Origin of the sequence: Bacillus sp. FSL R5-0523, from assembly GCF_037975295.1 — a bacterium.
Taxonomy (GTDB): Bacteria; Bacillota; Bacilli; order Bacillales; family Bacillaceae; genus Bacillus; species Bacillus subtilis.
On sequence record NZ_CP150251.1, the window covers coordinates 3,236,167 to 3,351,509 of the forward strand.

General features: G+C 44.8%; 111 protein-coding genes, 1 other RNA gene, 1 riboswitch and 1 other annotated feature (2 of these 114 only partly in view). Of the genes, 30 read left to right on the top strand and 82 right to left on the bottom strand.

Annotated elements, in window-relative coordinates; genetic code table 11:
• The 6 genes from NYE53_RS16665 to sigO all read right to left on the bottom strand — a co-directional run.
• Positions 1-1,202 carry the 5' portion of an IS1182 family transposase gene (locus tag NYE53_RS16665; protein ID WP_024713943.1) on the bottom strand. The gene continues 151 nt to the left of window position 1, outside the view, so the window shows 1,202 of its 1,353 coding nt (coding positions 1-1,202); it begins with the start codon at positions 1,200-1,202; the stop codon falls past the left edge of the window.
• Between the two features lie 128 nt (positions 1,203-1,330).
• Positions 1,331-2,209, bottom strand: coding sequence for an SMP-30/gluconolactonase/LRE family protein (locus NYE53_RS16670; protein ID WP_003228493.1), 879 nt, complete (start codon positions 2,207-2,209; stop codon positions 1,331-1,333).
• 71 nt (positions 2,210-2,280) lie between these two features.
• Positions 2,281-4,023 carry a two-component system sensor histidine kinase YvrG gene (gene yvrG / locus NYE53_RS16675; protein ID WP_339245733.1) on the bottom strand — a complete coding sequence of 581 codons (1,743 nt, stop codon included), beginning with the start codon at positions 4,021-4,023 and terminating at the stop codon, positions 2,281-2,283.
• Positions 4,020-4,733 (bottom strand): two-component system response regulator YvrH, encoded by a 714-nt coding sequence (gene yvrH, locus NYE53_RS16680; protein ID WP_339245734.1) that lies wholly within the window; start codon positions 4,731-4,733, stop codon positions 4,020-4,022. The genes yvrG and yvrH overlap by 4 nt, the downstream gene beginning before the upstream one ends.
• Before the next feature lie 151 nt (positions 4,734-4,884).
• Positions 4,885-5,124, bottom strand: coding sequence for a sigma-O factor regulator RsoA (rsoA, locus tag NYE53_RS16685; protein WP_021480583.1), 240 nt, complete (start codon positions 5,122-5,124; stop codon positions 4,885-4,887).
• Between the two features lie 3 nt (positions 5,125-5,127).
• Complete coding sequence (gene sigO, locus NYE53_RS16690) at positions 5,128-5,658, bottom strand: RNA polymerase sigma factor SigO (protein ID WP_014477957.1); 531 nt, start codon at positions 5,656-5,658, stop codon at positions 5,128-5,130.
• Between the two features lie 201 nt (positions 5,659-5,859).
• Here sigO and NYE53_RS16695 point away from each other — a divergent pair, with 201 nt between their 5' ends.
• The 3 genes from NYE53_RS16695 to rsiO all read left to right on the top strand — a co-directional run bounded on the left by NYE53_RS16695 (position 5,860) and on the right by rsiO (position 7,756).
• Positions 5,860-6,012 (top strand): YvrJ family protein, encoded by a 153-nt coding sequence (locus NYE53_RS16695; protein WP_003244090.1) that lies wholly within the window; start codon positions 5,860-5,862, stop codon positions 6,010-6,012.
• A gap of 119 nt (positions 6,013-6,131) precedes the next feature.
• Complete coding sequence (oxdC, locus tag NYE53_RS16700) at positions 6,132-7,289, top strand: oxalate decarboxylase (protein ID WP_014477958.1); 1,158 nt, start codon at positions 6,132-6,134, stop codon at positions 7,287-7,289.
• Between the two features lie 56 nt (positions 7,290-7,345).
• Positions 7,346-7,756, top strand: a complete 411-nt coding sequence (rsiO, locus tag NYE53_RS16705) for an acid stress-sensitive anti sigma factor RsiO (RefSeq protein WP_063334645.1) — start codon at positions 7,346-7,348, stop codon at positions 7,754-7,756.
• Positions 7,757-7,789: 33 nt separating this feature from the next.
• On the opposite strand, the gene NYE53_RS16710 is transcribed toward rsiO, so the two are convergent.
• From NYE53_RS16710 to NYE53_RS16735, 6 genes are all read right to left on the bottom strand, one after another.
• On the bottom strand, positions 7,790-9,019 hold the full coding sequence (locus NYE53_RS16710; RefSeq protein WP_327828628.1) for an ABC transporter permease: 1,230 nt from the start codon (positions 9,017-9,019) through the stop codon (positions 7,790-7,792).
• Entirely contained in the window at positions 9,012-9,701 is a 690-nt protein-coding gene (locus NYE53_RS16715; protein ID WP_003228456.1) for an ABC transporter ATP-binding protein, read from the bottom strand. Before NYE53_RS16715 ends, NYE53_RS16710 begins: the two co-directional genes overlap by 8 nt.
• Positions 9,685-10,878, bottom strand: coding sequence for an efflux RND transporter periplasmic adaptor subunit (locus NYE53_RS16720; protein WP_015251242.1), 1,194 nt, complete (start codon positions 10,876-10,878; stop codon positions 9,685-9,687). The genes NYE53_RS16715 and NYE53_RS16720 overlap by 17 nt, the downstream gene beginning before the upstream one ends.
• Positions 10,879-11,048: 170 nt before the next feature.
• Entirely contained in the window at positions 11,049-11,858 is an 810-nt protein-coding gene (locus NYE53_RS16725) for an ABC transporter ATP-binding protein (protein WP_339245739.1), read from the bottom strand.
• 15 nt (positions 11,859-11,873) lie between these two features.
• The gene (locus NYE53_RS16730; protein ID WP_003228452.1) at positions 11,874-12,884 is read right to left on the bottom strand and encodes an iron ABC transporter permease; all 1,011 of its coding nucleotides are present in this window, start codon (positions 12,882-12,884) and stop codon (positions 11,874-11,876) included.
• Positions 12,884-13,930: an iron ABC transporter permease gene (locus NYE53_RS16735; protein WP_339245742.1), complete on the bottom strand. Its 1,047-nt coding sequence runs from the start codon at positions 13,928-13,930 to the stop codon at positions 12,884-12,886. Before NYE53_RS16735 ends, NYE53_RS16730 begins: the two co-directional genes overlap by 1 nt.
• Before the next feature lie 205 nt (positions 13,931-14,135).
• Here NYE53_RS16735 and NYE53_RS16740 point away from each other — a divergent pair, with 205 nt between their 5' ends.
• Positions 14,136-15,083 carry an iron-hydroxamate ABC transporter substrate-binding protein gene (locus tag NYE53_RS16740; protein ID WP_339245744.1) on the top strand — a complete coding sequence of 316 codons (948 nt, stop codon included), beginning with the start codon at positions 14,136-14,138 and terminating at the stop codon, positions 15,081-15,083.
• 234 nt (positions 15,084-15,317) lie between these two features.
• Here the strand turns inward: NYE53_RS16740 and NYE53_RS16745 are convergent, their stop codons facing one another.
• Both NYE53_RS16745 and sspJ read right to left on the bottom strand, forming a co-directional pair.
• A complete protein-coding gene (locus NYE53_RS16745; RefSeq protein WP_003228445.1) occupies positions 15,318-16,727 on the bottom strand; it encodes an amino acid permease in 1,410 nt (469 codons plus the stop codon).
• 103 nt (positions 16,728-16,830) lie between these two features.
• Positions 16,831-17,010, bottom strand: a riboswitch (Lysine riboswitch).
• A gap of 116 nt (positions 17,011-17,126) precedes the next feature.
• On the bottom strand, positions 17,127-17,267 hold the full coding sequence (gene sspJ, locus NYE53_RS16750; RefSeq protein ID WP_003221612.1) for a small acid-soluble spore protein SspJ: 141 nt from the start codon (positions 17,265-17,267) through the stop codon (positions 17,127-17,129).
• A gap of 166 nt (positions 17,268-17,433) precedes the next feature.
• Here sspJ and NYE53_RS16755 point away from each other — a divergent pair, with 166 nt between their 5' ends.
• Both NYE53_RS16755 and NYE53_RS16760 read left to right on the top strand, forming a co-directional pair.
• Positions 17,434-17,916, top strand: coding sequence for a metal-dependent hydrolase (locus tag NYE53_RS16755; RefSeq protein WP_017696394.1), 483 nt, complete (start codon positions 17,434-17,436; stop codon positions 17,914-17,916).
• A gap of 99 nt (positions 17,917-18,015) precedes the next feature.
• The gene (locus tag NYE53_RS16760; RefSeq protein ID WP_339245748.1) at positions 18,016-19,869 is read left to right on the top strand and encodes an LTA synthase family protein; all 1,854 of its coding nucleotides are present in this window, start codon (positions 18,016-18,018) and stop codon (positions 19,867-19,869) included.
• 27 nt (positions 19,870-19,896) lie between these two features.
• Here NYE53_RS16760 and NYE53_RS16765 read toward each other — a convergent pair whose 3' ends face one another.
• Complete coding sequence (locus tag NYE53_RS16765; protein WP_339248565.1) at positions 19,897-20,823, bottom strand: substrate-binding domain-containing protein; 927 nt, start codon at positions 20,821-20,823, stop codon at positions 19,897-19,899.
• Between the two features lie 110 nt (positions 20,824-20,933).
• Here NYE53_RS16765 and modA point away from each other — a divergent pair, with 110 nt between their 5' ends.
• Both modA and modB read left to right on the top strand, forming a co-directional pair.
• Entirely contained in the window at positions 20,934-21,716 is a 783-nt protein-coding gene (modA, locus tag NYE53_RS16770) for a molybdate ABC transporter substrate-binding protein (protein WP_326144439.1), read from the top strand.
• Positions 21,688-22,380 (top strand): molybdate ABC transporter permease subunit, encoded by a 693-nt coding sequence (gene modB, locus NYE53_RS16775; RefSeq protein ID WP_339245753.1) that lies wholly within the window; start codon positions 21,688-21,690, stop codon positions 22,378-22,380. Before modA ends, modB begins: the two co-directional genes overlap by 29 nt.
• A 29-nt stretch (positions 22,381-22,409) precedes the next feature.
• Here modB and pgoN read toward each other — a convergent pair whose 3' ends face one another.
• On the bottom strand, positions 22,410-23,240 hold the full coding sequence (gene pgoN / locus NYE53_RS16780) for a glyoxal/methylglyoxal reductase (protein WP_327841312.1): 831 nt from the start codon (positions 23,238-23,240) through the stop codon (positions 22,410-22,412).
• 222 nt (positions 23,241-23,462) lie between these two features.
• On the opposite strand from pgoN, the gene yvgO reads away from it, so the two are divergent.
• Positions 23,463-23,948, top strand: a complete 486-nt coding sequence (yvgO, locus tag NYE53_RS16785; protein WP_003243913.1) for a stress response protein YvgO — start codon at positions 23,463-23,465, stop codon at positions 23,946-23,948.
• Positions 23,949-23,991: 43 nt separating this feature from the next.
• On the opposite strand, the gene NYE53_RS16790 is transcribed toward yvgO, so the two are convergent.
• From NYE53_RS16790 to helD, 4 genes are all read right to left on the bottom strand, one after another.
• On the bottom strand, positions 23,992-26,004 hold the full coding sequence (locus NYE53_RS16790) for a Na+/H+ antiporter (RefSeq protein WP_015714699.1): 2,013 nt from the start codon (positions 26,002-26,004) through the stop codon (positions 23,992-23,994).
• Between the two features lie 254 nt (positions 26,005-26,258).
• Positions 26,259-27,974: an assimilatory sulfite reductase (NADPH) hemoprotein subunit gene (gene cysI, locus NYE53_RS16795; RefSeq protein WP_339245754.1), complete on the bottom strand. Its 1,716-nt coding sequence runs from the start codon at positions 27,972-27,974 to the stop codon at positions 26,259-26,261.
• A gap of 25 nt (positions 27,975-27,999) precedes the next feature.
• Complete coding sequence (locus tag NYE53_RS16800) at positions 28,000-29,817, bottom strand: assimilatory sulfite reductase (NADPH) flavoprotein subunit (protein ID WP_339245756.1); 1,818 nt, start codon at positions 29,815-29,817, stop codon at positions 28,000-28,002.
• 170 nt (positions 29,818-29,987) lie between these two features.
• A complete protein-coding gene (helD, locus tag NYE53_RS16805; RefSeq protein WP_339245758.1) occupies positions 29,988-32,312 on the bottom strand; it encodes a DNA helicase IV in 2,325 nt (774 codons plus the stop codon).
• 577 nt (positions 32,313-32,889) lie between these two features.
• Between helD and NYE53_RS16810 the strand changes: the two genes are divergently transcribed.
• A complete protein-coding gene (locus tag NYE53_RS16810; protein WP_014477979.1) occupies positions 32,890-33,324 on the top strand; it encodes a hypothetical protein in 435 nt (144 codons plus the stop codon).
• Between the two features lie 109 nt (positions 33,325-33,433).
• Here NYE53_RS16810 and NYE53_RS16815 read toward each other — a convergent pair whose 3' ends face one another.
• The 7 genes from NYE53_RS16815 to csoR all read right to left on the bottom strand — a co-directional run bounded on the left by NYE53_RS16815 (position 33,434) and on the right by csoR (position 40,794).
• On the bottom strand, positions 33,434-34,045 hold the full coding sequence (locus NYE53_RS16815) for a trimeric intracellular cation channel family protein (protein WP_003228419.1): 612 nt from the start codon (positions 34,043-34,045) through the stop codon (positions 33,434-33,436).
• Between the two features lie 186 nt (positions 34,046-34,231).
• On the bottom strand, positions 34,232-34,648 hold the full coding sequence (locus tag NYE53_RS16820; RefSeq protein WP_003228417.1) for a disulfide oxidoreductase: 417 nt from the start codon (positions 34,646-34,648) through the stop codon (positions 34,232-34,234).
• 4 nt (positions 34,649-34,652) lie between these two features.
• The gene (gene bdbD / locus NYE53_RS16825) at positions 34,653-35,321 is read right to left on the bottom strand and encodes a disulfide bond formation protein BdbD (RefSeq protein WP_003228414.1); all 669 of its coding nucleotides are present in this window, start codon (positions 35,319-35,321) and stop codon (positions 34,653-34,655) included.
• Positions 35,322-35,440: 119 nt separating this feature from the next.
• Complete coding sequence (locus tag NYE53_RS16830) at positions 35,441-37,549, bottom strand: heavy metal translocating P-type ATPase (RefSeq protein WP_339245760.1); 2,109 nt, start codon at positions 37,547-37,549, stop codon at positions 35,441-35,443.
• 159 nt (positions 37,550-37,708) lie between these two features.
• Positions 37,709-40,120 (bottom strand): copper-exporting P-type ATPase CopA, encoded by a 2,412-nt coding sequence (gene copA, locus NYE53_RS16835; protein ID WP_339245761.1) that lies wholly within the window; start codon positions 40,118-40,120, stop codon positions 37,709-37,711.
• Positions 40,121-40,203: 83 nt separating this feature from the next.
• On the bottom strand, positions 40,204-40,413 hold the full coding sequence (copZ, locus tag NYE53_RS16840) for a copper chaperone CopZ (RefSeq protein WP_003244260.1): 210 nt from the start codon (positions 40,411-40,413) through the stop codon (positions 40,204-40,206).
• 75 nt (positions 40,414-40,488) lie between these two features.
• A complete protein-coding gene (csoR, locus tag NYE53_RS16845; RefSeq protein WP_003228404.1) occupies positions 40,489-40,794 on the bottom strand; it encodes a copper-sensing transcriptional repressor CsoR in 306 nt (101 codons plus the stop codon).
• Between the two features lie 127 nt (positions 40,795-40,921).
• Here csoR and iolW point away from each other — a divergent pair, with 127 nt between their 5' ends.
• Positions 40,922-41,998, top strand: a complete 1,077-nt coding sequence (gene iolW / locus NYE53_RS16850) for a scyllo-inositol 2-dehydrogenase (protein ID WP_339245764.1) — start codon at positions 40,922-40,924, stop codon at positions 41,996-41,998.
• A 36-nt stretch (positions 41,999-42,034) separates the two neighbouring features.
• On the opposite strand, the gene azoRB is transcribed toward iolW, so the two are convergent.
• From azoRB to secG, 11 genes are all read right to left on the bottom strand, one after another.
• Positions 42,035-42,670, bottom strand: a complete 636-nt coding sequence (gene azoRB / locus NYE53_RS16855) for an FMN-dependent NADH-azoreductase AzoRB (protein ID WP_003243587.1) — start codon at positions 42,668-42,670, stop codon at positions 42,035-42,037.
• Positions 42,671-42,828: 158 nt separating this feature from the next.
• The gene (locus NYE53_RS16860; protein ID WP_339245766.1) at positions 42,829-44,724 is read right to left on the bottom strand and encodes an FUSC family protein; all 1,896 of its coding nucleotides are present in this window, start codon (positions 44,722-44,724) and stop codon (positions 42,829-42,831) included.
• A gap of 164 nt (positions 44,725-44,888) precedes the next feature.
• The gene (locus NYE53_RS16865; RefSeq protein ID WP_251188140.1) at positions 44,889-45,290 is read right to left on the bottom strand and encodes a YvaD family protein; all 402 of its coding nucleotides are present in this window, start codon (positions 45,288-45,290) and stop codon (positions 44,889-44,891) included.
• Positions 45,287-45,646, bottom strand: a complete 360-nt coding sequence (locus NYE53_RS16870; RefSeq protein WP_335387531.1) for a multidrug efflux SMR transporter — start codon at positions 45,644-45,646, stop codon at positions 45,287-45,289. Before NYE53_RS16870 ends, NYE53_RS16865 begins: the two co-directional genes overlap by 4 nt.
• Complete coding sequence (locus tag NYE53_RS16875) at positions 45,643-46,215, bottom strand: TetR/AcrR family transcriptional regulator (RefSeq protein WP_133954073.1); 573 nt, start codon at positions 46,213-46,215, stop codon at positions 45,643-45,645. The genes NYE53_RS16870 and NYE53_RS16875 overlap by 4 nt, the downstream gene beginning before the upstream one ends.
• 110 nt (positions 46,216-46,325) lie before the next feature.
• Entirely contained in the window at positions 46,326-47,120 is a 795-nt protein-coding gene (locus NYE53_RS16880; RefSeq protein ID WP_003228388.1) for an SDR family oxidoreductase, read from the bottom strand.
• A 182-nt stretch (positions 47,121-47,302) separates the two neighbouring features.
• Positions 47,303-47,665: a transfer-messenger RNA gene (gene ssrA / locus NYE53_RS16885) on the bottom strand.
• A gap of 176 nt (positions 47,666-47,841) precedes the next feature.
• Entirely contained in the window at positions 47,842-48,312 is a 471-nt protein-coding gene (gene smpB / locus NYE53_RS16890) for an SsrA-binding protein (protein ID WP_003220025.1), read from the bottom strand.
• Positions 48,313-48,456: 144 nt separating this feature from the next.
• Entirely contained in the window at positions 48,457-50,796 is a 2,340-nt protein-coding gene (gene rnr / locus NYE53_RS16895; protein ID WP_339245774.1) for a ribonuclease R, read from the bottom strand.
• 18 nt (positions 50,797-50,814) lie between these two features.
• On the bottom strand, positions 50,815-51,555 hold the full coding sequence (locus NYE53_RS16900; protein WP_339245776.1) for a carboxylesterase: 741 nt from the start codon (positions 51,553-51,555) through the stop codon (positions 50,815-50,817).
• A 131-nt stretch (positions 51,556-51,686) separates the two neighbouring features.
• Positions 51,687-51,917 carry a preprotein translocase subunit SecG gene (gene secG / locus NYE53_RS16905; RefSeq protein WP_003220028.1) on the bottom strand — a complete coding sequence of 77 codons (231 nt, stop codon included), beginning with the start codon at positions 51,915-51,917 and terminating at the stop codon, positions 51,687-51,689.
• A 148-nt stretch (positions 51,918-52,065) separates the two neighbouring features.
• Here secG and NYE53_RS16910 point away from each other — a divergent pair, with 148 nt between their 5' ends.
• Positions 52,066-52,839 carry an alpha/beta hydrolase gene (locus tag NYE53_RS16910; protein WP_327828614.1) on the top strand — a complete coding sequence of 258 codons (774 nt, stop codon included), beginning with the start codon at positions 52,066-52,068 and terminating at the stop codon, positions 52,837-52,839.
• Between the two features lie 33 nt (positions 52,840-52,872).
• On the opposite strand, the gene NYE53_RS16915 is transcribed toward NYE53_RS16910, so the two are convergent.
• Positions 52,873-53,106, bottom strand: a complete 234-nt coding sequence (locus NYE53_RS16915; RefSeq protein ID WP_009968172.1) for a helix-turn-helix transcriptional regulator — start codon at positions 53,104-53,106, stop codon at positions 52,873-52,875.
• A gap of 151 nt (positions 53,107-53,257) precedes the next feature.
• Between NYE53_RS16915 and rghR the strand changes: the two genes are divergently transcribed.
• From rghR to NYE53_RS16935, 4 genes are all read left to right on the top strand, one after another.
• Positions 53,258-53,665, top strand: a complete 408-nt coding sequence (gene rghR / locus NYE53_RS16920; protein ID WP_003235175.1) for a transcriptional repressor RghR — start codon at positions 53,258-53,260, stop codon at positions 53,663-53,665.
• A gap of 29 nt (positions 53,666-53,694) precedes the next feature.
• Entirely contained in the window at positions 53,695-54,114 is a 420-nt protein-coding gene (locus NYE53_RS16925) for a helix-turn-helix transcriptional regulator (RefSeq protein WP_174616599.1), read from the top strand.
• Between the two features lie 91 nt (positions 54,115-54,205).
• On the top strand, positions 54,206-54,532 hold the full coding sequence (catR, locus tag NYE53_RS16930; RefSeq protein ID WP_003242888.1) for a catDE operon transcriptional regulator CatR: 327 nt from the start codon (positions 54,206-54,208) through the stop codon (positions 54,530-54,532).
• A gap of 127 nt (positions 54,533-54,659) precedes the next feature.
• Entirely contained in the window at positions 54,660-56,360 is a 1,701-nt protein-coding gene (locus NYE53_RS16935) for a methyl-accepting chemotaxis protein (protein ID WP_339245779.1), read from the top strand.
• Positions 56,361-56,400: 40 nt separating this feature from the next.
• Here NYE53_RS16935 and opuBD read toward each other — a convergent pair whose 3' ends face one another.
• Genes opuBD through opuBA form a run of 4 tightly spaced genes read right to left on the bottom strand, consistent with a single transcriptional unit; the run spans position 56,401 to position 59,845 of the window.
• Positions 56,401-57,081, bottom strand: coding sequence for a choline ABC transporter permease OpuBD (gene opuBD / locus NYE53_RS16940; protein WP_339245781.1), 681 nt, complete (start codon positions 57,079-57,081; stop codon positions 56,401-56,403).
• A gap of 16 nt (positions 57,082-57,097) precedes the next feature.
• Positions 57,098-58,018 (bottom strand): choline ABC transporter substrate-binding lipoprotein OpuBC, encoded by a 921-nt coding sequence (gene opuBC, locus NYE53_RS16945; RefSeq protein ID WP_339245784.1) that lies wholly within the window; start codon positions 58,016-58,018, stop codon positions 57,098-57,100.
• 11 nt (positions 58,019-58,029) lie between these two features.
• Entirely contained in the window at positions 58,030-58,683 is a 654-nt protein-coding gene (gene opuBB / locus NYE53_RS16950; RefSeq protein ID WP_003228370.1) for a choline ABC transporter permease OpuBB, read from the bottom strand.
• A gap of 16 nt (positions 58,684-58,699) precedes the next feature.
• Positions 58,700-59,845, bottom strand: a complete 1,146-nt coding sequence (gene opuBA, locus NYE53_RS16955; protein ID WP_339245787.1) for a choline ABC transporter ATP-binding protein OpuBA — start codon at positions 59,843-59,845, stop codon at positions 58,700-58,702.
• A 283-nt stretch (positions 59,846-60,128) separates the two neighbouring features.
• Between opuBA and NYE53_RS16960 the strand changes: the two genes are divergently transcribed.
• The 4 genes from NYE53_RS16960 (at position 60,129) to sdpC (ending at position 62,977) form a co-directional block, all read left to right on the top strand.
• The gene (locus NYE53_RS16960) at positions 60,129-60,662 is read left to right on the top strand and encodes a GbsR/MarR family transcriptional regulator (protein ID WP_336155490.1); all 534 of its coding nucleotides are present in this window, start codon (positions 60,129-60,131) and stop codon (positions 60,660-60,662) included.
• A gap of 216 nt (positions 60,663-60,878) precedes the next feature.
• Complete coding sequence (sdpA, locus tag NYE53_RS16965) at positions 60,879-61,355, top strand: sporulation-delaying system protein SdpA (protein WP_251188149.1); 477 nt, start codon at positions 60,879-60,881, stop codon at positions 61,353-61,355.
• Entirely contained in the window at positions 61,352-62,323 is a 972-nt protein-coding gene (gene sdpB, locus NYE53_RS16970) for a sporulation-delaying protein SdpB (RefSeq protein ID WP_103750212.1), read from the top strand. The genes sdpA and sdpB overlap by 4 nt, the downstream gene beginning before the upstream one ends.
• Before the next feature lie 42 nt (positions 62,324-62,365).
• Entirely contained in the window at positions 62,366-62,977 is a 612-nt protein-coding gene (sdpC, locus tag NYE53_RS16975; RefSeq protein WP_003243360.1) for a sporulation delaying protein SdpC, read from the top strand.
• Positions 62,978-63,021: 44 nt separating this feature from the next.
• Here the strand turns inward: sdpC and NYE53_RS16980 are convergent, their stop codons facing one another.
• From NYE53_RS16980 to opuCA, 6 genes are all read right to left on the bottom strand, one after another.
• Positions 63,022-63,645, bottom strand: coding sequence for an SdpI family protein (locus tag NYE53_RS16980; protein WP_339245793.1), 624 nt, complete (start codon positions 63,643-63,645; stop codon positions 63,022-63,024).
• Positions 63,642-63,914, bottom strand: a complete 273-nt coding sequence (gene sdpR / locus NYE53_RS16985) for a sporulation delaying system autorepressor SdpR (protein ID WP_251188151.1) — start codon at positions 63,912-63,914, stop codon at positions 63,642-63,644. The genes NYE53_RS16980 and sdpR overlap by 4 nt, the downstream gene beginning before the upstream one ends.
• Before the next feature lie 215 nt (positions 63,915-64,129).
• Entirely contained in the window at positions 64,130-64,819 is a 690-nt protein-coding gene (gene opuCD, locus NYE53_RS16990; RefSeq protein ID WP_251188152.1) for a glycine betaine/carnitine/choline/choline sulfate ABC transporter permease OpuCD, read from the bottom strand.
• Between the two features lie 17 nt (positions 64,820-64,836).
• Complete coding sequence (gene opuCC / locus NYE53_RS16995) at positions 64,837-65,703, bottom strand: osmoprotectant ABC transporter substrate-binding lipoprotein OpuCC (RefSeq protein WP_268549216.1); 867 nt, start codon at positions 65,701-65,703, stop codon at positions 64,837-64,839.
• 64 nt (positions 65,704-65,767) lie between these two features.
• Positions 65,768-66,421 carry a glycine betaine/carnitine/choline/choline sulfate ABC transporter permease OpuCB gene (gene opuCB / locus NYE53_RS17000; protein WP_003228349.1) on the bottom strand — a complete coding sequence of 218 codons (654 nt, stop codon included), beginning with the start codon at positions 66,419-66,421 and terminating at the stop codon, positions 65,768-65,770.
• 22 nt (positions 66,422-66,443) lie between these two features.
• On the bottom strand, positions 66,444-67,586 hold the full coding sequence (gene opuCA, locus NYE53_RS17005; protein ID WP_160244607.1) for an osmoprotectant ABC transporter ATP-binding protein OpuCA: 1,143 nt from the start codon (positions 67,584-67,586) through the stop codon (positions 66,444-66,446).
• Positions 67,587-67,849: 263 nt separating this feature from the next.
• Between opuCA and opcR the strand changes: the two genes are divergently transcribed.
• Positions 67,850-68,407, top strand: coding sequence for an opuC operon transcriptional regulator OpcR (gene opcR / locus NYE53_RS17010; protein WP_003228345.1), 558 nt, complete (start codon positions 67,850-67,852; stop codon positions 68,405-68,407).
• A 17-nt stretch (positions 68,408-68,424) separates the two neighbouring features.
• Here opcR and NYE53_RS17015 read toward each other — a convergent pair whose 3' ends face one another.
• Entirely contained in the window at positions 68,425-69,060 is a 636-nt protein-coding gene (locus tag NYE53_RS17015) for an NAAT family transporter (RefSeq protein WP_339245797.1), read from the bottom strand.
• Between the two features lie 149 nt (positions 69,061-69,209).
• On the opposite strand from NYE53_RS17015, the gene NYE53_RS17020 reads away from it, so the two are divergent.
• Both NYE53_RS17020 and NYE53_RS17025 read left to right on the top strand, forming a co-directional pair.
• The gene (locus tag NYE53_RS17020) at positions 69,210-69,824 is read left to right on the top strand and encodes a PH domain-containing protein (RefSeq protein WP_339245800.1); all 615 of its coding nucleotides are present in this window, start codon (positions 69,210-69,212) and stop codon (positions 69,822-69,824) included.
• Between the two features lie 131 nt (positions 69,825-69,955).
• The gene (locus tag NYE53_RS17025) at positions 69,956-70,654 is read left to right on the top strand and encodes a zinc ribbon domain-containing protein (protein WP_339245803.1); all 699 of its coding nucleotides are present in this window, start codon (positions 69,956-69,958) and stop codon (positions 70,652-70,654) included.
• Positions 70,655-70,689: 35 nt separating this feature from the next.
• Here NYE53_RS17025 and NYE53_RS17030 read toward each other — a convergent pair whose 3' ends face one another.
• Positions 70,690-72,507, bottom strand: a complete 1,818-nt coding sequence (locus NYE53_RS17030; protein WP_339245806.1) for a zinc ribbon domain-containing protein — start codon at positions 72,505-72,507, stop codon at positions 70,690-70,692.
• 125 nt (positions 72,508-72,632) lie between these two features.
• On the opposite strand from NYE53_RS17030, the gene NYE53_RS17035 reads away from it, so the two are divergent.
• Positions 72,633-73,094: a GNAT family N-acetyltransferase gene (locus tag NYE53_RS17035; protein WP_015714718.1), complete on the top strand. Its 462-nt coding sequence runs from the start codon at positions 72,633-72,635 to the stop codon at positions 73,092-73,094.
• Between the two features lie 52 nt (positions 73,095-73,146).
• On the opposite strand, the gene eno is transcribed toward NYE53_RS17035, so the two are convergent.
• The 7 genes from eno to araE form a co-directional block, all read right to left on the bottom strand.
• Complete coding sequence (gene eno / locus NYE53_RS17040; RefSeq protein ID WP_041850522.1) at positions 73,147-74,439, bottom strand: phosphopyruvate hydratase; 1,293 nt, start codon at positions 74,437-74,439, stop codon at positions 73,147-73,149.
• A 29-nt stretch (positions 74,440-74,468) separates the two neighbouring features.
• Positions 74,469-76,004, bottom strand: coding sequence for a 2,3-bisphosphoglycerate-independent phosphoglycerate mutase (gene gpmI / locus NYE53_RS17045; RefSeq protein ID WP_003228330.1), 1,536 nt, complete (start codon positions 76,002-76,004; stop codon positions 74,469-74,471).
• On the bottom strand, positions 75,997-76,758 hold the full coding sequence (gene tpiA / locus NYE53_RS17050) for a triose-phosphate isomerase (protein ID WP_003243394.1): 762 nt from the start codon (positions 76,756-76,758) through the stop codon (positions 75,997-75,999). The genes gpmI and tpiA overlap by 8 nt, the downstream gene beginning before the upstream one ends.
• 30 nt (positions 76,759-76,788) lie before the next feature.
• A complete protein-coding gene (locus NYE53_RS17055; RefSeq protein ID WP_003243051.1) occupies positions 76,789-77,973 on the bottom strand; it encodes a phosphoglycerate kinase in 1,185 nt (394 codons plus the stop codon).
• 316 nt (positions 77,974-78,289) lie between these two features.
• On the bottom strand, positions 78,290-79,297 hold the full coding sequence (gap, locus tag NYE53_RS17060) for a type I glyceraldehyde-3-phosphate dehydrogenase (RefSeq protein WP_003219957.1): 1,008 nt from the start codon (positions 79,295-79,297) through the stop codon (positions 78,290-78,292).
• A gap of 46 nt (positions 79,298-79,343) precedes the next feature.
• On the bottom strand, positions 79,344-80,366 hold the full coding sequence (cggR, locus tag NYE53_RS17065; protein WP_017695173.1) for a gapA transcriptional regulator CggR: 1,023 nt from the start codon (positions 80,364-80,366) through the stop codon (positions 79,344-79,346).
• Between the two features lie 297 nt (positions 80,367-80,663).
• Positions 80,664-82,058: an arabinose-proton symporter AraE gene (gene araE, locus NYE53_RS17070; RefSeq protein WP_003243899.1), complete on the bottom strand. Its 1,395-nt coding sequence runs from the start codon at positions 82,056-82,058 to the stop codon at positions 80,664-80,666.
• Between the two features lie 203 nt (positions 82,059-82,261).
• Here araE and araR point away from each other — a divergent pair, with 203 nt between their 5' ends.
• A complete protein-coding gene (gene araR / locus NYE53_RS17075) occupies positions 82,262-83,350 on the top strand; it encodes an arabinose utilization transcriptional regulator AraR (RefSeq protein WP_003243070.1) in 1,089 nt (362 codons plus the stop codon).
• 48 nt (positions 83,351-83,398) lie between these two features.
• Here araR and NYE53_RS17080 read toward each other — a convergent pair whose 3' ends face one another.
• Both NYE53_RS17080 and NYE53_RS17085 read right to left on the bottom strand, forming a co-directional pair.
• Entirely contained in the window at positions 83,399-84,409 is a 1,011-nt protein-coding gene (locus NYE53_RS17080; RefSeq protein ID WP_327828604.1) for an LLM class flavin-dependent oxidoreductase, read from the bottom strand.
• 156 nt (positions 84,410-84,565) lie between these two features.
• The gene (locus NYE53_RS17085; protein WP_003228316.1) at positions 84,566-85,444 is read right to left on the bottom strand and encodes a LysR family transcriptional regulator; all 879 of its coding nucleotides are present in this window, start codon (positions 85,442-85,444) and stop codon (positions 84,566-84,568) included.
• Between the two features lie 99 nt (positions 85,445-85,543).
• On the opposite strand from NYE53_RS17085, the gene NYE53_RS17090 reads away from it, so the two are divergent.
• Entirely contained in the window at positions 85,544-86,461 is a 918-nt protein-coding gene (locus NYE53_RS17090) for a DMT family transporter (RefSeq protein ID WP_021480626.1), read from the top strand.
• Between the two features lie 40 nt (positions 86,462-86,501).
• Here the strand turns inward: NYE53_RS17090 and NYE53_RS17095 are convergent, their stop codons facing one another.
• From NYE53_RS17095 to NYE53_RS17135, 9 genes are all read right to left on the bottom strand, one after another.
• A complete protein-coding gene (locus NYE53_RS17095) occupies positions 86,502-87,845 on the bottom strand; it encodes an amino acid permease (protein ID WP_003228313.1) in 1,344 nt (447 codons plus the stop codon).
• Positions 87,846-87,913: 68 nt separating this feature from the next.
• Positions 87,914-88,149: a binding site (T-box leader), on the bottom strand.
• 97 nt (positions 88,150-88,246) lie between these two features.
• Complete coding sequence (locus tag NYE53_RS17100; RefSeq protein ID WP_339245812.1) at positions 88,247-89,281, bottom strand: glycoside hydrolase family 18 protein; 1,035 nt, start codon at positions 89,279-89,281, stop codon at positions 88,247-88,249.
• Positions 89,282-89,388: 107 nt separating this feature from the next.
• A complete protein-coding gene (lutC, locus tag NYE53_RS17105) occupies positions 89,389-90,111 on the bottom strand; it encodes a lactate utilization protein LutC (RefSeq protein ID WP_339245814.1) in 723 nt (240 codons plus the stop codon).
• Positions 90,111-91,550: a lactate utilization iron-sulfur protein LutB gene (gene lutB, locus NYE53_RS17110; RefSeq protein WP_014665427.1), complete on the bottom strand. Its 1,440-nt coding sequence runs from the start codon at positions 91,548-91,550 to the stop codon at positions 90,111-90,113. The genes lutC and lutB overlap by 1 nt, the downstream gene beginning before the upstream one ends.
• Before the next feature lie 26 nt (positions 91,551-91,576).
• Entirely contained in the window at positions 91,577-92,293 is a 717-nt protein-coding gene (gene lutA, locus NYE53_RS17115) for a lactate utilization iron-sulfur protein LutA (RefSeq protein ID WP_024573483.1), read from the bottom strand.
• A 174-nt stretch (positions 92,294-92,467) separates the two neighbouring features.
• A complete protein-coding gene (gene yvfU / locus NYE53_RS17120) occupies positions 92,468-93,070 on the bottom strand; it encodes a two-component system response regulator YvfU (RefSeq protein ID WP_015251201.1) in 603 nt (200 codons plus the stop codon).
• A gap of 16 nt (positions 93,071-93,086) precedes the next feature.
• Entirely contained in the window at positions 93,087-94,202 is a 1,116-nt protein-coding gene (gene yvfT / locus NYE53_RS17125) for a two-component system sensor histidine kinase YvfT (RefSeq protein WP_339245816.1), read from the bottom strand.
• Between the two features lie 3 nt (positions 94,203-94,205).
• A complete protein-coding gene (locus NYE53_RS17130; RefSeq protein WP_015384679.1) occupies positions 94,206-94,943 on the bottom strand; it encodes an ABC transporter permease in 738 nt (245 codons plus the stop codon).
• Positions 94,944-95,849 carry an ABC transporter ATP-binding protein gene (locus tag NYE53_RS17135; protein ID WP_339245820.1) on the bottom strand — a complete coding sequence of 302 codons (906 nt, stop codon included), beginning with the start codon at positions 95,847-95,849 and terminating at the stop codon, positions 94,944-94,946. It abuts the gene before it with no gap.
• Positions 95,850-96,134: 285 nt separating this feature from the next.
• Between NYE53_RS17135 and rsbQ the strand changes: the two genes are divergently transcribed.
• Together rsbQ and rsbP are read left to right on the top strand one after the other, a co-directional pair.
• Complete coding sequence (gene rsbQ / locus NYE53_RS17140) at positions 96,135-96,944, top strand: sigma factor SigB/phosphatase RsbP regulator RsbQ (protein ID WP_339245823.1); 810 nt, start codon at positions 96,135-96,137, stop codon at positions 96,942-96,944.
• Between the two features lie 35 nt (positions 96,945-96,979).
• Positions 96,980-98,191 carry a phosphoserine phosphatase RsbP gene (rsbP, locus tag NYE53_RS17145; protein WP_339245827.1) on the top strand — a complete coding sequence of 404 codons (1,212 nt, stop codon included), beginning with the start codon at positions 96,980-96,982 and terminating at the stop codon, positions 98,189-98,191.
• A 53-nt stretch (positions 98,192-98,244) separates the two neighbouring features.
• Here rsbP and ganB read toward each other — a convergent pair whose 3' ends face one another.
• The 7 genes from ganB to lutR all read right to left on the bottom strand — a co-directional run bounded on the left by ganB (position 98,245) and on the right by lutR (position 107,147).
• Positions 98,245-99,534 carry an arabinogalactan endo-beta-1,4-galactanase gene (gene ganB / locus NYE53_RS17150; RefSeq protein WP_339245830.1) on the bottom strand — a complete coding sequence of 430 codons (1,290 nt, stop codon included), beginning with the start codon at positions 99,532-99,534 and terminating at the stop codon, positions 98,245-98,247.
• A gap of 79 nt (positions 99,535-99,613) precedes the next feature.
• Positions 99,614-101,677, bottom strand: a complete 2,064-nt coding sequence (ganA, locus tag NYE53_RS17155) for a beta-galactosidase GanA (protein ID WP_339245833.1) — start codon at positions 101,675-101,677, stop codon at positions 99,614-99,616.
• 18 nt (positions 101,678-101,695) lie between these two features.
• On the bottom strand, positions 101,696-102,547 hold the full coding sequence (ganQ, locus tag NYE53_RS17160; protein ID WP_133954058.1) for an arabinogalactan oligomer ABC transporter permease GanQ: 852 nt from the start codon (positions 102,545-102,547) through the stop codon (positions 101,696-101,698).
• Between the two features lie 3 nt (positions 102,548-102,550).
• Positions 102,551-103,807 carry an arabinogalactan oligomer ABC transporter permease GanP gene (ganP, locus tag NYE53_RS17165; RefSeq protein WP_339245838.1) on the bottom strand — a complete coding sequence of 419 codons (1,257 nt, stop codon included), beginning with the start codon at positions 103,805-103,807 and terminating at the stop codon, positions 102,551-102,553.
• Positions 103,808-103,846: 39 nt separating this feature from the next.
• The gene (ganS, locus tag NYE53_RS17170; RefSeq protein WP_047183218.1) at positions 103,847-105,112 is read right to left on the bottom strand and encodes an arabinogalactan oligomer ABC transporter substrate-binding protein GanS; all 1,266 of its coding nucleotides are present in this window, start codon (positions 105,110-105,112) and stop codon (positions 103,847-103,849) included.
• A 140-nt stretch (positions 105,113-105,252) separates the two neighbouring features.
• On the bottom strand, positions 105,253-106,245 hold the full coding sequence (gene ganR / locus NYE53_RS17175) for a galactan degradation operon transcriptional regulator GanR (RefSeq protein ID WP_017695185.1): 993 nt from the start codon (positions 106,243-106,245) through the stop codon (positions 105,253-105,255).
• Positions 106,246-106,424: 179 nt separating this feature from the next.
• The gene (lutR, locus tag NYE53_RS17180) at positions 106,425-107,147 is read right to left on the bottom strand and encodes an L-lactate utilization/bacilysin biosynthesis transcriptional regulator LutR (RefSeq protein WP_021480640.1); all 723 of its coding nucleotides are present in this window, start codon (positions 107,145-107,147) and stop codon (positions 106,425-106,427) included.
• 228 nt (positions 107,148-107,375) lie between these two features.
• Between lutR and lutP the strand changes: the two genes are divergently transcribed.
• Positions 107,376-109,067 carry an L-lactate permease LutP gene (gene lutP, locus NYE53_RS17185; RefSeq protein WP_339245843.1) on the top strand — a complete coding sequence of 564 codons (1,692 nt, stop codon included), beginning with the start codon at positions 107,376-107,378 and terminating at the stop codon, positions 109,065-109,067.
• Between the two features lie 26 nt (positions 109,068-109,093).
• Here the strand turns inward: lutP and rpoN are convergent, their stop codons facing one another.
• Positions 109,094-110,404, bottom strand: a complete 1,311-nt coding sequence (gene rpoN / locus NYE53_RS17190; protein ID WP_041351752.1) for an RNA polymerase factor sigma-54 — start codon at positions 110,402-110,404, stop codon at positions 109,094-109,096.
• 78 nt (positions 110,405-110,482) lie between these two features.
• Here rpoN and yvfG point away from each other — a divergent pair, with 78 nt between their 5' ends.
• Positions 110,483-110,701 carry a protein YvfG gene (gene yvfG, locus NYE53_RS17195; protein ID WP_003219905.1) on the top strand — a complete coding sequence of 73 codons (219 nt, stop codon included), beginning with the start codon at positions 110,483-110,485 and terminating at the stop codon, positions 110,699-110,701.
• 9 nt (positions 110,702-110,710) lie between these two features.
• Here yvfG and NYE53_RS17200 read toward each other — a convergent pair whose 3' ends face one another.
• The 5 genes in view from NYE53_RS17200 to NYE53_RS17220 are tightly spaced (at most 4 nt apart) and all read right to left on the bottom strand, a layout consistent with a single transcriptional unit that may run on beyond the window.
• Positions 110,711-111,679 (bottom strand): polysaccharide pyruvyl transferase family protein, encoded by a 969-nt coding sequence (locus NYE53_RS17200; protein WP_339245848.1) that lies wholly within the window; start codon positions 111,677-111,679, stop codon positions 110,711-110,713.
• A complete protein-coding gene (locus NYE53_RS17205) occupies positions 111,658-112,824 on the bottom strand; it encodes an aminotransferase class I/II-fold pyridoxal phosphate-dependent enzyme (protein ID WP_339245850.1) in 1,167 nt (388 codons plus the stop codon). Before NYE53_RS17205 ends, NYE53_RS17200 begins: the two co-directional genes overlap by 22 nt.
• Positions 112,825-112,828: 4 nt before the next feature.
• Entirely contained in the window at positions 112,829-113,479 is a 651-nt protein-coding gene (locus NYE53_RS17210; protein ID WP_014480944.1) for an acetyltransferase, read from the bottom strand.
• Complete coding sequence (locus tag NYE53_RS17215; protein WP_014480945.1) at positions 113,476-114,084, bottom strand: sugar transferase; 609 nt, start codon at positions 114,082-114,084, stop codon at positions 113,476-113,478. Before NYE53_RS17215 ends, NYE53_RS17210 begins: the two co-directional genes overlap by 4 nt.
• A protein-coding gene (locus NYE53_RS17220) for an MATE family efflux transporter (protein WP_339245852.1) crosses the window boundary here: on the bottom strand, positions 114,081-115,343 show its 3' portion. 255 nt of this gene lie beyond the right edge of the window; only the last 1,263 of its 1,518 coding nucleotides appear in the window; its start codon lies beyond the right edge, outside the window; it ends in the stop codon at positions 114,081-114,083. The genes NYE53_RS17215 and NYE53_RS17220 overlap by 4 nt, the downstream gene beginning before the upstream one ends.

The following is a 115,343-nucleotide window of genomic DNA, read 5'->3' on the forward strand; positions in this document are numbered from 1 at the left end:
TTTTCTTTTCTTTTTTTGTAGAGGTTTTTTCCTGAAACAGACAAGCGATTTTGTCTGACCTTTTCTTTATGATCTTCCCATACATGCCGAGTAATCACTTTCTGCTGATTCTTTGATTTTGTACAGTTTTTAAGCAGCGGGCATGAGGAACATATTTCAGGATTTGATTTGTATGACCGGTAGCCTTTTCGGTCAGTTGTTGAGTATGTAAGTGTTTGGTGATTTGGACAAATGTATCTGTCTTGTTCACTGTCATAATGAAATTTCCATTTTGGAAACAACCCTCGGGTAGGGTGATAACGTCTATGTGCGATGACACCAAAGATTTGTCGGTCAGATAATCCTTTACAGATCGGAGTCGTTAAATATCCGGAATCAAGGGCGACGGCTTCTACTTGAAAACCAAATCGTGCGATTTGGTGATCCAATCGGTCAAGATAGGGCACAGAATCATGGACATTTCCGGGTGTGACATAGGCATCGGTGATAATGTTGAATTTCATATCTGTTGTACGGTGATCTAAATAGAAAAAACCTTCTGGTTTGTTTTCACGATACAGATAGCCACTTTCCGGATCGGTTGTACTGTGGCGGATCTCTTTTTCAGCTTTCACCTCCTCTTTGGCTGTTAATGGCTTTTTTCCGTGTTCCTCCCGATCCTCTTGAATGGCTTCATTTAAATCCTTGATATAGTTTTGGGTATCCTGCGCAATTGTTTTTCTTGTGTATTTATGCCTGTTGGCATTGGCTTTAAGGTGTGTGGAGTCAGTGAATAGGACTCGTCCGCCCACCATGTCGTGGTTGATGGCCTGAAGAACGATCTCATCAAAGATGTCTTGGAAGATGGTTGTATCTTTAAAGCGTGTGCGTCTGTTCCAGCTGATGGTGGAGTGGTGCGGAACTGGATCATTTATGTTCAATCCAAGAAACCATCTGTACGCCATATTGTAGTAAATTTCTTTTTCGAGCTGTCTTTCTGAACGGATACCATAGAGGTATCCGATAAACATCATTTTGAATAAAATCAGCGGATCAAGTGAGGGGCGGCCTTTGTTTTCACTGTAGTAAGGTTTAACCTTTTCAATGATGAAAGAGAAGTCTATGTATTGATCAATTTTTCGAAGCAGGTGATCCTCTTCGACGAGTTGGTCAAGCAGAACAAATTCGGCTGTGTTTTGAGAAGAGTTTCTTGTGTGGAACATGAGAAAGACACCGTCCTTTTCAGTCTTTCTTTTATTTTATTACAGGGGAATTGATATTTTAAGGGAAAAATAAAGGCTGTCGAGATTTTCTCGACAGCCTGACGCATCCGTGTTTCGGATGCGTTTTTTTATACGTCTCCAGCAAATGGTACCGGCTGATATCCGCCTGTTTCCAGTTGTGCTGAAAACAACCCTCCAGCGTGAGGCTGCTCGTATCTCTCTTTTTCTGTCATTTGTTCTGTTGCCGTTGTAATGTAAAGGGTTTTTAAGTCTCTGCCGCCGAACGCGCAGCACGTGACATATTTAGCCGGCACGCTGATTGAATTGATTTCTTTTTTCTGAAACGGGTCAATGTGAACAACGCGGCTGCCGCCAAACAGCGCCACCCACAGCATGCCATTTTGGTCAATTGTCATGCCGTCCGGTAATCCGTCTGACTGATCAAAACGATAGACAGGTTCTGGATTCGAAACATCTCCGCTTTGAGGATCATAGCTGTAACGCACAATCTCCTGCGTCGGCGTGTCGATGTAATACATCAAATTCCGCTCGCGGTCCCAATCCAAACCGTTTGAGGTGGAGACTTGATCCTTGATTTTGACAAGACTGCCGTCTAGATTCAAACGGTACAGCGACGCCTGTTTTTGCTCGCCTTCCATGCTCGTCGTCCCCGCCCAAAGCCTTCCGTACGGGTCACATTTAGCATCATTAAATCTCAGGCTCTCATGCATGTCCTTCGGCTGTTTAATTTTTTCCAAGCTGTCATCCCGAAGATGATACAGGTAAAACCCGTCCTTCATCGTCATAATCAGTTCATCCTTTGAATATTTCGCAAGCGCCGTCACAAAGGATTTGAATTTGATTGATCGGTTGATTTTTTCTTCAGGGTCAAAGATATGGAGCTCGCTCCCCAGGATATCAACCCAATATAAGCGGCCGTTTTCTTCATCCCATAACGGGCCTTCTCCAATCACTGCCCGAGTGTCTGCTTCCAATACTGCATCCATGTGTTACACCTCTTTAGCTTCAGTCTATATATTGTTATTCCCGGCAAAGAGGTGTCCAAACCACTTGATGTTTATTGTTTTTTAAAAAGGATGGTAATGACCGTTCCAATGTTCATTCTGCTGTTCACATGGATCGTTCCGTTATGGAGATGGACAAGCTCCTTGGCAATCGCGAGCCCAAGACCCGTTCCGGCAGTTGAATCTTTTGTGTTCGTCCCTCTGTAGTAACGGTTAAACAAATGGGTAATCGTTTCTTCATCCATTCCTTTCCCATTGTCCTTCACCTTTAAAGATATATGATTTTTTGTTTGCTCCAGAATGACTTGAATCTCTGTTCCTTTGTCGTTGTGCTTCACGGCATTCCCAAGGAGGTTTTCTAATATGCGCCTGAACCACGCTTCATCAAGGGCAAATTCAATATGCTCTTCTTTGGATACAAACGAGATATCATAGTCTTCAGAAAACGGATTTTTCTTAAAATCCTCAATGACATTTTTAAAAAACGGGATAAGGCTAGTGAGATTTCTCTCAATAGGAAGAGCATCATTTTTCAGCCGATACGTTAAATTTAAGTCTTCAATCAGCTTGGACATGTATTCAGATTTTTCTCTGACAACCTGCCCCATTTCTTTCACTTCTTCCGGCGACCAGTCATATTGCTTCGACTCGAGCATCATGCTGTAGCCGTAAATGCTGCTGAGCGGTGTTTTTAAGTCATGTGACAAACCGGCAATCCATTCTTCCCTTGTCGCCTGGATTTTTTCCCTGTTTCTTTTATCCCTTCTCAGCGTTTCAGTCAGCTGATCCATTGATTCAAATATCTCACCGAAGAAGCGGTACGGCTGTTTGATTTTTCCCTTTTTATTTTTGCTGACAGGACGGCCTTCCCGGTTTCTGGGTTCCTCAAGCTTCCCTTTTGACAGATTGACCAGCCATCTAATCGTATGAAAAATCGGCAGCCCGAATCGGAACATATACCAAACGGTCATCCAAATGATATACATGAACAAAACGGCCATCACGAGAAACATCGCTTTTAATACAACCTTCAGGAATGATTTGTTAAACTCCTGATCGGTTACATAGACAGGGTTCGGCACCGTAGCGACCATCCATCTGTCTTTATTGAGGATCTTAACGGAAATTTCCCGCTTATAGTTCCAAGGTTTAGAGCTGTATTTAAGCAGCTCCAGCTGGTTCATCGTTTTTCTTTCGCTTTTTGTGCTGTTGATGCTGTCGAGAATCTTTCCATTGCTGTCTAACAGGTAAATGGCGCCTTTTTTCCGTTTAATATAGTCGATGGTACTAGACTTATAGTGCGCTAGTGAGTCTATCTTTTGTTCGCGCTTTTCAACGGAAGTCAGGAGCTGTTCACTTTTTGATTTCCAGCCGGACAATAGAAGATACGACTTATCTTCAATATTGATGGCCCAATAATTCAGTTTATAGTTATGAAGCTTTTTGGTTTTATAAATAGACAAAAGCTCTTTCTTGGTATAGGTGCCCGGCACGTCTTTTGGCACGCCGTAGGAATAATCAGTGTTTCCTTCCGAATCAATGATTTGCATCCAGCCGTGCTGTTTATCAACAGATTTCTTCAGGAAATTATCCACTTCCCATGTCCCGTCTTCGTTTACATCGAGATATGCCTCAAGTGTGTCGGTCGTTGCCTTCGTTAGCCCTGAATTGGATTCCGCATCGCTAAAACGAGCGTCTAAATAGAAAAACGACGCAACAAGCATAACCGTAAGCAGCAGGATCACAATCAGCATCTGGCCGAAAAAGTGAAACAAAAACTTCCATCTTAACCTCATGACCGCTTGCCTTCAGGATTTGGGATAAAACGATAGCCGAGACCTCGAACGGTTACAATATACTCCGGATTGCTCGGATCGCGCTCAATCTTCTCCCTAAGCTTGCGAATATGTACCATGACGGTGTTGTTGTCACCGTAGGAAGGATAGCCCCATACTTTTTCATATATTTGATCTTTGGAAAGCACCACGTTAGGGTGTTCACAAAAATACTGCAAAAGCTGCAGAAGCTGGGCTGAACAGGCAACGGCTTCCCCGCCTACGATCAGCTCGGCATTTTGCGGAGAAAAAGTAAAATAATCGTATGTGTAGGTTTGATTTGAACTCGTTTCTTTCGATTGATATGTACGCTTGAGATGCGCTCTGATCCGCGCCGCTAATTCCAGCGGATTAAATGGTTTTGTGATATAGTCATCAGCTCCAACCGCAAAGCCCGATAATTTGTCCGCGTCGGATGATCTTGCCGTCAGGAAAAAAATCGGAGCGTCTGAATACTCTCTGATCAGTGTGCAGGCTTCAAAACCGGACATTCCGCCCATCATGACATCCAGCACAATCAAGTCAACCTTATTGGCCTTCACAACGGGAATCGCTTCTTCTGCGCTTTCCGCATCCAGTATATTTCGATAACCTTCTTTTTCGAGAACGCGTTTGATCATGTCCACAATCGCTTTCTCATCGTCTACGATTAAAATTGACGCATTTTCCACTTTTATGTTCCTTTCTGTCACTGTTTTTTTCATCTTATCATTATATCGTTTATTTATGGTACATTTTTGAATACATTGGAGCTTGGCAAATCAAAACAGCAAAAAAGGAGCAAACAAGCGCTCCCTTTTGATGTTTTTTCATATGAAAATATTATGAGTTCTCATCTACCATGTACAAAATAAACTCCCAAAACCCCGGGACATCCTGACATAAAAGCATATCAGCCTTTTCAAACATTTTGATCTTCAGCTCTTGCTCTAAATCTTCTCTTTCTTGATAGGACGTATTGCTGAGTTTTTTTCTGATCATCGGTGAAAAGCATGCAATCAGGTGCTCAATGTCATAAGTCTCGTCTTTTTGTTTCTTTTTTTGTTCAAACTGGCCGTTCACAGCTTACTTTTCCCCCTTTTTTTGCGCCGCTAGCTGCTTTCTGATATTCTCCAGCCCCTTTTTATGAATGTTGGAGATGTTTTGTCGGGACTCCCCTAATGAATCTGCAATCTCCTGCATCGTGGCACCGTGAAGATACACTTTCGTCAGCACACTTTTTTGTTTGTCAGTCAGCTTCTGAATCGCTTGATAGAGCTGATAATCCTGAACATGCTGGCTCAAATCATCCTGCCTGTCTAAAAATTCTTCAAATGCATCGCTTCCTGTTTCGGAAGGAAGCCGATCTCCTGCCTCCGGATGATCAACCGTCAGCGGATACCGTTTTTGATTTTTGCGAACCCGCTTATCAAAATCAATAGAAAAGATGCGAATCATTGAATTCATATACTTGACGATGCGGATTTCTTTATAAAACTGCTTAAATAGCTCGTCCAATGATTTTGCATCTTTTTCGTTAGGGCTTTCCATTACGTTTTTGAACAAACGGTAATGCTGAGGATTGCTCAAAAAATGCTTCACGATGGGATGCTTCATTATCTCCTTACATTTTGACCGTAAAAGACTTTGATAGTCCATCAAACCGCCTCCCTACTAAATTAAATGAAGGAAAGCAAAAAAAAGTAAACTACTACTTTCTGACTAGTGTTTTGCAAAATACTTTGCAGCAGTTTACGTTTTATCGGATTTCCTTCACTTACATACATGACTGCAGAAAAAGAAGGGAGGTATTTTCCTATGGATCAGGTTTTTATAGAGGAAGTTGTAAAACAGATCGGCAATTTGGGGTTTCCCGCGCTGATTGCAATGTATCTGCTGACCCGATTCGAAAAGAAGTTTGATCAACTAATAGAACTAATGACAGAACTAAAAGATCATGCAAAAAAATAATTTTTCAATCGAAGTTGACTTTTCACTGGTTTTTTTCACTTAACAAAACAGAAGGGAAAACGAAAGGCCTTTCACCTTCTCTTTCTGCTATCACATTAAATGTAAGGAGGAAACATTTCATGAAAAAACAAAATGACATTCCGCAGCCAATTAGAGGAGACAAAGGAGCAACGGTAAAAATCCCGCGCAATATTGAAAGAGACCGGCAAAACCCTGATATGCTCGTTCCGCCTGAAACCGATCATGGCACCGTCAGCAATATGAAGTTTTCGTTCTCTGATACTCATAACCGATTAGAAAAAGGCGGATATGCCCGTGAAGTGACAGTACGTGAATTGCCGATTTCAGAAAACCTTGCATCCGTAAATATGCGGCTGAAGCCAGGTGCGATTCGCGAGCTTCACTGGCATAAAGAAGCTGAATGGGCTTATATGATTTACGGAAGTGCAAGAGTCACAATTGTAGATGAAAAAGGGCGCAGCTTTATTGACGATGTAGGTGAAGGAGACCTTTGGTACTTCCCGTCAGGCCTGCCGCACTCCATCCAAGCGCTGGATGAGGGAGCTGAGTTCCTGCTCGTGTTTGACGATGGATCATTCTCTGAAAACAGCACGTTCCAGCTGACAGATTGGCTTGCCCACACTCCAAAAGAAGTCATTGCTGCGAACTTCGGCGTGACAAAAGAAGAGATTGCCAATTTACCTGGCAAAGAAAAATATATATTTGAAAACCAACTCCCTGGCAGTTTAAAAGATGATATTGTGGAAGGGCCGAACGGCGAAGTGCCTTATCCATTTACTTACCGCCTTCTTGAACAAGAGCCGATCGAATCTGAGGGAGGAAAAGTATACATTGCAGATTCGACAAACTTCAAAGTGTCTAAAACCATCGCATCAGCGCTCGTAACAGTAGAACCCGGCGCCATGAGAGAACTGCACTGGCATCCGAATACCCACGAATGGCAATACTACATCTCCGGTAAAGCTAGAATGACCGTTTTTGCATCTGACGGCCATGCCAGAACATTTAATTACCAAGCCGGGGATGTCGGGTATGTACCATTTGCAATGGGTCATTACGTTGAAAATATCGGGGATGAACCGCTTGTCTTTTTAGAAATCTTCAAAGACGACCATTATGCTGATGTATCTTTAAACCAATGGCTTGCCATGCTTCCTGAAACATTTGTTCAAGCGCACCTTGACTTGGGCAAAGACTTTACTGATGTGCTTTCAAAAGAAAAGCACCCAGTAGTGAAAAAGAAATGCAGTAAATAAAATGCGGCTTGCAGAGAGCACTCGTTCTCTGCAAGCCTTCATAAGGAGCTGAACCAGTGAAACATCAAAACCCTTCAAAACGCTTATTGCGGCTCTCCATAAAGTATTTGCTAGCCGCAGCAGCAGTGGTGTTGACCTATTTTGCTGTCATCTATATATTGTTTTCTTTAGCGGGAACGAGCTACCGCTCAGCAGCTCATGTCCTGCTTTTTGCCGTGGTATTCCTTGTTCTCGGATTATGCTTTGAACCATTTGAACGGCTGATGATACATAGCTTTACATTTTTCAAGACAGGAAAACGTTTATTCATTCTCCTTGCTGGCATCGTACAGCTGCTGTTTTTGTGGATGACTGCTCATACAACAGACCAATTGATCAGCGACATCTGGCTGTCCACCACAGAAGAAATGATTGTTGCAGCCGCTTTTTTGATTTTAGACAAATGCAACTCGGCTCTTCCCAGCTAAAAAAAGAACGCATTCCAATTGGATGCGTTCTTTTTATTCATAGCGCAGCGCGTCTACAGGCTGAAGCTTAGATGCCTTGATGGATGGAAGCAAGCCGAAGATAATCCCGACTGCCATTGAAAAGATGAGTGCTCCGACAACAGCTGGAATAGAGACGATAAAAGGCATCGGAAAAATGACCGTCAGCAGCTTGGCGATGCCGAAGCCCGCCAGCACACCGAGTATTCCGCCTATGCTTGTCAGCACGACAGCCTCGGTTAAAAATTGAAATAAAATCACACGCCGCTTAGCACCGAGCGCTTTCTTAATCCCGATTTCCCTCGTGCGCTCCGTTACGGAAACGAGCATAATGTTCATGACGCCGATACCGCCCACCAAAAGTGAAATACTGGCGATCCCGCCAAGCAGCAATGCAAATGACTGATTAAAGGACTCCACTTCCTGCGCGATCTCCTGAAGATCCATTACACTGTACTCTGCTTTTTCCAGCTCAGCTTCTGAAAGTCCCTGATTTAAAAGATCTGCAGCCATTACACCCGCTGCTTGGATATGCTCAGAAGAATCGGCCTGCACGGCAATCTGTGTTGGCGCGTCAAATCCTTCAATAAGCGGCCACACTTTTTTCGGCACGTACAAAACCGGGTTTGCGTAGTCGCCTTCAAACATGCTTTCCTGTTGATTTTTTTCTTTAAAAACACCCACGACCTTAAACGGCACACCATTCATCTCAATGCTTTTATGCAGAGCTTCTCCGTCTGGAAACAGTTCATCTCTGACAGCTTCATTGATCATCACCACTTGGTGTGTGCTGTTTAAATCATTTTCCGTCAGCTTTCTCCCTTCGGTTATTCGGATTGGAAACATGTCGAAGTAATCATCGTCCACTCCATACACTTGGGGATACGAAACGTTTGTTAAATGAAAAACGCTCGCGCCTTCTGACAAGTAATATAAGGATAATCCTTTGACCATCGGATCTGATTTGATCGCCTTTACTGTTTCTTCCGCTACAGGCGGCGCGGACGCATACGACACCTGAGGGCCGCCGCTCTCCTCTTCTCCGCCAGACGGCTGGTAGACAACATTGATGGCGTTGTTTCCCATGCCGATCATACTTTGCTTTAATTGCTCACTTTGGCCCTTCAGCATTGAAACAATCGCGATGATTGCCGCTATGCCGATAATCACGCCGAGCATTGTCAGAATCGATCTTAATTTATGAGAAAAAATGGATTGAAAGGAGATTCGAATATGTTCAAGCATGGCTGATATCCCCTCTCTCATCTAATACCAGCTCTCCGTCTCTGATAAAAACGGTTCTGTCAGCTTTTTTGGCGACGTCCGGGTCGTGGGTTATCATAATAATGGTCTTGCCTTCCCGATGCAGTTCAGAAAACAGTGACAAAATTTGTTCACTTGATTTGGTATCAAGCGCCCCGGTCGGTTCATCAGCTAAAATAAACCTCGGCTGATTGACAAGGGCCCTCGCTATCGCCACCCGCTGCTTTTGGCCGCCGGACAGCTTAGGCGGTTTGTAGGAGACCCTGTCTTTTAATCCGACCTTTTCCAGCGCTTCATATGCCCGTTGCCTTCTCTCTTTTTTCTTCACTTTATTGTAGATCATCGGCAGCTCGACATTTTGCAGCGCGGTGAGACGCGGCAGCAAATGAAAAGTTTGAAACACAAACCCGATTGATTCATTGCGAATTTCGGCTAAAGCCCCGTCTTTCCCTTTCAATATATCGATCTGGTCAAGCATATAGGTTCCTGAGGTTGGCCTGTCCAAACAGCCGATAATATTCATTAACGTTGACTTTCCAGAACCTGAAGGCCCCATAATAGCTAAAAACTCCCCCGCCTGAACAGTCAGATTGATATGTTTCAAGATTGGAACTTCTTCTTTTCCCAGCTTGTACGACTTCGAAATATTATTCAGTGTCAGCATTGACTGTAACCTGCTTTCCTTCCTTGACCGCGGGATCAGGATAGATCACATAATCTTCCGGCGTCAGGCCGCTCTTAATTTCCACCATGTCATTTTCATCAGTCTCTCCGATTTCAACAGGCTGCTTAACCGCTTTCTGATTCTCATCAGCTTTCCATACGTACGGTTCGCCGTCATCCTGAATGACCATGTCGGACGGCAGCTTGATCGTATCCGCATCAGCATTATCACTCATCACTTCGATGTTGACATGATAGCCGACTTCAAGACCTTTATGGCTGTCTAATAAAATGGTGAAAGGATAGTTAGAGGACTGGGGATTCATTTCTTCATCAGCAAAGCTTTCTGATTCTTCACCCTCGCCTGCTCCCGCTGGAAGCTTGCCGATCGAGGTGACCTTTCCTTTCCACTCGCCCTCACCGCCTGTTTTCAGCGTGACCCTGACTTTGCTGCCTTTTTTGATCGTGTCCATTAACAGCTCATTGATTTGGCTTTTGACCAGATATTTGCCCGTCGAAACAATCTGGATATACGGGCCTGCTGCCTGGTCACCTGTTGCACCGTCAGCGATATCCTGATTGACGCTTTGAACGATTCCGTCATGCTTGCTTGTAATGACATTGGAACCTTTGTTTTTCGTCAGGCCAGCCAGTTCTTTTTGATGCTGCTTCAGTTCAAGCTGGCTTGTTTTCAAATCGAAATTGGCTTGGTCAAGTTCATCTTGAAGCTGGGTTTTCTCTTCTTTTCCTGCAACTTTCAGCTTCTTTTCCGTTTCCGTTATTGATTTTTGCAAACGGTTGATTTGCAGATTTGTCATTTCAATTTGCAAATTGGCTTGCTCCACTTCATCAGAATGATCCTCGCCCTCATACTCAAAAAGCTTATCGCCCTTTTTAACCTGATCGCCTTCTTTGACGTATGTTTTTTTAATGCTGCCTTTTTCTGAATCTATGTATACTTTCTGCTGTTTCTCAGGTTCAACCTTTCCAGAAAACGTTTGGCCTGATTCTGAATCTCCTCCCATGTATACCGCGACCGATTCAGCATAGGGCTCCGATGATACGGCAACTTGGTTCATGTGGGTAAAAAAGTAAAAACCGCCAGCGCCGATCCCAGCCAATACAAGCACACCGGCACATATCGCACCGCCAATAAGCCATTTTTTCTTCTTGGACACAACGATCTCCTCTTTCTGTAAACTATGTAATATTTTCGAAACATTCTAACCAATATTATCTATTAATTCAAAAAGACTTGCAATCCTTTTATTGAAATGACGGAATCAAATAGAAAAATTGTATTTTCAAAGCCGAATAAAAAAAATCCCGGCTTCGAACCGGGATTTTTTCATACAGTAACTAGCTCTTTTTCATTTTTAATCAAGTCATATGTCAAGCATACAGGTTTATTTGTACGGGGATCAGTCATGATTTCGGCATCGATCTGAAATACTTGCTTCAAAATGTCTGGTGTCATGACCTCTAGAGCAGTTCCTTCCTTGATGACCGTGCCTTTTTTGAGCACGATCATATAATGAGAAAAACGAGCTGCATGGTTAAGATCATGAATGACCATTAAAATCGTCCGCCCTTGCTCTTTGTTGAGTCTGTCAAGCAGCTGCAGAATTTCAAGCTGATGTGCAAGATCAAGATACGTTGTAGGTTCATCCAGCAGAAGCAGTTCCGTCCCTTGCGCAAGCGCCATGGCAATCCACACGCGTTGACGCTGTCCGCCTGACAATGCCTCAATCGGCCGTTCAGCATATTCAGCCATGCCTGTTTCTTCAAGCGCCCATTTGATAATCCGGCGGTCTTCGTCATTTAATCTGCCGAATCCTGATTGATGCGGAAACCTGCCGTACGACACCAATTCGTGCACTGTTAGGCCGCTCGGCGCTTCAGGTGTCTGTGGAAGAATCGCCATATCTTTCGCAATGTCCTTTGTAGACATTTTATGAATCGCTTTGCCGTTTAAATAGACGGCACCTGCATGTGAACGCATAATTCTGGACATTGTTTTTAAAATCGTTGATTTCCCGCAGCCGTTCGGGCCAATTAAGGTGGTAATTTTCCCTTTAGGAATCGATATATTTAAATCCTCTACAATCACCCTGTCGCCATAACCTATTCCAAGCTGTTCCGTTGATAATGAATTCATATTCGGCCCCCTCCTCTAATTCGCTTTCATCAATAAATAAATAAAGTAAGGCGCACCTAGCACGGAAATGACAAGTCCGACCGGAATTTCTGATGGTGCCAATACATTTCTCGCCAGCGTATCAGCAAGCAAAAACAGGAATGAGCCGATGAAGGCGGAGACCGGTATCAGCGTCTGGTGACGTGGACCGGTCAGCCTTCTAGCCACATGCGGCGCGATCAATCCGAGAAACGCAATGCCCCCCGCAGCTGCCACGCATGAAGCGGCAAGAGTGACCGCTGCCAGAAGAAGAATCCGTCTTTCCTTTTCAACAGCGGTGCCCAGCCCGGTCGCCAATTGGTCTCCGAGCTGCATAATGTTCAAATAGCGCGCCTTATATAAAGTAAACAGAAGCAAGATCACAATCCAAGGGAGAATCGCCCAGATCATATTCCAGTTCGCCCCCCATATTGAGCCGGATATCCAAACCGCGGCTTGCATAAAATCATGAGGGTCCATCTTGAGCTGAAAAATCAGCAACAGGGCATTGAATCCGGCATTCACCCCTATGCCGACTAAAATCAGCCGAATCGGTGTCACGCCTTTTTTCCATGCCAGAATATAAATGAGAAACGCAGCGAGGATTGCTCCTGCCAAAGCACTGAACGGCAGCATAAATGTTCCGAAAAAGCTTAGATCTGAAGCTGACCCTTGAAAAAAGTATATAAAAAGCACTACAGCAAGTGAACCGCCGGCGTTAATTCCGAGAATACCAGGCTCGGCAAGTTCATTTTGAGACACGCTTTGCAAAATGGCTCCAGCTACGGAGATCCCTGCTCCAACAAGCAAAGAAAGGATGATCCGAGGCAGCCTGAACTCAAATAAGACAAGTTCATCACGCGCCGTTCCTTGGCCGAAAAAGACCTGAAGCGTTTTAAGCGGTGCAATTTTGATAACGCCCAAATTGAGACTGATAAAAAAGACCACCACGATGAGCAAAAAGGTCACAGCCATTACAACGAGCGGTTTGTTTGTTTTTGTTTTCATTACAGCCCTCTCCTTTCACGACGTGCCAAATAAAAGAAAAAGGGAACGCCGATCAGAGAAGTCAGCGCGCCGACAGGCGTTTCAAAGGGCGCATTTACGAGTCTGGCCGCTATGTCAGCAAAAACAAGCAAAACAGCACCGAGCACCGCCGAGCAAGGAATGATCCACCGATAATCCACACCGACCAAAAAACGGGTAATATGCGGAATGATCAGCCCGATAAATGCAATGGTGCCGGCAATGGAAACCGCAGCTCCGGTCAGAATTACTACAATAAGCATGCCAACCAGTTTCACCGCTGATGTATATTGTCCAAGCCCTTTTGCCAGATCGTCACCGAGACTTAACACTGTCACAGACCGCGCGATGAAAAACGCGAGCGTTAAACCGACAGCCCCTGCAATAAGCAAAAGCTGGACCCCTGACCATTTCACACCCGCTACCCCGCCTGCGTACCAAAAGCTGATATCCTGAGCGACATCAAAGCGGATTGCAATGGCAGTTGAAATGCCGGTAAAGAAATAAGTAACTGCCGTACCCGCCAGAGCAAGCTTTACAGGCGTAAGTCCGCCCCTTGAAAACATGCCGATGCCCATTACCGTCGATGCCCCCAGCCCCGCTCCCGCAAAGGACCATAGCACAAGCCCAATTGCAGAAAGTCCGGGAAAAAAGGCAAACGCAATCGAAACAGCAAACGCAGAGCCTGATGTCACACCCATAATCGAAGGCTCTGCCAATGGGTTTCTCGTCATCCCCTGCATGATTGCTCCCGACACTGCCAACAATGCGCCTACAAGCGCGGCAGCCACCGTTCTCGGCAGCCGAAGATCATGTATAATTTGGTGAGATGTCTTTGTCGGCTGATAATGAAAAATGGCGTCCCATACAGTGCGCAAATGAATATCCGCTGCACCGAGGGATATGGATAAAAATGCGCCAAGGCAAAGCAGGCATAGACCTGCAATAAGGACGATGACCGCGCCATATGTCCTTGACGTCCATTGGATTTCTTCTGATGCAGTCTGTATATTTTTATGTTGACTCAACTGCCGTACTTCCTTTCTGTTACTGATAATGATTATCAATTGCTGTTTCAGTATATCACTTTTTTCAGCTGATTTAATAGAGTGTTTTGAACAAAAATGAAAATGCATTTGCAAAAATATCGTGTCAACCGGCACTTGCAGTGGTATAATCACAGATGATAATGATTCTCTTTTTCATCTATTTTTTAGAAAGAAGGTATGAGATATGACCCATATATACAAGAAACTCGGAGCCGCGTTTTTTGCCCTGTTATTGATTGCAGCGCTGGCAGCCTGCGGGAATAACTCAGAAAGCAAAGGTTCTGCCTCTGATTCAAAAGGCGCAGGAACCTTTACATACAAGGCTGAAAACGGAAATGTAAAAATCCCGAAGCATCCTAAACGGGTGGTTGTCATGGCAGACGGCTATTACGGCTACTTCAAAACACTCGGCATCAATGTTGTCGGCGCGCCTGAGAATGTATTTAAAAACCCTTACTACAAAGGAAAAACCGACGGCGTCGAAAACATCGGAGACGGCACTTCGGTTGAAAAGGTTATTGATTTGAATCCTGACCTGATTATCGTCTGGACAACACAGGGCGCTGATATTAAAAAGCTTGAAAAAATTGCGCCGACTGTCGCAGTAAAGTACGATAAGCTCGACAACATCGAACAGCTGAAAGAATTTGCAAAAATGACGGGAACTGAAGATAAAGCTGAAAAATGGCTGGCCGAGTGGAATAAAAAAGTTGCGGCCGCTAAAACAAAAATCAAAAAAGCGGTCGGTGACAAAACCATTTCCATTATGCAAACGAACGGAAAAGACATTTACGTATTCGGTAAAGACTTTGGAAGAGGCGGAAGCATCATTTACAAAGACCTCGGCCTGCAGGCTACAAAGCTGACAAAAGAAAAAGCCATTGACCAGGGGCCAGGTTATACAAGTATTTCATTAGAGAAGCTCCCTGACTTCGCCGGGGATTACATTTTCGCGGGCCCATGGCAATCAGGCGGTGATGATGGCGGCGTATTTGACAGCTCCATTTGGAAGAACCTGAATGCCGTTAAAAATGGCCATGTATACAAGATTGATCCGATTGGCTTCTATTTCACAGACCCGATTTCATTAGAAGGACAACTGGAGTATATTACGGAAAGCTTGACTAAATAAACAAAAGAGCCGCCTGCCCGCGGCTCTTTTGCTTATTTATAGGGAACGGCTCAATTTGAATCATATCGGATATTTTCTTTGAGCCATTCATATTAAGCTGCATCCTCATCGCGATCAGTTTTTTTATGCTGGAGAGACTGAAAAACGTTTTTTGCATATTTAACGAACGGATTCCTAACAGGAGAAATTGTGATTTTATAAAAAAGACACCTGAGCAAATCAGGTGTCTTTTCATTATGCTTGTTTTTCTTTCTGGAACTTTTTACTCACAAATGGATAAACGATCAAGCCGACAAAGAATAAACCGATGCCGAGGATAAATGTCGTTAAATCTGCTGTGCCTGTTACGATAACAAACACGGAGTATGCACACGCCAGTATTGCGATCAATCCGTCTCTTACACGGGAGCCTTTCAGCTGGTCATACGTTTCACCTTTGATGACTACCTTCAAGCTGTAGATTGCAGATACCAGATACGGAATTAAATATGCGAGTGTAGCCGCTGTCGTTAAAAATGTAAATGCGTCACTTATTGTCCGGGAAATAACCGAGAAAATGAAGACCTGTGACATGACGTTTGTAATAATGAGTGCAATGACCGGACTTCCCTTTTTATTCGTTTTTGCAAAAAATGCCGGGAAATCTCCTGCTTTAGCTGCTTGGTATGGCACCTCAGAGCCAAGCAAAATCCAGCCGAGCATCGTTCCAAATAAACAAAGGATAGCCAAAAGCGCCATAATCACGCTTCCCGCGTTTCCAACAATCGCATAGAGTACATCAACAAATGGTTTTTCAGAGCCGACAAGCTTATCATGCGGCAGAACACCCATCGTAATCAAAGTCACAATAATATATATGCTCAAGGCAATCAGCAAGCCGGTAATTGTCGCACGTTTCACATCACGCTGAGAGCGCGCACGGCCGGACAGGATCACCGCGGATTCAATTCCGACAAACGCCCACAGTGTAGAAATCGCGGCGTTATGAACCTGGCCGCCAATTCCAATGCTTGTGCCGTTTTCTCCTTGAACCGGGAAATAAAAATGACCGAATAATGCCGTTTGAAACACAAATAAACCGGCAACGATAAAGAAGACAAAACCTAATACTTTAGAAAGCGTTGTGACAAAGTTTAATTTACTTGCGCCGTTAATGCTGGCAACAAGAATCGCGTGCGTTCCCCATAACAAGATCGTACATACGGCAAACGTCAGTAATTGGCCGAGTGTCACCTCTTGCCCGCCGATCGAAAACATCTCACGTTTATCAACCAAGATCGGGAAGAACGAAGTCAAGTAACCGGCGAGACTTGTGATGATCGCCACGTTACTGATCCAGCTCGCCACCCAGTAGCCCCACACCATTGTGAAACCGGCAGCGTTGCCTTTTTTCGGGTCAGAAAACAGCGCTCTTGCATAACTTTGCGGTCCCGCTGTCAGTTCAGGCTTGCGAATGGACAAGTGTCCGAACACAAGTGCAATCATCAGCACGCCGGCACCTGTCAAAAGCCAGGCGGACGTAGCTCCAAACGGACTCGCAATTGAAGCAAGCGAGCTCGGCAAGGAGAAAATTCCTGATCCAACCATATTTCCAACGACAAACGCCGTTAATAACCAAAAACCCCATTTTTTTGTCTGTTCCATTCCAGTACCTCCATGATTCTTTGTACGGACCAGACCCCGAGATCATATAAACGCAAAAAAAGCCTGAACAAAAGTCCATGCTTAAAGAAACACACACCCTTGATCTCCGGATAGCCCTCCGCGAAAAAGCACGCGGCAGTCCTGCACTTATTCAGATACAGTCCCAGCATAGAGAAGGATCGGCTTTCTCCACACTTCGGCGCTGATGCCTTTTACACATGTTTAACAGCTCCTGTCAGCCTGGCATGTGTGACTTATCATCCGCGCAACCTCTACCTCACTGAGAAAGAGTGAGGATTTAATTATTCAGTTACTCCCAGAAGGTTATCAAAGAAAGGATGATCTGTCAAAGGGAACAGATGGAAAATACGGATAGAGCCAAGCTCTATCCGCATGTGGTTATCGATTATTTTTCTTTTTTTGCACAGCTTCTTGAAGCGGATCATCTTTTAGAGCTGAACCAGCATCTTCAAGAGCTCCTTGGATTACGTTTTTTTCTTTTTCGGAACGTTTTCCTTTATCTTTATTAAAGAAACCCATTCGTATCACCTCTTTTAAAAAATAGGTACATGTTTAAGATGCCTCTTTCATGAAAAATTATGCGGGATATTTTTTATCGTCCAAAGTCCTGTTGATCAAACATACATTCTCTTGATATATTTGTAATTCAGAGATTTTTTGCAAAAGATAAAAGGAGAAGCGGCAAATGACAGGAAAAACACACATCATGGGAGGCATCGCTTCTTGTACGGCAGCGGCTTATTATTATGGATTTGATCCAGTGCTTATGGCTGCGTCAGGCGCGGTTGGAGCATTAATACCCGATATCTGCCACACACAAAGCAAAATCGGGAGAAGATTTCCTATTTTATCGAAAGTGGTCAGCTCCGTTTTTGGCCATCGCACCTTTACACACAGCTTGCTGTTTATGCTCATCATGTTTTTTATCACTTCTACATACATTCCAGATAAAAACATATCAGCCGGCCTGATGATCGGAATGGCGAGCCACTTGATTCTTGACGCTTGGACGGTGAACGGAATCAAATTATTATTCCCTTCAACGATCCGCGTTCGGCTTCCATTATATATGAAGACAGGCAGTTTTTCTGAGCAGCTCGTGCTAGCCGGCCTGACCCTTGCTTCATGTTACTACTTTTATATGCTGTTTCATGGGCGCATGTTTTAAACATGAGTGCTGAGACTTGTCTGAACCGGCTGTTTTTAGTAGGTTTTACTTAAGAAGCATTTCATGCAGATGATCAAGAAAACGTGAGGAGTCATATTGATGAAAGGAACCTTTTTTCACAATCAGCGGTTTTTATGTTTTTCGATCTTATTTATGTGGATCAAAACGTATGTGATATATAAACTCGGCTTTGATTTGCAAATCGATACTCTGTTGGAGGAGCTAATGCTGCTGGTCAACCCGCTCAGCTTTATTCTTCCTTTATTCGGGATCGGCCTGCTTCTGAAAGGAAACAAGCAGCGGGCTTTTTTGCTGATTGCCAATTTGGTTCTGACTGTTATCTTGATCTCTAATACGATTTTTTACGGCTTTTATATCGATTTTATTACCATTCCGGTTTTATTTCAGGCCAGCAACATGAGCGATATGGGCAGCAGTGTAAAAGAATTGTTCCATCCTCTGTTTATCGCCCTGTTTGTGGATTTGGTTTTTCTGCTGCTGTTCGCCAGAAAAACCAAACACCCACAGACAAAAGCCGCTCCCCGCACGATCAAACGGTACTATGCAGCTTCCTGCGGCATGCTTTTATGCACACTGGCACTTGCAGAAGTACAGCAGCCGAAGCTTTTGGCACATTCTTTTGACCGGGAAATGCTAGTCAAAAGCATCGGCCTGTTTCAGTTCCATATTTACGATACAATTTCTCAGACTGTTAATATCAGCGCGAAAGCTTTTGCCGATGAAGACAGTATAACTGCCATTAAAAACTACACAGAGGCTGATTACAGCAAGCCTGATCAAAGCAAATTCGGTCTTGCAAAGGGGCGCAATGTCATCTTTGTAACACTTGAATCGACCCAAAGCTTTGTTCTGAATGAAAAAGTAAATGGAAAAGAAATTACCCCATTTATGAATGATCTCATTAAAAAAAGCTATTCCTTTGATCATTTCTATCAGCAAACAGAACAAGGCAAAACATCAGATTCAGAATTTATCGTCGCTAACTCACTGTATCCTTCCCTTAGTGGCGCCGTCTTTTTCACGAAAAGCGACCATCAATTTCATACGATGTATAAATCGCTGAAGCAGCACGATTATTATTCAGCCGTCTTTCATGCTAACCATAAAACATTTTGGAACAGAGATGTCATGTACGATACATTTGGCATTGACCGCTTTTTTGATGTTGATGATTTTCATGTCACTCCCGGGACATCGACAAGCTGGGGCTTAAAAGACAAAGAATTTTTAGAGCAGTCCGCCGAAAAGCTGAAAAGCCTGCCGCAGCCGTTCTACAGCAGTTTTATCACGTTAACGAATCATTTTCCGTTTGAGATTGATGAAAAGGATCAGCTGATAGATGAATTCGATTCAAGCAGTGATCTGTTAAACCGCTATGTGACCACGGTTCGCTATGAGGATGAAGCATTGAAGCATTTTATCAAAAAACTGAAGGACGAAGGCTTATACGAAAATTCGATGATCGTATTTATGGGAGATCATTACGGCATTTCTGAAGCCCATAACGAAGCAATGGCTGAGTTTTTAGGGAAAGGTGAAATCACACCGTATGACAACGTTCAGCTCCAGCGGGTGCCGTTTATCATACATATCCCGGGAATCACCGATCAAAAGCCGGAAACCATCCCTGATGCCGGGGGACAGGTCGACGTCAGGCCGACGCTGATGCATTTGCTCGGCGTTGAGACAAAAGGCGATATCCAATTCGGCAATGATTTGCTGTCCAGCGACCGCACTCCATTCGCCGTTCTGCGAAACGGCAGCTTTATTACGAACGATTATATATACACAAAGAACACGTGCTATAGCCAAAAAACAGGTAAAGTGCTGGAAGATCAGGATGCGTGCCTCCATTACAAGGAGAAAGCAAACGAAGAACTTTCTCTCTCTGATAAAATTTTAAATGGTGACCTGCTCAGGTTTTCCGAATAAAAAAATCCCTCTATCAAGAGGGATTTTTTACGTTTCCAACATCACCTTGCCAGTCAGCTTCGTTTCATAGCCGTTTAAATGAGACAAATTCGCCTTGTAGTCCTCAGAATTCAAAATCTCCTTCACGACTTTCAGCAGTTGCTCATGTTTTTTCAAAACAACGATATCATATTGTTCGTCGATGAGCGGGATAAAATCAACACGACCCATATGTGCCGCGTGTTGCGCCCCGATTCCCGCGTCAGCCTGTCCGCTTGAAACTTGTGAAGCGGCAGCGTAATGATCAGTCACGATATCGCTATATCCCACTACATCAGCTGGATTCACACCAAGCAAGCCAAGCTGTTCATCAAGGAGCACCCTTGCGCCAGAACCCTTTTCCCTGTTGATGATCCGGATATCGGCTCTTTTCAAGTCTTTCCAGCCTTGAATGTTTTTCGGATTCCCTTTTTTCACATACAGTCCTGCTTTGCGGAGAACGACATTGATGAGACAAAACGGTTCACCTGTCAAAATCCGTTTTACATAAGGAGTGTTATACTGGCCCGTTTCAGCATCGTACAAATGGAGGCTGACAATGTCACACTTGCCTTGATACATATCAATCAGGCTGTTTAAGCTTCCTTTGTATTTACGGAGCGGCGTCTCCTGAATGGCATTCTCCAAATGCTTGCTGAGAAGATCCATCGAAATGTCCTGTCCGCTGATCATGACATTCGGTCTGCCGTCCGGCTCAGCCTCCTGCACCTGTTTCGGCGCTTCTGTTGCAGCGATGGGCTGATACATTCTCATATTCGTTTTATATTGCTTTAAATCTTCTTCATCCACACGCATCTGCCTTCCGACACGATAAGCAGGCAGCACGCCTTTTTTAATCAAATCATAAACGGTCAGCTTTGATACCTTCAGCAGACCTGCAACTTCTTCTATCGTATAGGAAGAGGTTTCATTCATCATCATCACTCTCCTATTTTATTATACCTTTTCGCCGAATGTAAAAAAACCCACATAAACCAAACATAATCAGTTATAATTAGTTATATCTAATGATAAGGGGTGCAATCATGTTTAAGAAGTATTCTATTTTCATCGCAGCCTTAACTGCTTTTCTCCTTGCAGCAGGCTGTTCTTCAAACCAGTCTTCAACGGACAGCGAGAAAAAAGTAACGTTAACCATCTCAGCTGCCGCCAGCGCGCAGGATGCACTTGAGGAAATCCAAAAAAATTATGAAAAAGAGCATCAAAATATTACCATCCAAGATAACTATGGCTCATCCGGCGCCTTGCAAAAACAGATTTCTCAAGGAGCAGGAGCAGATCTGTTCTTCTCAGCTGCTGAGGATAAATTTAAAAAGCTGGTGGATGATGGAGATATCGCAAAAAAAGACAGCACTGATTTAGTCGGTAATGAAATTGTGCTGGTCGTACCGAAAAACGGGGATTCACCTGTGACAAGCTTCAGCAATCTGGCTGAATCAGAAAAAATCGCCCTTGGCACTCCGGAATCCGTACCGGCAGGAGCTTATGGGAAAGAATCACTGACAAAGCTGTCTTTATGGGACAAAGTGAAGGATAAAATTGTGTATGGAAAAGACGTTCGCCAAGTTCTTTCTTATGTTGAAACCGGCAATGTAGACGCAGGTGTTGTTTATAAAACAGATGCCCTGGTCTCGAAAAAGGTCAACATTATCGACGAGGCAAAAGCAGATACACACAGCCCAATTGTCTATCCGTTAGGAATCGTAAAAGATACAAAACACCGTAAGGAAGCGAAGGAATTTTACGAATACCTGCAATCTGATGAAGCAATGAAAGTATTTGAGAAATATGGCTTTACTGCCGAGTAGCATAAGCGCTTCAGAATTTTTCACACCCGTTGTGCTTTCCTTTCAGGTGGCAGCAGTTGCCGGAATTGTTGTCATTATTCTCGGAACACTTGCTGGAGCATGGATGTCACGGGCATCATTTTTCGGAAAAACGGCACTCGAAACATGTTTTATGCTTCCGCTCGTTCTTCCGCCTACTGTTGTCGGTTTTATTTTGATCGTCATTTTTGGAAAGCACAGCTTCATCGGACAAGCCATCGAGTGGATCTTCCGGCAGCCTGTCATTTTCACCTGGTGGGCCGCTGTGATCGCCTCGGCTGTTGTAGCCTTTCCGCTTATGTATCAATCAGCCAAAACCGGATTTGCTGACATTGATCCCGATATACAAGGTGCGGCAATGGTAGACGGCGCTAGCAGATGGAAAGTGTTTATCCATATCTCCGTCCCGCTTGCCTATCCTTCGTTACTGACCGGAAGCATCCTCTGCCTTGCGCGGGCGCTCGGAGAATTTGGCGCAACACTCATGTTTGCAGGAAACATCCCCGGTGTTACGCAAACACTGCCGACGGCGATATATGTCGCATTGGATTCCGGCAACAATACTCTGGCTTGGGCGTGGGTCGTCTGTATTGTTGTCATTTCCTTTTTGATGCTGTTTTTCATTCAACAGAAAAAAACGCACTAAAAAACTCCCCGTAACGGGGAGTTTTTTGATTAAAACAGAAGCTCATCAGGATTTGGGCCGACACGCTCATCTTTGTTTAATGCGTCAATTTTGTCCATGTCTTCTTGAGACAATTCGAAATCAAAAATATCAGCGTTTTCAATGATACGGTGTTCTTTAATGGATTTTGGAATGGTTACAACTTCATGCTGCAGATCCCAGCGCAAAATCACTTGAGCCACAGATTTATTGTGTTTTTCAGCAATCTGTGTCAGCACTTCGTTATCCAAAAGCTGTCCCTGCATGAGCGGAGACCACGCTTCCAGCTGAATGCCTTGCGCTTTGCAGTAATCTCTTAATTCTTTTTGCGTCAAACGAGGGTGAAATTCAACTTGGTTCACCATCGGTTTGATTTCAGCATCTTTCAACAGCTCTTCTAAATGATGAACTTGGAAGTTGCTGACGCCGATCGCGCGGATTTTGCCATCTTTGTACAGCTTTTCAAGCGCGCGCCATGTATCTTTAAATTTATCTTTGCCAGGCCAATGGATCAAATATAAATCTAAGTAATCAAGCTGCAATCTTTCCAGGCTTTTTTCAAAGGCAGCAAGCGTTGTTTCGTAGCCTTGATCTTCATTCCACACTTTTGATGTGATGAAGAGCTCTTCTCTTGCCACACCGGATTCTTTAATCCCGATGCCAACGCCTTCTTCATTTTTGTAGATCGCTGCTGTATCAATGCTGCGATAGCCATTTTTAATTGCCGCTTTCACTGATTCAGTCGCTTCATTACCATTTTCTACTTTAAAAACACCCAGACCGAACCAAGGCATTTCAACTCCGTTATGTAACTTTACAGTATCTTTTAAACTTGTTGGCACTTGAACATCCACCCTTTCACTGAAATGTAAGCGTCTATATTATCTCACATTCCTCTCAGCCGATACCAATAATACGCTTAAGACCCTCTTTTTGCTTCTTTTTTCACATAACAGGCAAATCCAAACACTATTTTTTTCCTATTTTAACAATATTGAGATTACAAATACATTGGGCAGGGTATGCGTTTAGTGTAACCAAATGAAAACAAAGGAGGAAACAACTTGAAACGTATTCGTATCCCAATGACACTTGCTCTTGGTGCCGCTTTGACAATTGCCCCTTTGTCCTTTGCTTCCGCTGAAGAAAATCCTGCTCCGAAGATGTCGCAGACAACTACTGCTGGAACAACTGCCGCTGATGTAGGTTTAAACGTCAACCTGGATGTACTTGGAATTGCCAACCAGATCGCTGATGCCATCAAATCCGCACAGAATAGGGATGGCTTTGTGAAAAACCTCATGGAGTCTTCCTTCTACGCGTCCGGCCAAAAATATAACGTCATGGTCTTTAATTTAAGCCAGGAATATGAAGATCATTTGAACGGTGTGCAATTTTACGGCTCAGCCGTTTACGACGGCATTACGTATGGCATTTGGGTATTTGAAGACGGAACCTTTACAAACAAAGGCGATGGCGGCTGGATCAACTGGGCCTTCAGAGGCTGGTTCGACCGGGATGGCAGCACTGTCGCATTTCATCGCCCTTAATATAAAAAAAGCTGGCGCTCTAACGCCAGCTTTTTTGCTGCATTTATTCGCCGCCTTCAAGCATGGCGGCTTCGACATCATTAATGTATTGGCGAAGCTCATGGGAGATGTCCCGGGAAATTTCTCTTTCCTCGAAAAGTGTTTGAATTTCATTTCTGATCGCCTGTACAGCCTTCAGCTTCACTTCCAGCTTCTGATTTTCAAAATGGGCGCTTGATTTCAGCTCATGATGGCTGTGCTCCAGCCTGAAAATTAACTGTTTATAGAATGTAATGACAGATAAAAACACTTCTTTATGCTCTTCCGTCTTGTGTTTTTCCAGATATTCTATCGCTGCTTTTGCCGTTTTCACTCTTGTTGCCCGTATCAATCCCGCTTCATTTAAAATCGACATCTCCGGCTTTTTATGTTCACCGAAGAAAATCCAATACATCAGCCTCTTGAGCCTTGTTTTTGATAATCCGACTTTAAACGGGTTCGCATACAAAATTTCCAACTCGTTAAATCGTTCTTGCAGCACATTTGCTGTTTCTTCCGGGATGTCTCCCCGCTCCAGCATTTTCATCAGCGCCTCTTGCTCTGCCTTAACCCCTTGGGCACGGACTTTACGCTCGTGCTTTTTGATGCGATTAGACGATGTATACTGCTGAAAACGAAGATTTTTCATTTTCTCATTGTATTCAGCTATCACCGCAAGAGAGGCCGTTTTGTTTGTCTCATTCATGTCCTCTTTAATCGTTTGAAGGGCTGTTTTGATCAATTTGCGTCTCGCCGTCAGCAGCTTCTTGTTTCGTTCCTCGTCCTCTTCTTCTTTTTCAGTCAGAATCGGCAGCACAACGGTAGCAATGACAAGCGTGCATAAAATGACGCCGGCTGCTAAAAAGAGAATCAGATTTCTTTCCGGAAACGGCGTGCCGTCCTCCAGGAAATACGGAATGGAAAAAGAACCTGCAAGCGTTACTGCTCCACGCACACCGGAAATCGAAATTAACAGCGTCGAACGAAGACCCGGTTTATAGATGTTCTGATCTTTATTAAAGAACCATTTGCCGTTCCAGAAGAACAGCACCCACAGGAATCTCAGGAGCATTAACGTAAATGTGATGACTAGGATATAGCCGATCACCTTCATGTTGCTGATGGCAGTGTCGTTAAAGATAACAGAAATAACATCAGGGATTTGCGTGCCGAGAATAACGAAGACCAGGCCGTTCAAAATAAATAAAATAATGTTCCACGTACTTGAGGAGACGATTTGCAGCTTGATCATCGTAGATTCCAGACGATCCTGTTCAACCGCATGGGTAATACCGCCAGCCACAACTGCTAAAATGCCGGAAACGCCGATTTCTTCAGCTGCCAAATAAATCACAAACGGCGTCAGAATTTGAATCAGCATATGCATCGTGACATCCTGCATGCCAAGGCGGCGCAGAAATAGGCGAAAACGAATAATCAAAAATGAAATGACAACCCCGCACAGCAAGCCTCCGAGAGAAATAAAGACAAAGCTGACAGCCGCTTGTGCTAATGAAAATGCACCAGTCACTGCCGCTGCAATCGCAAACTTAAAGGCCACCAGACCTGATGCGTCATTCATCAGCCCCTCACCTTCCAGCAGGCGAAGAATCCCTTTTGGCATTTTCACTCTTCCTGATAATGCGCTGACAGCGACGACATCAGTCGGTGAAAGAATGGCCGCAAGTCCAAAGGCCGCTGCCAGCGGAATAGCAGGAATCATCCAGTGAATCGTGTAGCCGCCTACAATCACAGTCGCAAATACAAGGCCGAGTGCAAGCAATAAAATCGGAGCCCTTAAATTCCAAAGCTCTGCCCGCGGTGTCCTCTTTCCATCATTAAATAGCAGAGGCGCGATAAACAGAACAAAAAACAATTCGGTGTTTAATTCAAAATGAAGTCCCTGTGGAAATGAGGCGGCAAGAATCCCAAGAGCCACTTGAATCAGCGGCACCGGAATAAACGGAATAAACCGGTTCACGATATTAGAAATCGCAATAATCGTTAATAATACGAGCACAACTAAAAATATGTCCAAATGCATGACCTCCTTCGTCTGTTGTGTGTCGGCATGATGAGCCAAAAAATCTGTTTGTCTAAAAGCCCTTGAGCTAGGGTGGCCTTGCATCCGCTATGTGGTTTCGCAGGAGTTCTCTCCACACTTGTCTTCTTTTATAGTACCCTTTTTAGGGTATTTTTTCTCATGATATGCTCACAGTGAACTTTTTTGCAGCAGAGCAAATTACAGAAAAAAGAGACAGGAAGCTACTCCCTGTCTCTCATCTTTCTTTCTCAATCATGAAAATTCGTACCGTCAGTTGTTGCTTTGATAATGCCCGCGCGGATGACAAAGTCACCGAAATGCTCGCCTTCCTCACGTTCTTTCGCATAGCGGGAAAGAAGGATGCGCAGCTCGCTTAAAATGTCTGCTTCACCGATGTTTTCAAGGTACATTTTGCTTAAACGGCTTCCGTCAAACGCAGCGCCAAGATACATATTATATTTGCCCGGCGCCTTTCCGATAAATCCGATCTCACCGAGTGCATGACGTGCACAGCCGTTCGGACACCCTGTCATGCGAATGGTGATTTCCTGATCACGAAGGCCGTTTTCGTCAATAATCTCTTCAATCTTATCTAACAGGGTCGGCAAATAACGTTCTGCTTCGGCCATTGCCAATCCGCAGGTCGGAAGAGCGACGCATGCCATCGAGCTGCGGCGAAGTGCTGAATAGTGCTTGCCGTCAGTTAGTCCGTACTGTTCAATTAAAGCACTGATTTCTTCTTTTTTATCGCTTGAAACGTTCGCAATCATTAAGTTCTGATTGGCTGTCAGCCGGAACTCACCTGTATGAACTTTGGCGATTTCCCGCAAGCCAGTCATCAGCTTATAATCATCGTAATCCGTTATACGGCCGCCTTCGACAAACAGCGTGAAATGCCATTTATCCTTGATGCCTTCCACCCAGCCGTAGCGGTCGCCGTTATGATCGAAATGATACGGCTTCGCTGCTTCCAGGCTCCAGCCGAGACGGTTTTCCAATTCTTCTATTACGTTTTCTAAACCTAGGCGGTCAACTGTGTATTTGAACCGCGCATTTTTACGGACAGAACGGTTACCGTAATCACGCTGAATCGTAATCGTTTTTTCAGCAACGTCATACATTTGCTCAGGCCGGCAGAATCCGATCACCTTGGCTAATTGCGGATATGTCGCAGTATCGCCATGCGTCATTCCCATACCGCCGCCGATTGCCACGTTAAAACCGATCAGCTTGCCATCCTCGACAATCGCAATGAATCCGAGATCTTGTGAAAAGACGTCAATATCATTAGACGGCGGAACGGCAATACCGATTTTAAACTTCCGGGGCAGATAGAGCGGTCCGTACATTGGCTCGACTTCTTCCTCCGGCGTGCCGGCAACTCTTTCCTCATCAAGCCAAATTTCATGATAGGCTCTCGTCCGCGGCAGCAGATCATCACTTAATTTTTTAGACCACTCGTATACCTCTGAGTGGATTTCAGATTGATAAGGGTTTGATGCACACATGACGTTACGGTTTACGTCTCCGCAGGCTGCGATCGTATCCAAAAGTGCTGAGTGGATCGTCTGAATGGTTTTCTTCATGTTCCATTTCAGAATCCCGTGCATTTGGAACGTTTCACGTGTCGTCAATTTTAATGTGCCGTTCCCGTATTTCTGGGACAGGTCATCCATGACAAGCCATTGTTCAGGTGTCGAGACGCCCCCTGGCATACGCACGCGCAGCATGAACTGATATGCGGGCTCAAGCTTCTGCTTTTGGCGTTCATTTCGGAGGTCGCGGTCATCCTGCAAATAACTGCCGTGGTGTTTCATCAGGCGGTTGTCATCATCCGGAATTCCGGCACTGATTCGATCGAGCATCACTTCTTTCAGCGTGCCGCGCAAATAATCACTTTCTCTTTTAATGCGTTCAACATCACTTGGAGAGCCGTCCGGTGCTTTTAAAATTTTGGTCACCATGTTGAAAAACTCCTTTCAAGTCAAATCAATATACATCACGCTGATAGCGTTTTTGCTGCTGCATATCGGCAAGATAAGCCTCCGCTTCTTCGCGGCTCATATTGCCTTCTTTTTCGATAATTTCAAGCAATGTGTTATGGACGTCATGCGCCATGTGCTTTTCATCTCCGCAAATGTAAACAGCCGCTCCTTCTTGAAGCCATTCAAACAATTCTGCGCTGTGTTCGAGCATGCGGTGCTGCACATATACTTTTTCTTCCGTATCACGTGAGAACGCCACATCCATTTTTGTCAGCACACCGTCTTTGAGCCAATTCTGCCACTCTGTCTGGTAAAGGAAATCCGTGACAAAGTGCTGATCACCAAAGAACATCCATGCCTTTCCTTCCGCTCCCGTCTCCTCACGCTCCTGCATAAAGGAACGGAAAGGTGCGACGCCTGTCCCAGGGCCCACCATGATAATCGGTGTTTCAGGGTCTTTCGGAAGCTTAAAGTTTTGATTGTGCTGTACATAAATCGGCAGTGTGTCTCCCGGCTGCAGACGTTCCGCGCACAAAATCGAGCAGACGCCTTTTCGTTCACGGCCGTGCGCATCGTAGCGGACTGCGCCGATTGTTACATGCACTTCATCCGGATTTGCGGATAAACTGCTTGCAATCGAATAAAGGCGGGCAGGCATTTTTCGCAAAATCGAGACAAACTCCTGCGCAGATACACTAAATGGGCCATAGTCACGGACGAGATCAAGCAAATCGCGCCCTTCAATATAGGCTTTTACATTCTCCTCATTTCCCGGGGCTAAAAGCTCTCTAAGCTCGTCGTTCCCTGTCAGCTGGGCTGCCTGTTCAAGAAGCGGTTTTGTGAGAACGGTAATCTCATAGTGAGAAATCAGCGCTTCTTTCAGCGGACGGACATCACCTTGCTTATTAAGCGTCACAATTTCTTCCGGGTCCCAATTCATTTCCTTAAGGAGCAGCTCGACAAGTTCCGGATCGTTTTCCGGATAGACGCCGAGGCTGTCACCAGGCTCGTAAATCAGGCCAGATCCTTCAAGAGACAACTCCACATGGCGTGTTTCTTTATTTGATCCTCTGCCGTTTAAATTTAAATTTTCTAGCACTTCAGCCCGAAACGGGTTTGTTCTGGAATACGAAGACTCACCGGTTTGAGACGCAGCCGCCGGCGCAGGCGCGGCGCTTCCGCCCCCAGCTTCATTTAATCCCTTCAATACACCCTCAAGCCATTCGGCTGCCGGCTCATCATAGTCAAGATCGCAATCAACGCGCGGAGAAATCCGTTTTCCGCCGAGTTCTTCTAAGCGCTGATCAAATTCTTTCCCTGTCTGGCAGAAAAATTCGTACGAACTGTCACCAAGCGCCAAAACGGAAAAGCGCAGGTCTTCAAGCTTAGGCGCCCGTCTTCCGTGCAGAAATTCGTGAAACGACAGCGCGTTATCAGGCGGCTCGCCTTCACCATGCGTACTGACGACGATTAAAAGATTGTTTACTTTCTTCAGCTGATTCGGCTTAAAATCGCTCATGGATGAGACGGTCACTTGAAAACCGCTCTGTTCAAGCTGCTTGCCGGCATTTTCTGCAAGCCCCTGTGCGTTTCCCGTCTGTGAACCATAAAGAACGGTCACTTCTTTTGAAACGGCCGGTGCCGGTGCTTCCGCAGACACAGCTGCCGCCGGCGCACCCGCAGTTTCTTGGGCGGAAACAGATTGAGCGGATAAATATCCGCTCAGCCAGATTTTCTGGGATTCGGTCAAGGTCGGCAGAAGGCGGTTAAGGAGCTCTGCCTGCTCCTGATTAAACGGACTGTTCATTACCTGAAGTTGCAACGTATCCACCTCACAAAGTTATAAACTGATCGAAAATTGCATCTAATTGAACTTTACCGGAATACTAGGCTTAAGTAAAATATATTTACATGATGATAACTATTAAGAATCCTAATGATAAAACGGCTATGCTTCATGTAAATAGAAAAAAGAGAAGGACTCCCTTCTCTTCATTCGGCAATCTGATATAAGAGAGGCGGCACAGCGGTTACAAACGGACTGACTTCACCTGTATAAAATACCGCCAGCATGTGCATCGCACGGGTGCACGCAGTATATAAAAGCCTGCGGTCGTGCTCTGTATGATAGTGTTCTTCAGATGCATCATAGATAAGCACTGCGTCAAATTCAATTCCCTTCGCTAAATACACCGGAATCACGCAAACACCCTTTTGAAATGGTTGATTTTCTTTATGAATCAGGCGAACATCTGTATATTCACTCATGTGGGCGTGCGCCTGTATGCATTGCTGCGCAGTCTTGCAGATGACGGCTATTGTTTCGTGCCCTTTTTTCTTGAGCCGGCCAATTTCTTGCGCGAGCTTTTGGCAAAGGCTCTCATGTCCTTCAGTTTTGACAACGAGCGGCATTTCCCCGCTTCTATTAAACGGCTCAATATCCGCTCCATCTTGAAGCATCGCTTTGGTAAACTCGACAATCTGCCTTGTTGATCTGTATGTTCTCTTTAAACGAACATACTCAGCAGGCTCATCCTCAAAGCACGCATCCATACGCTGATCCCCGTGTATGGTATGCGCGTAGATGGACTGATTGATATCACCGAGCACTGTCATGCTGGCAGCCGGAAAAATGCTTCTCATGTAAGCCATCTGAAACGGTGAATAGTCCTGGGCTTCGTCAATAAATAGATGTTTGATCTTCGTATTTTTCTTTCTGCCCTCAATCAGATCCTGCATATAAAGAAACGGTGCCGCGTCCTCATAGAGCAATTTATTATCCGTAAATGCCGAACGGGTCAGTTCACCTATCGCGGCCATCTTCTCATCCTGAAATTTTCCTCCCCAGCCAGAAAACAATTGCAAATAAAGTTGTGTAACATCAAGAAATGCAAGGAGCCTGACTGCCTGCTTGAGCGGTTTGAAAGCTTTTTTCACAATGATGGCGGCAAGCAGCTGCTGCTCTCTTTGATAATCGTTAAACGTACTTTCGCTGAACCGTTTCCTTTCCTGCAGTTTTTTGTACACGTCCAAGTAGTCCTCTTTGTCAAGCAGCTCAGCTTCATGAACGACCCAATCCTTTCGCCGTTCCTTTTTCTCAAGCTTGTTAAGCTCACTCAGCAGCCACTTCGCGGTTTGCTCCATCCGATTCGGAATGGAGTGATTTTGATCCAATGAGTAAAAATAGGATTGAATTTGCTCCTTTGTGATCAGCTTTTGTCCGCGGAATATAATATTTTTAAAAATCATCCCTTCAGAGGAAAGCCGTGTGACGTATTCATTAATGAATTGCTGAAAGGATAAACCCGCCTTCCATGTGATTCCCGCAAGCCTTGTTGGAAAATCGCCTCCCTTTGTTTCGGTCAGGCAATATTCGAGCTGATCAAAGGGGCTTTCACATTTGAACTTGCGGCCAAGACGATGCTCGATATATTCCTGAAACGTCGCCTGCTCCATATTCTCTTCTCCTAACTCCGGCAAAACAGAGGAGACATAGCTGTTAAATAAGAAGTTGGGAGAAAACAAAACGATTTGTCCGGCATCAATGACGCCACGGTGCCTGTATAACAAATAAGCGACACGCTGAAGCGCAGCCGATGTTTTCCCGCTGCCAGCCGCTCCCTGCACGATCAGGATCTTGCTATTTTCATTACGGATAATCTGATTTTGTTCTTTCTGAATCGTAGACACGATGTTTTTCATTTGGGTATCGGAGTGATGGCTTAATACCTCTTGCAGCATTTCATCACCAATCGTCATATCGGTATTAAACATCGCCTTGAGAGTGCCGTTTTTGATCATAAACTGGCGTTTCAGCACCATTTCCCCTTCTATCGTTTCACCGGGCACCTCGTACTCCGCTTTTCCTGGGGAATAATTGTAGTACAAACTTGATATCGGCGCCCTCCAGTCATAAATCAGAAAGTGTTCCTCCTTCTCATCCAAACAGGAAGCTAAACCGATATAAATTCGCTCTGCCTGCTCCTCGCCGTTTTCAATAAAATCAATCCGGCCGAAATAAGGCGATTTTTTTAATTGATGAATTCGTTTGAGCTGCTGATCCATGCGCCGATGATTGTGTTCCCGATCAGACAGCAGCTCTGCCTGCTGCTTAATGCTTGCCATCGTTTCAATCGCTTCATGGGCATCATCAAAATTAACCTTAACATCCTCCCAAAAGCTTTTTCTTAATCCGATGATATCATGCTTCAACCCGCCCGCAGACGTTTCCAGAAACCGCTCTTTTTTTTCGAGCTCCTGCAGCACCTCATCTATTCTCGACTGCTCTTCCTTCCATTCCTTATCCTGCTGATTCATGAACGGCACCTCCAGAAAATAGTTGACAAACATAGATGAAATACTGTAAAATATAATTGGATACATATATAGAATGTATGATGAAACTGGCAAATACAATTTATCTTAGCACATTCACCCAATACCAATCAAGGTTTGGGTTATTTATATGCAGAAAAAACCGATTTCAACTCGAAATCGGTTTTTTCTCTTATGATTTCACATTGATCACTGTTGGAGGTGCTTTTCTTAGGTTGCGAATCTTCTCTTTCATCAGTATCGCTTCCTTATTCCATTCAATCTTCGATATAATATTTCTTTTTCATTTTAAAAACACCGCAGAGCTTTACCGTGTTTGTCTGTTCATCTAACGTGAAGAATGACTAAACTGGCTGTTATTGACATCTTCCATAAAGCAACTACATCCTTGCTATCGTATCTATAGTCGCAGTAAAATAGTCATTTTTCATCCAATTTCGACATATTTCAACAAATTGAAGTTTTTCATTTGGGAGAATAGGACGATGTTACATTATTTCTCTCGGTTTATGATATAAACATGAAGAAAGAACCAGAATTAGTTAGGAGGAAATACTCAGTGAAGAAAAAGCTATCTATGATGTTGCTGGCATTCGTCGTAGCCGTAACAAGTTTTACGGCAATTGACCTAGTAAACAACAAAGCGGAAGCTAAAGATTGGGTTAAAAAAGGTCAAATATGGAGTACTCATTACCATTCGGGCTCATTTAAAAACTATACTTACTCGCCAACATTTCAGATTTATTATCCAGGACGAGGAACTTGGGCCAACATGACAGCAAACGGATCAGGCAGCGGGAAAATTACAGCAACTCTGCAACAAAAGACAAATAAAGGCTGGAAAAATGTTAAAACTTTTTATGCAACAAAAAAAGGCTCTACAAATTTAAGTTACAAACAAGCTTCTAAAAGCTACAAAACAAAATACAGATTCAAATTCACTAACACAGGAACTAAAAAAACCATCAGCTATACCTTTTGGGCTACCTATTAATTTTCAATAGCTTTGCTCTGCGCGGTCAGCATTCGAAAAGGACTTTTTATTTGATCCCGGCAGGCTACCATAAAAGAAACCTCTCCATGACGGAGAGGTTTCTTTTATTTTACTGACTATCTAAGCGAAAAGAACGGTTTGGCAGCTTCCAATTAAACATATAGGAACAAACCCGGCAAACAACGAGCACGAAAAACAGAACGTATAAGCCGAACGAGTTCCCCAGCCAGCCCAAGCCGACGATTAAACCGCCGAGAGCCGCCCAGACTGCATAAATTTCTGCCTTCAGCACAAGCGGTTTGCGCCCGGCAAGAAGGTCGCGGATGATCCCGCCCCCGCTTCCCGTCAGCACCGCAGCCACGATCACGGCACTAAGCGGATGGCCCATTTTGACAGCATACAGTGCGCCTTGGATAGCAAAGGCAGCGAGGCCGATCGCATCTGATAAATTGCCCCACTTATTCCAATGCTTCAGCAGCAGCTTCGGAAACAGAAACACAATTGTAATAGATAAAAGCGCGATTTGAAAGTACGCTCCCTGCTCCCATAGCGCTGACACCGGAACACCGATCAGCAAATTGCGGATCGCTCCTCCTCCAAAAGCGGTGACAATCCCTAATATATAAACTCCTAAAATATCATATTCCTCTTCCATCGCAACAATTGCGCCGCTGACTGCAAACGCAATGATGCCAATCACACTGAGCAGCTCCCAAGCCATTCTGATGACTCCCTTTTATGTTTGTTAAATTTTCTGACGACCTCTAGATTTTATAATCGCTCCAGTGTAAAATCAATAACATTTTTATGAGAAAAAAAGATAAATTTAGAGGGAATACGGCTATTGCTGATGGACATGAGTTTGCGAAATTAAAAAAGCGTCCGGCATACGCGGGCGCTTTTTTTGTTATTCAGATTTTTCGCCTTTCAGCAGGCACATAAAAATGATAATCAGGATAAAAGCAATCAGGGCCAGGAATGGAATCGTAATAAAACCAAACCAGTTAATATATTGGCCCGAGCACGGCACGCCGCTGACACATGGCTTAATGCCGCTAAAGCCGGGCACTTTTTGCTCTAAGTAATGCATGATCGAAATGAATGCCCCTATAATCGCCATCGGGAGCACATATTTTTTCACTCGTGTGTCCCCTTGAAAGGTGGCGATGCCTAAAATCAGGACGAGCGGATACATGAGGATACGCTGGTACCAGCACAGTTCACATGGAATAAACTTTCTAATTTCACTGAAATACAGGCTGCCCAGCATAGCGATAAGAGCCACAACCCAGGAAGCATATAAAAATACGATTCTATTTTTCATATCGTTACTTCCCTTTCAGCTCTTTTTCTATTGTCTCTTTGATTTCATCATAATCCGCAAAATTTTTGATCACTTTATCATTGACGTAAATCGTCGGTGTTGCCTGTATGTTCATTTTTTGATTAAGGTCAGAATCCTTTTCCACTTGAGAAGCGAATGTTTCCTTATCAAGATTTTCCTTGAGCGTCTCAGGTTTTATCTTTGTGGTGCTTTTTGCAAGATCACCAAGGAGGCCTGGGGTTACCCATTCCTGTTCCGTATCCGGCTGTTTTTCGAACAGCTTTTCATGGAAATCCCAGAAAGAGTCAGGGTCTTCCTTCCATACTTCTTCAGATGCAAGAGCCGCTAACCTTGAACCTTTTCCATGGAACATGACGTTCACGAAAGAAAATTTCACATCGCCCTTATCAATAAAGTCTTTTTGTATTTTTGGAAAGATGTCACTGTTAAACACCTTGCAAGACGGACATTTGTAATCTCCGAATTCTACTACAGTTACCGGTGCATCGTCCTTGCCAAGCACAGGCTGCCCTTTGATAGACGGCTGTCCGGACACCGCATCATTGCCTTGTTCCGTTTTGTTATTAATGATGACAATGGCTGCTAACAATACAACAACCACAACCGTAAGGATGACCGCGAATTTCGCAGAAGACTGCTGTTTCTTTTTCACTCCGACACCTCATCGTTTTAAAATTAAAAAAGAAGCGGATCGCAATTGACCCACTTCTTTATTTTAACAAGACAAGCGCCTATAAGAAAACCCCGAAAAAATGAATTCTCTCCGACAATTTATCTGTTTTCGAGACGCATGACGCGCATCGCGTTTGCCACAGCGAGCAGTGTAACACCGACATCTGAGAAAACCGCTTCCCACATGGTTGCAATTCCAAATGCTCCAAGAATGAGAAAGATCGCTTTCACACCTAAAGCAAAGCCGATGTTTTGCCACACGATTCGCCGTGTCCGTTTCGCAATCCGAATCGCTTCTGCTATTTTTGACAGCTGATCTGTCATCAGCACGATGTCTGCGGCTTCTACCGCGGCGTCTGAGCCAAGGCCTCCCATCGCAACCCCTATATCTGCGCGTGCAAGCACCGGTGTATCATTGATGCCGTCACCGACAAAAATGAGTTTTTCACTAGGCAAAAGCTTAGATTCTAATGCTTCGACCTGCGCGACTTTATCTTGCGGCAGCAGCTCTGCATATACCTCACCAATCCCAAGCTGTTTTCCGACGGCTTCTCCCGTTTGTTTCGAATCACCCGTCAGCATAGCTGTCTGTTTGATCCCAAGCGACTTCAGATCAGCAACCGCCTGTGCTGCGTCTTCCTTTACTTCATCCGCTATGATGATTGCTCCGGCATAGCGTTGATCAACAGCAACGTGTACGATTGTTCCAGCATTTTCATCCGGGACATCCTCAATTTGTTCTCTTTCCATGAGCTTTTTATTCCCAGCAAGGATCTCAGTTCCATTTACCTTTGCAAAAATGCCGTGACCAGAGATTTCTTCGTATGACTCAATCTCATCGGAGGAAAGCATTTTCCCGTAAGCTTTACGCACAGATTCAGCAATCGGATGCTGTGAATGAAGCTCAGCGTATGCCGCCGCTTCAAGTAATCTATCCTTTGTAAAACCTTCCGCGGGTTTGATTTCTGTCACTTCAAAGCTGCCTTTTGTTAGTGTTCCCGTTTTATCAAACACCGCGTATTTGACTTGATTCAAAGCTTCTAAATAATTGCTTCCCTTTACAAGCACTCCGGCCTTTGAGGCCGCTCCGATTCCGCCGAAGAAACCGAGCGGAATGGAGACAACAAGCGCACAAGGACAAGAAATCACTAAAAAGATAAGCGCGCGGTACACCCAATCGGAAAGCGCGGCGCCAGAAAGAACAAGCGGCGGAACAAAGGCCAGCAATACCGCGATGATCACAACAGCAGGTGTATAATACTTGGCAAACTTCGTGATAAAGTTTTCTGTCCGGGCTTTACGGCTGCTCGCATTCTGAACCAAGTCTAATATTTTTGATACTGCTGATTCCTGATAGCCCTTTGTGACTTCAATATGCAGAACGCCGTTTTGATTGATAAAGCCTGACATTACATCTTGTCCTTCCGCAGCTTTTCTCGGAACGGACTCACCTGTTAAAGCAGATGTATCAACCATCGCTGACCCTTGCACGACCTTACCGTCCAGGGGTATGCTTTCTCCCGGATTAACCACAATGATGTCTCCTGTCTGAACGTCCTCCGGGGAAACCTGTTCGATGCCGTTCTTTGTTTTGAGATTGGCGTAATCAGGCCGTATGTCCATTAACGCACTAATTGATTTTCTGGAACGGCTGACCGCGGCACCTTGAAAAAGCTCACCGATTTGATAAAACAGCATAACGGCGACGCCCTCAGGGTATTGCTGAATCAGAAAGGCGCCGATTGTAGCAAGAGCCATTAAGAAATGCTCATCAAACACCTGACCGCGGATGATGTTTTTGACTGCACGGATCATAATGTCACCGCCGATGATCAAATAAGCAGCGAGGAAAAGGAAAAGTTCAATGGTTCCCGAATGAACCAAATATGCCGCTGCGCCGAGAATGACAGCCGCCGCCATTCTGATCAGCATATTGACCATTCGATTACGATAGCCATCATCAGCTGATTTCTTTATATGCTTTTGGCGAACCGTTACATGCGGATCAATTGATTTCACTTTTTTCTCTACTTTATTCGTGACCCATTGCTCTTCTTTCCCATCGGCTGAGACAGTTAAGGTGCTTGCCGCAAAATTTACCGCGCATCCGTCAATGCCTTTTATGCCTTTGACTCCATTTTCGATTTTTTGGGCACAATTGCTGCAATCCAAACCGTCCAGAACGTATTCCTGTTTCACTAGTCTCACCTTACCTTCCGATTTAGGGTTCCCTTTTCAAAGCGTATCAATGAGTATTCAATTTACTTTACATATATGAGCATATACTCATATATAAGTTACACCTATTATATGTTGTTTTCCAAGAAAGTGTCAATGAAAAACAAAAACCGGCATATAGCCGGTTTTTCATTTTACTTTTTGCAGACGAAGAGCATTCAGAACAACGGAAACGGAGCTGAATGCCATTGCTGCTCCTGCTATCCACGGTGCTAAAAATCCAAGTGCTGCGATTGGGATGCCGAGGCTGTTATAGCCAAGCGCCCAGAATAAATTTTGTTTAATGTTTTTCATTGTCAATCTGCTCATGCGAATTGCGTCGGCAATACTGTTCAGATCGCCGCGAATCAGTGTAATGTCTGCTGTTTCCATGGCAATGTCCGTGCCAGTTCCAATCGCCATGCCGATGTCAGCTGTGGCAAGCGCCGGCGCATCGTTAATTCCGTCGCCTACCATTGCCGTCTGGCGGCCTTCTTTTTGCAAGCGGGCGATTTCCGCCGCCTTTTGTTCAGGAAGGACTTCCGCAATGATATTCGCAATTCCCGCTTCCTTCGCAATGGCTTCTGCGGTTCTGCGATTGTCTCCTGTCATCATGATGACATCAAGGCCCAACTCTTTCAGACGGGCAACAGCCTTCCGTGACGTATCCTTAATCGTATCTGCAACCGCTACTAGCCCCGCTGCTTCTCCATCAATGGATACAAGCATAACTGTTTTCCCTTCGGCCTCTAGCTCTTCCATTTGGGCGAGAAGAGCCCCATGCTCAACCTGTTCGCTCTCCATTAATTTTCTTGTGCCGACGAGAATGCTTTTTCCTCCGGCTTCAGCCAAAATGCCTGCGCCGACTTTTGCTTCAAAGCGGGTAAGCCTCGGTATCTCAAGCCCTTTATCTTTCACGCCAGCAATAATCGCTTCGCCAAGCGGATGCTCTGATCCCGTTTCCGCTGCCGCTGCAAATTGAAGCAAATCTTTTTTTTCAAAACGGCCGAATGGAATGGCATCCGTCAGACGCGGCTTCCCGTTTGTCACGGTTCCGGTTTTATCAAGAACAATGGTATCGAGACGATGTGTTTTTTCTAAATGCTCGCCGCCTTTAAATAAAATCCCGAATTCAGCAGCGCGTCCAGATCCAGCCATTATGCTTGTCGGAGTGGCAAGACCGAGGGCGCAAGGACAGGCAATGACAAGAACCGCAATGAACTTGCTGATCGCTTCGGCAAAATCGCCAGGAGCCGCCCAAAGGTACCAAATGAGAAAAGTGAGAACGGCAATCCCCAATACAATGGGCACAAAAATGCCTGAAATCTGGTCAGCGAGACGCTGGATCGGCGCTTTTGACCCTTGTGCTTCCTCAACAATTTTGATGATATGAGAAAGCGCAGTATCCTTTCCGACGTTGACAGCTTTCATTTTCAGAAAGCCGTTTGCGTTAACGGTTGAACCTGTCACGCTGTCACCAGGATTTTTGTCAACAGGAAGACTTTCTCCTGTAATCATCGATTCGTCAACCGCTGAACGGCCTTCAACCACTTCTCCGTCGACAGGAATTCGTTCGCCAGGTTTGACGTAAACAATGTCATTAACAAGCACTTCGTCGATCGGGATGATTTGCTCCTGTCCGTCTCTTACAACAGTCGCTGTTTTCGCTTGAAGCTTCATCAGCTTTTTAATCGCATCCGAGGAACGGCCTTTAGCTTTTGTTTCAAACAACTTGCCTAATAAAATCAGCGTCAGCAAAATCGCGCTTGTTTCATAGTAAAGGCCATCTGTATGCCCGTGAGAGCCAAGGCTTTGAAAAGTAAGATAAAGGCTATAAGCGTAAGCAGCCGTCGTACCGAGGGCGACCAATACATCCATATTGGCGCTTTTATTTCTGAGCGCCTTATACGCACCCACATAAAACGGCCAGCCGATCAGAAACTGGACTGGTGTCGCCAGCGCAAATTGCATCCACGGATTGAGAAATATATCCGGTACCCAAATGAATGATGTAAATGTAAAATGGCTCACCATCGCCCAAAGCAATGGAAACGACAGGACAGCTGAAAAAATCAGTCTCGCTGTTTGCTTCCGTTCTTCTTTCTTTTTAGTAGCAGCAGCCTCACTGTCCTGTTCACCCTTCAACTTTAGCTTATATCCAAGCTTATCTACCGCTTCTTTCAAATCGCTGACAGACGCTTCTTTTGGATTGTATTCGACCGTAACTGTTTCTAAAGCGAAGTTTACTGGAGCATTTGCGACGCCTTTTATTTTGTTAAGCCGTTTTTCAATCCGATTGGCGCAAGCCGCACAGGTCATGCCCTCAATATCGAATTCAGCTTTTTCTGTAACGACGTGATAGCCCAGCTTCTCTATTTTTTCCTGAATCGCTGCAGTCCCTGTTTCAGCAGGATCGTAGATTACATTTGATGTTTCCGTTGCCAGATTAACATTTGCATCCGTGACACCGGGCATCCGCTTCAGGCCTTTTTCAATTCTGGCAGCACATGCCGCACAGGTCATACCAGAGACCTGCATCGCGATTTCCTTTTGTTCACTCAACATACTCACTCCTTTATATACGCCTGGGGGGTATATAAAAATGAAAGAAATATCGCGCCTCCGTAAAGGCGCGATACCTTGAATCACTTGGCTACGTCATAGCCCTGATCTTCTATCGCATCCGCAATATCTTTGACTGATACTTTGTCAGCATCAAACGAAACATCGACTTTACCCGCTTCCAGATTGACATGAACAGCACTGACGCCGTCCAGTTCTCCTACGCTCGTTTCTACTGCTTTGACGCAGTGCTGACAAGACATTCCTTCAACTTGCAATGTTTTTTGTTCCATAATCAATTCCTCCTGTTTATTCTTTCTATTTTCATCCTACCATACCCCCGTAGGGTATTACAATAAAAAAACGCTTTATGATTTTGTGAACTTTTTAAATACGTCCAAAAGCTCAGAAATGGCCTGTTCCCCGTCACCGCTTTTGATGGCATCTGCTACACAATGATGGGCATGATCCTCAAGCAAATGAAGCGCCACGTTTTTCATTGCCGCCTGAACAGCTGAAATCTGTACAAGAATATCTACACAATATCTGTCGTTTTCCACCATGTTTTGAATGCCTCTGACCTGGCCCTCAATCCGCTTCAACCGGTTTGTGATTTGATCTTTTTCTTTCGAGCTTTTATGGTTTAATGTTTTATGTTCGTTATGCTTTTCCATGCGTACACCTCTGTTTAATGATATTAATTCCCATTATACTGATTGTCCAGACGGTTGTCTAAGCATGCCGACGCAAAAAATGAATCAGTTAGGTTTTACCATTTGATCAGGAGGGTATATACTTCTGTTGATAACGCTTTTAAAGGGGAGAAGAAAAGTGGATACGATCAAGGTTGGAATATTAGGATACGGATTGTCCGGTTCTGTTTTTCACGGGCCGCTGCTGGATGTTCTGGATGAATATCAAATCAGCAAAATCATGACATCTCGGACAGAAGAAGTGAAACGGGACTTTCCAGATGCTGAGGTTGTACATGAGCTTGAGGAAATCACAAATGACCCTGCCATTGAGCTTGTCATTGTCACCACCCCGAGCGGCCTTCATTACGAGCATGCTATGGCATGCATACAGGCCGGAAAACATGTTGTGATGGAAAAACCAATGACAGCAACAGCCGAAGAGGGGGAAACATTAAAAAGGGCTGCCGATGAAAAAGGCGTATTATTAAGCGTATATCATAACCGACGCTGGGATAACGACTTTTTAACGATTAAAAAGCTGATCTCTGAGGGATCTCTTGAAGATATCAATACATATCAAGTTTCCTATGACCGCTACAGACCTGAAGTTCAAGCGCGGTGGCGGGAAAAAGAAGGCATTGCCACTGGTACGCTGTATGATCTCGGCTCCCACATCATAGACCAAACCCTGCATTTGTTTGGGATGCCTAAAGCCGTGACTGCAAACGTGATGGCCCAGCGGGAAAATGCCGAAACGGTTGACTATTTTCATTTAACCCTGGACTATGGCAAGCTTCAAGCCATTCTATACGGAGGATCAATCGTTCCGTCAAACGGACCTCGTTATCAAATCCATGGAAAAGATTCCAGCTTTATCAAATATGGAATTGACGGACAGGAAGACGCACTCAGAGCGGGAAGAAAACCAGAGGATGACAGCTGGGGTGCAGATGATCCGGAGTTTTACGGACAGCTTACAACCATTCGTGGCTCCGACAAAAAAACAGAAACGATCCCATCAGTAAATGGCTCCTACCTTACTTATTACCGCAAAATAGCGGAAAGCATACGGGAAGGTGCTGCGCTGCCAGTCACTGCTGAGGAAGGTATTAATGTCATCCGCATCATTGAAGCCGCGATGAAAAGCAGTAAAGAGAAACGAACCATTATGCTGGAGCACTAAAACAAAAGCCTCCCCAAATAAGGGGAGGCTTTTTCATTAGAATGTTTTTCCTGCTTCTTTCGCACGCGCAATCGCGTCTTCTTTGATTTGCTGTGCTTTATCAGGCTCCGCATTATGTCCCTCTACGAAAATGCCATCGAATGATGGTACGCCGAAGAAGTTCATCATGATGCCGATGTAGCGGTGCCCCATTTCCATCTCAGCCGCAGGGCCTTCTGAATAGTAGCCGCCGCGAGCTTGGATATGAATTGCTTTTTTATCAGTCAACAAGCCGACAGGACCTTGTTCTGTGTATTTGAATGACTTTCCTGCAACGGCAACAGAATCAAGATACGCTTTCATCACTGGCGGGAATGAGAAGTTCCATAAAGGTGTAACAAATACGTACTTATCAGCTGATGCAAATTGGTCGCTAAGCTCTCCCAAACGGCCTACTTTCGCTTTTTCGCTTTCAGAAAGCTCTTCAAAGCCTGTACCTGACTGAAGCTTTCCCCATCCGCTGAATACATCTGCGTCAATGTGCGGGATGTTTTCTTTGTACAAATCGATATGTACAACTTCATCATTTGGATTTGCTTCTTTGTAAGATTCGATAAATGCTTTACCTGTTGCCATACTGTACGAAGTTGCTTCGTCATGCGGATGAGCAGTGATATATAATACTTTTGCCATTTTTACCAGCCCTTTCGTTTTTAAAAATCACACACCAATTATTATCATACAGATGCATAATGATTATTCTGTCTCTCTTAGACTTTATTATAGAGACAAAGAAATTTACTTTCAAGTAAAACATCTCGAATTAAAGATTATTTAACTTTCCAAACAGCTTACTTTTCAAAAGCTGTTCTCAAGCCTGAATACAGCGCGGACAATTCTTTACTGATTCGAGGATAATGAGGAACATGCGGCACTTGAATATCCGCAGGCACCCTTTTCATGATAAAGGATTGCTGAGCCTGTTCAAAAAACGCCCGCAGCTGGTTGATCTCTTCATCAGTAAACGGAGCAGGCGGACGGCGGTGAGCTTGGGCCGAGAGCAAATAGTACCCTAAGTGCTGAGCACCGGAAATGGCAGGCCAGAGCGCATCAGCATTCGCATGAGGAAACTCTCCAAGCGCCTTGTCATACGCATCCCGAAGCCTGACAAGACTCACCCTTAACTTGTGTTCGTCGGCATTCTGCCCGGTTAACAGTTTCTCCATAAACTGCCCTTCCAGCCGGATGACGTTCCTCATCAGTTCAGGCAGCCGCTTCGTTGAAAACCGCCGCCACAAAAGCATTGTTCCCAACAGCCCGATCACGCTGCCGACAGCTACATCAGTCAGCCTCGCTATCATAAAATAACCGGCGCCCGCCCCGCCATGCATACTTTCTGTGATAACAAGCGCATTTGCGGTTAAAAAGGGAACAGCCAGCGCATAATTGCGGACGATCAGCATCTCAAGAAGACATTGCAGCGCTGCAATACATAACGCAATATAAACACCGCCCGGCTTAAAAAACAGGATTGCGCCAGCCAGCATTACCCCGATCACCGTTCCGGCCGAACGCTGAATAGCCCTGTGAAGCGTAAAAACAACAGTAGTGCCAAGCATGACTGCTGCTGCCGAAAGCGGAATCCAATAGGAGCGTGCAAAGCCGAATGCGAGGGCAAACATATCGGCGGCAAACAGAACAATTCCGTACTTTAACGCTCTAATCAAAACTGGAGACTTCCAGTCAAAGGCATTTCTCAAAAAGTAAAAAGAGGATGGCAGGCGGCTTGGTTCCCCGTCAAGCTGCTTATCAAAACGTCCTGAAGCGATATGCAAAACCTCATTGATTTCTTCAAACAGCTTCCGCCTAGGCTCATATTCGTTCTCATTAATCTGATACGTACAGGAAACCCGTGCATGTGCAAGCATATCTCCGGTTTGGCGAAGTGCCTTTTCAATCTGCGCGGTCTCTCTGTCCGGCGTTTCAGCTGAAAAATGAATAATGGCAATGAATATATCGTCAGCTTTTTCAAGGAGGCGGAAAAATCGTTCATCATGCTGCGATTTTTTCCATTTATTCCCTTTCTCAAGAACCGTTTGGCGGGCTGTTCTAAGCATGAGCACCGTCTGATGCTGTGCGTTATGAAAACCTGGCGTTCCGACGGCTGAAAGACATGCAGCCAGCTGATGATATGTTTTTTGCAGCACCGCTCCCTCCGGCCCATGCTTGTTCCATAACCAGCCGATTAAAGCGATGCCCATGGCGAAAATGCCGCCGAGAAACGTCAGTCCCGCTCTGAACAGCGCTTGTGAAGGATCGGCCGGCAGCCCGGAACTGACTAAAAAGGCAAGGACAAAAAACATTGGCGCAGGGCCTTGAATGCCGAGCGCGCTAAAAATAAACATCGCCGCTGCACCGATCAGCCCCAAAACAGCCGACATCATCCAAAGCGTCCCAGACAAAAGCGTCCCTAAACCAAATGAGAGGGCGATCCCAAAGGAAACCAAGAGCAGCTTCAAGGCGCGCTTTTTGTACGATTCACCGCCCGCATATAAATAAACAAAGGCTCCGATACTTGCAATTAATCCGTAATCCGTGTGACCTGCCAATGCACCGACCAGCACAGGAAACCCTGAAGCGAAACCTGATCCGATAGCCTTTTTCCAAGGAAATGGATTTGCATGAATGCGAAAGGCATCCTTCACGATAGGCATGATTCTTTGATTGTTCGCAGCAGTTTTGTTCATTTGACAAAATCCTTTTCAATGAATGTGTAGAACTTTTCCCGTTTCTTCGCTTTAGTATGCCCAAAAACGCGGTTAGCTTCTCAATTGGTGCGGGGTCCGATAAAAAACAGAGACTTATACCGTCTCTGCTTCATTACATCAGTTTATTATAAAAGCGGCACCTGTCAGGACTGTTTTGTCCTTCTGCCTTCCTTCAAGAGCAGGTGAATAAAAAATAAAGGATAAATCAATAGATACCCATTAAACAGCCACCACACAAGATCAAAGTCACTGCTGAATGTCCAGAATGATAGCGCCTGCAGACCTGAACAACAGGTCAGCACAAGAGAAATCAGCGCCATCAGCTTCCAGTTAGCACGATTCACCCGCTGTAGGTACAAGCTGTACAACCCTGTGACAGAAATCAGGATATCCAGCGGAAAAAAAGACCAGTTCCAAGCGATCATAAACGGATGGTCATGATGTTTAAAAGCCCAGCTTTCCGGTATGAGCGAAAATCCGGCTGACAGCCAGTACAAGATAAAACCGATATCAGTCACGAGAAAAAACAGCTTCATATATCTCATTTGTACTGCCTGCTTTTATGTACCGGCTCAGACACCGCAGCATGCTCGATCAGGTTTAAAGACACAACACCGGCAATAATCAATCCAATTGAAATGACTTTCATGACACTCACATGTTCTTGAAAAAACAAAAAACCAACGACTGTAATCAGGACAATTCCCATCCCTGACCATACAGCATAAGCAACTGATACATCAATGGATTTAAGCGTAAGCGTCAGAAAGAAAAGACTCCCTCCATAAAAGAAAATCAACAGCAAACTGGGAATAAGCTTTGTAAAACCAGACGATAGCTTCATGCTGACAGTTCCCGCAACCTCAAACAAAATCGCCAAGCATAGAAACACCCAATTCACGTCGCATCAGCCTCCTCATCAGCTGTTATACCGTTAAACAAAACATCTACAATTGATTCAAGTACCTCTCCTGTCGTGAACTGATGTTTCAGTGGATATTCAGGGTCATACACTTGGTTGATGCTCCCTATATACATGTGAACAAACAGGTCCGGATTGATGTTTCTGATTCTCTTTTGCTGTTTGCACTCATTTAATAATGCTAGGACAATCGCCCATTCTTCCTTAATAAACGTGTCTAATGTAAGCCACGCATCGTAATGGTATTTCTTTAGTTCATTTAATAATCCCATGTTCAGCAGTTCCATCCCCTGCGGAAGGCTGATCAGCATTTTTTTCACCTTTTCAAGCACATTTAAACTTTCATTTTCATAGATGTCTCTTTCCATTTGCTTCATTTCGGCTAAAAATTGTTCGACAACCGCCTCAACAAGCTGATCTTTAGATGAATAATATGCATAGAGCGTCCGTTTGCTCGTTCCCAGCGCTGCAGCCAAATCATTCATCGTAAATGAAAATCCTTTTTGCTTGATCAGCCGGAAAGTTTCCGCCAGAATTCTTTTATCCATATTAATCCCCCGCTTTCGGTACCAAGAAAACTATTTCGGTACCAATATTATACGGCAGAAATTTATGGAAATCAACAATATATAAAAAAACCTCTCCTGTTGGGAGAGGTTTAAAAGACACTGCGGACCAAACCGCCGTCTGCCCGAAGTGCCGCGCCATTGATCGCAGAGGAAAGCGGGCTGCTTAAAAATGTAACGAAGTGGGCGATTTCTTCCGGACGGATCAGTCTTTGAATAATAGATGTCGGCCGGTTTTCTTTCATAAAACGTGCCTCAGCTTCTTGAACAGTCAGGTTTTCACCAGGATACAGCGAGTTCAGCATGGTTTCCACACCCTCTGTTAAGGTAGAGCCCGGCATGACGGTGTTGACTGTGACATTCGTGCCGGTTGCCAGCTCCGCCAAACTGCGGGAAATGGACAGCTGCATCGTTTTTGTCGCACTGTAATGGGCCATTTCCTGTGACGGCATAATCGCCGCTTCACTGGCAATGAAAATCACACGCCCTTCTTTTTTCTCTATCATGTTATGCAAATACCTGCGTGTCAGCCTTACACCGCTCATAATATTCACTTCAAAAAAACGAAACCATTCATCGTCGGGAATATCAAAGTACTCCGCCGGTTCAAAAATCCCTAAATTGTTGACCAAAATATCAACCTCTGGATATGCCTGAAACAGCTCATTGCAGCCTTCTTCAGTTCCCAAATCAAATGCGGCCGGATAAAGAACCGCTTCAGCATGTTGTGTTTTCAGTTCATCTATCGTCTGATTCACTTTCTCTTCCCGGCGTCCGTTAATGATCACTGCCGCACCTTCTTCAGCTAACGAAGAGGCAATAGCTTTTCCGATCCCTGATGTCGAACCGGTCACCAGTGCGGTTTTTCCTTGTAAATTCAGCTTCATTATTCATCCCTCCGTTTTTGATTCCTCTTATTTATTGACAGAAATCTGATTGGTGAAACATCTGCTCTGCAATCAGTATGAAACAGCTGGGATTGAAATGGAAGTACGCACTTTTTGGTGCCTGTGGTTTGGAGAAAAAATAAAGCAGAACCTCTTAAGAGGTTCTGCTTTATTGTCAGTATGTATGGAGACGGTGGGAGTCGAACCCACGTCCAGAAACATCGATTACTTAAGCGTCTACGAGCGTAGCCTGCATATTTATGGTTTCACTCATCTTCTTGCCTGCGGGCGGGCCTTCCGAGAGCTAGTCTGTTCATCTCTTCTTACGTTCTCAGACGGGAACGCAAGCGTAGCCTACTTGGATGTGCTCTTCACAGACACATAGGCAATGTCAGGAAGAGCTCGCTGCGCTTATTAGGCAGCTAATGCTACGTTTTGGTTAAAACTGTTAGTTTTGCCAGTTATATTTAAGTGCGTGTTTACGAGATCGCCTCTCGGCTCGCAGCTCAAGCTCGATCCATCCCTGTCGAATCCGTAACGTCCCCTTGGTATAAGGGAAATACGGGAGAAAATATCAAGCTCTCACTCAAACTGGCTATAGTCTTATTATAACATGATCACGGCTCTTTTCAATTGTCAAATCCTTCAAATGAATGGCGACGTGATCTGATCGTGAACACAGTATAGCACAGGCCTGATTTTCGAATCAAGCACTATGCCTTTAGAAGCCTTTTTGACTGTCTCTGAACGCTCTTTCGATTTCCCGCTTCGCGTCCTTGCGCTTCAGATCTTCCCGTTTGTCATAGTTCTTCTTCCCTTTTCCAAGGCCGAGAAGCACTTTGGCAAAGCCGTTTTTTAAATACAGCTTCAGCGGAACGAGAGAATAACCCTTTTCCTTTGTTAACCCGATCAGCTTGTTAATCTCCTTACGGTGCATTAACAGCTTTCTCGTCCGGAGCGGATCGTGGTTATAGCGGTTTCCCTGCTCATATGGGCTGACGTGCATATTGTGGAGAAACACTTCTCCCCGTTCGATTTTGGCGAAGGAATCCTTAAGGTTTACGCGGCCGGCGCGAATCGATTTGATTTCGGTTCCTTGCAGAACGATGCCTGTTTCATAGGTTTCTTCTATAAAATAATCGTGGTTGGCTTTCTTATTTTGAGATAATACTTTTCCTGACCCTTTTGGCATGCCAGAACCTCCTCTCTCTAAGGAAAAACTGTCCACCTTTTGCGATACGCTCTATTTTACCAAATGTCACGTACCGCTACAATGAAAAGCTGTTTCCGAAAGAAAGCAAATAGAGCGCTGCGGCCCTATTTGCTGGTTGAGCTGTTATTTCTTCTTTTTCCGTTTCTGTTTCGGCGCATTTTGGAAGCCGCGTTTTTTCTTTTTCTTCTTCGGCTTAGTAAACCATTCTCCTTTTTCCTCAGACGGCGCTGGAGAAACAGGTGTATTGGTGCTTTGAACACGTTTTCTGGCAGGCTTTCCGCGTTTTCTGCTCCCTTTGCTGTCCAATTCTCTCGGACGCCGCGGAGTGCCCTTCATGCCGACGATTTCAAAGTCGATATTGCGCTCATCTTTATTGACATCGACAACCTTGACTGTGATTTCATCCCCGATGCGGAAGACGTTGCCTGTCCGCTCGCCAATCATTGCGAAATGCTGTTCGTCAAAGCGGTAGTAGTCATCTGTCATAAAGCTGACATGGACGAGTCCTTCAATTGTATTCGGCAGCTCGACGAACATTCCGAAGTTTGTCACAGAGCTGATCATGCCGTCAAACTCTTCACCGATTTTATCAAGCATGTATTCCGCTTTTTTCAGATCATCCGTCTCACGCTCGGCGTCAACTGCACGGCGCTCCATTGATGATGTATGTTCGGCGATATCCGGCAGGCGTTCAGCCCACTTTTCCTGAGTCGTTTCATCGACTTTGCCGTTGATCAAATACGTTCGGATCAGGCGGTGAACGATTAAGTCCGGATAACGGCGGATCGGCGATGTGAAATGCGTATAGAATTCCGTTGACAGACCGAAGTGCCCCAAGCTTTGCGGGTCGTATTTCGCCTGTTTCATCGAACGGAGCATAACAGTAGATATAACCGTTTCCTCTGGTCTGTCTCGCACAGCGTCCAGAATGCTTTGCAGCGCGCGCGGATGAATATTCCCCGCCGTTCCTTTCACCACATAGCCAAATGTCGTCACAAATTCTAAAAACTTTTGCAGCTTTTCAGCATTCGGCTCTTCGTGAATCCGGTATATAAACGGGACGTTCATCCAATGGAAATGCTCTGCCACTGTTTCGTTTGCTACAAGCATAAATTCTTCAATCAGCTTCTCGGCGACAGAGCGTTCTCTGATCACAACGTCTTTAACCGCTCCTTCGTCATCAACAAGCACCTTTGCTTCTTTGAAATCAAAGTCAACGGCGCCGCGGTCCATCCGCTTATCGCGCAGAATTTGAGCCAGGCGCTCCATGTCTTTGAACATCGGAACAAGAGGCTCGTATTTTTGTTTCAGCTCTTCATCATCGTCAACAAGAATTTTATTCACATCTGAATATGTCATTCTTTCCGTTGTTTTGATGACACTTTGGAAGATCTCGTGCTCTGTCACCTGTCCCTGACTGTTAATTGTCATTTCACAAGAAAGCGTCAGGCGGTCAACCTTTGGATTTAAGGAGCAGATGCCGTTTGACAATCTGTGCGGAATCATCGGGATGACACGGTCAACCAGATACACACTTGTCCCTCTTTCAAGCGCTTCTTTGTCAATCGGCGAGTTTTCGGTTACGTAATGGCTGACATCAGCTATGTGAACGCCAAGCTTGTAGCTTCCATCATCAAGTTTCGTCACGGTAACTGCATCATCCAAATCCTTCGCATCCGCACCATCAATGGTGACAATCACCTGGTCACGGAGATCACGGCGGTCTTTCAGATCTTTTTCATCAATCGTGTCAGGCGTACTTGATGCCTGTTCCATCGCGTCAGCTGGAAATTCTCCCGGCAGGCCGTGCTTATGAATGACCGATAAAATATCAATGCCCGGGTCGTTTTTGTGGCCGAGAATGGTTTCAACCTCACCCTCTGCGTTCATGCGGCCTTCAGGATAGCTCGTCAGCTTGACAACAACCTTATGCCCTTCCGCAGCTCCATTTTTCCCATTTTTCGGAATGAAGATGTCACTCGTGATTTTTTTGTCGTCCGGAATGACAAAGCCGAAGTTTCTCGTTTCTGTATACGTGCCGACAACCCGCTGAATCGCTCTTTCTAAAATCCGTATGACGGTTCCTTCCTGCCTGGAGCCGCTTGACTGTGAGTTCAGACGCACCATGACGATATCGCCGTTCATTGCCGTATTCAGCTCATTAGGCGGAATAAACACATCACTTAACGACGTATCCTCAGGCAGCAAAAAGGCGAATCCTTTCGCATGGGCTGAAATCTTTCCTTTTATTAAATTCATCTTCTCCGGAATGCCGTAGCGGTCGCTTCTCGTCCGTACGATAAGCCCTTTTTCTTCCAAGGCGACTAACGCTTTGACGAGCTCTTTAAACTCCTCGGCTTCCGTAATATTTAACATCTCCTCAAGTTCCTGAACGGTCAGAGGTTTGTACGCCTCTTCCTTCATAAACGAGAGAAGCTTTTCCATAAATGCTTCTTTTTCCATTATCCGACCTCCTGTTGATTACCAATCGAGCTTCTCTAAAAATTCATACACATCCTGATGGACGAGGTCACGTTCTTTGTCGAGTGTAATGACATGCCCTGATTCCTCGTACCATTTCAGCTGTTTATCATCAGTTTCCACTTCGTTGTAAATAATATTGGCGCTTTCGGTATTAATCATGTGGTCATGACGGGCCTGCACCACAAATGTCGGTGAATAAATCATATCGACATTATTCCGCACATCAGCAATTAAGTCTTGCAGCGCCTTGAGGGTATTCATCGGCGTTTTTTCGAATTCTTTCATTTCCTCTTCAATTTGCTCCGGGCTTTTCCCCTCAAACTTTTTGTAATTGCGAGCGTATGAAAGAACGCCTTGATACATGACCTCTTCACTCTTAATATGCATCGGTGCGCACATTGGGACAATTCCCTTTATGGGTACAGTGTAACCCAATTTCAGCGAAAAAACCCCGCCAAGCGACAGTCCGCAGGCAGCAATGCTCTCATAGCCTTCAGATTTTAAGTATTCATAGCCAGCCATTACGTTTTTCCACCAGTCTTCGGGCCCCGTATGTACAAGTTCTTCAGGCGGGACGCCATGTCCTTCATATTGAGGCGCGTGGCACGTATAGCCGCGTTCATTCAAATATCGTCCCAGCATCCTTACATCCGCTGTATTGCCTGTAAAGCCGTGCAGCAAAAGCACCGCTTTGTCTCCGCCTTTAAATGTAAATGGTTTTGGTGTCACAACTTTCATGCTCATGTCTCCCTTTCTATCTGCACGATCATTATAGTTTTCCACAGTTTAATCAGAAAAAAACGTTTTGGATATCAGCCAGAAACGTGAAAAAGGCCTGACTTCACATCAGACCTTATACAAACATTGCCCTATAGGATATAAGCAAGCGCAATCGTTAACACGAAAAACAAGACTGCCAGCACTACCGTAATGCGGTGCAAAATTAAATCAAGACCTCTTGCTTTTTGTTTCCCGAAGAGCTGCTCCGCTCCGCCTGAAATCGCACCAGATAATCCGGCGCTTTTACTGGATTGAAGCAAAACGACAATAATAAGTGCAATGCTGACGATAACCAATAAGGTAATCAAAACTGCGTGCATCCCATACACCTCCAGACTCACTGGCTACATTACTTCTATTTTACATGAAAAGGGTTGGCATGTCACGCTGTATCAGACGCCAAAAGGCCGGATAAGACGTTTTATCTTGGTTACCCTATTCATATGAAAAGGTCAAAGGAGAAAAGCGATGCCGCTTATCAGCATAGACAGCAGGAAACATCTTTTTTATGAAGAATATGGCCAGGGAATCCCTATCATTTTTATCCACCCGCCGGGCATGGGACGCAAGGTTTTTTATTATCAGCGCCTTCTATCCAAGCATTTCAGGGTTATTTTTCCCGATTTAAGCGGCCACGGTGATAGTGATCACATCGATCAGCCAGCGTCTATTTCCTATTACGCAAACGAGATCGCGCTATTCATGGACGCTTTGCACATTGATAAAGCTGTGTTATTCGGGTATTCTGCCGGAGGCTTGATCGCGCAGCATATCGGCTTTACCCGCCCGGACAAAGTGTCACACCTTATTCTGTCCGGCGCCTACCCCGCTGTTCATAACGTAATCGGCCAGAAGCTGCACAAACTGGGAATGTATCTGCTTGAAAAAAACCCCGGTTTGCTCATGAAAATCCTCGCTGGCAGCCACACAAAAGACAGACAGCTTCGCAGCATATTAACAGACCATATGAAAAAAGCAGACCAGGCCCATTGGCATCAGTATTATCTGGATTCGCTTGGCTACAATTGCATTGAACAACTGCCCCGCCTAAACATGCCAATGCTGTTTATGTATGGCGGCCTGCGGGACTGGACCTTTACAAACGCAGGCTATTACCGAAGAGCGTGCAGACATGCCGAATTTTTCAGATTGGAATATCAGGGACATCAATTGCCGACAAAACAATGGAAAACGTGCAATGAGCTGGTGACAGGGTTTGTGCTGACACATCATTCAAGATAGAAAAAGCTTGGATCTCCTTGCGTTTTCTCTATCTCATTGACTTTTGTCAACAAAATCATAGTAAAAAAGATCCTCAAATTTCAAATTAAAATAGTGAAGCATTTTACCAATCACAAGCTGCCCCGGCCTTCTTTCTCCATTCAGCACGCGGCTCAGTGTGGCGGGTGAGACTCCGATTTCCAGCGCAAGCTGATTAAGGGAATAATCGTTATTAACCATATACTGCAAGACATAATCACGTCTAATCTGTATCTTTTCTACTGGCACTTTCCTCACCTTCCATTCCTGAAAAACTTTTTTCTATACTTTTACATTACGGCTTATGTTAACTTTTGTCAATACATTTCCAGTCTACCTATTCCCTTTAGTCAATAAACATACTAAAATATGAGTAACAGTGAGGGACGGGGTGAGATATATGGAAAGCTTTGGCGAACAATTACGGGCATTGCGTGAAGAGAGAAAGTTAACAGTCAACCAGCTGGCGACTTATTCAGGCGTAAGCGCGGCCGGCATCTCCAGAATCGAAAACGGAAAACGGGGCGTTCCCAAACCTGCCACCATCAAAAAACTGGCAGAGGCCTTAAAAATTCCTTATGAGGGGCTTATGTACAAGGCTGGTTACATCGAAGAAGTGCATGAGGACAGAGCTCCTTATGAAACGAAGTGCAAGCTGCTTGAAAAAGCGGAGGCCTATGACCTGAAAAACCTTGCTCTTCTTGAGAACGAAAAGTGGCAATATCTCAATAAAGAAGATTTGCTCATGCTGGATCATTATTTTTCGTTTATATCAGACGAAGCCAAAAAACGGTCTGCTGATGACTGACTCTTGATAGAAATGTGAGGCGATAGACCATGTCACCGTTCGGACAGCAATTACGGGAGCTGCGCCGCGCCCGCAAACTGACAGTGAATCAGCTTGCGGTGTACTCAGGCATCAGCTCGGCCACCATTTCAAAAATTGAAAACGGCAAACGCGGGACGCCAAAACCCGCCACGATTAAAAAACTGGCAGCCGTCCTGAAAGTGCCGTACGAAAACCTAATGGCCGCCGCAGGCCATATTCAGGCCTTTCCTGAAGAAATCCGCGAAGCATCTGAAAGCTATCAATCCGTTTATGACATTTACCAGACGGCTGTCACTCGCGGAGCGGAGCACCTCCCGATTTTCAATAGTCAAAAATGGGAACATCTCTCAAAGCAGGATATTGAAAATCTCAGCAAATACTTCGATTTTTTGTCTTCAGAAGCAAAAAAACGCGCCTCTTCCTCATAATCCCCTGTTTCTCTTTCTATATTTTATCAATCACGCTTGCATACCCTCCCTCGTTATTTGCGTTATAATAGTGACAGACGAGGTGAAAAGTATGAACCAATCAGAAATGTGTCCTAGATTTGAAAAAGCAGTCGACATCTTAAGTAAACGCTGGGTCGCTTTAATCGTATTTCAGCTCTTGAACGGGTCTCAGCGATTTAGCGAAATTGAAGCAGCACTTCCAAATCTAAGCGGCAGAGTTCTGTCAGAACGGCTGAAAGAACTTGAGCTTGAAGGAGTAGTAAAGCGGGATGTCATCCCTGAAACTCCGGTTCGCATCGAATATTCATTGACCGATAAAGGAAAGGCACTAGCACCCATTTTAGGTGAGATTTCTAAATGGGCGACTGAATGGATTGACCCTTCCTTTCTTGACTAATTGCTAAAACGGTTCTGATCTCAAAGACGAGAAAAGAGCCGTTTTTTATTTTTTCCCAGGTGAAAAAACGATTTCTCAGCCGATATATAGTACATCCACACATTACGTTTTTAAAGGAGACCACTATATGCGACTGACGATTTCCCGCAAATTCAGCCTGGTATTTTTGACACTGATCCTGATCAATTTACTTGTAGGCGGAATAGGCGCTTTTAATATGCAGCATATCATTCAAAAAACAGACGAAATCAACACGAAATGGATTGACGGTATCAAAGAAATCACATCGATTAATTATGTAACCGAGCACCTGTCTTCTAAAGAAAAGGACTTTCTGATTTACACAGACAAAAGCAAAATGGATACACTTGATCAAGAAATGAATCAGATCATTGAAGACATTAACCGAAAGCTCGATAACTACGAAAAAACGATCTCCACTGATAAAGAGCAGAAACTGTTCGAGCAGCTTCAAACTGAAGTGAACACCTATACGGATATTCATGCGCAAATTATCGAAAGCGGTCGCACGAATGACATGGACAAAGCAAGAGGTTTATTGGTTCAGACTGAGGCCAGCTTTGAGGATATGAAAAAAACAATCACTCAGCTTGTTGACTTAAATCAAGAAGGCAGCAACACAGCGGTAAAAGAAACGAAGGCCGTCTATCATAAAGGGCTCATTTACACTGCTTTGCTTGTGGCAGCATCGATCCTCATCAGCATTTTCATCTGGCTTTATATCACGCGAAACATTGTAAAGCCTATCATTCGCATGAAGGAATCTGCCAATCATATTGCCGAAGGCGATCTGTCGAACGATATGGAGCCGCTCAACTCAAAAGACGAGCTGGGTGATCTGAATGAAGCGCTGCAAAAAATGGTAGGGAATCTGAGAGATATTGTCGGATATTCTAAAGACATATCAAGCCGGGTTCTTTCTTCTTCACAGGTGCTTGCAACCGCAACGAATGAAACAAGATCCGGCAGCAAACATATTACCGAGACGATGAACGAAATGGCTGAGGGCTCTGAACAGCAGGCCCAAGACGCCGTGACGATTGCCGAATCGATGAATGAGTTCACCGAAAGCATTGATAAAGCCTATAATCACGGCATCACCATCAGCGATACGTCTCAAAACGTTCTCGAACTCGCGGTAAGCGGAAACGAAAATATGGCTACGTCATTACAGCAAATGAAAACCATCCATCATATTGTTGAAGAAGCCGTGCATAAAGTGAGATCACTGGAACAGCATTCTCAGGATATCAACAAGCTCGTTCAGGTCATCAACGGAATTGCCGAGCAAACGAATTTGCTGTCCCTTAACGCCGCGATTGAAGCTGCCCGCGCAGGAGAAAGCGGCAAAGGCTTCGCCGTTGTGGCAGAGGAGGTCAGAAAGCTGGCTGACGGCGTTTCTGATTCCGTGCAGGATATTACCCGGATTGTAGGCGGGACACAGCAGGAGATCCACACTGTCATTACGTACTTGGAAAGCAGCTTTACAGAAGTCGAAAAAGGAACGGAAAACCTGACAGACACCGAACAGGCTATGCGGCATATCAAGCAATCCGTCACTCATGTTGCAGACAGCATTAAGGAAGTAACGGATGGCCTGAAACAGTTAACAAACCAATCGATTACTATCAATCAATCGATTGAAAATATCGCTTCTGTATCCGAAGAGTCGGCCGCCGGCATTGAAGAAACATTTTCAATAACTGAGCAATCCGCCCATTCGATGGATCAAGTGCTTCAAAATGCTGAAGAGCTTGAGCAGCTTGCGAAGGAGCTTAATGAGAAGATGGGTCAGTTTACGATTTAAATAGAAAAAAGAGGCTGGACTCCAGCCTCTTTTTTCTATTCTATGCAGCTGATTGAACGTGTTTCGCCCCGGTTCTTTTTTTCTTCACCGGACTTAATGCCCGCTCCAGCCAGGCCATGAGCAAATCCGCCCCTACCGCCATCACCGCAGTTGGTATCGCTCCGGCTAGAATAATCGCAGTTCCGTTTGTCGCGTTTGAGCCGCGGACGATCATGTCCCCAAGGCCTCCGGCACCGACAAATGTGCCGATCGCAGTAATTCCAATGGCAATGACGAGAGCTGTGCGAAGGCCCGACATAATGACAGAAAGTGCGAGCGGGAGCTCAACCATTCTGAGCACTTGGAATTTCGTCATGCCCATTGCTTTTCCCGATTCTAAGTAGGCATGCTCAATACTGATAATGCCTGTGTACGTGTTTCGAATAATCGGCAGCAGGGAATACAGAAATAATGATAGAATCACGGTATTTGCGCCGAGCCCCATAACAAGCATTAAGACGGCGAGCATAGCGAGCGCCGGGATTGTTTGAATAACGTTTGTTACTGCAAACACCCAGGCTGACAAACGGCGAAAATGCGCGATGAGGATTCCGGCCGGAACCCCGACGACAGCGGCAAATAAAACGCCGTAAGCCGACATGAGAAAGTGGCGGCCGAATTCATCCATGACGTAACTGCCATTCTGCGCGTAATACGTCATTAACTGTTCAAGCACGTTCATTGACCTCTTCCCCCTTTCACGATTCGAAGTAGTGATGTTTTTCTAAATATTCCTTGGCAACGACAGACGGTTCTTTGAGATTGCCGTCGACTTCATAGTTAAGCTCCTGCATCGTGGCTGTGTCGATTTTTCCGAGCATTTTCTTGATGATGCCTTCAAGCTCAGGATGTTCTTTGAGCACCTTTTCCGGAACAACCGGAGAACAGTCGTACGGCGGGAAAAATTGTTTATCATCCTTTAGCATTTTGAGACCATAGGACTTGATTCTTCCATCGGTTGAATACGCAAGCACAATGTCCATTTTTCCGCTTTTCACCGCGTCGTACACAAGGCCGATCTGCATCGGATACGTGCCGCCGAATGTCATGCCGTAGGTTTTCGTAAAATCCTGATAGCCGTTTCCTTTGAGCTTCATCCAATAGTTATCAACGCCCAGCTTTAATTGCGGCGCCCATTTTTTAACGTCTGATACGGTCTCTAAATGGTATTGGTCGGCCAGCTCCTTGCTGAGTGTAAAGGCATATGTATTATCAAACCCGTAGGAGTCATACCACTTTAAATCATATCTTTTTTTAAACTCCCGCTGAGTAAGCGCCAGCGCTTTGTCCGGATCTTTTTCAGGTTCCATTCTCAGCGTGCCTGTCAGCGCGTCTCCCGTATATCTTGTGGCGGCAATGTCGATTTCCCCGTTCATTAAAGCCTGCTGCTGCACCGCGTTGGAGCCAAGATTTTTAATCGTTGTTGTTTTGAGATCTGTATGGTGTTCGATCAACTGACCAAGCATGCTGGCGATGATTTCTGATTCGCTCATGCTTTGCGCGCCGATTTTAATGGTCTGGTCTGCAGCAGCGCTGAGACCAGGAAGCGAACATCCGCTCAGCGTCAGCGTTGCCACAAGTGCTAAACCTATCATTAATTTGAGATATTTTCTTTTCATGAGCCGCCTCCTTATGACAATTCCTTCAATCTCTGCATGCCGGCAGGTGTCAGTTTTCGTTCAGCAACTGCCAGCACATAATCAATCACAATTGCCAATATCGTGACAGGTACCGCGCCCCCGATGATATATTCCGGCTGATATAAATTCAGTCCGATAAAAATGTAATCACCCAATCCGCCGCCTCCGATAAAGGAAGCAAGCGTGGCCCAGCCGATTAAGTAAATCGTCGATGTTCTGATTCCCGCCATGATCACTGGCGCGGCAAGCGGCAGCTCCACCAAGCGGACTTGTTCAGCCGGCGTCATTCCGATGCCTTTGCCAGACTCGAGCAGATTTTTGTTGACGCCGCGAATGCCGGTATACGTGTTGCGAAGAATCGGCAATACGGAATAGAAAAACAAAGCCACAATGGCCGGAACCTTTCCTACACCAAGGAGCGGGATAAAAAAAGCGAGGATGGCCAGACTCGGCAGCGTCTGAATGATATTGACAATGCCGATAATGGTGCCGGCTCCTTTTTTCATTCTGGTAAGCACAACCCCGAGGGGGACGGCAACCAGCACGCCTAAGATCACAGCAATGAGCGATATCGTAATATGCTCGTATGTTTTATAAAGAAGCTCGCCCCCATTGGTTTGCAAAAATTGAACAATATGATGCATGACTTATCGCCCCTCCCTATGACAATGCTGCGAGCTGCTTTTCTTCTCCCCAGAGGGAGTCATACACGATGTCGACCAGACTTGCCCTCGTCACAATTCCGATCAGGCGTCGGTCTTCATCCACAACGGGAACATATTTGACACCCCGTTTTAAAATTTTGCGGACCGTGTCGCGCAGCAGTGTGCCGCCCAGTACTGTGTATATATCTTCATGTAAAACCTCACCTATGAGATTGGCCTTTTTCCGGCATTGATCAATGATTTCAACATCGACATAGCCTTGCAGAACGTGCTCGTCATCGACGACCAGCAATGAATCGACCCGTTCCTGCCTCATCAGCTGAATGGCCTCAGAAAGCGTTTTATCCGCGGTGATCGTTACAGGCTGTGTGTTCATAATCTGGTCAACCCGTTCAACATCCGGGCTGGATGATTGAATTAGCCGCTCCTTGCCGATAAATTCCTCAACAAATTCGTCTGCCGGATTTCTTAAAATGTCATCGGGCGTTCCAACTTGAACGATTTCTCCCGCTTTTAAAATCACAATCCGGTCTGCCAGCTTAATCGCTTCATCCATATCGTGGGTAACAAATACGATGGTTTTATGTAAGGTTTTTTGCAGTTTTTTAAATTCTTCCTGGAGGGAATCCCTCGTAATCGGGTCGAGTGCCCCAAACGGTTCATCCATTAAGATAAGCGGCGGCTCCGCGGCAAGTGCCCGTAATACACCAATTCGCTGCTGCTGCCCCCCGCTTAATTCATGAGGGTAACGGTCTAAATATTCAGGCCCCATATCGACCAATTTTAAAAGCTCACGCGCCCGTTCTTTCCGCTGCTGCTCCGGCCATTTCAGCAGTTTTGGGACGAGTGAGATATTCTGCTGAATGGTCATATGGGGAAACAGGCCGATCTGCTGAATCACATAGCCAATTTTGCGCCTGAGCTCTACATGATCCTGGTCCATGATGTTTTCGCCGTCAATGAAAATCTTTCCGGCGGAAGGCTCAATTAATCGGTTAATCATTTTCATTGTTGTCGTTTTTCCGCAGCCGCTCGGCCCGATAAAGCAGATAAATTCGCCTTTTGCAATCTTAAGATTTACGTTGTTCACGGCTTTTTTGCCGCCCTTGTATGTTTTCGAGACATTTTCTAATGTCAGCAAACATCGCACCTCCAAAATTAAGTTTATTCAATTTGTTCAGTTTAAATTTAATTTTTCAGACAATTGAATGCTTCCCATTATAGAATAAAGTTTATAAAATAAAAAGTTTACAATTTGTTCATATTATTTATAAAGTATGTGTAAACGCTGATTTACCCGCATTGACGTGTGTTGATCTCCTTATTGCTCCAATTTCCTGCCAAATTCTCTTTTGACAGCATTTTCGCCGTATCAAAAATGTGGTATATTGACATCGGAATTGTTAGCTGAAAGGATGAAACCGTTGGAGAAAGATCCGTTAACGATCATTGAACAAGCCGAGGACCATTTTATAGAAAGAATCGCGGAAAACATGCATGCATTTGGAATGCCCTCTACCGTCGGACGAGTGCTGGGCATTATTTATATGAATCGAAAACCGATGACGCTTACGGAATTATCTGAGGCCACCGGCATGAGTAAAACACGTATGAGCCAGGTAGTGCGGGAAATGCTTGATGCCAACATTGCCGAGAAGGTATTCGAAAAAGGCGTGCGAAAAGATTTATATGAGGTTGAGCAGGACTACTATCAAACATTTATCACGCTGTTTTCAGCCACCTGGAGCAAAGTCGTCAGCAAAAACAAAATGATGCATAAAAAACTCAATCGGGAGCTGCTTAGCGTGTTGGATGAAGAGCTTACTCCTGAAGCGGAAGAAAAAGTGAATGAACTGCTGAAAGAATTAAAGGAATGGCTTGATTATTATAATTGGCTCAGCCGTTTGATTGAGTTTTTTGAGAGCGAAGAAATTTTTAAATATGTGCCGAAGACGTAAAAAGTTCCCAAATTCAATTCTGGGAACTTTTTTAAGTCCAAATGGTTGAATATCAAACTGTAAGGAAATAAACAAAATAATGCATAATTTACATAAATTTATTAATCATCCATTTTTTGTTGATTATTCTGACTAGCTATTATATAATCTTTTTGAAATGATTATATTAGCTTAGAGGAGGTAATCTACATCAAAAAAAAGGGAATTATAACTGTAATGACTATATGTTTCCTATTATTTTCTTCTTATTACTTTAGTAATATTTCACCTCAGAATCCACTGTTCAAAAGAAATTTTTTGCAACAATTGTCTCCCCAAGGCTTTGGCTTTTATAGTAAAAGCCCTACAGAAGAAAACATTTCATTTCACACAAAAGAAAATTTAAAGTTACCTAATGCACTTCCCAATAATTTTTTTGGGATAAAAAGAGAAGGAAGAGTTCAGGCAATAGAATTAGGCAAAATTGTAGAGAATATCGATCCAAAGAATTGGAAAACTTGTGAAAACAACAACTCCTGCACAAATTTAGAGAAACAAATAAAGCCTATTAAGGTTAAGAAAAATGAAGATTATATACATCTTAGCAAAGGAGAATACCTAATATATCGCCAAAAACCACTCTCATGGTATTGGATAGACTTTAAACAAACTACCTCTTTTGAAAGAAAGGTGCTAAAAATAAAAATAGTATGAAGATATTAAATAGTTTAGAAGGTTATATTGACACCTATAATCCATGGAAAAATACATATGCACTTTTTAGAAGTTTACTTGGTTTCTCAACATTACTAGTACTATTATTTAATAGTACTGATATTTTATTTAGTTATAGTGCAAATAATGTCACATGTGAAAATGTCTATATCCCTACCGCCTTTTGTTTTGCTAAAGAATATAGTATCAATTTTGAGATTATAAGATACTTAATGATTTTTATATTAACCTTAGTGGTTATAGGGTGGAGACCTAGATTTACCGGTTTATTTCACTGGTATATTTGCTATAGTATTCAAACTTCAGCTTTAACTATCGATGGTGGAGAGCAAATTGCAACTGTTCTTTCTTTTCTTATATTACCCGTTACATTATTAGATTCAAGGCGAAATCATTGGAATATAAAGAAAAACAATAATGAATCTTTCACAAAGAAGACAGTATTGTTTTATATAATGACAATAATTAAAATTCAAGTTTTTATCATTTATTTAAACGCAGCTTTAGAGCGATTGAAAAATAAAGAGTGGGCAGAAGGAACAGCAATTTACTATTTCTTTTCTGATCCGGTGTTTGGATTACCTGAATATCAACTTAACTTATTGAATCCACTACTTGAAAGCAATTTTATTGTTGTCATCACTTGGTTAGTAACTATTTTTGAGTTGTTCTTAGCAGCAAGTATCATTTCAAATATCAGAATAAAGAGAATTGCTCTTGTTTTAGGAATATTATTTCATGTCGGGATCATATTCAGCATTGGTATTGTAAGTTTCGGCTTGATCATGATATCAGCATTAATTATATATCTGCATCCTGTACAACAAAATATCACTATGAATTGGTGTTCTCCTTTATTTAAATATATATATGTAAAAGGAAAAAGAAATTTCAAAAGAATAGGAGGTGAATCAGTCAAGTTTCTTACAAAATTGTTTCATAGCTAACATTTAGATAATGGAGAAATAACTTAATGGAGGTATAATAATTTGAAAAGTAAATTACTTAGGCTATTGATTGTTTCCATGGTGACGATATTGGTTTTTTCATTAGTAGGACTCTCTAAGGAGTCAAGTACATCTGCTAAAGAAAACCATACATTTTCTGGAGAAGATTACTTTAGAGGACTTTTATTTGGACAAGGGGAAGTTGGTAAATTAATTTCAAACGATTTGGACCCTAAACTCGTAAAAGAGGCAAATAGTACAGAAGGTAAAAAGTTAGTAAATGATGTAGTCAAATTTATAAAAAAAGATCAACCACAATATATGGATGAATTGAAACAATCGATTGACAGCAAAGACCCTAAAAAACTCATTGAAAATATGACCAAAGCAGACCAACTTATCCAAAAATATGCCAAGAAAAATGAAAACGTAAAATACTCTTCTAATAAAGTAACTCCATCTTGTGGGCTTTATGCCGTCTGTGTAGCAGCTGGATATTTATATGTTGTGGGCGTTAACGCAGTTGCATTACAAACGGCTGCCGCGGTAACAACTGCAGTGTGGAAATACGTTGCCAAATATTCCTCTTCAGCTTCTAATAATTCTGATTTAGAAGCTGCAGCTGCAAAAACCCTAAAATTGATTCATCAATAATCTTATAATTGAGTGTCTTGCGGATTGCTCCGCAAGACATTTTTTCAACGTGGACCGTTTATTTTTTTGTAGTAAAGATATGAAGCTAGTGTTGAAATAACTAATGCTAAAAGAACTAGCACAATCATAATAAGAATTATATATTCTCCTGTAAAAAATGAAAGAACAGCTATTATAAAACCACACGCTACAAGTACTTTAGAGGCAAAACGATTCCCCAGTTTCCAAACAGTCTCATCTTTTAATGTCCAAGGTGTCCTCAATCCGATAAGATGGTTTTGCTCTGCTAGCTGCATGGAATTTCCACCAATAATTAAAAAGATGCCAACAGCAAGCCCAATTATTAAATCAATATCCAATTCGTATCCTAAACTTATTAAAAGGGTTGAGAGCTGTAAAATATATAAAAGGATTAACATATTATTAGAAGCTAGGAAAAGCAATGCTTTATTTTTTTGCGTAGACTTAATCGTTAACATATAAAAAGTAAGATAATAAATAAGCATAACAACAGGTATAATAAAAAGTGTTAGAGGTTTAGATATAAAGGCAGACGGCTTATTTCCTGACCATTGTATCGGTATTTCTTCCGGAAGGTACTGATAAAATATAATTGAAGTCAAGAAACTCAAACAAACAATAATTATGGAAAATATATTTTTCTTCATAAATCTTTATCCCCTTTATTTATAAAGTTAAGCATCCAATTTATTGAGTCTTGAAGTACTGTTGTATTTAAAGAGTAATAGATAAATTGCCCTTTGCGGTGGTCAGCTATGACTTCCGCCTGTTTTAAAATATTCAAATGGTGAGAAATACTCGGTTTACTGATATTAAAATGTTCTGCAATATCTCCCGCGGTCATATCCCCTCCTTTTAACAAATCCAAAATTCTCCTCCTAGTTGGATCTGATATAGCTTTGAAAACATTATTCATAGCGTTTTCTCCTTTTCAAAAAACATTTAGACATTTAGATGTTTGTATAAATGTATTATTATTATAACTTGAATCTTTTCTCAAAACAACCTTAAAATTGGTAATTCCCTTCTGATATTTAAGATTTTTTAAAAATGCTTGTTAACTTCAACGCTGGAAAGTATCGTTTAACGGGACTAACACAGGTTTTTCATAAAAAAACACCCCTGTTTGATTTAAATAGAGGTGGTTTTTCTTTCAGCTATAATATAGTTTCTTTTCTTCTTTTTAATCGGGCTTAATGCTCGTTCAAGCCAGCCCATGACCAAATCGGCAATCACCGCCATCAGAGCTGTGGGGATCGCTCCCGCTAATATAATCGCGGTTCCGTTTGTGGCGTTTGATCCTCTGACGATGATGTCCCCGAGACCGCCAGCACCGACAAATGTCCCGATGGCCGTAATGCCGATGGCAATGACAAGCGCGGTGCGCAGGCCGGCCATTATGACAGAAAGCGCAAGCGGAAGCTCGACCATCCGCAGCACTTGAAATTTTGTCATCCCCATTGCTTTTCCGGATTCAAGATAGGCGTGCTCAATACTGATAATCCCAGTATACGTATTTCTGATAATCGGCAGAAGAGAATACAGAAATAATGACAATATCACCGTATTAGCGCCCAGCCCCATGACAAGCATCAGCACGGCGAGCATGGCGAGAGCCGGGATCGTCTGAATGACGTTCGTGACCGCAAAAACCCATCCGCTTAATCTTCTGTATCTGGCTATCAGGATGCCGAGCGGAATTCCAACAATGGCGGCAAATAAAACGCCGTACACCGACATCAGAAAATGGCGGTAAAACTCCTGCAGCACATAACCGCCGTTTTGCGAATAGTATGTGCCAAGCTGCTGTAGTACTTCCATATGATCCACCTCTTTTCTTAGTCAAAATAATGATGTTTCTCTAAAAATTCCTTTGCTACGACAGACGGCTCCTTCAGCTTGCCATCCACCTCATAATTAAGTTCCTGCATCGTTTCCGTGTCGATTTGCCCAATCAGCTTATTGATCACACCCTCAAGTTCCGGATGCTCCTTAAGCACCTTTTCCGGAATCACCGGTGAACAGTCATACGGCGGGAAGAAACGCTTATCGTCTTTTAAGATTTTCAGATCATATGCTTTAATCCGTCCATCCGTTGAATAAGCCAAAACGGCGTCCATTTTCCCGTTTTTGACTGCGTCATAGACAAGCCCGATCTGCATCGGATAAGTTGTGCCGAATTCAAAGCCATATGTGCTGACAAAGCCTTTATACCCGTCGCCTTTTCGTTTCAGCCAAGCATTGTCGACGCCTAATTTATATTGGGAGGCATTTTTCTTCAGGTCAGACACGGTGTTAATATGCTCCTTTTCCGCAAACTTTTTTGTTACGGTGAAGGCATACGTGTTATCAAAGCCGTAGGAATCAAACCATTTATAAGAAAAGCGCTTTTGAAACTCGTTCTGCACAATGTTCAGCGCTTTTTTCGGATCTTTCTCCGCTTCCTTGCCGAGGGTGCTTGTTAAATCTGTTCCGGAATAGCGCGTGGCTGAAATATCAATGTCACCGCCCAGCATCGCTTGGTGCTGAACATAGTTTGAGCCGAGGTTTTTCACTAAAGCAGTATTCAAATCTGTATCATGTTCAATAAGCTGCGCGATCATATTTGCTACAATTTCTGATTCTGTCATGCTTTGCGCCCCGATTTTGATTGTGTCGTCAGAAGCGCCGCCGAGACCCGGCAGAGAGCAGCCGCCTAGCAGCATGACAAAGACGAGAGCAAACGCGCCAAGCCATTTGATTTTTGTCGTTTTCAACAGAGCCAACTCCTTACGAAACTTCCTTCATCCCTTGCAAGCCTTTCGGCGTCACCTTTCGTTCTGTCACGGCCAGCACATAATCAATGATAATTGCCAGAATTGTGACTGGCACGGCACCGCCAATGATATATTCAGGCTGGTATAGGTTCAGGCCGATAAAAATATAGTCCCCAAGGCCGCCTCCCCCGATAAACGACGCAAGTGTCGCCCAGCCAATTAGGTAGATCGTTGATGTGCGGATCCCCGCCATGATGATGGGAATCGCCAGCGGGATTTCAACGAGCCGAATCTGCTCCCAGCCGGTCATGCCAATCCCTTTCCCCGATTCCAGGAGGTTTTTATTTACACCTTTAATGCCGGTATACGTATTGCGCAGGATCGGCAGTACCGAATAGAAAAATAAAGCGACAATCGCAGGCACTTTTCCTACGCCGAGAAGCGGAATAAAAAAGGCTAAAATCGCCAGACTCGGCAGGGTTTGCACAATGTTTACGAAACCGATAACCGCACCTGCGCCTTTTTTCATTCTGGTAAGAGCAACGCCGAGCGGCACTGCAACGATAATGCCCAATACAACGGCTATGAGTGAAATATATAAATGCTCTCCCGTTTTATACAACAGCTCTCCGCCGTTCGTTTGCAAAAAAGTCATCATTTGATTCATCTTAAAAGAGCTCCTCCCCTGGTCAGATCGTCATGAGCTGGTTTTCCTCGTCGCCCCAAATGGAATCGTATACGATATCAACGAGGCTCGCTCTTGTCACAATCCCTGCTAAATGGTTCTGTTCATCGACCACCGGAACATACTTGATCCCCTGCTTCAAAATTTTTCGGACTGTATCGCGAAGAAGCGCCCCTTTTTGAACGGTATATATATCTGAACGGTATACATCGCCAACGAGGCTCGCTTTTTTGCGGTTTTGATCAATCATTTCCACATCAACATAGCCCTTCAGCACGTTTTGCCGGTCCACAACGAGCAGCGAGTCAACACGTTTTTCTCTCATCAGCTGAATCGCCTGAGAAAGCGTTTTGTCCGCAGATACCGTCACCGGCGTTCTGTTCATCATTTGCTCTACCCGCTCGATATCCGGTCTTGACTGAATCAGGCGCTCTTTCCCGATAAATTCTTCAACAAACTCATTTGCCGGGTTTCGAAGAATCTCATCAGGTGTGCCGACTTGAACGATTTCTCCCGCTTTTAATATCACAATCCTGTCAGCAAGCTTAATCGCTTCATCCATATCGTGGGTTACAAACACAATCGTTTTGTTTAAGGTTCTCTGCAGTTTTTTGAATTCTTCCTGAAGGGAATCACGCGTAATCGGATCAAGCGCTCCGAACGGTTCATCCATTAAAATGAGAGGGGGTTCCGCTGCCAGGGCGCGCAGCACGCCGATTCTCTGCTGCTGTCCGCCGCTGAGCTCATGCGGATAACGGTCTAAATACTCCGGGCCCATATCCACAAGCTTTAACAGCTCGCGCGCCCGTTCTTTCCGTTTTTCCTCAGGCCATTTCAGCAGCTTTGGTACGAGTGAGATGTTCTGCTGGATGGTCATATGGGGGAACAAACCAATCTGCTGAATCACATAGCCGATTTTTCTTCTCAGCTCAACCGGGTCCTGTTCCATAATATTTTCTCCGTCGATAAAGATCCTTCCAGACGATGGTTCTATCAGTCTGTTGATCATCTTCATCGTTGTCGTTTTTCCGCAGCCGCTCGGGCCGATAAAACAGATAAATTCACCTTTGGCAATATCTAAATCAATGCTGTTCACAGCTTTTTTGCCGCCTTTATATACTTTTGACACTTGTTCCAATTTCAGCAATCCGTGCACCTCCGCAGGTTTCCTTTAAATTTTCTGAAAAGTATAATCCTTATTATAGTTTGAACTTTGTAAAATAAAAAGTTTACAATGTGTTGAAATTATATGTTATTTATAGATTATTTATTGTTATGACCGAGACGGAAAGGGTGTTCTTACAATTACGCCGGATACCTCCCACTTCCTCTGCATTCAGCTATTTTCAACACCAAGAAGAAATATGATATATTGACACCATCAATTGCCATTTGAAGGGATGATCAGCTGTGAAAAAAACCGCTCTCGACATCATTGAACATGCTGAAGAGCATCTCATTGAGAAGATTGCCGAAAATATGCATACGTTTGGAATGCCTTCAACTGTCGGACGTGTGCTCGGAATTATTTATATGAATCGAAAACCAATGACCTTAAGCGAGCTCTCTGAGGCAACGGGCATGAGCAAAACACGGATGAGCCAGGTTGTCCGGGAAATGATCGATGCCAATATCGCCGAAAAGGTGTTTGAAAAAGGCGTACGAAAAGACCTTTATGACGTCGAGCAGGATTATTATCAAACCTTCATTTCTTTATTTGCGGCGAATTGGACAAAGGTCGTGAGCAAAAACAAAGTGCTGTATAAAAAATTAAACCGGGAGCTGAGTGATCTTTTACAAAGGGACGGGCTTACCCCGGAAGCGGAAGAGAAAGTCAATCAGCTGCTGAATGAATTAAAAGAATGGCTTCATTACTATGATTGGCTGAGCAGGTTGATTGAATTTTTTGAGAGTGAGGAAGTCTTTCGGTATGTGCCGAAAACAAAAGAAAGCAGCTCTCTAAAATAAGAGAGCTGCTTTTTGCATCATAAGGTTAAGACAGGAAACATGCCTTTCAGCCCGGCACCAATCATCCCGACCGCAACCACGGCTAAGATTAATCCCATCAGTCTGGTAATCACATTCATCTCGGTTTTTCCGAGTTTGCTGCTGATAAAAGCAGAATAGTGGAAAAAGAGAAAGGTCAGGGCAATAACGGCGGCTATGCCGATCATGACAGCCGCATAATGACCAATGCCGCTATGACCGGCGGAAAGGCTCATCACTGTTGCAATCGTTCCAGGCCCAGCAATGATCGGAATGGATAAAGGTGTGACGGATATGTCCGCTTTTTCCTTGCTTTCCTTATGTTCATCATGGTGAAGAGATTGCACGTGTGATTCTTTCGCATTCAATAGATTATAGGCAATTCCGAAAATGAATATGCCGCCCGCCACTCGGAGCGCGTGAATGTTGATATCAAACAGTTTAAAGATAAGATGGCCGAAAACCAAAAAAGCCGCGAGAATAAAAAAGGATAATATAGCTGCCTTCCGGGCAATCGCTTTTCTTTCCGCTGCAGTATAGCCTTCTGTCAGCGTCAGAAATATCGGTACGTTTCCGATCGGATTCGATACTGCGAATAAAGAAATGAAGACGTGAACGATGAATGAGAACATCATATACCTCCTTGTTGATAGTCTCTGCACAGGAAATAGAATTATTCTCCACCCTTTTACCCGGAGGCGATTTCCCGGTAAACCTTTATAGCCTGTCAGAAACGCGCCATGCTACAATGAAGTGACAAATTGAATAGGAAGGACGTATACAGATGTTCAAAAAAATTGCGGCAGATGCCTTGGGCTTATCTGATATCGGAAAAATTATCGAACCTCAGAACTATGACAAAACAGACGCAGATGATTATGTCATGCATGAAGATAATGAGAAAATTTATTTCTTGATTAAAACAAAAGCAGACGAGTATTGCTTTACGAACCTGGCCCTGATCCATGTAGACGGCGAACGCGCCACTTCCTCGAAACGAACGTTGAAACGCTATCCTTATTCGCAATATAAAATCTCTGACGTTTTTCTTGAAACTGCCGGAAAAGTGGATTTGGATGTTGAAATTAAGTTCAAGCTGGGCGGTGAACAATTCGACATTGATGTCCACAAAGACCAAATTGAAAAGTTAAAAGACCTATATAAAGCACTGCTTCGCATCGCTGAAACAACCTATGAAAATGACATTTTACTCAATCAAGCGGAGCAAAGCTTAGATAAAGCAGTGACGATTCTTCACCATACCCGCCCTGAGCACGTTAATATTGAAACGCAATATAAAGAACTGACCGAATTCGGATTCACTTGGCTGACATCCGTTCGCTCGCAGTATCATATCAAGGATTTTGGGGATGTATTTGAGAAATATATAAATAACTAGATAAAAAAAGACACAGCTGCTATCGGGCTCGTGTCTTTTTTTGTATGAATATTGATTACTTCACAACTTTTTTCTTTTATAATAAAACTATTAGTCTATTTTCCCTATATTACAGATAAAGGAGTTATTTTATGTATTGTCCTCAATGCGGCCATCAAACAGATGGCGGAAATTTTTGTGAGAAATGCGGATCACCGCTCCCCGGTCAATCAGGCCACCAGCATGCAGCTCAAACCGGAGCCGCTGCAAAGCAAGCAGCAAAACAGTTCGGTTCATTTGTCTTATCCGTCCTGAAACGCCCTTATCAGGAATGTAAAGCAACAGGCGGAGAGCAGTTGATCAGCGCGGTGATTACGCTGGTTCTTTTCAGTTTGCTGACCCCTTTGATGTTTTATATTCTTTTTTCAGACGGTCCCGGAAGCGTAAGCTTTACAGCAATCTTCTTAGAGCCAACCATTTATTTTATTTTATTTCTATTTGGCCTGCATGCATGCATCTTTTTCGCCCTGAAAATCGCGGGAAACCAAGTATCTTTCAAGGATTCATTCTCAAGATTCGGAGCGTTTCTCATACCGTTCACGGCTATTTTGATTCTTGCCCTTTTCTTCTTTTTATTACATACAGACATTTGCTTTACCATATTAGCTGTTGGTTTAATCGGTGCATTCTTCGCCATTCCTCCTGCGATGCTGAGCAGTTACCAGCATTCATATAAAGGGAAAATTGATGCCATTTACTCAACGATTGTGATTTATCTGATCATCTGCGTTACATTTCAGCTTATTATCGAACACTATGTCAAAGAAATTTTCCGTTATATGCTCTTTTAAAAACAACCCCATCACCTGCTGGTGATGGGGTTGTTTTATTGAATAGACGTTAAGTAAATTCTTCCGTTCTTCACTACGCCGGTATAAGTCCAGTTATATGTTCTGAGCTTTGGACTGCCGCCTGATTTTGTGATGTAGAATTCTTCATACGTCTTAATCGTGACAGCCGACCCATTTTGGCTCCAGCTTTTCACTTCATAGTTATTAAAGTCTTCTGTTGTTCCCTCTTTATTTAATTTTGCCACGAGATGCTGCTGGTCGGAATAAAGGGAACTGCCTTTTTCAAGGCTGTCTTCCATCAGTGAGAAATTATTTTGATTCACGGCATCTGCCTGACTTTGCAGATAACTGCCCATAAATAATGTCACTTGTTCATCTGTAACATTGCCGCTTGCAGAGCTTTCACTGCCTTTGTTTTTCGAGCCAGCCCAGGCGGAAGTGTATGTCTCTGGTTTATCATTTTTGATTTTCTTTATATTTGTGCCTGCAGATTGGAATGTTGATTCTGCATCTTCGAAAATCCACTTTTTCTGTTTTTTATCATATGAAAGAAGATATTCATAACTCGGACTGTCGTCAGTCATTTCAGATTTTGTATAGTCGTTATACGAAGAAGACTGGTGAAGTTCTTTTCCTGTTACCGATACCTGCCATGTTCCGTCGTTTTTCTGAGAGAGGGCAAATGTGTCCAGGTCAAAATCAGTTTCCAAGTATCTATCTTTTAAGTATGAATCCGCGCTTTTCATAGAATCAACGGTGTCCTTCGTCTCTGCCTTCCAATTGGCACTTGCCTCTGTCATCTGGGCTGTATTCCCATCAGATAGAGCTTTGGAGTATTGTTTTGTTGTTTTGACAATTGTGTTCATAATCTGTTCCTGTGTATCTTGATCAGGAATTAACGTTAACTCCATTTCTTTATCATCGATCGAAACGCCGGCAGTTTTTGTTTTTCCCCACGGAAATTCTGCCTCGACTGAAGCTGTCATTGATCCATCTGTCAGCAGCGGACCGTATGTTATGGATTTGAATGGGTCTTTATGAATCGACTTGCCGTTAATCAGCAAATCTCCCTTCCCGCTCTTGATGTCATCCGCTAAGCTGAATGTCACATCGTCTGCTTCCAATGAGAGATCAACACGAAAGCTGCTATCGCCAACCGCCTGAATGTCTTCCTTTTTCACAAGATCGACGACATCGTTTTTCAGTTTGGCTGAGACTGTATATTCGCCGGGAATGTACGGACCGAGGGTTTGTGCTTGATCCGCTTTCTTTACAGATCCGGCTTCCTCTTTATTGACATATAGATCGGTATTTTTATAATTGCTGCTCACTTCAAAATAAACAGGTGCTACCTTTAAGTCATAATGGTCAAATACCAGCAGGCTTTTTCCGTTTTTTTCTGCATATACGATATCCTTCTGGGCTGTTTCATCACGCAGCGATGCAAAAAGTTCATCTCTTTTGTCTGGATGATCCTTCAAATATGTAAGAAACGGTTTTACATTATTTTTAGTGAGTTTAAGATTGTCATTTACCGGTGTAAGCAGAGTCGCGATTTGGTCCTGATCCCCATCATTTACGGCCTGTTCAAACTTGTCGACTAACCTATCCTTTGAAGTAAAATACGCTCCGGTTTTATATGCGGCGAATAATATAACGCACGCCGCGGCAATGCTGCTCCATAAAATGATGGTTTTCTTAGGGATCGGTTTTCGCGAAGCCTGCCTTGTTTCTGCAGTGCTAGCTGTTTCTTGATTTGCCTGTTTGCTGCCCCCTCCGATCGGGGTGCCGCATTGTTTACAAAACTTGGCTCCTTCATTATTCTGGGAGCCGCAATTCTTACAAAAAAACATGACTTTCCTCCTATTCTACTAATTTGATAACATTTACTGCTTTTCATATTTTATAATAAAACAGAATGAAATTGGGAACGAACTAAAAAATTAAATGTCTATCAGACTAAAAAGGTGGTAGGAATATGCAAAAGCTCAGGATTGAATTAGGAGAAGAAACAAATGACGAATTATATGATCTATTGCTGCTCGCCGATCCATCGAAAGACATTGTAGATGAATATCTTGAGAGAGGAGAATGTTACACAGCTTGGGCCGGTGATGAGCTTGCAGGTGTTTATGTATTGCTAAAAACAAGGCCGCAAACAGTTGAAATTGTAAATATTGCGGTAAAAGAATCTCTTCAGAAGAAGGGCTTTGGCAAACAGCTTGTACTTGACGCCATTGAAAAAGCGAAGGAGCTGGGGGCGGACACGATTGAAATCGGAACGGGGAATTCGAGCATTCATCAGCTTTCCCTCTATCAAAAATGCGGATTCCGCATTCAGGCGATCGACCACGATTTCTTTGTCAGACATTATGATGAGGACATTTTTGAAAACGGGATTCAATGCCGCGATATGGTAAGGCTTTATTTGGATCTCTGAAAGCATAAAAAAGCCGCCGAGAAAATCCCGGCGGTCTTTTTATTACTTGTTATTACTTGTTTAAGTTGTAGAAAGAGTTGATACCGTGGTATTGAGCAGTTTCAGCCAACTGATCTTCGATGCGAAGAAGCTGGTTGTATTTCGCAACACGGTCCGTACGAGACGGAGCACCTGTTTTGATTTGTCCTGCGTTTGTTGCCACAGCGATGTCAGCGATTGTGCTGTCTTCAGTTTCACCAGAACGGTGAGAGATAACAGCTGTGTAGCCTGCGCGTTTCGCCATTTCGATCGCATCGAATGTTTCAGTCAATGTACCGATTTGGTTTACTTTGATCAGGATAGAGTTGCCTACGCCGTTTTTAATACCTTCAGCAAGTTTTTTCGTGTTTGTAACGAAGAGGTCGTCACCAACAAGCTGAACTTTTTTGCCAAGACGCTCAGTAAGAAGCTTGTGGCCTTCCCAGTCGTTTTCGTCAAGTCCGTCTTCGATAGAGATGATTGGGTATTTAGAAACAAGCTCTTCATACCAGTCAACCATTTCAGCAGATGTTTTCACAACGCCTTCGCCAGACAGATGGTATTTGCCGTCTTCTTTGTTGTAGAACTCAGAAGATGCAGCATCCATAGCAAGTTTAACTTCTTCGCCAGGTTTGAAGCCGGCTTTTTCGATTGCTTCAACGATTGTTTGAAGCGCTTCTTCGTTAGAACCAAGGTTTGGAGCGAATCCGCCTTCGTCACCTACAGCAGTGTTTAAGCCTTTTGCGCTTAATACTGATTTCAGGCTGTGGAAGATTTGAGCGCCCATGCGAAGTGCTTCACGGAAGTTAGGAGCACCTACAGGCATGATCATGAATTCTTGAATATCCACGTTGTTATCAGCATGCTCTCCGCCGTTTACGATGTTCATCATCGGTACAGGAAGCGTTTTTGAGTTGAATCCTCCAAGGTATTGGTAAAGAGGAATCTGTAAGAAATCAGCAGCAGCACGCGCACAAGCCATAGATACGCCAAGGATTGCGTTCGCACCAAGTTTGCCTTTGTTTTCAGTACCGTCAAGCTCGATTAAAAGCTGATCGATTGCGTTTTGTTCAGTTACATCAAAGCCAAGAAGCTCTGGAGCAATGATTTCGTTTACGTTGTTAACAGCTGTTAACACGCCTTTTCCAAGGTAACGGTCTTTGTCGCCGTCACGAAGCTCAACCGCTTCGTATTCACCTGTAGAAGCTCCACTTGGCACTAATGCGCGGCCGAAAGCTCCTGTTTCTGTATATACTTCAACTTCAACTGTTGGGTTGCCGCGGGAGTCTAATACTTCGCGTGCATAAACATCAACAATGTATGGCATGAGTTTTGTCTCTCCTTTTGATTTTCAAATTATTTTTGAATTAAAGATGTTCCTGTCATTTCTTTCGGTTTTTCAACACCAAGAAGGTCTAATAACGTTGGTGCAAGGTCGCCTAGGATTCCGCCTTCACGCAGCGTAATGCCTTCTTTCGTTACAATCACAGGGACTGGGTTTGTTGTATGCGCAGTGTGCGGTTCGCCTGATTCTGTAATCAGAATGTCAGCATTACCGTGATCAGCGGTAATGATGGCATGTCCGCCTTTAGCAAGAATCGCGTCAACGACTTCGCCCAAACATTCGTCCACTGCTTCAATTGCTTTAATTGTTGGTTCAACCATTCCGGAGTGGCCGACCATATCAGGGTTTGCGAAGTTAAGAATGATCGCGTCATGCTTGTCAGCTTCAATTTCTTTGACAAGCGCGTCTTTCACTTCATACGCACTCATTTCAGGCTTCAAGTCATACGTTGCAACTTTAGGCGAGTTGATGAGAATACGCTCTTCACCCGGGAATTCAGCTTCACGGCCGCCGCTCATAAAGAACGTGACGTGCGGATACTTTTCAGTTTCTGCAATTCGAAGCTGTTTTAACCCGTGCTGAGATAATACTTCTCCGACTGTGTTATCAAGATTTATCGGTTTAAACGCTACATAGCCGTCAACTGTTTCACTGAAGTGAGTCAGGCAGACGAAATACAGGTTCTTTGGATAATTCTCGCCGCGGTCGAAGTCACGGAAGTCTTTGTTTGTGAACGTGTTGGAAATCTGGATAGCGCGGTCCGGTCTGAAATTATAGAAAATCACAGAATCGCCGTCTTGGATTTTCGCAACAGGCTCACCGTTTTCTTTTGTGATGACAGATGGAATCACGAATTCATCGTAGATACCATTTGCATATGAATCATCAACAACATCCAGGGCGCTGCGGTAAGATGGGCCTTCGCCGTACGCCATTGCGCGGTACGCTTTTTCTACACGGTCCCAGCGTTTGTCGCGGTCCATAGAGTAGTAACGTCCGGAAATGCTGGCGATTTCACCTACACCGATTTCCTTGATTTGATCGTTCAACTGGTTGATGTACGTTTTCGCTGTCTGCGGACCTACATCTCGGCCGTCAAGGAAGCCATGGATATAAACCTTTGTCAGCCCTTCTTTTTTCGCAAGCTTTAACAGTGCGAATAAATGGTTGATATGGCTGTGCACGCCTCCGTCAGATAAAAGACCGAACAGGTGCAAGGCTTTGTTGTTTTCTTTCGCGTTACTGATCGCGTCAAGGAATGTTTGATTGCGTTCGAACTCTCCTTCACGAATGGCAACATTTACGCGTGTTAAGCTTTGGTACACAATACGTCCCGCACCGATATTTAAGTGACCTACTTCGGAGTTCCCCATTTGCCCTTCAGGAAGACCTACAGCCTCGCCTGAAGCAGTCAATGTTTGATGAGGATACTGGTTCCAATAGCGGTCAAAATTCGGTTTTTTCGCTAAAGCGACTGCGTTCCCTACTGTTTCGTTACGTAATCCGAACCCATCAAGAATGATGAGTGCAGCTGGTTTTTTACTCATATTGACCTTCCTCCAATAATTGAACGAATGACTGTGGCTCAAGGCTCGCGCCGCCGACCAAAGCACCGTCAATATCGGACTCTGCCATATATTCTTTAATGTTTGCAGGCTTTACGCTTCCGCCATATTGGATGCGAAGCTTGTCTGCAGCTTCTTGGCTGAAGCTTTCAGCGACGGTTTTACGGATATGCGCACACACGTCATTCGCATCTTTCGCTGTAGAAGATTTGCCTGTTCCGATTGCCCAGATTGGCTCATACGCAATAACAGAAGCAGCAACTTGTTCTTCAGAAAGACCAGCAAGGCCTTTTTTCACTTGGTCAGCAACAAGATCATTTGTTTTGCCGGCTTCACGCTCTTCAAGCGTTTCACCTACACAGATGATCGGCACAATGCCGTGTTTGAAAGCTGCGTGTGCTTTTTTGTTAACTGTTTCATCAGTTTCAGCGAACATTTCACGGCGCTCAGAGTGGCCGATGACGCAGTAGTCAACGCCAAGGTCTTTCAGAGCAACCGGGCTGATTTCGCCTGTGAACGCGCCGCTTTCTTCGAAGTGCATGTTTTGAGCGCCGACTTTTAGGTCAGTGCCTTTAACAGCAGAAGCAAGCTTTTCTAAGAAAAGCGCTGGCGCGCAAACAACAGCTTCAGCTTTGTCTGCTGCTGGAATGGAAGATTTCACTTCTTCAACGAAGCTGACAGCTTCGCCGAGTGTTTTGTTCATTTTCCAGTTACCGGCGATAATTGGTTTTCTCATCTGTTCCACTTCCTTATAGCAGTTTTGAGATTATTTATCGTTCAGTGCAGCTACCCCTGGAAGCTCTTTGCCTTCCATAAACTCAAGGGATGCGCCGCCGCCTGTTGAGATGTGGCTCATTTTGTCAGCAAGGCCGAATTTTTCAACCGCTGCCGCAGAGTCTCCTCCGCCGATGACAGAGTATGTATCTTTCGCCTCTGCCAATGCTTCCGCAACCGCTTTTGTTCCTTGAGCGAACAAGTCGATTTCGAATACGCCCATTGGTCCGTTCCACACGACAAGTTTGCTGTTTTTGATGACGTCAGCATACGTTTCGCGTGTTTTCGTACCAATGTCGATTGCTTCTAAATCACTAGGGATTTCAGAGATCGGCACAATTTTCACGTTTGCATCGTTAGAGAAATCATCTGCAACGAGTACATCTTCAGGCATGTAGAAGTTAACGCCTTTTTCTTTAGCGCGGTCCATAAATGATTTCGCAAGCTCGATTTTATCCTCTTCAAGAAGAGATTTACCGACTTCATAGCCAAGCGCTTTTACGAAAGTATAAGCAAGACCTCCGCCGATGATCAGGTTGTCTACTTTATCAAGAAGACTTTCGATTACACCGATTTTGTCTTTTACTTTCGCTCCGCCGATGATCGCTGTGAACGGGCGGTCAGGATTGGAAACCGCTTTTCCAAGTACATCAAGCTCTTTTTCCATTAAGAAACCTGCAACTGCTGGCAGATGCTCGGCAATTCCAGCTGTAGATGCGTGAGCACGGTGGGCAGCACCGAATGCGTCATTTACATATACATCTGCAAGCTCAGCAAATGCTTTTGCAAGCTCAGGGTCATTTTTCTCTTCACCAGGATAGAAACGTACGTTTTCCAATACAAGAACGTCTCCGTCCTTCATCTCGGAAATTTGTGCTTTTACAGCATCGCCGTATGCTTCATCCGCTTTTTTCACTTCTTTGCCAAGCAGTTCGCCGAGACGTGCAGCGACAGGAGTTAAACGAAGCTCCTCAACCACTTCGCCTTTCGGGCGGCCTAAGTGGCTCGCAAGAAGGACTTTTGCGCCTTGGTCTGCAAGGTGTTTGATTGTTGGAAGCGCAGCACGGATACGTGTATCGTCTGTTACTTCCCCGTCTTTCATTGGAACGTTAAAGTCAACGCGGCAGAATACAACTTTGCCTTTTACGTCGATGTCTTTGAGAGTTTTTTTATTCATGCCTAGGAGATCCTCCTTCAAAATGGTTTGCATACAGCACGAAAAACGTGAAACCGTCTGTTCAAGCGATAACTCCGCTAGGGCAGATCGCAGTCTTTTTCGGCACAGGGCAGTTCGTCTAAAAGCCAGGGCAGCGGCCTTAGGCGAAAGCGCCGGCAAAGCTGCTTAAAACGCGGTCGTTTCTCTATCACAGAGCGTTTTCTGAAAGCCGGTCTTCATGGAAAAAGGGAAAGGGAGTCCGTCCCCTTCCCTTGTCCGCTTTCATTATAGCGCTTCTATTCGAAAGAACCAAGTCAGGTCCTTTTTCAGCTATAAATTAAAGACCTTTTTTTGCGATGTAAGCTGCAAGGTCAACAACGCGGTTAGAGTAGCCGCTTTCGTTATCGTACCAAGAGATTACTTTTACCATGCTGCCTTCCATAACCATTGTAGAAAGAGCATCGATTGTAGAAGAGTTTTTGTTTCCGTTGTAGTCGCCAGAAACTAATGGCTCTTCGCTGTAGCCAAGGATTCCTTTAAGGTCGCCTTCAGCCGCTTCTTTAAGAGCTGCGTTTACTTCTTCAGCTGTTACTTCTTGGTTCAGTTCAGCAACCAAGTCAACTAGAGAAACGTTTGGAGTTGGAACACGCATTGCTCCACCGTTCAGTTTGCCTTTTAGTTCAGGAAGAACTAGAGAAACTGCTTTAGCAGCACCAGTTGATGTTGGGATGATGTTTTCAGCTGCTGCACGCGCACGACGGTAGTCTTTGTGCGGAAGATCAAGGATTTGCTGATCGTTTGTGTAAGAGTGAACAGTTGTCATCATACCGCGTTTGATGCCGAATTTATCGTTAAGTACTTTTGCAAACGGCGCAAGGCAGTTTGTTGTGCAAGATGCGTTAGAGATAACATCGTGGTTAGCCGCATCGTATTTATCTTCGTTAACACCCATAACGATTGTGATATCTTCTTCGTTAGCAGGAGCAGAGATGATTACTTTTTTCGCGCCAGCTTCTAAGTGTTTCGCAGCGTCTGCGCGTTTTGTGAAGAAACCAGTAGATTCAACTACGATTTCAACGCCTTGTTTGCCCCAGCTAAGTTTAGCAGGATCGCGTTCTGCAGAAACTTCAATTGTTTTGCCGTTAACAACAAGGTTGTTACCGTCAACTGAAACTTCAGCGTCTAATTTTCCGTGTACAGAATCATATTGTAAAAGGTGAGCCAGCATGTTAGCATCTGTTAAATCGTTAACCGCTACTACCTCAACTTCAGGATTGTTTAATGCTGCGCGGAATACGTTACGTCCAATACGACCAAAACCGTTAATACCGACTTTTACTGCCATGATTGTTTCCTCCTTTAAATAAGTGAGAGATATTTATATTGAGGGATTATTCATCCCTTAATAACTTCTTTGCGGCTCCTTCGTCTGTGACGAGAACCGTGTTGCGCGGCTTTTTAAAGTAAGCCTCGATCGCTTCGGCTTTTGATGATCCGCCCGCTACCGCAATAATATCGGGAATGGCGTCTATGTCATCCAGCTGCATTCCGACAGAATGCACTTTGTGAACCACTTCGCCGTCCGCGTTAAAATAGTAGCCGAACGCTTCTGTCACCGCGTCGTTATCATCTATTTTCTTTAAGTCTTCTAAAGGCGTGTTTCTGCGCTGAGCCATAGTTTTAGCTTCGCCGATTCCGTGAACCAGCATACTCGCTGATTTAATGGTGTTCAGCACCTCTTTGACAGAAGGCTCTTCAATAATAGATGAATAGGCGCCTTGTGACAGCTGTCCCGGAACAAACAAAAGCCGGTAAGTGCCTGAAGCCTTCTCCGCCATATGCGCGCATATGGTGTTCGCCTGGTTTTTCACGTCTTCGCCTAAACCGCCTCTTGCAGGCACAAACAAAAGCTCGCGGTTTTTAGAATCCGGCGTCATCATTTCGGCGACAGCTTCAATTGTCGTACCGCCAGTTACAGCGACGATATTTTTGCCTGAAAATCTTTTTTTCATACATGCGACAGCCGCTCTTCCCATTTCTTTTTTGACCCATGGGGATTGATCGCTGTCTCCGGATACGATAATGGCATCCTTTAGATTTAAACGTTCTTTTAATGTCTTTTCCAAAAGAGTCAAACCTAAAACATCTTTCATCGTATCTTCCAAAACAGAAAGCAGTTCATAGCCCTCTTCTGTCAATGTCATGCCGTTTGTCTTAATATCGACCAGGTTCTGTTCCTTTAAAAACTGAACCTCACCCCTCAGCACACGCTCGCTGATTTCGAGACTGGCAGACAGGCTTCTTCGCCCGATGGGTTCTGTCAGCCTGATATACTGCAAGATTTCAAACCTCTTTTGCATAACGAGCAGAAGATCAGGCAATAATTTTTTTTGAGCTTGTATTAACTGGTTCATGACTCAAACGTTCCTTCCTTTTTTGCTGGACATTATATGTCCCGCTATGACAAAAAACGTCCCATCATAGCCAAAAAAAATCATTTCTGCTTTCTTTAATTATTTTAACAGGGTGGAATTGTTTATTCAACTGTTAAGAGCCAATTCATCGACAATATTCGCAGAGTTTTCATGCCGCGCCGTTTTATCCAGCAATATTTTATCCTATATATCTTTATCTTATACAGAAAGCGCCAAATGGTGCATCCCAATTTAAACAGCCCTTCCCAAAGAAAGGGCTGTTTCATTAAAGCGTTTTCATTTTATCCAAAGCTTTTCAATTTCCTCGAGCGATTTGTTCTTCGTTTCCGGACAGATCGTAACGACAAACAGGAAACAAAGGATGTTAATCACCGCAAAGATCCAAAATGTATAGGCGAGCCCGAAAGAATCGATCATCATTGGCACAAACTGTCCGATCGCCCAGTTTGCTCCCCATAAAAAGATGGTCGCAATGCCCGCGGCCCGCGCACGCAGATGGTTCGGGAAGATTTCAGAAATCATAATCCATGTGATCGGTCCGACCGAGACACAGAAAGCAGCGACAAAACCTAATATAAGGACGATCATCATGATCCCGCTTGTTAACTCAAAGTAAAACGACGTCCCGATTAAAATCATAAAAATAGCCATAAAAGCAGAACCGATGGACATCAGTTTTTTTCGTCCGACTTTATCAATCAGCAACACCGCAATAACGGTAAAGATGACTTCTACAACCCCGACGATACAAGTCGTCACAAATCCGGCGTTTTGCCCGAATCCCATCATTTTAAAGATTTCCGGCCCGTAGTAAGTAATCGCGTTCATGCCGATGACTTGGTTAAAGAGCGCCAGCAGGATTCCAATGACAAGCGCCTTTCTGAGCCCCGGCTTAAACAGCTGGGAGAGCGACCCCATTTGTTCTATTTTTAAAGAGTTCTCAATGTTCTTTAATTCTTCTTTTGCAACAGTTTCTCCATTAATACGTGTCAGGATCTTTAAAGCTTCATTTGTTTTGCCCGCTTTCGCCAGCCATCTCGGACTTTCCGGGACGACGAGCAGGACAAGGAAAAAGATGACGGACGGCACCATTCCATAAGCAAGCATCCATCTCCAGCCGGTGTGCACGCCCCATTCGTATGTTCCAGACCGCTGCACAGCTAGATTAATAAAGTATGTTGCGGAAATACCCAGTATCGTAAAGAGCTGATATAAGGAAGATAAACTTCCGCGTATGGCGGGCGGTGCCGCTTCTGTAATATACGTAACAGAGAGCGATGAGCCCATCCCGATTCCCAGTCCCCCGATAATCCTTGCAATGATTAAGGTGGACACATCTTGAGAAAGCGCTGAAACGATTGCTGATATCGCAAATAACAAAGCGGCTGTCATTAAAATTTTTCTCCGGCCGAATCTGTCACTTAAAAATCCGGATATCCCGACGCCCACAACTCCTCCAATCATAATGCTTGAAATGACAAGTCCCTCCATAAACGGACTCAGGCTGTATAAATCTTTCAGAAAACCGATGGCGCCAGAAATCACTGCCGTGTCATAGCCATACAATAAGCCGCCAAGCCCCGCCGCACATGAGATCAAAATGACAAATCCCATTGAATGGCTTCGTGTTACAGGAACATTTGGTTCTAATTGAGTTGGAGTATTCTTCATTTCCCTGCCCTCCCGAATGTTGAGTAAAGCGTTTACATTATGCTTTTCAATTGTACGTACTTATATTAAAATTTAACGAAAATTACATTTAATTAGTACGTACAAATATAGAATAATCTTGTTTGCATTTTCTGTCAATGTTTTCTTACAAAGAACGCTGTGATATACTGAAATTTGTCCGTATACATTTTGGAGGAATGGATATGTTACCAAAATACGCGCAAGTAAAAGAAGAAATCAGTTCATGGATTAATCAAGGCAAAATACTGCCCGATCAAAAAATCCCTACCGAAAACGAATTAATGCAGCAATTCGGCGTCAGCCGGCATACCATCCGCAAAGCGATCGGAGACCTCGTATCACAAGGTCTGCTGTACAGCGTGCAAGGCGGGGGCACCTTTGTCGCTTCACGCTCTGCTAAGTCAGCGCTGCATTCCAATAAAACGATCGGTGTTTTGACAACCTACATATCAGACTATATTTTCCCGAGCATCATCAGAGGAATCGAGTCCTATTTAAGCGAGCAGGGGTATTCTATGCTTTTGACAAGCACAAACAACAACCCGGACAACGAAAGAAGAGGCTTAGAAAACCTGCTGTCCCAGCATATTGACGGACTCATCGTAGAACCGACAAAAAGCGCCCTTCAAACCCCAAACATCGGCTATTATCTGAACTTGGAGAAAAACGGCATTCCTTTTGCGATGATTAACGCGTCATATGCCGAGCTTGCCGCGCCGAGTTTTACCTTGGATGATGTGAAAGGCGGGATGATGGCGGCGGAGCATTTGCTTTCTCTCGGCCACACGCATATGATGGGTATTTTTAAAGCTGATGACACACAAGGCGTGAAACGGATGAACGGATTTATACAGGCGCACCGGGAGCGTGAGTTGTTTCCTTCTCCGGATATGATCGTGACATTTACAACGGAAGAAAAAGAATCAAAACTTCTGGAGAAAGTAAAAGCCACACTGGAGAAAAACAGCAAGCACATGCCGACAGCCATTCTTTGTTATAACGATGAAATTGCGCTGAAGGTGATTGATATGCTGAGGGAGATGGATCTTAAAGTGCCGGAGGATATGTCTATCGTCGGGTATGATGATTCACATTTCGCCCAAATCTCAGAAGTGAAACTAACCTCTGTCAAACATCCGAAATCAGTGCTTGGAAAAGCAGCCGCCAAATATGTCATTGACTGCTTAGAGCATAAAAAGCCGAAGCAAGAGGATGTCATATTTGAGCCTGAGTTGATCATTCGCCAGTCCGCACGAAAACTGAATGAATAAAAAAAGCAATGTATGGGTCTCCCCGCTACATTGCTTTTTTTATAGCTGTTATCTGTTTTTCCAAACGTCAGCGATGATTTCAAACGAACGCATTCTGTCTGCGTGTTCAAAGGTTTCTGAGTTAACCATAATTTCGTCAGCCTGTGTCGTTTTGATGAAATCTTCAAGCTTAGCCTTCACTTCTTCCGGACCTCCGACAATCGTGGAGCTCAGCTGCTCATTGACCATCGCTTTTTCATACGGGCTCCAGATTTGATCCATATCCTCAACAGGCGGTTTAAGCTGGTTCGGCGTACCGCGGACAAGATCAAGAAACCTTTGATAATGCGAAGTCGCAAGGTGCTGCGCTTTCTCGTTTGTATCTGCCGCGATAATGGTGACACCGACCATCGCATACGGTTCGTCGAGCACGTCTGACGGCGTGAAGGAATTGCGGTAAAGCTCCAATGCAGGAACCGTATTCGCTGGTGAGAAATGAGCGGCAAAGGCAAACGGAAGACCTAGTTCACCTGCCAGACGGGCGCTGAAGCCGCTTGAGCCCAGCAGCCAAATCGGCACATCTATGCCCTCTCCGGGAATGGCGCGAACTTGATTGCGCACATTTCCTGACGGTTTAAAATAATTGCGCAGTTCCTCTAATTGTTCTGGAAAATCCTCCCCGCTGTTGATGTTTCTGCGGAGCGCTCTGGCTGTCAATTGGTCTGTTCCCGGCGCACGTCCAAGCCCCAGATCAATCCGCCCGGGATACAGTGTTTCCAGTGTGCCGAATTGTTCAGCAATGACTAATGAAGAGTGGTTCGGGAGCATAATGCCGCCGGAACCGACGCGGATTTTCTTCGTGCCTCCGGCAATATGGCCAATCAAAACTGCAGTGGCGGAGCTTGCAACACCTTCTATATTATGATGTTCAGCAAGCCAGTAACGGTGATAGCCCCATTCCTCTGCCCGGCGCGCCAAGTCCATGCTGTTTCGGAATGATTCTGCAATCGTTCCTCCCTGAACAACCGGAGATAAATTCAAGACAGAAAGCAAGGTATCTTTGCGTTGGTTGTTAGACATATTGTTCTCCTTTGCAAATGTGTTATCAGTAAACAGCCCAAAGCTGTCAGGTCATGATTGAAAGAACTTCTATCACACCATAACACAACTGCATTCAGGAATAAAAGAATTTGATTCGATGAAATTCGAACAATGTAAAACGAACGGTGTGGCCCGCTATTCTGCTCCAAACAGCTCCTTAGCCATCTCAATAAAGAGCTTAGCCGCCAGAGAAGCCTCCTTTAGCGACGGAACAGCAAGCTGCACATCACGGTATACCTGCGGGTCCAATTCCCGGGTCACCACATGCTCCGGAAGCGGCATCCCCGACATGGACATTTCTGATAAAATCGCGAGACCCAGGCCTTCTCTGATCATACTGATCGAGGTGTTGATGTTATAGACCGTGAAAGCTGGGTGCAGCGTAGCGCCCGCCTGCCTGAACATATCGACAAATGGTGATTCATAGCCTCCGTCACAGACGATCATCGGTTCATGGTCAAGATCTTTCAGCGTAATGGCCGAATGACTGGCAAGCGGGTGATCGTCCCTGAGCACGACAGCCATTTTGTCTTTTTTCAAATGGATGTACTCCATCTCCTCTGTTGGATACAGAAGAATGCCGACATCTATCATCCGCGTATGAAGCCACTCCTTGACTTCATTTACAGTTCCCTCGTGCAGCACGAGCTCAAGTTTTGGATATTTTTGTTTAAATTCACTGATCAGCTTCGGCATAAAATAAGCCGAGGCAGTTGAGAATGTGCCGATATGGATCGTTCCCAGTTCAAGCCCTTTTTCCGCTGCTGCTACCTGCTCAACTTTTTCAATGCCTTTTAAGACTTCTCTAATGTGTACTAAGATCTGTTTTCCCGTATCTGTCAGCATCAGGCCATTGCGGCGGTCACGAATGATCAGCTTTACATCAAGCTCAGCTTCGATCGCAGAAATCGCATGGCTGACAGCCGGCTGTGTCATGTTCAGCGCCTGACCCGCTTTTGTAAAGCTTCCCGTTTCAGCTATTTTCACAAAAACCTTTAATTGTGTAATGGTCATAACAATTTACTTATGCTCCTTATAAAAAAGATTCATTTTATTTATCTTATGTTCTACCGTATCATATGATGGAAAAGTTCTACAAGGAGTGAATGAACAATGAAGCAGCTCTCAAAAACGCGGACAGCTCTCCTGCTCGCATTTCTCGTCATCATGTGGGGCGTCAATTGGCCGCTGTCCAAAGCCGCGCTCGCCTATTCTCCGCCATTATTGTTCGCGGGCATCCGAACGCTGATCGGCGGGCTTTTATTAGTCATTGTCGCACTGCCGCGTATTCATAAATTACGCTTAAAAGAAACGTGGCCGATTTATCTTGTTTCTGCTCTTTTAAATATTACATTATTCTACGGCCTGCAAACGATCGGGCTGAATTATCTTCCGGCCGGCCTGTTTTCTGCAATCGTCTTCTTCCAGCCTGTTCTGATGGGTGTATTTTCTTGGCTGTGGCTCGGCGAATCCATGTTTGTAATGAAAGTGATCGGACTCATCCTCGGTTTTGCGGGAGTAGCCGTCATTAGTGCTGCGGGCTTTGGCGGGCATATTTCTGTCATTGGGGTTCTGCTGGCTCTCGGCTCCGCAATCAGCTGGGCGCTCGGAACGGTATATATGAAAAAAACAGGCAGCCGCGTCGATTCCATCTGGATGGTCGCTCTGCAGCTGACGATCGGAAGCGTGTTTCTGCTAATATCCGGCTTTTGGACAGAAAGCTTTTCGGCGATCCAATGGACAGCTCCGTTTATTACAAGCCTGATGTTCATCTCCGTATTCGTTATCGCGCTCGGCTGGCTTGTCTTTTTTACGCTTGTCGGTTCAGGAGAAGCAAGCAAGGTCGCATCTTATACTTTTTTGATTCCGCTCATATCAATCGTGGCCAGCTCCATTTTCCTGCATGAACCGCTCACCCTTAGCCTCTTGGCAGGGCTGCTGCTGATTGTCACGAGCATCTGTCTCGTGAATACAAAATCAAAAGCGCAGAAAGCTGCGGCGATTGGTATAAACGAGAAAGCTGCACAATAATAAAAACCCTCTTGCCGGATGCGGCAAGAGGGTTTCTTATTTACTGATGCTTGCGTCCTTTGACCAAATATGCAACTGTAATCAAAAGGTAGATCGCCGCAGTAATGCCAGTAATGACAATTGATGTTGTCATGATGACCCCGATCAGAATGGCGAGTAATGCCACAATCGCAAACCATGTCGTGTACGGGAACCATTTTACATAATAGGCCGGTGTTTCCGTTTGCTGTTTTCTCGATTTTAAATGAGCGAATCCGATAATCAGCCAAATGAATAAAACGGTATATCCCAATGATCCCATTAAATAATTAAATGTTTGGCTTCCTGCGAACAGAGAAATCAATACGCCAATATAGAGAGAAGAAGTGCACATCAGAATCGCAAACATCGGTACGTTTTTCGATGAAAGCTTAGAGAAGACCTTTGGAAGCCTTCCGTCACTTGCCTGTGTATACAAAATGCGTGATGATCCGTATAAACCTGAATTCATAGAAGAAATGATCGCCAACAGGATGACTGCATTCATGATATGATCCGCGCCCGGAATGCCTACCATTTTAAAGACCATCACGAAAGGACTTTCCGGAACGGAATTGACTTGGTTCCATGGAATCAGGCTGACGATGATGAAAAACGGCAGCAGGTAAAACGCGACAATCCGTGTCAGTGTGCTGCGGACAGCTTTCGGGACAACCTTTTCCGGATTCTTTGTCTCTGCAAGCGTTACACCGATAATTTCTGTACCGCCGTAAGAGTAGATGACGACAAGCATCGCCGTGATCAGCCCTGTGCCGCCGTGCGGGAAAAATCCGCCGTGGTCTGTCAGGTTGGAAAATCCGGATGCTGTATGATCACCGAATGATACAAATAAGAGCAGCAATCCCAGAATAATAAAGATAATAATAACGGTAATCTTGATCATTGCCAGCCAATATTCAGTTTCGGCGAAGATTTTAACAGAAAGCAAGTTTACAATCGTGACGATAAGAGAAATTCCTAATGCCAACACCCAGATCGGGCAGCCCGGCAGCCAATATTGAATGAAAATCGCAGCTACAACAGCTTCAGCCGCAATGTTAAGCACCCACATTTTCCAGTAGATCCAGTCCAAAAAGTAAGCGGCGTAATTTCCCAATACCTGCTGGACAAGATCACGGAAGGTTCTGGCGTTACGGTTTCGAACAGCCATTTCCGCCAGCCCCTGCATAATAAACAGTAAAATAATCCCGCCGAGCAGGTATGCGATAATGACAGATGGCCCTGCCACATCGATCGCTGAGCTGCTCCCCTTAAATAAACCTGCGCCGATTGCTCCGCCCAGCGCCATCATCATAATATGGCGGGACGTCATCGTGCGTTTTAACGTTTGATTGTCGTTTTTCATCCTCTTCTACCTCTCCTTCTCGTTTTCAAAAACAAAAAAGCCCGCCGTCTCCTACCTAATCTAATAGATAAAGAGACGACGAGCCTTCGGCTGACCGCGGTACCACTCTTGTTGATTCTTCATGAAGAATCCTGCTTTTGACCTGTAACGAAGGTTAGCCGTTAAAACATAGGGAATATTCAATCTATTCCGTTCCGTCTTACCACTCCCGGGCGAGTTCAAAGAAGAATCAGGCTGCGTCGCACCACCCCGCAGTTCTCTGTTCTGATCACATTCTTTTACTGCTCCCAATCTATGTGTTTTAGTTTTCTGAAAAACTCAAATTTTATGATCTGAATATATTAACATAATATACGTGCTTCTCTTTTAACTGTCAATAACTTCAGAGAAAAAAGAAACTGTTATTTTGTCCCTTTTCGAATGGCTTTCCAAAAGGATTTTGACTCGTTTCCTAATGCGTAAACTGAAACACCTGCTATTTTATATTGCTTTGCCAGATGGCTTTTCGTTTGAACGGTTTTTTCGTTTTCATACCACACGACATGTTTATGCTTCTTTTTGTCAACATAAGAAAATGTCATCGAGCCTGATTTTTTGTTGAATGCCGGCTTTGCTTTTTGTTTTTTGATGAGGGATTTGAGCTCATTCCATTCCCTTATTGTGCTGGCACTTCCGTCTTTTACGTCCCAGTCATAGCCGTACGCAGGGATTCCCATGATGACTTTATTGGCTTTGATCTTTTTGACTGAAAACTGCAGAGAGCTTTTGATCCAGTTTGTGCTTGCCACTGACCCCGGCTCACCCCAAATGCCGTGTTCGTCGTAGGTCATGACTTGTACGAAGTCGGCATATTTGCCGATTTTCGCATAATCATACGGCCAGCTCCAGTCATCATTTTTATCATCGGCGCTTTTGGCCGGAACGGATACCATTGTTTTAATATGTTTCTTGTTCAAAGCCTGTGAGACATATTGAATGAAGTTCGAGTACGCAGCGCGGTCTTCTGGATTTACTGCTTCAAAATCGATATTGATTCCGTAATATGAGTGCTTTTTGGCCAGTGTAATTAACTGATCTGTGAATCGTTTTTTCGCTGTTTTATTACTCATGACTCGACTCGCTAAATCTCCGTCAAAATCATAAATGGCATCATTATAGTTTGAAATGACAGCCCATGTCTTGATTTTTTTCTTTTTCGCATATGTCAGCTGCTTAGTTGGGGCATCGCCAATGATTTGTCCGTTTTTTTCAAACGCAAATGTATCGGTTGCGATGGCATTCATGTATGTATGATATTTCGTAAGAGAATTGTATGAAGCCGTATCCCCAGTCGTGTAGCCTAGTGTCATTCCGGCTGCCTTCGCTTCTGTTTTTGTATACATAAACAGAACAATCGCAATCGCCAGTGAAACCGCTATGATCAGCCATTTTTTCATCGCATTTCCTCCTATTTCAAGTCATACTCTTCTCATCGGCCAAAAAATTGGAAGTTGAAGTTTTTACAAGCAAAAAGCCCGGCATATGCCTGCCGGGCTTCCTGAGTTCAGCGGTCAGAGACGAGAATATATGCTGCCTTTACAGGTCCGTGCACTCCCACAACTAAATCCATTTCAATGTCTGCTGAGTTGCTCGGTCCGGTAATGTAGTTGATACATGAAGGAACAGTGACACCGTCCGCAATGTTTTGGCGGATGATATCACTGGCTTGTGTCATTCTCGGTACAATGCTTGATTTCGGCACGATCGCAATATAAGTCGTCGGCAGAAGGCTGACAGATCGGCCGATGTCTTTTGAGGAGAAGAGGACAACCGTCCCCGACTCAGCCAATGTCATTTCGCTGAATGTAATCCCTACATTGGCTTGCTCCGCTTTTTTGATATTTTTCTCGCCTTTGTCAGCATCCCACTCCCAGACCGGCGTTCCTTCACTCGGCCAGTCCTTGGTGAGCAGGCTTTTCAGTCCGTATTCTTCAAAGCGGGGGTCCTTCGGAATGATGACAGGGCCTCCGGAAAAGCGGCTGACTTGCTCACGCAGGGCATCGTAAAGGCCGGTTGAATCCGTTTCAATCAGCTCTGTATGGATTTTGACACAATGGTTTTTGAGCACTGTGACTAAGTCATCCGCTGAATAACCTTCAAGTGTTTTATATTGCGGCTGATGCGCCCACTCAGGAACTGCCACGCCTCCTGTTCTTCTTTCACGGCCAAGGCTGGATGCGATTCGGTTTAAAAAGCTCTCTTGATTCTGAATGGTTCCCTTCGTCATCACTGCTCCTCCTTCGTGCGTTCACTTGTTTCTCTGTCTGCAAACCAGTCTCTGAATCTCGATTTATGCGGTGCCGGGAAGTCGCGGATCTGTGTCCAGCTTTTGAGCGGGCCGGGACCCTTCGAAATTTTTTCGTCCTCTGTAAAAGGTGTCATGGCGGCCGGCGCCCATTTTGAGCCCATTTTGTATAGTGACAAGGAGGATGCGCCAAGTCCGAACGCTTTCATCGCAAGCTTTTCACTGATCGGCGCTCTGCCTTCTTTTTCGACGATGTTTTGGCGATGCTTGAGAAGAAGCTCGTGCAGCGGAATTTTGACCGGGCAGGCTTCTGTACAAGCAGCGCACAGTGAAGAAGCGTACGGCAGCTCCTTATAATCGTCATAACCGCCGAGCAATGGCGATAAAACCGCTCCGATCGGCCCCGAGTAGATTGAGCCGTATGAATGTCCGCCGACATGGCGGTACACAGGGCAGACATTGATACAGGCGGCACAGCGGATACATTGCAGCACAGACTGGAATTCCGTTCCTAGGATGTTGGATCGTCCATTGTCAACGATGACAAGATGGAATTCTTCCGGACCATCCACTTCACCTTCCAGCTTCGGACCCGTCAATGCTGTAATATAACTTGTCAGCCGCTGTCCGACAGCACTTCTTGTCAGCATGCTGACAAGCACTTCAAATTCAGAAAATGACGGGACAATCCGTTCCATTCCCATGACGGTAATTTGTGTTTTCGGCAAGGTGCTCACAAGCCGTCCATTTCCTTCATTGGTCACAAGGCTGACGGAACCCGTGTCAGCGATGGCGAAGTTACAGCCGGTAATGCCGATATCCGCTTCCAGAAACTTTTTCCGGAGAATGGCGCGCGCATGCATCACCAGCTCTTCCGGTTTTTCTGTATGTTGATAGTCCAGTCTTTCTTTAAACACATCGCGTATCTGCTCTTTATTTTTATGAAGGGCGGGCGCTACGATATGTGACGGCGGATCGTGATCATCAATCTGCAAAATGTACTCGCCGAGATCGGTTTCTACGACTTCACAGCCTTCCTTCTCCAGCACCTCATTCAGATTGATTTCCTCTGTGACCATTGATTTAGATTTCACAATTTTCTTCCCGTTCTTCTTTTGAATGACATCGCGAATATAAGAAGACGCCTCTTCCGCTGTTTCCGCGAAATAGACATGTCCGCCTCTTTTCGCCACATTTTCGGCAAGCTGTCCAAGATAGAAATCAAGGTTTTCAAGGACATGCTGCCTGATTTCCTCTGATAATGAGCGCCACTCCTCCCAGTTTCCCAGTTCTTCTGCTGCCTCTAGGCGCCGCGTCCGCAGACGCTCCTGTGCACCCGAAACAGCGCCTCTCATAAATTCATTATCAATCCCCTGTGATACCCGCTCTTTAAAAGCGTCAGTACCGATTTTCATCGCCATGATCCTTTCCCCCTCTGAATCCAGTTTTATCTGCTGTTGAGCACTTCGGCGATGTGCATCACTTTGACATTCTTATCTTTTCGGCCAAGCCGTCCCCCGATATTCATCAAACAGCCGCAGTCAGCACCGATCAACACCTCTGCTCCCGTTTCCTCCACACATTCGACTTTTTCATCGACCATCTGCTCAGAAATCTGCGCCATCTTGACTGAGAACGTTCCTCCGAATCCGCAGCAGTTATGTTTGCCCGGAAGCTCTGTAAACTGCAGGCCCTTCACATGGCTCAACAGCTTCATCGGCTCCTCCCGAACACCCAGCAGCCTAGTCATATGGCACGACGTATGTAAGGTCGCTTTTGTATGAAGGGTCGCGCCGACATCCTCTACTCCAAGGACGTTCACAATAAAATCTGTCAGTTCATACGTTTTATCCGCCAGCTTTTGCGCTTTATCGGCCCATTTCGGATCATCCTGAAACAGGTGCGGATACTCCCGGAACATCGTTGTGCAGGAACCGGAAGGACTGACAACATATTCGGAATCCTGAAACGTTTCGATCATCCGTTTCATTGCTTTTTTGGCGTCATTTACATAGCCGCTGTTGTAAGCCGGCTGCCCGCAGCAAATCTGCCCTTCCGGAAAATCAACCTCACACCCAAGCCGCTCCAGCAGCTCAACCGTTGCTTTTCCGACATTTGTTTGAAACATATCAACAAGACAAGTGACAAAAAGTGAGACTTTCATGATGAACCCCTCTCTCATCCCCAATATATGATCAGGTCATCTGATGACCTGAGTTAAAATAACTATATGAATATCGTACACTATTCTGACAATGGAAGGGAAGGGTTTTCTAGGGATATTTTCATTTGTGGCATATCAAAAACACTCCCGATCTTCCAGGAGTGCAGTATATGGTTAAATCCAGCCCTTTTCCTCAGCGATGCTGGCGGCTTCTGTCCGATTTTTCGCATTAAGCTTTTGGATGATTTCTGAGATATAGTTTCGAACTGTGCCTTGAGATAAATAGAGCTCAAGCGTAATGTCTTTAGTTGTCTTGCCTAAAGCCGCAAGCCTCAGAATTTCTTGCTCTCTAACGGTTAGCGGATTTTCGTCTCGCATCATATTAAACGTCAGCTCGGGGCTGAAGACACGTTTTCCCTTTACACATTTTCGAATGGCATCGGCCAGATCGTCAATTTCGCCGTCTTTCAGCAGATAGCCATGTGCACCGGCCTTTACGGCGCGTTCAAAATATCCGGGGCGGGCAAAGGTGGTTAAAATAATGACCTTGCTGACGCAGCCTTTTTTCATTAATTCCTCTGCCACATCCAGCCCGCTTCGAACCGGCATTTCAATGTCCATAATGCATACATCCGGCTCCAGCTTCAAAATAGCATGTAGCGCCTCTTCCCCGTTTAATGCTTGTCCGATGACTGTCATATCCTCTTCTAAATCAAGCAAAGATCCCAAAGCGCCTAAAAGCATGCGCTGGTCCTCAGCAATAAACAGACGAATCATTCTTTTCGTCCTCCAATCATTCTGCTTTTTTAATAAGCGGAATCGTCAGTGCCACAACCGTTCCGTTATGATCTGAAACCGTTAATCCCCCTTCAATGAGCATGAGCCGTTCTTCCATTCCCCGCAGGCCATTCCCAAACAATTTCTCCTTCGCCACTCCCTTTCCGTCATCCCGTATCACGATCCTCATTTTGTCAGCAAACTGAGAAATGGTGATGGCACAGTGGGTTGCTTTGCTGTGCTTGATAATGTTAGTCACGGCTTCCCGCATACACATACTGATAATATTTTGAGCGACGGGAGATATCGCTGAAAAGTCGTCGGCTCCTTCGTATTGAAAGGTAATGTTCCCCGCTCTTAATATGTGCTGAATGTTTACGAGCTCCTCTGTTATCGTGACCGTTCTCATATCAGAAACCAGCTCTCGAACTTGCTTGAGTGCGGAGCGTGAACTGGTTTCCATTTCTTTTGCCTCAAGCCTGGTCCGTTCTGGATCAGATGCAGCCAGCCGCTGAATGAGCTGGCTTTTTAATGTAAGCAGCGACAGGGTGTGGCCAAGAGTATCGTGAAGATCACGGGCGATTCGAACACGCTCCTCTCTTTTAGAGAGTTCTTTTATCTGTTCGTTGGCTTGTGCAAGCTTATTTTCAAGCTCAATCCTCCGAAACATAGAACGAATGCCGAATGGAGAAATGAGCATAATGACGAGAAACGGGAGAGCAGAAAAAAGCTCCCGGAGCGAGACCGAATTCGCGATAAATTGGTATAGGCATGGAAAAAGCAGTATAAAGATTAAAGCGCAGAACGCACGGTTAAAATTCGTTTTCTCTTTGTAATAACCAACAAAGTTTGCCGGGAAAAAACCTAAGTATATATAGGTGATATTGTAAAACACACTATATATCAAAATAACCGCCATTTGCACGACAAGCCAATATGTAAACGAAGCTTTGCCCACGCTGCAGAATAACTGGCGATATGCCGCTACAAAAAGGAGCAGCATGCCATATCCGATCCCCTGTTTGACACCTGATTCTTTTAATAAAGAGAGGAACGGCATAATCGTATACACCAGAAAGATATAAGGGAAAAACCCGAATTCCTTCGGGAAAATAAATATTGCCTTTTTCATGTATTACACCGCTTCTTGTTTTCTTCTTATATATTTAGATAGTAGCATGAAGAGCATCATATAAGCGATTAATATCAGAATATTTTTCCAAGTCGGACTCCCACCCCGGACAAGTTCCCACGCTCCGCTCCCGAAATGATAAGACGGAAGCCACTGGCCAATGTTCTGCATCATGTCAGGCATGACCTCAAACGGCATCCACATCCCCCCGCCTAAAGCCAGCAGCATATAAAGCACATTACTGATTCCGGCCGCTGTTTCTACTTTTCTCATGAGGCCGATTAGTGTGCCTAATGCTAAAAAAGGCAATGCGCCAAACAAAATCCACAGTCCGCTCATCATCCATTCAAACGGTGACAAGGCAATATCATTGATGATTGCGCCGAACAGAAATATGACGGTAATCGATAAAACGTGAATGACACTTTGGCCGATCATCTGAGCTGATAAATAGATATGATCCTGAAGAGGCGTAAGGCGGATAAAGGCGGCCCAGCCTTGTGACCGTTCTTGTACCATTCGGATGCCAAGCGTCATGATAGAGGAACCCATCACGCTGAAGACTGTCATCGACATCAGGTAATGGGCTTCCCATGCACGTTGATCAGGGACGTTGGTATTCACTACATTTGTAAAGAAATAATAAAAGGCAATCGGCATGATCAGAGACCAAAGCACAAAGTACTTGTTCCTAAGCACCCTTTTCATTTCAGCGATGCTTTGCTTTTGCAGCATGTTCACTCACATCGCCTCCCTGTTGCCGTCAGCCAGCTGGCGAAATGCCTCATCGAGCGTCGCTTGCTCAATTCGAATATCTCGTGCTGGGATGTTTTCTTGAAAGATCAGCGCCAACACTTTGTCTGTATTTGATGTCTGGATGATGGTTCTCTCATGCTCGTGGATCACTCTCTCGACTTCCGGGTGACAAGACAGCCTTTCCAATGATTCACTTGGATGAAGCGTAAAGGAAACAGACTGTTTTTGAATTCTTGAGCGGATTTGCATTGGTGAGTCGTCTGCAACAAGCTGTCCTTCAGTAAAAAATAGGATTCGCTGTGCGGCATCATCTGCTTCCTGTAAATAATGAGTTGAAAAAATAATCGTTTTTCCTTGGTCCGACAGTCCGTGAATGGTCTGCCAGAATCGATGTCTTGATGAAGTGTCCATGCCGACTGTCGGTTCATCAAGTATAAGCAGCTCCGGGTTCCCGGCAAGAGCCAAAGCAAAGCTCAAACGGCGTTTTTGTCCGCCGGATAATTTTTCTGCTCTTGTTTTCAAATCTTCTTTGGTGAGTGCTGTTAACGAAACGAGTTCTTTCATGGACAATGGATTCGGATAATAGCTCCGGAAGAGTTCAAGGATTTCATCCACCTTAAGGCCCGGCATGACACTTACTTCCTGAAGCATTACACCTATCTTTTCACGAACCTGTTGATCATCGGGAACCCGGTTAAATAGTTTGATTTCTCCCTCACTCGGTTTCAGCAATCCTAATATCATAGAGATGACGGTCGTCTTCCCTGCCCCATTTGGCCCGAGAATGGCTGCAATTTCTCCTTTTTCAATACTGAAGCTGATGTGGTTTACAGCGGTTTTTCGCTGGAAATGTTTTGTCACGTTGCTTACTGTTACTGCTTCTTTCATCACATGAGCACCTCCTGATCGTTTACATTGATTGTAAAATGACGGAGAAGACGATGTTAGTATGGGGTGTCATGATGATGGAGTGACAAATGTCATTTTCTTTCTCACCGCCGGTGTCTAGGCAATCCTCCTCCTGCATCTTCCAATTCATCCATCTTTTCTATCTCCCATGTCCTCTTTCTTTTAAACTGCTGTGACATTCATAGAAAGATACACTCTTCAAACCATCCGAGTGTTATGATAGACATATTGAACTTTATATTACTTTCCGGCTGAAAGGAGCCAATCATGAACGAAGCGATTTTGTCTAGAAATCATGTGAAGGTGAAAGACAGCGGCAAAGCATCTATCATGTTCGCACCTGGTTTTGGATGCGATCAAAGCGTGTGGAATGCCGTGGCACCTGCCTTTGAAGAAGATCATCAGGTGATTTTATTTGATTACGTCGGTTCGGGACATTCAGATTTGCGCGCATATGACCTGAATCGTTACCAGACACTTGACGGCTATGCCCAGGATGTTCTTGATGTTTGTGAAGCTTTAGATCTGAAGGAAACCGTGTTTGTGGGGCACTCCGTCGGGGCCTTGATTGGGATGCTTGCATCCATCCGCCGCCCGGAGCTTTTTTCCCATCTGGTGATGGTGGGGCCTTCTCCTTGCTATTTGAATGATCCGCCTGAGTATTACGGAGGATTTGAAGAGGAGCAGCTCCTTGGCTTGCTGGAGATGATGGAGAAAAATTATATCGGCTGGGCAACTGTATTTGCGGCAACCGTTCTGAATCAGCCAGATCGGCCTGAAATTAAGGAAGAGCTTGAAAGCCGTTTTTGTTCTACTGATCCTGTCATTGCCCGCCAATTCGCGAAGGCGGCGTTTTTTTCTGATCACCGAGAAGATCTTTCGAAGGTAACGGTTCCCTCTCTTATTCTCCAATGTGCAGATGATATCATCGCACCTGCAACAGTAGGTAAGTATATGCACCAGCATCTGCCTTATAGCAGTCTGAAACAAATGGAGGCTCGCGGACATTGCCCTCATATGAGCCATCCAGATGAGACGATACAGCTGATCGGTGATTATTTAAAAGCACACGTGTGATATAGGAACGAAAGGGATAGAGGTGACCCTCTTAGATGGACAAACAATTGAATGATGCACCATGCGGTTTCCTCGCTTTGTCAGAAGAGGGGTCGATCATAGCTGCCAACCGCACCCTTATCAAGATTCTGGATTATGAACCGGAGCAGGTTATCGGCCAGCACATGAATATGATGTTGACCATTCCCGCACAGCTTTTCTGCCAGCTTTATTTTTTTCCGCTTTTGAAATTGGAGCATCACATCGAAGAAATATACATTTCCTTGAAAGCAAGAGATGGAGAAGAAATTCCCGTCCTTATCAATGCTATTGCGAGACACGATAGCGGGGCTTCTGTCTTTGATTGTGTTCTGATTCCAATGCGAAAGCGAAATGAATATGAAAATGAGCTGCTGATAGCCAGAAATGAGGCTCAGGAAGCTTTGCTTGCCAAACAGAAAGCCAATGCGGAGTTAGAAATTGCCTTGGAAACGCTGAAAGCAAAACAAGAAGAACTTCTTGAGATCAACAAACAAAATCAACAATTTAAATTAAACACCAAAAGAGAGCTTGAACTCGCCAGAAAGATCCAGAAAAACTCGTTGACTGAACCGATTGTAAACGATCAGGTTCAGATTGACTCTTATTACAATGCATCGAGTGAATTGTCAGGTGATCTTTACGGATATTATCAAATCGATGAACACCGTTACGGCATTATTATCCTTGATGTGATGGGGCACGGAATTTCATCTGCATTGATTACGATGTCTCTTCATCCTTTGTTCCAGCGCCAGATCACACAAGGTCTCAGCCCCGTTAAAGTTATGAAGGAATTGGACCGGCACCTTCACAGCTTGTTTCAAAATGATGAGGAAGCAAGACATTATTGCACTGCTATTTATCTCGAGATTGACATAGCACGGCAAAGAATTGATTATGTCAACGCAGGGCATCCGCCGGCACTTTGGCAGGACGATAGCGGAACTCAACATCTGCTTCACGCTACCTCGCCTCCGATCGGAATGTTTGAAGACTTAGTGTTTCAGTCAAGCAGCCTTTCATACACGGAGGGCGGTAGATTGCTTCTGTATACGGATGGCGTGATGGATCCTACGGCTTCATGTTATTTATTTGATTTACTAAAGGATCATCCTGATTCGCCGATCACAGACTTGAAGGAGAAAATCCTTACATCACTCGAGCATCAAAAGGAAGCTCATCATAAGAGTGATGACGAATGTTTTATATTAGTTGATGTAAAATAAAATGATCCATGAGACATAACAATGATTTGTTACATCTCATGGATTTTTCTGTTTCAGCGCTTCTTTGGAATATGTCCTGACTCCGCATATTGAAACACCTGCAAGGAAGGCAGCGGGTGTCCTTTAAAATCAAATAAAGCTTGATTATCTACAGCACTTCCCCCATACCACTTCCCGGCGTCTTCAGGGTCGTATTCAGCAGCATAGCTGGACGCCCACCCTGACCCGTATGTTTCCCATAACACTTTGTTTTTCTCTATCTGTGTCTTCGGCCCGACTGGAATCCACGCCGGCTCCCAGTAGAAAACACCAAGTCCTGCTTTGCCCGTATTCGCCACTGCCTCCATTACATCTCTTACTGCAGTTGCCTGGCCTTGAACAGAAATTGGATATGGCAGCGTCTGCCCGCTTTTTGGTGCTGTATTTCCATGCCCATCGCCATCCTCAGCGGTATAGGTGTACGATGTCTCCGCCACCATGACTTTTTTGCCGTACGTATTGGCAACAGCCTTCAGCACGGAGGTCAAATTTTGTAATGTCCCATGCCAGAAAGGATAATAGGAGCTCGCAAACACATCATAATCCACTTTGTTTTTGCTGAGTGTTTCCGCAATAAATGAATACCTTCCAGCCGTTTCAGGATTGGTAAAATGCAGGGCGACCAAAATATTTGAATTTGTCTCCCTGACCGCTCGGCTTCCTTCATTAAATAATTGGCACATCTTCGTCCAATCAGTCTCACCGGCAAATCCTCCTGTTGTTTCATTTCCGACCTGAACCATGCCGATGTCAACGCCTTCCTTGATCATCTTTTGCAGGCTTTGTTTCGTATACTCATAGAGCTTTGCTTTTTTTGCTTCAAAGCTGAGATTCGCCCAGGCTTTGGGCACCTTTTGTTTCGCTGGATCGGCCCAGAAATCAGAGTAGTGAAAGTCGGCCAGCACCTTCATTCCGTTCGCTGTCGCTCTTTTTCCGATTTCGATGGCTTTTTGAACATCATTGTTCCCCCCGCCATACCCATTGCCATTTGAATCATACGGGTGATTCCAGATGCGGACGCGAACATAGTTGACCCCCGCCTGTTTTAAGGTTGTAAAGATGTCCTGGCGTTTTCCGCTTGTATTGTAAAAGGTGACACCGCTGTTTTCCAAAGCAATAACGCTGGATACATCTGCCCCTTTGATAAAGTCCTTGTTCATCCCCTCTACTTTTTTAACAAAAAGATCCTCTGTCCGAAGCTCTGACACGTGCTTCTCCTTCTCAATGGCAGCGGCATATCCTGTTGAACTACATGCACTCCACACAATGGCAGCCGCAAAGAACATTTTCACTTTGCTTTTCATGATTTCATCCCCCCAAGACTTAGTGAGCGTTTTCATTCTATAGAAAAAAGAATCCGCCCATATCGAGCGGAGCATCAGCCTAATGTGTGTTTACGACAATTCTTACTTCATACTTTTCCATCGTCAGGTCGCCTGACAATATGTCTCCTGTCATTATGTCCTTCACACTCTGATCAAACGTGACCAGCTGTTTTTCTTCCGTAAAATTCATGACAAAAATATAATCATTGTCCTGATCCTGCCTCGCTTGTACGGAGACGCCTTTTCCGTGCCGAACCGGAAAAACTGGAGAAAGAGACAGGTCTGTGATCAGACCCTCATAGAAATCACGCTGAAATTGATCCTCCAAACGCGCGCCGATAAAATACGCCTTGCCCTGCTGATACTCATGGCTTGTGACCGCTGGCGTGCGCGCATAAAAATCTTCTTGATACACCGCTTCCACTGAAGCTGTCTTTACATCAATCACGGTTGCATAATCCTTCATTTCATATATTTGGCTGCGGTAGCTGACAGCGTTTCGATCCTTCGGATACAGGGTGTCCGTTTCAAGAGGCTCAACTCCAAATATAGCTTGAAGATCCGGATGCCATCCGCCTGTGTATGTTAAGTCATGCTCATTCACAATCCCGCTGATATACGTCATGACTAAGGTGCCGCCGTCAGCCGTAAACGCTTTTAAACGGGAAATGGTGTCCTCGCTGATTAAATACAGCATCGGGACGATCAGCAGTTTATAAGGTGAAAAGTCTTGTTCTTTCGTGATGACGTCGACAGGGATATCGTGTTCCCAGAATGTGCGGTAATGCTGCTGAAGCGTTTGCGGATAACGTTTTGTCGCCTTCGCAAACCCCTGAGCATCCTCGAGCGCCCAATGATTTTCCCAGTCATATAAAATCGCGGTTTGAGCCGGCCTCTTCGTTCCGACAACTTCGGACAGCCGTTCCAATGTCTCGCCTACCTTGGCCACTTCTTGAAAGACGCGGTTCTTCGGGCTATTGTCATGATCCACAACCGCTCCGTGTAATTTTTCTGATGACCCCCGTGATTTGCGGTATTGGAAATAGAGAACGCTGTCCGAACCGTGGGCAATCATTTGCATAGACGACAGCAGATTCATGCCCGGGCGCTTTGCCTTGTTGACGTTATGCCAATTGACCGCGCTTGGCGTACACTCCATTAATAAGAAAGGCTGCTGCTTCAAGCTTCGGTACAGATCATTGATAAAGCCGACCTTCATCGCCAAATCAGCTGTGCTTTCCCAGTCATTGTGCCAGACAGGATAAGCGTCCCAGCTGATGACATCGACATACTTTGCAAATTTGCTGTAGTCGAGGCCCTGATACGGGATCAAATCCGCTGTGTCAGCCATAAAGTTCGTTGTGATAGGGATATCAGGCGTCAATTCTTTCAGCGGAATGATTTCATTTTTATAAAACGAAATCGTTTGATCGGTGACGAACCGGCGCCAATCCAAATTCAGGCCATGCAAGCCATTTTCACCGATCGGCGAGGGGCTTTCAATTTGTGACCAGTCATTGAACGTATGGCTCCAAAAAGGGGTCCACCACGCATGGTTCAATGTCTTGAGGCTGTTGTCATATTTCGATTTCAGCCACTCCCGGAAAGCATGCTGGCATAGATCACAGTGGCAATCTCCCCCGTATTCGTTTGAAATGTGCCACATTAACAGCGCCGGGTGATTTCCGTATCGTTCTGCTAATAAGCGGTTGATGTGCCGTGTCTTTTCTCGGTAGACTTTAGATGTGAGGCAGTGGTTGTGCCTTCCGCCGTGCAACTGTTTGACGCGGGAGGCATTGACGCGCAAAACTTCCGGATAGGTTTGCGACAGCCAGGCCGGACGGGCTCCGCTCGGCGTTGCTAATATGACCCGGCCGCCTATACTGTGAATCCGCTCAAAAATATCATCCAGCCATTCAAATTGATATACGCCCTCCTCCGGCTCAAGTGCGCTCCATGCAAAAATGCCGACAGAAAACGTATTCGTATGAGAAAGCTTCATCAGCTTGATATCATCGGCTAAAATATCAGGCCGATCCAGCCACTGATCGGGGTTGTAGTCTCCCCCATGGAGCATAAATTTTGCTTTTGTTACGTGCGTTTTTTCAAGCTTTGACATCACATTCTCCTCCTTGTTCTCTTAGCCCTTCGTTCCGCCTGCGGTTAATCCGGACACAAAATTCTTTTGCAGCATAATAAAGATGACGGCAACCGGTATGCTGATAAGCAGGGCTCCGGCCGCAAATGTCGTATAGCTGGCCCCCATGACATCATTCACTAAATTGAATAGACCGACGGGCAATGTATATGATTCAGGCGTTCTCAATATGGTTGAGGACAGCACAAAATCTCCGAGCGGACCGGTAAAGCCGTTCATGGCCACGACTGCCGCCATCGGTTTTGATAATGGCAGAATGATCTGGAAGAAGATTCTGGTGCTGCTGGCTCCGTCAATCTTGGCGCTTTCGTCTAAATCCATCGGAATGGAATCCATGTACCCTTTCATCAAATACGTATTCATCGGGATCAGGCCGCCGATATAAAGCAAGATTAGCAGCCAATGGCTATTGATCATTCCCAAGATTTGCGCCAGCACAAACAAGGCAATTAAAGCTGAAAACTGAGGAATCATCTGCAGCAATAAAAAGAGCGTTAAAGCGTATTTCCTGCCTTTGAAGCGAAAGCGCGAAAACGCATAGGCTGTAAATGTCACACAGAGCAAAGACCCTGCCATTGTAAACAGGCTGATCTTCATTGAGTTGACATACCACTGCACATATTGAAGGCTTTCTTTGCCCGCAAATAATTCCTTGTAATGGTCGAATGTCGGATGCTTCGGAACGATGGATGTACTGATTAAGCTGTTGCCAGGGTTAAAGCTTGCGCCTGCCGTCCAAAGGAGAGGATAAACAATGATGACCGCCATAAAGGCTAGCAACAAGTAAGAGAAAAGGAGACGGATATATTTTCTGACTTTCATATCTGCCAGCATACCTTATGCCCCCTCTTTAAAAGACTTTGTCTGTCTGAATTGCCACAATGCGATGGAGATAACAAATACAGATAATAAAATGGTTAAAGCCGCAGCAAGTGAATATTGGCTGGACTGCATTGTCAATTTATAAATCCATGAAACGAGGATATCTGTCCCGCCGGCTGTTGATCCGGTTACAGCCGGACCTCCGCCATTGAATAGATAGATAATATTAAAGTTATTAAAATTAAACGTAAACTGGGTAATGATAATCGGAGCCATTGCAATGAACACCATTGGGAGCGTGATGTATCTCAACTTTGAAAAGACAGAAGCGCCATCAATCGTAGCTGCTTCATACAGATCGTCCGGGATAGATTGCAATACGCCTGTTGAGACGAGAAAGATGTACGGAAATCCAAGCCAGCCCTGCATGAGAATCAATGCAAGCCTCGACCAATTGGCATCTGTCATCCACGGAAGCGGATCTATCCCGAAGAAAGCCAAGATATCGTGATTCATCGCACCGAAACTATCATTAAACATTCCCGCAAAAATTAAAATCGTCACAAAACCGGGAACGGCCCATGGCAAAATCAGAATCGTCCGAAAAAAACGTTTAAACCGAAGGTCTTTCTGGTTAACAATGATCGCGAGAAAAATCCCCAAGCTGACTTGCAGTGTGGATGCAGCAAGTGTCCAAACCACCGTCCAAGCCAGTACATCAAAAAAAGTCGACCTCCAAATATCAACTGTGAAAATATTTGCGAACGTTTGAAAACCGACCCAATCAATTAATTTTGCAGGAGGAGAATGATACAAATCATAGTTTGTAAACGCTAATGCAAAGCTGAATAAGATAGGAAAGATCACGGCGAAAATTAAAATAAACAAAGATGGGCCGCTGACGACATATGGATAGCCCTCAGAAATGATATGCCGGTATTGTTCCTTTAAGGAACTTAATGGCTTGTTTTCATCACGCTGTTTTCCGCTTTGGAACGCATCGCGAAGATTTACATAATACACCGCAAGGCCAAAGCAGGTCACGATGACAGCAATAATTCCTTCCGCCAGCAGAAAAACGGAATTATCCCGCGGCACTTCTGTTCCCAGTGTAAAGATTCCCCAAAACCCCATATTGAGCAGATCTCCAAAGACCGCAAAAAACGATGCGCCTAAGAAAAGAAAGACAATACCTTTTATCCATTGCTTGTTATAAAATTGCCCGAGTCCCGGAATGATAGAAAGCAACAAAGCGACTTGACGATGCTGCACCGTTTTCACCTCTCTTACAATACAAATCTAGCTTTCTCTTTATTTTCCGCTGTGCTTTGCCTTAATTTGTCCTTTGGCCGTTTCAGCTGCTTGATCCAATGCTTGTTTCGGATCTGCCTTCCCTGTTGCAACCGTCTGTAATGCTGAATCAGCCGGCGTCCATATTTCATTCATTTCCGGAATATTTGGTGTTGGCTCTGAGAAACGGGATTGTTCAGTAACAGCTCGTGCCGCCTCGCTTTTCATAATAGCCGGGTCATTGGCTAGGGATTTCACAGCAGGGACTTCTTTCGTTTCTTCATATCGTGTTTTAGAATTTTTTTCATTTGCCAGGAAAACGGCTAATTCTTGCGCCAGCTCTTCATTCTTTGAAAATGCACTAACGTTGTAGCTTTTGACGCCGATAAAGGAGCTCATGTTTTTCCCATTTTCCAGCTTCGGCAGTTTCGTAATGCCATAATTGATTCCTGCTTTCGAAAAAGCTTCTACATTCCATGGCCCAGAGATAATTGCGGCGGCTTTTCCTTCTGTGAACAGCGATTCCAATACGTTAATCCCTTGTTCTCCAATAATGCCAGCCGGGAACAGGCCATCTTTGTAAAACTTCTGAATCAGCGCCGCACCTTTGACAGCTCCTTCATTATTAATTCCAATGTCTGACGGGTTATAGCTCCCATCTTTGGCTTTTCCAAAAATGTATCCGCCATATCCGCTCATCACACTTTCTGCATAATAAATTTGATCGAATAGGGCTAAAAAGCCAAATTTGCTGCCATCAGCAGTCTTTTTGGAATAGCCGTACCACTCTTCCAGCGTTTTGGGCAATTCCTTTTCGGAGATGAGATCTTTGTTGTAAAAAAGCACAGTCGTTTCGACCGCTTTTGGCAGTCCATAAAGCTTTTGATCTACCATTTGAGACTGAATGGAAGCGTCAGTATAAAGTGATTGAACGTCTTTTTTGACATGTAATTCCTTGAGTAATCCTTCCGTGACAGCGGTTCCGATTTGGTCCCCTGGCATTGTTAACACGTCAGGGCCTGTGCCGGCCGGTCCGTCCATTCGCAAATCTTCAATCTGCTTGGCATACGGTTTTTCAACGACTTTGACCTTCACATCATGCTCTTTTTCAAACGCAGCAACGGCGTCTTTAATGCCGATGCTCTTTTCTTTATCCTCCCATACAACAAGCTCTGACCCTTTTGAACTCGATTTGGCGCTGCTGCTTTCCTTTGGGCCGCAAGCCGCCAAGGATAAACTGACAGCTGCGCAGAGCATGAATACGGAACACTTTTTTGCCATTTTCATTGATTGTCACCCTTTCGGTAGGAATGAAAGCGCTTTAAAGATAATATAGCACGCCTGAGAAAATGTGTAAACAAACTATTTACCTCCTAGAGTAAATTTTTTTACCTAAATAAAAAATGACTTAGTGTCCTAAGTCATCCTTAATTCATACTCTTCCTGACGATTAATTCTGCGCCCACATATAATGTTTTTACCGTTCTTCTCTTGTCCTGCACTTGTTCAAGCAGTAATTGAACAGCATTTTTACATAATTCATGTATATCAATATGAAACGTCGTCAGAGGAGGCGAGACATACTTCGCGAAGCTGATGTTGTTGATACTCACAATGCTTACCCTGTTTGGTATGGCAATTCCTTTTTCGTTCAGGGCTTGCAGACAGCCCACTGCAATCGGGTCCGCTGCAATCATAAAAGCAGTCGGAAGCTGATCGCCTAATGTGTCGATCGCTGCTGACATCAGGCGGTAGCCGTTTTCTACAGAGAATCCGCGATGACAAAAAATATAGCGCTCGTCCAGCATGGCTTTTTCCCTCATATAGGATCTGAAGGTTTGTTCACGGATGTCCATTTCATCCTGATTGGTATTCGGATTTTTGTATGTGCCGCCGATAAAACCGATGCTCTTATGCCCCTTCTCAGTCAGAATGTTTACCGTCTTCCTTGTCATTTGTGCCAAATCGGGCCTTACCGAGTCAAAATGATCGGGATCAGGAGCTGAATCGATGAACACGCCGTTTTCAGTGAGATTTCTGAGGAAAGCCAGCTCTTCATCTGAAAATGTGCCAACGGCAATAAACCCTTCTGTATGTTCAGGAATGCTCTCGATTCCATCCGCTATTTTATAAGTGGTCATATCGACATTGAATGCTTTCGCCAGTTTCTCTACTTCTAATCTCATCGTTTTAAAATAGACATCTTCTAATTCTTCTTTATCTGTCAGCCAATATAAAAACGCAATATGTTTCACCAGCGGCCTTACTGTTTTTTTGCGGTAATTGAGCTTTTCCGCCGCTTCATAGATTTTCTCCCGTGTCTCATCAGGAACAGAAAGGCTTTCATCGTTATTTAAAACGCGGGAAACGGTTGAGATTGAAAATCCCGCTTCCTGCGCGATATCTTTAATTGTCGCCATTGCATCTGCCTCCATTATTCAGCTCGCATTGTTTTAGTAAAATATTTTACTTTCTTTTTCACAAATGTCAAGTGCACAAATCCCTCTGGCTGCCATGTAAAAAGACTGAACCATTTGCGGCTCAGTCTCAGTTGTTCGTATCATTCGGAACCGGCGGAATTGCCCGGGAAATGAGTTGGTTATTGCACATTTTCCTCGAAATATCCCGAAAGCACATCTTCCACATTCGTCAAATGCGCCAGCATGGCGGCTTCCGCCTGTACACCGTTCCCGGCAGCCACAGCATTGTAAATCCGTTCGTGCTCCTCGTACAGCCGCTGAACGGAGGTCTTCTTGGAAAACAGCCAGATTTTCCTCGTTTCCCTCATTGTTTCCAGCAGCAATGATGACACGTGATTCATCAAGTGTTTAAGAAGTTCATTTTGAGAAGCGTCCGCAAGCGCAAGATGAAATGCGAAGTCTGCTTTCTCTCCCAGCTCCCCGTCCGCTTCAATGCTGCCCATTTCCTTTAGTGCATCCTGAATTCTTTCGAGATCTGCTTCTGTCCTTTTTTCAGCCGCTAGTGAAGCCACGCCGATTTCAAGCAGTTTTCTGACCTCGAGCAGCTGCTTGACGTCCTCTTTTTTCATCAGAAGGGCCGCTGAGAGCGGCTGAGAGATTTGATTGAGCTCAAATTCCTTCAGATACGTACCTTCTCCCTGTTTCATTTCGACAAGCCCCATCGCCTTTAGCGCAGAAAGTGCTTCGCGAACCGCTGAACGGCTGACTTGAAAGCTCTCAGCAAGCGCCTGAACAGAGTCCAGTTTATCCCCCGGCTTCAATTCGCCGTTTTTGATCATATCTAATAGGGCATCCGCTACTTCTTCATATATTTTTTTTGTTTTAATCTGTTTGTATTTCAATGCAATTCACCCCGTAACTTGTAGGTCTGGCTGTTTACGATCTATTATACTCTGTTTTGTGGGCCGCCAAAAGATTTTGACTATTTTGTCAAAAAGTCTTGTACTTTGATTTTTTTCAAAATATAATGCTAGGTAACTGGTCTTATTACCCAGTCATCAGATGATCATATCATCTATAGAAATCGCTTACATATGGCGCCAGTTTATGTTTCAAGGAGGGGTTTGGGGATGCAATGGACACAGGCATATACGCCTATAGGGGGAAATTTGCTATTATCAGCGCTTGCCGCACTTGTACCGATTATTTTCTTTTTTTGGGCACTCGCGATTAAACGGATGAAGGGGTATACAGCAGGCTTGGCCACATTGGGAATCGCCCTTATCATTGCTGTATTGGTTTATCGGATGCCGGCGGAAAAAGCGCTGATGTCCGCGACACAAGGAGCCGTATACGGATTGTTGCCGATCGGCTGGATCATTGTGACGTCTGTTTTTTTGTATAAAATCACTGTGAAAACGGGACAGTTTGATATCATTCGCAGCTCTGTTCTCTCGATTACTGATGACCGACGGCTTCAAGCTCTCTTGATCGCTTTTTCATTCGGGGCTTTTTTAGAAGGGGCAGCAGGCTTCGGAGCGCCGGTCGCCATTTCTGCCGCGCTGCTGGTCGGTCTCGGCTTTAATCCTCTTTATGCTGCGGGGATCTGTTTGATCGCCAATACGGCGCCGGTTGCCTTTGGGGCAATTGGGATTCCAATTACAGCCGTAGAAGGGCCGACAGGGATTCCGGCGATGGAGATTTCGCAAATGGTCGGGCGGCAGCTGCCGTTTTTATCCGTATTTATTCCTCTTTATTTAATCATCATCATGAGCGGGTTCAGGAAAGCCTTGGAGATCTGGCCGGCGATTCTCGTATCCGGTGTTTCCTTTGCTGTTGTTCAATATCTCAGTTCCAATTTTTTAGGGCCTGAGCTGCCTGATGTTTTGTCAGCTCTTGTTTCAATGGCTGCACTTGCTGTGTTTTTGAAATGGTGGAAGCCGAAAACAACATTCCGGTTTGCCGGTGAACAAGAGTCGGCCGCCTCAATTGAAACGGCGCGCACAAATCCGGCGGCGCCTGCGTACAGCGGCGGACAGATTTTTAAGGCTTGGTCGCCATTTCTGCTGCTGACGGCGATGATTTCTGTATGGGGTATTCCATCTGTCAAATCTGCACTGACCGGGCATTATGAAGGCTCTGCGGTGTTCTTAAAGTGGCTGAATGCTGTTGGAGAAAAACTGACTTTTGCCCCCGGTGTGCCTTTTTTGAACAATCGGATTGTCAATGCTGACGGTACGCCGATTGAAGCGGTTTACAAGTTGGAGGTGCTTGGTTCAGCCGGCACCGCGATATTGATTGCCGCAGTGCTGTCAAAGTTCATCACGGCGATTTCGTGGAAAGAGTGGGGAACCGTTTTTAAAGAAACAGTCCAAGAATTGAAGCTTCCGATTTTGACCATTGCTTCTGTCGTTGGTTTTGCCTATGTCACCAACTCCTCGGGAATGAGCACGACACTCGGGATGACACTCGCGCTGACAGGTTCGATGTTTACCTTCTTTTCGCCCGTTCTCGGCTGGCTCGGCGTCTTCATTACCGGCTCGGATACTTCCGCCAACCTGCTGTTCGGCAACCTGCAGAAAGTCACCGCATTATCAGTCGGCATGGACCCCGTTCTGTCTGTGGCCGCCAACTCTTCAGGAGGTGTCACAGGAAAAATGATTTCGCCGCAGTCGATTGCGGTGGCGTGCGCCGCGGTAGGCCTCGCTGGAAAGGAGTCAGATCTTTTCCGCTTTACGATTAAACACAGTCTGTTTTTGCTGCTGCTCGTTTGTATCATCACCTTTTTGCAGCATCACGTATTCAGCTGGATGATTCCTTAAAAAAATCCTCCCGTCTAGGGAGGATTTTATTTATATCGCTTTCTCGCTGCCGATGACGGAATATTCATTTGATCGCGATATTTTGCCACGGTGCGTCTCGAGATTTGGATGCCGTGTTGTTCATACAGCAAATCGACAAGCTTTTGATCTGAAAGCGGTTTTGTTTTGTCCTCTTGATTGATCAGGTCTTCAAGATGCATTTTGACTGCATAATTCGACGCATCTCCCTCTCCTGAAGCCTCGGCTTTTGCTGAGAAAAAGAGCTTCATCTCAAACAGCCCGTAAGGCGTTTGTATTGTTTTCCCTTTAATGGCCCGGCTCACAGTTGATTCATGAAGGCTTAGACAGTCCGCCACCTCTCTGAGAGTCAGCGGCTTCATTGCGCTTCGCCCTTTCAGAAAGAAATCCTTTTGGCGTGTGATCAGTTCATTGATAATTCTCGTGATTGTCTGTTTTCGCTGCCGCAGCGCGCGGCTCAGCCAGCGCCACTCCTGATATTTCGCAGATAAATAGGAGACAGTATCCTGACAGGAGCCGGATGATAAAAGCGTTCTATACTGCGGATGCAGATCGATCTCGGGAAACGAGCGGGTATTCAGTTCCGCTGCGATGTGCCCGTTTTTTACGGTGATAAAAATGTCAGGCTCAATATACACATCTTGCTCTGGCCGGGCAAACAGAAGGCCAGGTCTAGGATGAAGAGCCGCGATATCATCTGAGATATCTTGAATGGTATGAAGCGGAATTCCTGTCTCCACTGAAAGCGCTTTCCATTTTTTTTGCGCAAAAGCATCAAAATGAGCTGAAACCAGCATTTCCGCTTGTTCATTTCTGTTCGGCAGCCGCTGTAATTGAAGAAGGATGCATTCCTGCAAAGATCTCGCACCGATTCCAGCCGGTTCTAATGACTGGAGTTTTGCCAAAACAGCCTCCGTTTCCTTAGCCGATACAGATAGGCGCCGTGCTGCCTCCTCCACATCTTCTTCCAAGTACCCGTTTGAATCAAGCGAATGAATCAGATAATTAAAAATCTTTTTTTCAGTGTTGGTCAGATTCATATCGAGTGACTGCTGTTTTAACGCATCCTGCAATGTTTTTTGCGGATTACTTAATTGAAGGCCCGCTTCCTGTGCATTCATCCTGTTTTTGTTTGTTTTATGGTAAGATAGTGGCGGTGTGTCTGTTTCCTTTCGTTCTATAAGAGGGTTTTCCAGTGAGAGCTCATCAATGTACTCGGCGAGTTCTGCCGAATGATAGCCAAGCAGTGTGATGGCCTGCCTGAGCTCCTGTGTCAGTTGAGGCTTTAATACTTGTACTTGCTGAAGTTTCATATCCATCATGCTCACTCCCCTTTCTTCATTGTACATGATTGAGATCACACCGTATACATTTATGAAAAAGGAGCTGCCAAAGAAATGTCTGAACTTTTTTCCGTCCCTTATTTTATTGAGAATTTAAAACAGCATATTGAAATGAATCAGTCTGAGGATAAAATCCACGCGATGAACAGCTACTACCGTTCTGTTGTCTCAACACTCGTGCAGGACCAGCTGACGAAAAACGCAGTTGTCCTGAAACGGATTCAGCATTTAGATGAAGCATACAACAAAGTCAAACGTGGAGAATCAAAATAAACCTTCCGCTCACATGTGAGCAGGAAGGTTTTCCTTCTTTGAGGCGTGCTGGATGAGCCGGGTGCTCGGCACTCCTTCCATCCAGGTATGAAAGTAATTGGCGTTTTTCCCATAAGAATTATCAATGACCGTGTTTTCTTTTTGAAGAAGAGAAGACAAGATGTGGCCGTGCAGCCTTGACGTTTCCACCGATTCGTAACGGCTGAAAAACCGAATGGCTTTTTGGACGATATAATCCGAGTATTTTTCCCATATATACGCAATGGGCAAAGGGTTGCCTGCTTTTTTATTCAGGACGTTCAGCGTTTGGAGAAAAGCAATCGTCCGGCGGTCTGAAGCTGACAGGACCGTGCGCCAGTCGTAGCTTTCCGCTTCTGTGTGTTCCTGAAGCGCCTGGTTTGCTTCATGATCTGTTCTGATAAATCTCAGCTTTTGATTGGACGGCTGCTGCGTGGGAATGACGGGAAACAGCTGATGAGCCATATCAGGCAGAAGCTGAATGTGATTTTTTGAAAAATAAGCCTGTGCCGTAGCATAGGAGGCTTTTTCCCTTGTCATGATGTGAAGGTTCGCATGCTTAGAAAATATCTCTGCCGTCCGTTTGAGGTTGTCTTTGTTTTGAAAATAAATCGATTGCGGCAGGATCACAATTTTGTGGTTCGGATAGGTTTGGACGATTTTCTCTCTAAAGCCTTGATAATACGGATACAGATCCCCGAAGTTTCCGCCTCCCTGGCAGACGATGATGAGATTAGGATCCAGCTTTCGCCCGACTGGAAAATTGTCAGGATTCCAGCGTTTTCTGACCCGAATCCCGTGTTCTTTAAAGAAGGCTTCTGTTCCTTTCATAATAAATAAATCCCCTACATTCCCATATAGAGGATAGTCAGCATATATAATCTCTGATTGTTTCGGAATGACGTCGAGCAGCCCGGACAGTTTCTGCTTCAGGCTGATCATCGAATGCTTGCTGTCCATTTCTTCACCTCGGCAGTTTGGAATAAGTGCAGTAGCACATCAATGACCCGGTCTTGCTCATCTTCTGTCATATTGGATCCTGATGGGAGACAGATTCCCCGCTTGAACAGATCTTCGCATACGCTTCCTGTATCTTCATGAGAATAAAATAAAGCCGGATCGAACAGCGGCTGGGTATGGAGCGGCTTCCACAGCGGACGGGCTTCAATGTTTTCTTCAGCAAGACGATGAACTACGTCATATGGGCTGAGCCCGTTATCAAGTGTGAGCGTGGTGAGCCATCGGTTGGATACGCCTGCTGCGTACTCCGGCATAAAGCGGACGCCGTCTATGTGACCGAGCGCTTTTTTGTATCTCGTGAAAATGGTCCTTCTTTTCTCCACTCGCTCATCCAGCACCTCAAGCTGGGCAATGCCGACGCCGGCTAAGATATTGCTCAGCCTGTAATTATGTCCAATTTGACTGTGCTGATAATGAACAGCTGGCTCTCGTGCCTGCGAAGCGAGAAATCTTGCTTTTTCAATTGCTGCTTCATCATTTGAAACGAGCATCCCTCCCCCTGATGTGGTAATGATTTTGTTCCCGTTAAATGAAAAAATGCCGAAGCGCCCGAAAGTTCCGCTTTGCTTCCCTTTATAGACTGTGCCGAGAGATTCGGCTGCGTCCTCAATGACAGGAACTCCGTATGCATCACACAGGCTTACGATTTCATCCATTTTCGCGCTCTGCCCATATAGATTGACGGCAATCACCGCTTTTGGCAGTGTTCCATTTCTTTTCGCTTCCTCCAATGCTCTTTCAAGGGCTGTCGGCGACATATTCCACGTATCAGGCTCAGAATCAATAAAGACGGGCACCGCTTTTTCATATAGAATCGGATTGGCGGTTGCTACAAATGTGAAGGACTGGCAAAACACGCTGTCACCTTCTTTTACCTCAAGTAAACGCAGCGCGAGATGAATCGCCGCCGTTCCTGAGCTGACCGCAGCTGCTGCTTTTACACTGACTCGTTCTGCCAGCTGTTCTTCAAATGTATTCACGAGCGGCCCAAGCGGCGCGATCCAGTTTGAGCGAAAGGCTTCTGAAATATAGTGCTGCTCCCTGCCGCTCATATGAGGGGGAGATAAGTAGATTTTTTTATGCATAGAATCATCCTTTGTTTGATGTTTGAATGGAAGAAATGATGCGTGCCGGAGCACCGGCCGCCGTTACCCTGTCCGGTATGGGACGAATCACCGCGGAGCCGGCTCCGACAATGCTCCAAGCCCCGATTGTGATCTGCGGTATGACGGATGCACCAGTTCCGACGTGAGCGCCTTCCTGAACGGAAACCGCTCCTGACAGCGTGACACGCGGGGACAGATGAACGTAATCGCTGATTTGATTATCGTGCTCTGCCACTGCACCCGTATTGATGATGCAATGAGCGCCGATGCGCGCATCCGCCTGAATGATCGCGCCCGCCATAATTACTGTCCCTTCCCCAATGACAGCCGACCTGCTGACGATGGCTGACGGGTGAATCAATGTAATAAAATCATCTTTCCTCAGTCCCAGTCGCTCCGCCAGCTGTTTTCTGACACTGTTATTCCCAACAGCAATCAGAAACAGCACATCAGGAATGAGCCTGCGCAGTTCAGTAACGGCTTCCGGCGGTCCTGTGTACCATTCTTTTCCACCTTCGAACGTTTTGAATTTATCATCCAGCACCGCGGCTAAGCGCGTATCTGAACGGGCGTTTATCAGCTCTCTGATCACCTTTCCGTGTCCGCCGTCACCCACAATGGCCACATTTTTCATGAGGACACATCTCCGCTTCCGGTAAACCGTTCCGCGGTCACATGATTGGTTTGCTGAATCCCTTCTGAAACAAGGACCTTTCGCACCGTCAAACATAAAATTTTCAAATCGAGAAAAAATGACCGGTTGTCAACGTACCAAACATCTAATTCAAATTTCTTTTCCCAGGAAATCGCGTTTCTGCCATTGATTTGCGCCCAACCTGTGATACCCGGCTTCACCTCATGGCGCCGTGCCTGTTTTTCTGTATAAAGGGGCAGATAGTCCATCAAAAGCGGCCGCGGCCCGACAAGGCTCAGATCGCCCTTCAGGACATTCAGGAGCTGCGGAAGCTCATCAATGCTCAGCTTTCTGATCAGCCTGCCCGTTTTCGTCAGCCGGACTTCATCGGGCAGCAGATTTCCTTCACTGTCTCGTTCATCCGTCATTGTCCGGAACTTATATAGGGTGAACGGTTTGCCGTGCAGGCCTGGCCTTACTTGCTTAAAGAAGACGGGTGATCCTATTTTCAGCCTGACAACGGCGATGGTGAACAGAATGATCACACTTGTACAGCACAACAAAAAAATGGCGGCCGTCAGATCAAAAAGTCGTTTCAGGATCAAAGATTCACAGCTCCTTTCGTTTTTCGAAACCGTTTTAATACCAGCTGTCTTTCCTCTTTTGTACAAACGAGCATAAAAGCGAAAACAGCGTAGAAAAAGCTGACTGTCACTCCCGTCGCTATCAATGACGGCCAGCTGTCAATCTTCACAATGAACTGAATTGCCTTACAGACCGTCCAGGCAAACACAGCGGCTGAAAGAGGCCCGATGATACCTTTAAAGAACACGTGCTTTTTGCAGCCTGTAATGCGGGATACGTAAAGCGGCGTAAAGATGGCATTTTTTAAAATAAGAGAAATGGCCCCTGCCAATGTTATGCCGTACAGACCGAGATGAGCCGGCCCGCTCAGCGTGACCGCCAGCACCACATTCACCGCACCTAACAGCAGGGTAACAATCGCCGGTGTTTTTTGTTGATTAAAAGCGGTCCATATATAAAACAGCGGCATAAAGGCGAGACTGACAACCAAGTATCCGGCATGAATAAATAAAAGCGGTGCTATCGACGAAAAGGACGGTCCGAGCCAGATTGTCAAAAAAGGTCCCGCCAATCCGCCCAATAAGGCAGCAGGAAGTGCAAGCAAAACACCATTGAGCCTCACTGCCTTATTGGCGTAATTCATCAATCCGTCCATATCGCCTTTTGAATAATATGAAGTCATGATAGGCGCAAACAGGGATGCGACCGTTCCGGCCAAGCTGCGCAAAAGCAGCGGAAACTGGATAATTGCCGCGTATTTCCCGGATGCGGACGCCCCCAGCATCAAATTGGCGGTTAACAGATCAATCTGCAAAAAAAGCAGGACGCCGATTTGATTGACGGAGCTCCATACGCCCGCTTGAAACAGCTCCTTGCTTGTGCGGAATGAAAGATCCTTCATACGAAACGAAAACCACGGAATCAGTTTTTTGAAGAAATAGAAAGACAGCACAGACGCAATGACAGCACCAGCTAAAGCTGCAAGCTGGATCTGCCAGATTTTCGGCGCAAAGCATGCAAACAGGAGCAGCACAGACAGCACCCGTATAAGCATTTGCACCGCCTGAATGGAACTAGTGATATAAAGGCGGTTGGCATAAAATGGTGCAGCACCGAAACCCGCCATCAGAAACGTTAAAATAAACAGCAAACTGCCGATTAAAATCGACAAACGCACATCAGCCAAAAGCGCTTGCGGCACATTCATGACGCGGTCAATAAAAAAAGCCGAACCCGCAAGCGGCAGCAAGAGCAGCAACGAAATCAAAACAGAGGCCGC

Bases quoted from the DNA above. Each gene is read 5' to 3' on its own strand.
- NYE53_RS16670 (WP_003228493.1), bottom strand. From the start codon at position 2,209: ATGGATGCAGTATTGGAAGCAGACACTCGGGCAGTGATTGGAGAAGGC.
- yvrG (WP_339245733.1), bottom strand. From the start codon at position 4,023: ATGAGGTTAAGATGGAAGTTTTTGTTTCACTTTTTCGGCCAGATGCTG.
- sigO (WP_014477957.1), bottom strand. From the start codon at position 5,658: ATGAAGCATCCCATCGTGAAGCATTTTTTGAGCAATCCTCAGCATTAC.
- NYE53_RS16695 (WP_003244090.1), top strand. From the start codon at position 5,860: ATGGATCAGGTTTTTATAGAGGAAGTTGTAAAACAGATCGGCAATTTG.
- oxdC (WP_014477958.1), top strand. From the start codon at position 6,132: ATGAAAAAACAAAATGACATTCCGCAGCCAATTAGAGGAGACAAAGGA.
- NYE53_RS16710 (WP_327828628.1), bottom strand. From the start codon at position 9,019: ATGCTTGAACATATTCGAATCTCCTTTCAATCCATTTTTTCTCATAAA.
- NYE53_RS16715 (WP_003228456.1), bottom strand. From the start codon at position 9,701: ATGCTGACACTGAATAATATTTCGAAGTCGTACAAGCTGGGAAAAGAA.
- NYE53_RS16725 (WP_339245739.1), bottom strand. From the start codon at position 11,858: ATGAATTCATTATCAACGGAACAGCTTGGAATAGGTTATGGCGACAGG.
- NYE53_RS16730 (WP_003228452.1), bottom strand. From the start codon at position 12,884: ATGAAAACAAAAACAAACAAACCGCTCGTTGTAATGGCTGTGACCTTT.
- NYE53_RS16740 (WP_339245744.1), top strand. From the start codon at position 14,136: ATGACCCATATATACAAGAAACTCGGAGCCGCGTTTTTTGCCCTGTTA.
- NYE53_RS16745 (WP_003228445.1), bottom strand. From the start codon at position 16,727: ATGGAACAGACAAAAAAATGGGGTTTTTGGTTATTAACGGCGTTTGTC.
- sspJ (WP_003221612.1), bottom strand. From the start codon at position 17,267: ATGGGTTTCTTTAATAAAGATAAAGGAAAACGTTCCGAAAAAGAAAAA.
- NYE53_RS16755 (WP_017696394.1), top strand. From the start codon at position 17,434: ATGACAGGAAAAACACACATCATGGGAGGCATCGCTTCTTGTACGGCA.
- NYE53_RS16760 (WP_339245748.1), top strand. From the start codon at position 18,016: ATGAAAGGAACCTTTTTTCACAATCAGCGGTTTTTATGTTTTTCGATC.
- NYE53_RS16765 (WP_339248565.1), bottom strand. From the start codon at position 20,823: ATGAATGAAACCTCTTCCTATACGATAGAAGAAGTTGCAGGTCTGCTG.
- modA (WP_326144439.1), top strand. From the start codon at position 20,934: ATGTTTAAGAAGTATTCTATTTTCATCGCAGCCTTAACTGCTTTTCTC.
- cysI (WP_339245754.1), bottom strand. From the start codon at position 27,974: ATGGTGACCAAAATTTTAAAAGCACCGGACGGCTCTCCAAGTGATGTT.
- helD (WP_339245758.1), bottom strand. From the start codon at position 32,312: ATGAATCAGCAGGATAAGGAATGGAAGGAAGAGCAGTCGAGAATAGAT.
- NYE53_RS16815 (WP_003228419.1), bottom strand. From the start codon at position 34,045: ATGGCTTGGGAGCTGCTCAGTGTGATTGGCATCATTGCGTTTGCAGTC.
- NYE53_RS16820 (WP_003228417.1), bottom strand. From the start codon at position 34,648: ATGAAAAATAGAATCGTATTTTTATATGCTTCCTGGGTTGTGGCTCTT.
- copZ (WP_003244260.1), bottom strand. From the start codon at position 40,413: ATGGAACAAAAAACATTGCAAGTTGAAGGAATGTCTTGTCAGCACTGC.
- csoR (WP_003228404.1), bottom strand. From the start codon at position 40,794: ATGGAAAAGCATAACGAACATAAAACATTAAACCATAAAAGCTCGAAA.
- azoRB (WP_003243587.1), bottom strand. From the start codon at position 42,670: ATGGCAAAAGTATTATATATCACTGCTCATCCGCATGACGAAGCAACT.
- NYE53_RS16860 (WP_339245766.1), bottom strand. From the start codon at position 44,724: ATGAACAAAACTGCTGCGAACAATCAAAGAATCATGCCTATCGTGAAG.
- NYE53_RS16865 (WP_251188140.1), bottom strand. From the start codon at position 45,290: ATGAGATATATGAAGCTGTTTTTTCTCGTGACTGATATCGGTTTTATC.
- NYE53_RS16875 (WP_133954073.1), bottom strand. From the start codon at position 46,215: ATGGATAAAAGAATTCTGGCGGAAACTTTCCGGCTGATCAAGCAAAAA.
- NYE53_RS16880 (WP_003228388.1), bottom strand. From the start codon at position 47,120: ATGAAGCTGAATTTACAAGGAAAAACCGCACTGGTGACCGGTTCGACA.
- smpB (WP_003220025.1), bottom strand. From the start codon at position 48,312: ATGCCAAAAGGGTCAGGAAAAGTATTATCTCAAAATAAGAAAGCCAAC.
- rnr (WP_339245774.1), bottom strand. From the start codon at position 50,796: ATGGAAAAAGAAGCATTTATGGAAAAGCTTCTCTCGTTTATGAAGGAA.
- NYE53_RS16900 (WP_339245776.1), bottom strand. From the start codon at position 51,555: ATGAAAGTTGTGACACCAAAACCATTTACATTTAAAGGCGGAGACAAA.
- secG (WP_003220028.1), bottom strand. From the start codon at position 51,917: ATGCACGCAGTTTTGATTACCTTATTGGTTATCGTCAGCATTGCACTT.
- NYE53_RS16910 (WP_327828614.1), top strand. From the start codon at position 52,066: ATGCCGCTTATCAGCATAGACAGCAGGAAACATCTTTTTTATGAAGAA.
- rghR (WP_003235175.1), top strand. From the start codon at position 53,258: ATGGAAAGCTTTGGCGAACAATTACGGGCATTGCGTGAAGAGAGAAAG.
- NYE53_RS16925 (WP_174616599.1), top strand. From the start codon at position 53,695: ATGTCACCGTTCGGACAGCAATTACGGGAGCTGCGCCGCGCCCGCAAA.
- catR (WP_003242888.1), top strand. From the start codon at position 54,206: ATGAACCAATCAGAAATGTGTCCTAGATTTGAAAAAGCAGTCGACATC.
- NYE53_RS16935 (WP_339245779.1), top strand. From the start codon at position 54,660: ATGCGACTGACGATTTCCCGCAAATTCAGCCTGGTATTTTTGACACTG.
- opuBD (WP_339245781.1), bottom strand. From the start codon at position 57,081: ATGAACGTGCTTGAACAGTTAATGACGTATTACGCGCAGAATGGCAGT.
- opuBC (WP_339245784.1), bottom strand. From the start codon at position 58,018: ATGAAAAGAAAATATCTCAAATTAATGATAGGTTTAGCACTTGTGGCA.
- opuBB (WP_003228370.1), bottom strand. From the start codon at position 58,683: ATGCATCATATTGTTCAATTTTTGCAAACCAATGGGGGCGAGCTTCTT.
- sdpA (WP_251188149.1), top strand. From the start codon at position 60,879: ATGACTATATGTTTCCTATTATTTTCTTCTTATTACTTTAGTAATATT.
- sdpB (WP_103750212.1), top strand. From the start codon at position 61,352: ATGAAGATATTAAATAGTTTAGAAGGTTATATTGACACCTATAATCCA.
- NYE53_RS16980 (WP_339245793.1), bottom strand. From the start codon at position 63,645: ATGAAGAAAAATATATTTTCCATAATTATTGTTTGTTTGAGTTTCTTG.
- sdpR (WP_251188151.1), bottom strand. From the start codon at position 63,914: ATGAATAATGTTTTCAAAGCTATATCAGATCCAACTAGGAGGAGAATT.
- opuCD (WP_251188152.1), bottom strand. From the start codon at position 64,819: ATGGAAGTACTACAGCAGCTTGGCACATACTATTCGCAAAACGGCGGT.
- opuCC (WP_268549216.1), bottom strand. From the start codon at position 65,703: ATGCTGCTAGGCGGCTGCTCTCTGCCGGGTCTCGGCGGCGCTTCTGAC.
- opuCB (WP_003228349.1), bottom strand. From the start codon at position 66,421: ATGAATCAAATGATGACTTTTTTGCAAACGAACGGCGGAGAGCTGTTG.
- NYE53_RS17015 (WP_339245797.1), bottom strand. From the start codon at position 69,060: ATGATGTTCTCATTCATCGTTCACGTCTTCATTTCTTTATTCGCAGTA.
- NYE53_RS17020 (WP_339245800.1), top strand. From the start codon at position 69,210: ATGTTCAAAAAAATTGCGGCAGATGCCTTGGGCTTATCTGATATCGGA.
- NYE53_RS17025 (WP_339245803.1), top strand. From the start codon at position 69,956: ATGTATTGTCCTCAATGCGGCCATCAAACAGATGGCGGAAATTTTTGT.
- NYE53_RS17030 (WP_339245806.1), bottom strand. From the start codon at position 72,507: ATGTTTTTTTGTAAGAATTGCGGCTCCCAGAATAATGAAGGAGCCAAG.
- NYE53_RS17035 (WP_015714718.1), top strand. From the start codon at position 72,633: ATGCAAAAGCTCAGGATTGAATTAGGAGAAGAAACAAATGACGAATTA.
- eno (WP_041850522.1), bottom strand. From the start codon at position 74,439: ATGCCATACATTGTTGATGTTTATGCACGCGAAGTATTAGACTCCCGC.
- gpmI (WP_003228330.1), bottom strand. From the start codon at position 76,004: ATGAGTAAAAAACCAGCTGCACTCATCATTCTTGATGGGTTCGGATTA.
- tpiA (WP_003243394.1), bottom strand. From the start codon at position 76,758: ATGAGAAAACCAATTATCGCCGGTAACTGGAAAATGAACAAAACACTC.
- NYE53_RS17055 (WP_003243051.1), bottom strand. From the start codon at position 77,973: ATGAATAAAAAAACTCTCAAAGACATCGACGTAAAAGGCAAAGTTGTA.
- gap (WP_003219957.1), bottom strand. From the start codon at position 79,297: ATGGCAGTAAAAGTCGGTATTAACGGTTTTGGTCGTATTGGACGTAAC.
- cggR (WP_017695173.1), bottom strand. From the start codon at position 80,366: ATGAACCAGTTAATACAAGCTCAAAAAAAATTATTGCCTGATCTTCTG.
- araE (WP_003243899.1), bottom strand. From the start codon at position 82,058: ATGAAGAATACTCCAACTCAATTAGAACCAAATGTTCCTGTAACACGA.
- araR (WP_003243070.1), top strand. From the start codon at position 82,262: ATGTTACCAAAATACGCGCAAGTAAAAGAAGAAATCAGTTCATGGATT.
- NYE53_RS17080 (WP_327828604.1), bottom strand. From the start codon at position 84,409: ATGTCTAACAACCAACGCAAAGATACCTTGCTTTCTGTCTTGAATTTA.
- NYE53_RS17085 (WP_003228316.1), bottom strand. From the start codon at position 85,444: ATGACCATTACACAATTAAAGGTTTTTGTGAAAATAGCTGAAACGGGA.
- NYE53_RS17090 (WP_021480626.1), top strand. From the start codon at position 85,544: ATGAAGCAGCTCTCAAAAACGCGGACAGCTCTCCTGCTCGCATTTCTC.
- NYE53_RS17095 (WP_003228313.1), bottom strand. From the start codon at position 87,845: ATGAAAAACGACAATCAAACGTTAAAACGCACGATGACGTCCCGCCAT.
- NYE53_RS17100 (WP_339245812.1), bottom strand. From the start codon at position 89,281: ATGAAAAAATGGCTGATCATAGCGGTTTCACTGGCGATTGCGATTGTT.
- lutC (WP_339245814.1), bottom strand. From the start codon at position 90,111: ATGACGAAGGGAACCATTCAGAATCAAGAGAGCTTTTTAAACCGAATC.
- lutB (WP_014665427.1), bottom strand. From the start codon at position 91,550: ATGGCGATGAAAATCGGTACTGACGCTTTTAAAGAGCGGGTATCACAG.
- lutA (WP_024573483.1), bottom strand. From the start codon at position 92,293: ATGAAAGTCTCACTTTTTGTCACTTGTCTTGTTGATATGTTTCAAACA.
- yvfU (WP_015251201.1), bottom strand. From the start codon at position 93,070: ATGATTCGTCTGTTTATTGCTGAGGACCAGCGCATGCTTTTAGGCGCT.
- yvfT (WP_339245816.1), bottom strand. From the start codon at position 94,202: ATGAAAAAGGCAATATTTATTTTCCCGAAGGAATTCGGGTTTTTCCCT.
- rsbQ (WP_339245823.1), top strand. From the start codon at position 96,135: ATGAACGAAGCGATTTTGTCTAGAAATCATGTGAAGGTGAAAGACAGC.
- rsbP (WP_339245827.1), top strand. From the start codon at position 96,980: ATGGACAAACAATTGAATGATGCACCATGCGGTTTCCTCGCTTTGTCA.
- ganB (WP_339245830.1), bottom strand. From the start codon at position 99,534: ATGAAAAGCAAAGTGAAAATGTTCTTTGCGGCTGCCATTGTGTGGAGT.
- ganQ (WP_133954058.1), bottom strand. From the start codon at position 102,547: ATGCTGGCAGATATGAAAGTCAGAAAATATATCCGTCTCCTTTTCTCT.
- ganS (WP_047183218.1), bottom strand. From the start codon at position 105,112: ATGAAAATGGCAAAAAAGTGTTCCGTATTCATGCTCTGCGCAGCTGTC.
- ganR (WP_017695185.1), bottom strand. From the start codon at position 106,245: ATGGCGACAATTAAAGATATCGCGCAGGAAGCGGGATTTTCAATCTCA.
- lutP (WP_339245843.1), top strand. From the start codon at position 107,376: ATGCAATGGACACAGGCATATACGCCTATAGGGGGAAATTTGCTATTA.
- rpoN (WP_041351752.1), bottom strand. From the start codon at position 110,404: ATGGATATGAAACTTCAGCAAGTACAAGTATTAAAGCCTCAACTGACA.
- yvfG (WP_003219905.1), top strand. From the start codon at position 110,483: ATGTCTGAACTTTTTTCCGTCCCTTATTTTATTGAGAATTTAAAACAG.
- NYE53_RS17200 (WP_339245848.1), bottom strand. From the start codon at position 111,679: ATGGACAGCAAGCATTCGATGATCAGCCTGAAGCAGAAACTGTCCGGG.
- NYE53_RS17205 (WP_339245850.1), bottom strand. From the start codon at position 112,824: ATGCATAAAAAAATCTACTTATCTCCCCCTCATATGAGCGGCAGGGAG.
- NYE53_RS17210 (WP_014480944.1), bottom strand. From the start codon at position 113,479: ATGAAAAATGTGGCCATTGTGGGTGACGGCGGACACGGAAAGGTGATC.